This window comes from Streptomyces sp. NPDC005423 (assembly GCF_040606415.1).
In the GTDB taxonomy this organism is placed as follows: Bacteria; Actinomycetota; Actinomycetes; order Streptomycetales; family Streptomycetaceae; genus Streptomyces.
On record NZ_JBEXET010000002.1, the window covers coordinates 421,022 to 536,364 of the forward strand.

Genomic DNA, 115,343 nt, shown 5'->3' on the forward strand with positions numbered 1-115,343 from the left:
CTGGGCATCGGGCGCAGGCTGTCGGAGTACCGGTGAAAGGGGGCGTGACGATGAGTGCACAGCGTCTGCGAGCCGGCCTCAGGGGCTGGGGCGGTGTCGGGGCGATGGCGGTCCTCTGCGCCCTCGCCCTCGCGTTCGTCCTGCTGCTGCCGCGCGCCCGGCCGGGCGGTGACGGCGAGCTGGCGGCCACCGGCCCGCGGGCGGCGGAGGCCACCCAGGCCCGGGCCGGTTCCTGCGTCGACAGCACCGCCCAGGACCTCAGCCCGGCGCCGTCCGGCGCCGACGGCGCCGCCATCGACGCGATCAAGTCCCGCGGCTACCTCACGGTGGGCGTCGACCAGAACAGCTACCGCTGGGGCTACCGCAACCCCAACCGCGCCGACGGTGACCTGGAGGGCTTCGACATCGACCTCGTCACCGCGATCGCCAAGAACATCTTCGGCAGCTCCTACAGCGCCGACAAGATCCACCTCCGTGCCATACCGACCAACCAGCGCACCGCCGCGATCAAGAACAAGACCGTCGACATGGTGGTCCGCACCATGACGATCAGCTGCGCCCGCCTCGACGACGTCGCCTTCTCCGCGCCGTACTTCGTCACCGGCCAGCAGGTCCTCGCACCGAAGACGTCGGCGATCACGGGCTACGACACGTCGCTCGCCGGCAAGCGGATCTGCTCGGCGGCGACCTCCACGGCGTCCGCCCGGCTGGCCACGGACAAGAGGCAGCACAAGCTCCCCGCCGGCGCCGTCGTCATGGAGCCCGTCCCCAACCAGCTGGACTGTCTGGTGCGGCTCCAACTCGGCGAGGCGGACGCGGTGGTGACCGACGGCGCGCTCGCCGCGAGCCTGGCCGCCCAGGACCCCACGGTGCAACTGAAGGGCCCCCTCTTCACCAAGGAGTACTACGGCGTGGCGATGAACAGGAGCGACGTCGACCTGGTTCGCCGGGTCAACCAGATACTGGAGGGCTACCGCACCAACCCCGCCGGCTGGCGCGCGTCGTACGAGAAATGGCTGCTGCCCACCCTGGGCAAGGACTCGGAGTCGGCGAACCCGCCGGTACCGCACTACAAGTGACGGGCCGTCAGCGGCGACCGTAGAGGCCGATGGACGACGACCGGCGACCGAGACCCACGACCGACGGAACACGACAGCAGCGAGAGGTGATCGATGGGCGACACGGGACCCTCCGGGCCGGTACTGGACCGGGACGAGGTGGACCGTGCGCTGGCGCGGCTCGGCGCGGAGCACGAGGCGATCGAGACCTCGCTGCTCGCCCTCCAGGACCACGCGGGCCGCAGACTCCTCGAAGGCGCCGAGCTCACCGGCACCACCAAGGAGCGGTGGGTCTCCACTGAGGCGTCGATCACCCTGCTGTGGACGTACTTCGACGCGTACACGGCCGCCCTGCGCACCGCCCGCGACATCCGCGCCCGGCGCCGCTGGTCCAGCCGTGAGGACCTCGCGGAGCTGACCGAGCTGCTGCGCGGCGAGTGCGTCACCCTGGCCGGCTCCACCACGGCGCCGGCCGGCGCGCCGGCGCCCCTCGCAGGCGCGGGCAGACTCAGCCACCGGTACTCGCTGAGCGCCCTGGTCGACGAGATGAACGACCTGTACGCGAGTTCGCTGGACATGGTCGTCACCGCCGACGCGGTCTGGTCGGCGCTGCCCGCCCGGATCGACTTACTCGCCGCGGAGCTCCAGCGCACCCGCCGGCTCGCCCACTCCATCGGCGTCCGCCCCGGCGAACACCCGTCCGGGGACGACCTGGAGCGCATCACGCGCACGCTGACCACCCTGCGCGAGCGGGTGGTGTCCGACCCGCTCGCCTACTGGGTTCCGGCGCAGGGCAGTTCGGCGCCCGGCGGCGGCCGTCCCGACACCACGGTCTACGACCGGGAGGCGCGTGCCCTGGAGGAGGTGCGTCGCGAGATCGACGCGGTGCTGACGGTCCGTCAGGACGCGGAGGCCCGTCTCGTCCGGCTGCGCGACGTGCTCTCCCGCGCGGACCGCACGCTCGCCGAGGCGCGCACCGCGCGCGGCGAGGTCCTGGCGAAGATCGCCGCCACGGAGGTCCCCGTCGTCGGCGGTCCGCCGACCGTGCTCCAGGAGCAGCTGTCGACGGCCGCCGAGTACCGCAGACACGCGCAGTGGCACCGGCTCTCCCCTCTCCTGGAGTCCCTGGAGCAGAAGGCGGAGGACGAACTGCTGCGCGCCCGCGAGTCGTTGAGCGCGGTCACGGCCCCGCTGGCGGTCCGCGCGGAGCTGCGCGGCAGACTCGACGCCTACAAGGCGAAGGTGGCCCGGCACGGCCTCGCGGAGGATCCGCTGCTGGTCGAGCGGTACGACGCGGCCCGCCGGATGCTGTGGAGCGCGCCCTGCGATCTGCGCGTGGCCGAACAGGCGGTGCTGCGCTACCAGCAGGCGGCGGCCGAGCAGTTCGGCACCGCGCGCGGCACCCAGCAGGGCGCGCCCGAGGACCGCGGCGGGTCCGGTACGTGACGGAGAAGAGGGAGGCGACACCATGAGCGAGGCACCGCGGAAGTGCCAACGGCCCGCCTGCGAGGGGTCGTACGAGGACGTGGGCGGCGGCGAGCTGTACTGCGACACCTGTGGCCTCGCCCCGGTCGTGGCGGCGAGCGGGGCGCTCGGCTCGCCGGCCACCGGGATCACCGGTGGCGGCGCGGGCGGCGACTCCCGTACCGCGGGCGGCAGTTCGCGTACGGCATCGCAGTCATCGTCGTCGCCGTCGTCGAAGTCACGGCGCTCGGTGTCGGGGCGCCTGTCGCGCTCGGTGTCCGGGACCGGGACCGGCCGTTCGGTGTCGGTGCGCAGCTCCGGCTCCTCCTCGGGGGCGTCCTCGCGGGGCCGGCTCGGCGCGGGCCTGGTGCGGGTTCCGGGCGTACCGCGGCCCGACCCGCGCGCGATGGTCCTGGAGAACCCCGAGGTGCCCGAGCGGAAGAGATTCTGCTCGCGCTCGGACTGCGGCGCGCCGGTCGGGCGGGCCCGCGGCGAGCAGTCCGGGCGTACGGAGGGCTTCTGCACCAAGTGCGGCCACCCGTACTCCTTCGTGCCGAAGCTGGCCGGCGGGGACGTCGTGCACGGCCAGTACGAGGTGGCGGGCTGCCTCGCCCACGGCGGCCTGGGCTGGGTCTACCTCGCCGTGGACCGCGCGGTGTCGGACCGCTGGGTGGTGCTCAAGGGCCTGCTGGACACCGGCGACCAGGACGCGATGGCCGCCGCGATCTCGGAGCGGCGCTTCCTCGCCGAGATCGAGCACGCCAACATCGTGCGGATCTACAACTTCGTGGAGCACCTGGACCAGCGGACGGGTTCGCTGGACGGGTACATCGTCATGGAGTACGTCGGCGGCAAGTCCCTCAAGGAGATCGCCAACGACCGCCGCTCCCCGGCGGGCAGGCGGGACCCGCTCCCGGTGGAGCAGGCGTGCGCGTACGGCATCGAGGCCCTGGAGGCGCTCGGGCACCTGCACAGCCGCAACCTGCTGTACTGCGACTTCAAGGTCGACAACGCCATCCAGACCGAGGACCAGCTCAAGCTGATCGACATGGGCGCGGTGCGCAGGATGGACGACGAGGAGTCGGCCATCTACGGCACGGTCGGCTACCAGGCGCCGGAGGTCGCCGAGGTGGGCCCCTCGGTCGCGTCCGACCTGTACACGGTGGGCCGTACGCTCGCCGTCCTCGCCTTCGACTTCCAGGGCTACACCAACGTCTTCGTCGACTCCCTGCCCGACCCCGACAACATCGAGGTCTTCCGCCGCTACGAGTCCTTCTACCGGCTCCTGGTGCGCGCCACCGACCCCGACCCGGCCCGCCGGTTCGCCTCCGCGCAGGAGATGACCGAGCAGCTGACGGGCGTGCTGCGGGAGGTCGTGTCCCTTCAGACGGGACAGTCCCGGCCCGCCCTGTCCACCCTGTTCGGTCCCGAGACCAAGGTCCCGGACACCGAGTTGTTCCCGAAGCTGAACGGCGAGGTGTCCCGGCTCGGGGCGCGGGCGGCGCTCCCGCGCGGCGGCCCCGCCGCACCCGTGCTCCCCGCGCCGCGCGCCCAGGACGGCGGCGCCCCGGGCATCGTCAGGCCGGTCGACTCCCCCGCCGCCGCCCTCGCCCTGCCGGTCCCCCGGGTCGATCCCGACGACCCCAACGCCGGTTTCCTGGCGGGCCTGATGACCACCGCGCCCGGTGAGCTGCTCGGCGCGCTGGCCGCCGCGCCCGCGCCGTCCGTGGAGACCCGGCTGCGGCAGATCCGCGGATGGCTGGAGAACGGCGAGGCCGGGACCGGCCTGGAAGCGCTGCGGAAGCTGGAGGACGAACGCCCCGACGACTGGCGGGTGGTCTGGTACAGCGGCGTGACGGCGCTGGCCACCGGTGACGTCGAGGCCGCCGCCCTCTCCTTCGACGCGATCTACGACGCCTTCCCGGGCGAGCCCGCGCCGAAGCTGGCGCTGGGCCTCTGCGCCGAGGTGCTGGGACAACTGGACAACGCGGCCGAGTACTACCGCCTGGTCTGGTCGACCGACCCCAGCTACGTGAGCGCCGCCTTCGGCCTGGCCCGGGTCCAACTGGCCACCGGCGAGCGGGCCGACGCCGTGACGACGCTGGAGTCGGTGCCCGAGGTGTCGATCCACTACACCGCCGCGCGGGTGGCGGCCGTACGGGCGCGGCTGCGGCAGCGGACGGCGACGGCCGGTGACGCGCCGTTCCTGGCCGATCTGACGGCGTCCGCCGGGCAGGTGGAGGCGCTGGAGGAATACGGTCTGGACGCGGTCCGGCGGGAGCAGTTGTCGGCCGAGGTCCTCGGCTGCGCCCTCGACTGGATACTCTCCGGAGGCCAGGGTTCCCCCGCCGGCCGGCGGGAGCTGCTCGGCAGCGTTCTGGACGAGCGGGGGCTCCGCTTCGGCCTGGAGCGTTCGTACCGCACGCTGGCCCGGCTGGCGCGGGGCGGCGAGGAGAGGATCGACCTGGTGGAACGAGCCAACCGTTACCGCCCCCGGACGTGGGTGTAGTTGATGTCGCAGACCCCCCAGCTGTCCGCCTGCCCGAGTTGCGAGGAGCCGCTCGAAGCGGGCGACCGTTTCTGCGGTGCGTGCGGATACGACCTGTCCGCCGTGCCCGCACGGCCGGACGACAACCCGACCCTGACCATGAACGGCGCGGCATCGCCCCCGCCCGAGGAGGCCGCGGACGTGGACTGGCCAGTGGCGCCCGAACCGGGCGGCGCCGAGACCCCGCCGGCGGTACATCTGCCGACCGACCTGCCGGGCACCGACTCGGGCGGCACCCCGCTGCCGTCCGACGCCCCCGACGCGGTTCCGGCGCCCGCTCCGGGCGTACGGTTCGACCGGCCGCCGGAGCCCGACGAGTACCCGCTCCAGGCACCCGACCCCCGGGTCGCCGCGGAGACACCGACGCCGGCCGAGGGCACCCGGGTGTGCGTGGCCTGCCGCTCGGGCGGGGTCGACGACGACGGCTACTGCGAGAACTGCGGGCACGCCCAGCCCCGTGAACGCGACCACATGGAAGAGGAGTCGGGGCCCCTCGCCGCGGTCAGCGACCGCGGGCTGCGCCACCATCGCAACGAGGACGCCTTCGCCGTAGGGCAGTCGGTGCTGCCGGACGGGTCGGTGGCCCTGGTGGCGATCGTGTGCGACGGGGTGTCCTCGGCGACCCGGCCGGACGCGGCCTCGCTCGCCGCGTCGCGGGTGGCGAGCGAGTCGCTGCTGGCCGCCCTGGAGCAGAGCGCGCCTCCGCAGCAGGCGATGCACGAGGCGATCGTCGCCGCCTCGTACGCGGTCAACGCCCTTGCCCAGGAGCCCGAGACGGCCCGCGAGCACGCCCCGCACCAGAACGCGCCGGCCTGCACCCTGGTCGGCGCGATCGTCACCGCGAGCCTGCTGGTCGTCGGCTGGGTGGGCGACAGCCGCGCCTATTGGGTACCGGTGGACCGGAGTTCACCCCCGGCCCGGCTCACCGAGGACGACTCGTGGGCCGCGCAGATGGTCTCCGCGGGCCTGATGAGCGAGGCGGAGGCGTACGCCGACGAGCGGGCGCACGCGATCACCGGCTGGCTCGGCGCGGACGCGTACGAACTGGAGCCGCACACCGCCGCGTTCAAGCCGGACCGGCCCGGTGTGGTGGTGGTGTGCACGGACGGACTGTGGAACTACGCGGAGTCGGCGGAGGAGATGGCCGAGGCCCTCCCGCTCGACGCCGCCGTACGCCCCCTGCACAGCGCCCGCGTTCTGGTCGGCCACGCCCTGGACGGCGGGGGCCACGACAACGTAACAGTGGCCGTCGTACCGTTCCCCGCACCGGCGCAGGGGGCAGTATCCGGCTGAGGCCACGCACACGGGGGGCCCAGGACCGATGGGGACCGGTCCACTTAACGTCATCACCCCCTTGTACGGGGGTTCTTGAGGGGGATCAGAAGAGGCATGGCCAATTTCTCCAAGCCCGACGCGCCGCAGTTCGCTGTGGACGTCTACCAGAACGAGTATCTGCCCGAGGGCGGTCGAGAGGTCAGCGCGATCGTCACGGTCACCTCGACCGGCGGCGGCACCATCGGAAGAGCGGTCGCCGCACCCCATCTGTACTCGACCGCCACGGGCCCGGACGCCGCCGTCGCGATCATGGTCGACTGCTCGGGGTCGATGGACTATCCGCCGACCAAGATGCGCAACGCCCGGGACGCCACCGCCGCCGCGATCGACACCCTGCGCGACGGTGTGCACTTCGCGGTGATCGGCGGCACCCATGTCGCCAAGGAGGTCTACCCCGGCAACGGCAGGCTGGCGGTCGCCGACGCCGCCACCCGGGCGGGGGCCAAGCAGGCGCTGCGCAAGCTGAGCGCGGGCGGCGGCACGGCGATCGGCACCTGGCTCCGGCTCGCGGACCGACTGCTCTCCTCGGCGGAGGTCTCCATCCGGCACGGCATCCTGCTCACCGACGGCCGCAACGAGCACGAGGCACCGGAGGATCTGCAGGCGGCCCTGGACTCCTGCTCCGGACAGTTCACCTGTGACGCCCGCGGTGTCGGCACCGACTGGAAAGTGAAAGAGGTCACAGGCATCGCCTCCGCCCTGCTCGGTACGGCGGACATCGTGGCCGACCCGGCCGGCCTCGCCGACGACTTCACGCGGATGATGGAGACCGCGATGGGCAAGGAGGTCGCGGACGTGGCGCTGCGGCTGTGGACCCCGGTCGGCACCGCCATCAAGTTCGTCAAGCAAGTCGCGCCCGCCGTGGAGGAGTTGTCCGACCGCCGGACCGAGGCAGGACCGCGCGCCGGCGACTACCCCACCGGTTCCTGGGGCGACGAGTCCCGCGACTACCACGTCTGCGTCGAGGTGCCCGCCGCCGCCATCGGGCAGGAGATGCTCGCCGCCCGGATCTCACTGGTGGTGCCGCAGGCCGACGGGGGTTTCCGGAACCTGGGCGCGCAGGGGCTGGTGCGGGCGGTGTGGACCGACGACATGGCCGCGTCGACCTCCATCAACCCGCAGGTCGCGCACTACACCGGCCAGGCCGAACTGGCACAAGTCATTCAACAGGGGCTGGATCTTCGTAAATCGGGCGATGTCGACGGAGCGACGGCCAAACTGGGACGGGCCGTTCAGCTCGCCAGCGCCTCCGGGAACGCGGATACTGCGAAACTGCTTGCGAAGGTGGTGGACGTGGTCGACGCCGCGGCGGGTACTGTGCGACTGAAGGCGAAGGTCGCGGAAGCCGACGAGATGACGCTCGAAACACGGTCCACAAAGACTGTTCGTGTAAAGAAGTGACCTAGCACCACGCGAGAGCCCGGCCCCTGACGCGGGTCGGAGAAACCCGGTCATGACGACCGGAAAAGGAGAGGGGGACGCGCCGACATGCCGACCTGCCCGAACGGACACCAGTCGGGATCCGACGACTGGTGCGAGGTCTGCGGTCACCGCATGGCCGGTGCCGTGCCCCCGCCCCCTCCCCCGCCCCCCGGCGGCTACGGCTACCCCGGTCAGGGCCAGGCCGGCGGACGCCCGCCGCTGTCGCCCATGCAGGACCACGAGCCGGAACTCTGCCCGCAGTGCCGCACGCCCCGCGAGGGCGGCGCACCGTTCTGCGAGGAGTGCCGGTGGAACTTCCTGACGAACACGGCCACCTCGTACACCCCGGCCGCCCCGCGCCTGCCTGCCCCGGGCCCGAGCCCGGCCGCCCGCTTCCAGCAGCCGCCCGGCCCGTCGTACGCCGGCGGTGACTCCTACGACTACCAGGGCTCGCGCCCCTCGCAGATGAACCGGCCCGCCGAGCCGCTCCAGCCCTTCGGCAACGACCCCTCCGGCCGCGGCGGCCCGGGCCAACAGAACCAGGGCCAGAACCAGAGCCAGAACCAGGACCAGGGCTTCGGCGGCGCACGCCAGCTTCCGGGCCAGGGCCAGCCCGGCGCCTTCGGCGGCGAACGCCAGGGCCAGGGTCCGCCCAACGCCTTCGGCAACGACCCCTTCGGCGGCAACCGCCAAGGACAGGGCCCTGGACAGGGTCAAGGCCAAGGTCAAGGCCAAGGTCAGGGCCAGGGCGGCCCGGGTGGACCCGGTCCCTTCGGGGGCGAGCGTCAGGGGCAGCCCGGCGGTCCGGGTGGCTACGGCGGCGAGCGTCAGGGCCAGCCCGGCGGTCCGAGTCCCTTCGGCGGCGAACGGCAGGGGCAACCCGGCGGTCCCGGCGGTCCCGGCGGCTTCGGGAGCGAACGCCAAGGACAGCCCGGTGGATCCGGCGGTCCCGGTGGACCCGGTGCCTTCGGCGGCGAACGCCAGGGGCAGCCCGGCGGCTTCGGAGGCGGCGAACGGCAGGGCCCCCCGCACCCGTTCGGCAACGACCCCGCCAGATCCGGCCCCCAGAACGGTCCCTCCCCCTTCGGCCCCGACCCCTCGCGGCAGATCCCGCCGGGAACGCCCGGCCCCCCGACCAACGCGGGCCCCGGCGGCACCGCGGGCGGACCGCAGGCGTTCCAGCAGGCCGGGCTGTCCGCGCCCGCCTTCCCGCAGGAGACCGGCCGTCCGCAGCAGGGCGGCCCCGCCTTCGGCGGCGGTGAGGACGACTGGGTGATCCCTCCGCCGACCTCCGGCAGCCCGGGCGGTCCCGGCGCCCCCCAGCAGGGCGGTGGCTACGGCTACCCGCAGCCCGGTCGGACCCAGGCCCCGCCCGGCCGGCAGTTCCAGCAGCAGCCGACGACCTGGACGGCCACGATCGGCCCCGACCGCGACTACTTCCTGGCGATGATGCAGCGTTCAGGGCCGGAGGCCGCGGGCCTCAACCTGCCCGCGTACTCCCCCGAGCAGCAGCGCACCCTCACCGGCAACCAGATCACCATCGGCCGCCGCCGCCACTCCACCGGCGAGTCCCCCGACGTGGACCTGTCGGTGCCGCCGGAGGACCCGGGCGTCTCGCACCAGCACGCGGTACTGGTCCAGCAGCCCGACGGCAGCTGGGCGGTCGTCGACCAGAACTCGACGAACGGTACGACGGTCAACGGCGGCGAGGAGCCGATCCAGCCCTTCGTGCCGGTGCCCTTGCAGGACGGGGACCGGGTGCACGTCGGCGCCTGGACGACGATCACGGTCCGCCGCGGCTGACCCGACGCGTCACGGGAGGGGCCAGACGTACGGCCCCTCCGGGTCGTCCAGCCACGCCCAGGTGCGCCCGGCGGCGACCGTCACGCCGAAGCGCTCCCGTGCGGGCCGGTGCTCGCGCTCCCACACCGTGTACGCCTCCTGTGGGCCGAGGGCCGTCGCGGTGAGCGCGAGCAGGAAGCGGAAGAGTTCGTGATCGCCGGTGCTCCGGGGCAGGGTGCCGAGGCGGCCGGTCTCCGGCTCGGGTCTGCTGCCGCCGCGGGACGGCACGAAGTAGGCGGGCGTGTGCAGGAACCTGCCCTCGCCGTGCCGCGCGTCCCGCACGGTCAGCGCGATCAGGCCGGTGGCGAGCGGGGCGAGGATGCGGGCGCCCGCACGGCACTGGGCGAGCCAGGCGGACGGGACCGTCGACAGGGCGCAGGTCGCGATGATCCGGTCGTAGGGGGCGTTGCCGGGGACGCCGCGAGCTCCGTCGCCGGTGACGACGGCCGGGCGGTACCCGGCCTCGGCGAGGTGCCGGCGCGCGGACTCGGTGATCTCCGGGTCCAGGTCGACGGTGGTGACCCGGCCGTCGCCGAGCCGGTGGGCGAGCAGGGCCGCGTTGTATCCGGTGCCCGCGCCGATCTCCAGCACCCGGTCGCCGTCCGCGGGCCGCAGTTCCGCAAGCATCCGCGCCATCAGCGAAGGCTGGCTGCTGGAGGAGAGCAGTTCGCCGTCGCGCAGCCGGGTGGCCAGCGGGATGTCGGTGTAGACCCCGAGCAGCCAGCGCTCGCACTCCCGCGGGTCGGGGCTCTGGCCCCACAGCCGCTCGTGGCCGCCGCCCGGAAGACCGACGTAGTAGTACGGCACGAACAGCTGCCGCGGCACCGCCTCGAACGCCTCCCGCCAGCGGGGGTCCGCGTCCCACGCCCCGCTCGCGTCGATCTCGCGCACCAGCGCCGCCCGCGCCGAGGCGGCGAGACCGTCTGGTTCCCTGCCGGAAGCGTGCCCGCCCATGGCTCCACTGTCCCGCGCGACGGCCCACCCGGCGAGCGGCCCGGCAGCCCCGGCGGCTCCGCCGGACCGTGACCGGCCGGAAGGGTCCTAAGCCTTGAGTCCTGGGCCACCCGGTCTGAGACCATGGGGGACGTGAAAGAGATTCGGCGCGGCACGCTTCAGGAGCAGACCTTCTACGAGCAGGTCGGCGGGGAGGAAACCTTCCGCCGCCTCGTCCACCGCTTCTACGCGGGTGTCGCCGAGGACCCGCTGCTGAAGCCGATGTACCCGGAGGAGGACCTGGGCCCGGCCGAGGAGCGGCTGACGCTCTTCCTGATCCAGTACTGGGGCGGCCCGACGACGTACAGCGACAACCGCGGCCACCCCCGGCTGCGGATGCGGCACGCTCCCTTCACCGTCGACCGCGCCGCCCACGACGCCTGGCTGAAGCACATGCGGGTCGCCGTCGACGAACTCGGCCTCTCCGAGGAGCACGAGCAGACGCTCTGGAACTACCTGACGTACGCCGCCGCCTCGATGGTGAACACGACCGGCTGAACACGACGGGCTGAACACGACGGGTCGAAGGCTGCCCACTGCAGGTCACCTTCAGGTCACGCGAGGTCGGGGGTGGCCGGCCACCATATCGGCGTACAGCGACGGCAGTTGGGTGGGGTCGGACGGCCGGCAGTCGCGGCCGGTGTCAGCGCACGCTGACGGCCAGAGAGCCAAGTCCCGCCCTGCGTACGGCGATCGAACCGTAGGGGGTGCGCAACCGCAGCCACGCGCCCGAGGCGAAGAGCTCCGACTCCCCGCCGGGGCGCAGAAACCCGAACGACTGCGCCGCGTGCACGACCCGGACCGGGAGCGGGGTGGCGGCGACCGTGCGGGACCAGATCTCCCGGCCGATCCGGTCGAGTTCGGCGCGCGTGCGGCCCTCGGGGGTCAACTCCTGCGTACGGGAACGGAATTCGGCGACGGCGGCGGAGACCATCGCGCGCAGGGCGTCGAACCCCGGCAGGCCGGCCTCCGGCGACCAGCCGCCACGGGGCGGCAGCACGCCGGCCCACGAGGGTCCGGTCACAGCGGCCGGTACCGCGGCCGTCGCCGCCCTCTCGTCCAGCGTTTCCAGCAACTCCCCGGCGGAGACGGTCACATCGAGCGTGGCGTCGAGGCCGTTCTCGTACGGCTTGGCGAGGCGCACCGCGCGGATGGCGAGCACCTCGAAGGAGGGCGGGCGTCCGAAGACGGCGAGCGCCGTGCCCGCCGCCTGGAGCCGGACCGCCGCGCCACGGTCGTAGTGGAGCAGCCGCGAGAGGAAGGCCGCGAGGTCCGCCGCCTCCCCCTCGTCGGCGAGATGGAGGACCGTCATGCGGCGACGGCCTCCTCCTCGGCGTCGTCCCGGTACTCCTCCAGGAACTCGCGCTCCTCGGCGGTGATCCGGCGCGGGCGCTGGGCCGCGAAGTCGAACGGCACGACCACCGTGCAGGCCCGGACGTAGACCTGGTCGCCGTCCTTCACCTCGTAGGTGATGGTGAAGGACGCCGCCCTGATCTCCGTGACCCACAGCTCGACGTCGACCGGCGTGTGCCGGTGGACCAACTGCCGTTTGTAGTCGATCTCATGGCGTGCCACCACGGACCCCTGCTTGAACTCCTTCTCCGGGCGGTGCAGGAAGTCGATACGGGCTTCCTCCAGGTACCGGAGGAAGACCACGTTGTTGACGTGGCCGTACGCGTCCATGTCCGCCCAGCGCAGCGGGCAGCGGTAGATGTGCCGCAAGATCGATCAGCCCCGGGTCAGCTTCTTGTAGGTCGCGCGGTGCGGGCGCCCCGCGTCCGGGCCGAGCCGCTCGACCTTGTTCTTCTCGTACGAGTCGAAGTTGCCCTCGAACCAGAACCACTTGGACTCGCCCTCGTAGGCGAGGATGTGGGTGGCGACCCGGTCCAGGAACCACCGGTCGTGGGAGACGACCACGGCGCAGCCGGGGAACTCCAGCAGCGCGTTCTCCAGGCTCGACAGGGTCTCGACGTCGAGGTCGTTGGTCGGTTCGTCGAGGAGCAGCAGGTTGCCGCCCTGCTTGAGGGTGAGCGCGAGGTTGAGGCGGTTGCGCTCACCGCCGGAGAGGACGCCGGCCGGCTTCTGCTGGTCGGGGCCCTTGAAGCCGAACGCGGAGACATAGGCCCGCGAGGGCATCTCGACCTGGCCGACGTTGATGTAGTCGAGCTCGTCGGAGACGACGGCCCACAGCGTCTTCTTGGGGTCGATGTTCTCGCGGCTCTGGTCGACGTAGCTGATCTTGACGGTCTCACCGACCTTGATGGAACCGGAGTCCGGCTCCTCCAGGCCCTGGATCATCTTGAACAGGGTCGTCTTGCCTGCGCCGTTCGGGCCGATCACGCCGACGATGCCGTTGCGCGGGAGCGTGAAGGAGAGGTCGTCGATGAGGACCTTGTCACCGAAGGCCTTGCCGAGGTTGTTGACCTCGACGACGACACTGCCGAGGCGCGGGCCCGGCGGGATCTGGATCTCCTCGAAGTCCAGCTTCCGCATCTTGTCGGCCTCGGCGGCCATCTCCTCGTACCGCGCGAGGCGCGCCTTGGACTTGGCCTGGCGCCCCTTGGCGTTGGACCGCACCCAGTCGAGCTCCTCCTTCAGACGCTTCTGCCGCTTGGCGTCCTTCGCACCCTCGACCTTGAGGCGGGTGGCCTTGGTCTCCAGGTACTTGGAGTAGTTGCCCTCGTAGCCGTGCAGACGGCCGCGGTCGACCTCGCAGATCCAGCCGGCCACGTTGTCCAGGAAGTACCGGTCGTGGGTGACGGCCACGACGGTGCCCTCGTACTTGGCGAGGTGCTGCTCCAGCCAGTTCACCGACTCGGCGTCGAGGTGGTTGGTGGGCTCGTCGAGGAGCAGCAGGTCGGGCGCCTCCAGCAGGAGCTTGCAGAGCGCGACCCGGCGCTTCTCACCACCGGAGAGGTTGGCGACGGGCCAGTCGCCGGGCGGGCAGCCCAGCGCGTCCATGGCCTGCTCCAGCTGGGCGTCGAGGTCCCAGGCGTTGGAGTGGTCCAGGTCCTCCTGGAGCTTGCCCATCTCGTCGAGCAGCGCGTCCGAGTAGTCGGTCGCCATCAGCTCGGCGATCTCGTTGAAGCGGTCGAGCTTGCCCTTGATCTCGGAGACGCCCTCCTGGACGTTCTCCAGGACGGTCTTCCCCTCGCTCAGCGGCGGCTCCTGGAGCAGGATGCCGACGGTGTAACCGGGAGACAGGAACGCGTCACCGTTCGACGGCTGCTCCAGCCCGGCCATGATCTTGAGGACGGTGGACTTACCGGCGCCGTTCGGGCCGACGACGCCGATCTTCGCACCCGGGAGGAAGCTCAGGGTGACGTCGTCGAGGATCACCTTGTCGCCGTGCGCCTTGCGCGCCTTGCGCATGGTGTAAATGAACTCAGCCAAGAGAAACCGTCCGGCAGCTTGAAATCTGGCAGTGGGCAGATACACCCCATCTTGCCTGAGGTCCAGGCTTGGGTGGTAACCCGTTTGGTCGGACCCCGCTGACCTGGGGTTTCGGGGTTGACGACTACGGCACGTCTGCCGTCGGCTGCGTAACGCGGTACGGCCTGTGGCCTTGGTCTGCGGTTCGTGACATGTCCGGCTCCGATGGCTGATCGGTGGGAGGGCGGTTCCACTGAGCCGGGTGGCGTGGCCCGGGACGGATGTGGCGCGGGGGAACGGTTCGGTGCTCCTGCGCGTCCTCCCCCTCCAGGACGCGGTGGTCGTGTTCCGAGGAGGGGAGGCCGGGTGGAGGCGGGGGACGGATTCGCCAAGTGGGTGCGGCGGTTCGAGGAGGAACGGGAGCGGCGGGGCGCGCTGGCGGATCCCGGGTGGGGGCGAGGTGCGGTGCTTCATCCGGCGGTGTGGGCGAGTCTCCAGCGGTTCCAGGTCGGGGAGGACGGTGACGGGGCGAACCTGGTCGGCAAGGCGGACGCCGCCGGTGACCCCGACTACGCGCGGGCGGTCCGGCTCTTCGTCGCCGAGGAGCAGAACCACGCCCGTCTCCTCGCCCGGCTGCTGGCCGCGGGCGGCATGCCGACGCTGAACGGCCACTGGAGCGACACGGTCTTCGTCCGGCTACGGCGCCTCATGGGCCTGCGCATGGAGCTGCTGGTCCTGACGATCGCCGAGGTGGTGGCCCTGCGCTACTACCGGGCCGTGCGCGACGGCACCCCCGACCCGCTCACCTCGGAGGTGGCTGCCCGGATCCTGTCCGACGAGGAGCGCCACGTCCCGTTCCACTGCGAGCGGCTGCACGCCTCCCTGGCCGAGCTGCCCCGCCCGTGCCGCCGCCCGGTGATGACGCTGTGGCGACTCCTGCTGCTCGCGGTCACTCTCGTCGTCGCGGCCGACCACGGCCCCGCCCTACGCCAACTCGGCCTCGGACGGCTGCGTTTGGTGGCCGATGTCGTGGCGTCGGCCGGCGCGGTGGTCGCCGCGGTGTCGGCACCCCGGCCGGACGCGTGGACGAGCGGCCCCTGACACCCGGTCCGACCGGTGGCCACGCCCCCAAGTCGGTCTCGCTCAGCCCTGGTTGGGCTTGCGGTCGCGGAGCAGTACCAGGGCGGTGGCGCCGATCGCGACCAGGCCGATGGCGACGACCATGATCATCGGGGTGATGGCAGAGCCACCGGTGTCGGCGAGGTTGGTGTCGGTTGCGGTGCCGCCGACCGTCGCGGGGCTCGGTTCGCTGAGGAGCTGGGTCGTGTCACCGCCCGCGTCACCCTGGGTCCGGCAGTCGAGCACCCCCGCGAACCTCTTCTCGGAGCCGTTCGGCGCCGTGAGCGTGAAGTCGTACGCCTGGTCCTCCTGGAACGGGATCGTCACCGTCTCCGACGTGTGCGCGGCGATGCTCCGTTCGACCCCCATCAGCGCGAAGGGGTACGGCTCGTCGCCCTTGTTGGCCACCGCGATGTCCAGTCCGCTCCGGGCGCAGTCCTGGCGGGCGGACAGCGCCGGTATCGCGCCGTCGTCCGCCCAGTCCGCGCTCGCGGTCGCGGAGACCGTCGACTCGCTGGAACCGGCGAGGATCTGGGTCTGGCTGCGGCTTTCGGAGGTGAAGGCGCGGCCGACGGGCACGGTGGTCGAGGCCTGCACGGTCAGCCCGGCCGACCCGGCAGGCGCGTCCTTGGGCACCTCGAAGAACACCTGTCCGCCGTCGGCCGCGGAGGTGACCGCCTTGCCGTTCTTGTCGACGATCCGCACCCCGCTCGTGGCCGCGTCCGCCGGCGGGGTCACGGTGACCCCGCTCGCGTTGGTGTGCACGGTCACCGGTCCGAGCCGCTCACCGGGACGCCCGGAGACCGCGGGCGGGTCGAGGGTGAGCGAGGCCGACGGCTCCGCCGTGTCACGCGCGTTCTTCAGCAGATAGTCCGCGAGCTTCTCGGCCTGCGGGTCGACCGCGTCCACGTCTGCCCCGTCCGAGTAGCGCCAGATCGCCACCTGGGTGCCGGCCGCCGCGTCCTGCTCGGTCAGGCCCCGGGCCCCCGCCTTCGCGGCGAGCGTCGCGAGGTCGTTGACCTGCGGGTAGGAGTTCTGGAGTATCCAACGGATCTTCCCCGCGCTCTTGTTGGCGCCCAACGAGGTGCCGCTCCAGGCGGTCTCGTGGTACTTGGCGTCCCGCTGGGTGGGGTTGTGCAGATCGACGCAGTACGTCTGCAGCATCCCGCCGCCGTCCACCGACATCTCGAAGAGTCCCGCCGACACCTGCGCGTCACCGCTCTTCTGGTGGATCACGGCCTCGCCGTACGTCTTGAGGCCGCCTATGGTCGCCGTCGCCCCGCCCTGGACCTGCGGGGCCTCGTCGGCGGCGGCGGGGCCGGCGCCGGCCAGCAGGCTCACGGCGACGAATCCGGACACCAGCGTCGCGGCGGCGAGGCGGGCCGCCCCTCGCCCGCGTACGGACAGCGCTGAGAACGCAGAAACCACGGAATTCCCTTTCGAGCAAGACCCGTTGAAGTGGGGGGAACGGTCCCACCGGCTGAAACTGAAGCCCCGACAGCTATGCCCGGCATCCTAGGTACCCGCGCGCGCCGCTCTTCCCTGAGAGGTCATCGGATAACCGATCCGACTCGGAATCGTTATCGCCAAGATCGCCCACGACCAACGGCTCATCGGCACACGCACGGGATCACATGGAGCGCATGCGCCGATAAGCCGCGATCAGCCCGACTGCCCACATTCCCCGGCCACCGGCCAGGATGCGCCAAGTAGGCGCGCGGCCAACCCAGTTGAGTCGAGTGGAGCCGCGTCGCGTCGCGTCGGAGCGACCGAGTCACATGGCGGCCACGGGCTCCGCCTGTTCCAGGTGCGGGGCCGTGTCGTCGGCCGGTGTCTCCCAATCCGGCTCGGGGCGCGGTGGCGAGGACGCCGACTCCGGTTTGCCGGCCCGCCGGAAGGCGGAGGTGCCTCGGCTGAGGTCATGGCCGATCGCCACCGCGTCGATGTCCGCCGAGGCCCGACTCTGCTGTCCCTCGCGCGCTTCCGTCCGTACCTTCAACCGTCCCTGTACGACGACGGGGTCGCCGACCGACAGCGAGGCGGCGGCGTTCGCGGCGAGCTGCCGGTTGGCCCACACCGTGAAGAAGTTGGTGTGCCCGTCCGCCCAGGTGCTCTTCTCCCGGTCCCAGTAACGCGAGGTCACCGCCAACCGGAACCGCGCCGACGGCCCCGCCGCCAGCTCCCGGTACGCCGGTGGCGTCGCCACGTTCCCCACCACACAGACCATCGTCTCGTTCATCGCAGACCCCTCCCTCACCCGTGCACCAAGCACCGGGCGGAAACGCGTACGGGCCCGTCCCGTACGACCGAGGCCAGACTGCCTCGGCCGGGCCGAGCCCGCCGCGCGCTGTGCACCAACGCCCACCTGTGGAGAACTTAGGCACCCGGACGAGCGAACCGCGCCCGACCGCCAACCGGTCACTGGCCACCGGTCACCCGTCCCCCGGCCCGCCCGTCCACCGGTTTGCCCGCCACCGGTTCACCCGGCGGCGACCCCCGCCCCCCTGACCCTGGCGTACTGCTCCCGCACCTCCCGGTACCGCAGCAACTCCGCCGCCACCGGGTCCAATACCCGTGCCCGACCGCAGCCGGAGGCCGCCTCGCGCAACCCGCGTTCCGCGTCGTGGCCGTATCTGCGGGCGGGTCCGCGCGCCGCCATCCGGCAGCTCCACTCGACGAGAGGACCGCCGATGATGCCGGCCACCATCAGCAGCACCGGCACCCCGAGGTTCGGCGCCATGAAGCCGGTGATCTGGCCCAACAGCCATGCCCCGCCGATGACTTGGAGGATCGTCATGGACGCCTGGGCCAGCACGGCCGCCGGCCACCAGCCGGGGCGCGGCGGCCGGCCCGAGGGCAGTCCGGCGTGCGCAGCCAGCCCGTCCAGCGCCTCGGGCAGCCCCTGCGCGCCACGTACGGCCGCCTCGCGCACCGCCTGCGCCCAGGGCGCCGGCAGTCCGGTCGAGGCGCGGTCGGCCACCGTCCGTACCGCCTGTTCGACGCGTTGGCGGGCGGTGGCCTCCTCGTCCGGCTGCGCGCGCAGGGGCAGCCGGCCGGTGGGAGGCTCGCGCCGCTCGTTGTACCAGCGCCACAGCCGCAACCAGGGGGTGCCGCAGGCCTTGTTGGCGTTGCGCAGCCAGGCGCGTTCGGCCGCCTCGCCCGCCGCGGTGGCGCCCACCGCGTCCGCGAGCCGGGCGGCGAACTCGTCCCGGGCCTCCTCGCTGAGTCCGGTGCGCCGGCCGGTGGCGTAGACGGGCCGCAGTTGCCGTGCGGCGGCGTTCACATCGGCGGCGATCCGGCGGGCGGCGGCCCCGCGCTCGGCGACGAACTGGCCGAGCATCTCGCGCAGTTCGGCGATGCCGTCACCGGTGAGCGCGGACAGGGCGAGCACGCTCGCACCGGGTTCGCCGTACTCCCCCAGGGCGATCCCGTCCTCGTCCAGGAGCCGCCGCAGATCGTCGAGGACCTGGTCGGCGGCGTCCCCGGGCAGCCGGTCGATCTGGTTGAGGACGACGAACATGACCTCGGCGTGACCCGCCATGGGCCGCAGGTAACGCTCATGCAGGATCGCGTCGGCGTACTTCTCCGGGTCCACGACCCAGATGACCGCGTCGACGAGCGCCAGTACCCGGTCCACCTGTTCGCGGTGCTGTACGGCGGCCGAGTCGTGGTCGGGCAGGTCGATCAGGACGAGCCCGCGCAGCTGTGCCTCCGCCTCGGCGCTCTGCAGGGGGCGCCGGCGCAGCCGTCCCGGAATGCCGAGCCGGTCGATGAGGGTCGCCGCACCGTCACTCCAGCTGCACGCGATGGGCGCGGAGGTGGTGGGGCGTCGTACGCCCGTCTCCGAAATGGCCACGCCGGCAAGCGCGTTGAACAGCTGCGACTTTCCGCTGCCGGTGGCGCCGGCGACGGCGACGACGGTGTGCTCCCCGGAGAGCCGCCGGCGGGCGGCCGCCTCGTCGAGCACCCGGGCGGCCTCCGAGAGGGTCCCGCTGTCGAGCCGGGTCCTGGAGAGGCCCACCAGTTCACGCAGCGCGTCCAGGCGCGACCGCAGGGGCCCGTCGTAGGCCAGGGGTGCCGGGGCGGCCTGTACGAACTTCCGGGTCTCCACGACGACGGGAGGCTGCTCCGCCCCGGTGCTCTCGTTCACCCGCCGCGCGATCAGCCCGTCGTCCCAGGCGTCCGAGGACTCCGTACGGTCGGAGTGACCGGAGTGACCGGAGGGACCGGAGGGACCGGAGGGACCGGAGGGATCGTCGCCGTCCGAGCGGTCCTTGCGGCCGGAACGGCGGCCTGGTCGGTCCGTACGGCCCGAGGAGGAGTCGGCGTCCCGCACGCGCGCGTGGGCGTCCGCGTGGTCGGCGTGGGGATCGTGATCGTCCCGCTCCGGGGCGCTGTCGGCGGCGGGCTCCTTCTCTTGATGCGCGCGCACCGGGACGGCCACGGCCTGTCCGGCGACGTCCTCCCGGGGGGACCCTTTTTCGGCGTACGCGTCCTCGGCGTGCTCGTCCTCGACAGACACGTCCTTGCCGTCCTCGCCCTTGGAGTCCACGTCCTCACCGACTCCGTCCCTGCACACCTCGTCCTTCGAAACCCCGTCCCCGGAGTGGTCGACACGGTCAGGGGGGTCGGAGTAACCGGCTTGCTGGGGACGGTCGGAGTGGCCGGAGAAAGCGATGTGCCGGGATTGGTCTGGGTGATCCGATGGGTCGGAGTGATCGGCTTGTTCCGTGTGGTCCTGGTCAGTGACGGCGGTCACCGGTCACCTCTCCTTCTGCAGTACGGACAGCGCGGCGATGAGTTCGGCCTGGGGTTCGGGGTGCACGTCGAGCGCGTCGAGCGGGGCGAGCCGACGCTCGCGCTCGGTGTGCATGACCCGGTCCAGGTGGTCGTTGAGCAGTCGTCCGCCCCGGTCGCGCAGGCGCAGGGCGCCGTGCGCGCCGAGCCGTTCGGCGATGCCCTCGCCGGCGGAGCGGGACCGGCGACCGCCCAGCAGGACGGTGGCGGCCAGCGCGGCGACCATCTCGGGATCGGGCGCGACGCTCCGGTCGAGGGCGCGTACCTCCTCCTCGGCGTACTCCTCCAGCTCGCGCCGCCACCGCCGTACGGCCATCCCGATGCGGTGTTCCGCGCTCTCCAGCGCGGGATCGCGGTGGGTGAGGCCGGGGGCGCCCGCCGCGGGCTCCCGGCGCCAGGCCTCGTCGACGCGTTCGTCGGCGGCCGTGACGGCACAGAGCAGGAGCGCGGCGAGGCTTTCGGCGAGGGCGTCGAGCAGTTCGCCGGCGGTGCAGTCGAGCGGGAAGGCGCGCCAGCGTTTCAGGGCGTCCCCGGCGAGCACGGCACCGGCCTGCAACCGCCCCCGCACGCGCGCGTGCTCGCTGTCGTACGCCCCGTCGACGGCGGCGGTGAGCCGCAGGGCCGCCGCGTACTGGGCCGCGGCGGCGCCGGCCAGTTCGGGCATCCGGGAGGTGAGGGAGTCGAGGACGCCGTAGGCGGTGCGGGCCATCGTGTCCTGCCGGGCCGCCGGGTCCTGGGCCTGGTGCACGAGCCAGTTGCGCAGCGGCGCGACAGCGCTGGCCGGCAGCAGTCCGCCGCCCCAGGCCGACTCGGGCAGTTCGGGGACCGTGAACCGGGGTACGTCGCCGAGCCCGGCCTTGGTGAGGAGCGCGCCGTACCGCCGGGAGACCTCGGACACCACCTGGTGGGGCACCCGGTCGAGAACGGTGACCAGGGTGGCCTTGTGCTCTTTGGCGGTACGGAGCAGATGCCACGGCACGGCATCGGCGTAACGGGCGGCCGTGGTCACCATGACCCAGATGTCGGCGGCGCAGATGAGTTGGGCGGCGAGGATCCGGTTGTCGGCCAGCAGCGAGTCGATGTCGGGGGCGTCGAGGAGGGCGACGCCGCGCGGGAGGGTCTCGGCGGTCTCCACCCGCAGGACGCGCAGGTCGTCCTCGCCGGGCACCAGGAGGTCGTCGGCGGGGTCCTGCGGGGGCAGCCACACGCGCGTGAGGTCGGGCAGCACGCGCATCCCGCTGAACCAGTGATGGTCCTCCGGATGGCACACCAGGACAGGGGTCCGGGTGGTCGGCCGCAGCACTCCCGCCTCGCTGACCCGCCGCCCCACGAGGGAGTTGACGAGGGTCGACTTCCCGGCTCCGGTCGAGCCGCCCACGACGGCCAGCAACGGCGCTTCGGGTTGTCTCAGCCGGGGCACCAGGTAGTCGTCGAGCTGGGCGAGCAGTTCGTCGCGGTTGGCACGCGCGCGTGGCGCCCCCGCCAGGGGAAGCGGGAAGCGTGCGGCGGCGACACGGTCGCGCAGGGCGGAGAGTGCGTCGAGCAGCTGGGGCCGTACGTCCAAGGTCACCACATGCGAAGAATGCCCAATTTTGAGGGAATTCTGAAGCATATAGGCATGGGCATATAGGCATGTCTGCGTGCCGACAGAGCACATCGGACGGAAGGGATGACTGGGGCATGGGCGCAGTCCAGGCATAACGAGTGCACAACACCCGGTGCGTCGGGCACCAAAAGCGATGCACTATTCGTACCTGCCTGCGATTATCAGGACCGCTTCACCGAACCTCCACATTGAGCCACGGAGGTCAAGCAACAGGGACGAGGACCCGGGAGCCCTATCCTTGTCCCCGGCAACGTCACGGATTGGCCCGCATCCGGCCACCACGACCGAGGCCAACACACCCGGCCCCCGTAGCTCAGTGGATAGAGCAGGCGCCTTCTAAGCGCTTGGCCGCAGGTTCGAGTCCTGCCGGGGGCGCAGCTCCGCACTCCGCGTTTCCGCAGGCAGATGGGCCGTGTGGCCTACGAGTGCCCTCTCTCCGACTGCGCGCCGCACGCCGTACCGCGGAGTGCCCCCGACGCCCTCCGCGATCCGCGACGTGTCGCGCGGCGCCCGTTGCGGAGTTCGGCCGGAAATCGCGGGGCCGGCATCCCGCTCCCGGGAGGCGGCCTCCCCACAACTCACCCTTGACAGCGCGGAGTTGACCTGCTGTCCGCTTCGCGCGGCACGGATCCGTTCGCGCCGGTGGCGGTGGCGGCGTGGGTGTGGCTCAGCGGCCGGCCGCCGCTCGGCCCGTGCGCCGCTCCCCGTCCTCGACCACGCGGACCAAGGTGTCGACCAGTTCGTCGGCCGTGGTGTGCCACGTGTCCGGGGCGAGGTGGCCGCTGAACTCCATGCCGGCGATGCCGTGGGCGCCGGCCAGCAGCAGGGCGCCGTAGCGACCCGCGTTCTGTTCGCCCACGAGGGGGGTGACGACGGCCAGGAACTCGTCCTGGAAGCGTCCGGCCGCGCGGTCGGCGGCGGCCGGGTCGCCCGCCGGTCCGCAGAGTTGACGCCGGACCCGGTCGAACCCCTCACCGCGTTGCCCGGGGCCGGGTCCGCGCCGCCGGAACAGGAGTTGGTACAGGTGCGGCTGGTCCTGACCGACGCGGACCAGGGCGCGGAGGGCGCGGCGCAGTCTCTCCGAGTCCGCCAGGGCGGGGTCGGTCCGCAGGGCGTGCACCTGGTCGCCGATCCGTTCCCAGTTCTCGGCCGCGACGGCGGTCAGCAGGCTGTCCTTGTCCGCGAAGTGGCGGTACGGCGCTCCCCGGGTGACGCCCGCCCGCGCGCCCACCTCCCGCACGGTGACCGCTTCGGGGCCGCCGAGGTCGAGGAGCTCGGCGGCGGCGTCGAGCAGGGCGCGGCGGGTGAGGGCGGCGGACTCGGCACGGGTGACCATGGCGCCCATCATACAGTTGACAGTGTCATCTGAACCGGTAGCGTAGGCAAGGTGACAACGTCATCTGAAACTCAGAAACTCATCGTCGTGACCGGGGCCTCCACCGGCCTGGGCGCGGCAGCCGCCCGTGAACTGGCCCGCCGCGGCTTCCACGTCCTGGCCGGCGTACGACGCGACCGGGACGCCGACGCCATCCGGTCGGCCGGCATCGAGCCGGTCATCCTCGACATCACCGAGCCCACGCAGGTGGAGGCGCTCGCGGCCCGGATCGCCGACGACCCGCGGGCGCTGCACGCGCTCGTCAACAACGCGGGCGTCCAGGTGAACGCCCCGGTCGAGGTCCTGCCGATGGCGGAGTGGCGGCGGGTCTTCGAGATCAACCTGTTCGGTCACATCGCCGTCACCCAGGCGCTCCTGCCCGCGCTGCTGCGCGGCAGGGGGCGCGTGATCAACATCAGCTCGATCGGCGGCAGGATCGCCATGCCGACCTACGGCGCGTACGCCGGCGCGAAGTTCGCCCTGGAGGCGGTCAGCGACTCGCTCCGCCGGGAGGTCGCGCCGCTGGGCGTACAGGTGGTCGTGGTCCAGCCCGGCGGCGTCCGCACGGAGATGGCCGGCCGCGGCATCGAGACGGCGAACCGCCTGGCCGCCGGGATGACGCCGGAGCAGGACGAGCGTTACGGCGACCTGGTGCAGGCGATCAACACGCTGATGGCCTCGGGCACCGCGGCGGGCCTGACCGCCGACGCCGCCGCCCAGGTCGTCGCGGAGGCTGTGACGGCCCGCCGGCCGCGCACCCGCTACACCGCCGGCCGCGATGCCACCGTGCTCGTCCGCCTGAGCAGGATCCTGTCCGACCGCGTGCTCGACCGCGTCAGCGCCGCCAACCTCCGCCGCCACTACCCGAAGGACACCGGGGGCCGACAGGGGCCCCGCGCACAGCTCCGCCCCCAGTGACGCGGCCACCGGTGCGGTGCGGACGTACCGTCACGGTGCTGGCGTCGGTGTCGTGGAGGTCGTACTTGGGGTGAATGTCGACGCTCCCCTTGCAGCCCTCCACGGTGACGACCTTTTTGAGAAGGTCACCGCCAGCGCGTACGGCGTGCCGGCCCGTGGCGGTGGCGGGCGCGGTGAAGGGGGACCTGCCCACGGCGGGGGCGGAGGAGGCGGCGAGCTGCCAGGGGCGCGCGGCGGAAAGATGCAGAGAACCGGCCGGGGCCGGACTCTGACACGAGCTGAGACGTGCCAGGCCGGGGCAGGGTTGTACGGTGATCCGCGCCGCCGGGGTCTGACCGGCCCACTCTGTCGAAGGGGAGACCCGCATGCGTCTGCGCTGTGCCGTACTGGACGACTTCCAGGGGGCGGCGGTCGAGGCCGCCGACTGGGGCGCGGTCGCGGACGACGTGGAAGTCGCCTTCTTCGACCGGCACTTCGACGGGGAGGACGCGCTGGCCGAGGCCCTCACCGGCTTCGACATCATCGTCACCCTACGCGAACGCGTCGCCTTTCCAGGCACGTTGCTCGCCCGGCTGCCCCGGCTGCGGCTGCTCGTCGCCTCCGGGATGCGCAACAGCGTCATCGACTATCCGGCCGCCGAGGCGCACGGCGTCACCGTCTGCGGTACGGCCAGTTCGGCGGCCCCGCCCGTCGAGTTGACATGGGCGCTGCTGCTCGCTCTGGCCCGGGGGATCGTAGAGGAAAGCAACTCGCTGCGCACGGGCGGCCGTTGGCAGAGGACGGTCGGTGCGGACCTGTACGGCCGCCGGCTCGGTCTCCTCGGGCTCGGCAAGATCGGCGGGCGGGTCGCCGGGATCGGGCTCGCCTTCGGCATGCGGGTCAGCGCCTGGAGCCAGAACCTCAGCGCCGAGCGCGCGGGCGAGGTGGGCGTGGAACTCGCCGCCTCCAAGGAGGAACTCCTCGCCCAGAGCGACTTCGTCTCGGTCCACCTCGCTCTCGGCGACCGCACCCGGGGACTCCTCGGCGCCCCCGAACTCGCCCTGCTCAAGCCGACCGCGTATCTGGTCAACACCTCGCGCGCGGCCATCGTCGACCAGGACGCCCTGCTCGCCGCTCTGCACGAGGGCCGCTTCGCGGGCGCGGGCGTGGACGTCTTCGACCTCGAACCACTGCCCGCCGACCACCCCATGCGCACCGCCCCGCGACTGCTGGCCACCCCCCACCTCGGCTATGTCTCGCGCGCCAACCTCGCGACGTACTACGGCGAGGCCGTCGAGAACATCCGGGCGTACCTGGCCGGTTCCCCCGTACGGCGGCTGCCGTGAAAGCGGTGGCTCAGGCGCCGGCGGCGGGTTCGGCAGGGCGCCGGTAGATTCCCGCGCTCCGGCGCAGGTGGTGCAGGTCCACCAGGTAGCGCCGGAGCGTCACATGGTCGACGTCCCCGTCCTCGCACCAGGCCCGCAGCTTCTCGTTTGACGGTCCGCCCCGGGTACTCGACGCCGGTCTCGAAGGTCCGCTCGGAGATGTGCCGCAGCACCACCTTCTTGCGGGTCCACGGCACGGGCAGCCGGACCAGCCGTCCGTCGCGGACGAAGGTGCGCAGGATCATGTCGGTCTGTTCGTCCCCGGTGAGCGTGGACGACGTGGCCGGTGGCCGCCCCCGCCGGGCGAGCCGCTTGAACAGGCCGTACTGGACGCTCAGTTCACCGTCGACCCCGCTCGTCACCACGCCCTGCTCCGCCAGCCGGCGCAACGCCACAGCTGCCTGACGGGAAGTCAGCGCCGCAGCCTCGGCGACCTGTTCGGAGGTCTTCGCCCCCAGCACCACCGCCGCGAAGGCCCGCACCCGGCTCTCCTCGGCGAACAGCCGGACCAGTCCGCCACCGTCGGTTCCGACGTCCGTGCCCGCCGTGCCGGCGTCCGTGCCCGCGCCCGTGTGGGTGGCTGCGAGGGCGGGCGCGGGGTCGGGCGGGTCCGTTTCCGGGTCCGTTTCGGGAGTCATGGGCGGAGGCTGGTTGAGCCTTCTCCGGCGGGCATCGGAATTTCCGTACCGGAATTTTCCATGGACGAACCCAAGGAAGCGCCGTTACCCGCAATGCGCCTGGGCGTTGAACGGGAAGTGCGGTCGCGGGTCACGCGGCCCCACTCACCCAATCAAAGGAGAACGTAATGTCTCGCATCGCGAAGGCGGCCGTCGTCGTCCTCGGCACGGGCGCCGTGGCGCTCGGTGGCGCTGGTCTGGCCATGGCTGACGCGGGCGCCCAGGCGGCTGCCATCGGTTCCCCCGGCGTCCTGTCGGGCAACGTCGTGCAGGTCCCGGTCCACATCCCGGTCAACGTGTGCGGGAACACCATCAACGTGATCGGCCTGCTCAACCCGGCCTTCGGCAACACCTGCATCAACCAGAGCACCCACCACCACGACAAGAGCGACAAGGGTCACGACCGCTCCGAGCACAACCAGGGCTACGGCAACGGTCGCTGACCGTTCGCAAGCACCCACGACACGGCAGAGCCCCGGCACCTCGAGCGCCGGGGCTCTCCCCGTGACCGGGCGCGGACCGGGCGGTCACGCGGAACCGGTCACGCGTACCGGTAGATCCCGCGCACGTCCTCCAACTGGTCCGGCGTCACATCCCACGGCGGCAGCCGCTCGTGCCGGGCGACGATCCGGTCCCGCTGCTCGTCGGCCGGTCCCGGTGGCCGCGCGGGCAGGTAGCGGGCGCCGCGGTGCCGGTCCTGCCAGCGGGTCCACAGCAGGTCGATGAAGGCGTGGTGGAGCCAGAACACGGGATCGTTGACGGAGGCGCCGCCGACCATCGAGCCGCCGACCCAGCGGTGCACCCGGTTGTGGTTGCGCCAGGAGGCGCGGCCCGAACCGGCGCCCCACCCTTCGAGCCGGTTGCGGAAGCCCCTCCTGGACGTGGAGTCCCAGGGCGCCGTGTCGTAGACCGGGTCCCTGAGCGCGACATCCAGGTCGTGCCTGGTGGGCAGGGTGAGCGGGGCGGCGGCGTGGCCGAGGTCCCGGGTGAGGTACTCCTCGTCGGTGATGCCTTCCCTCAGCGTCCAGTTGCCCGTCGCGTGGGCGAACGGTCCCGTCGTCACCCGGTGGTCGGAGCGCCGCCCGTCACCGCCGAGCAGGTCCCTGCCCCAGGGGGCGGAGGTCCGCGTCCGGTCCTTCGTCCAGTCCCAGTACGGCACGGTCACCGACGAGTCCACCCTGCGCAGCGCCCGCTCCAGGTCCAGCAGGAACCTGCGGTGCCAGGGCAGGAAGGAGGGCGCCATGTGGGCCGTACGCAGTCCGTCCTCGCCGTCGGGGACGAAGTACTCGATGTGCGTCCGTACGAACTCGTCGTACTCGCCGCGCCGTTTGAGCGCCAGCAGCGCGTTGACGAACCGCCGCTTCTCGCCGGCGGTCAGGGTGCTCGCGTCCTTACGCGTGTACGCCATGGTCTCCCCCCATGTGCGGGTGTCCCCCGCCGGAGGCGACCGGGTCGGCCGTGCGCAGTTGGCGGCGGGGGCCCAGTTCGTCGACGGCGGCGCGGGCGGCGGCCAGCGGGGTCGGGTACGAGCGGTAGTGGTCGACCATGCTCAGCCAGGTGCCGTCGGCGCGGCGCATCAGATGGAGCGGCCGGCCGTCGACGGTGACCTGCCAGGTGCCCGCCTTGGCGGTGCGCGCGCCGGGCGACGTCAGCACGCCGTGCAGGCGCCGGCCCCGGTAGTTCTCCTCGAAGCCCGAGCCGGCGCCCGGGCCCGCGCCGCTGCCGCCGGCCCGCTCCGCGCCGGTCTGCGGGGACCGGGAGGCCGCGACCGCGGGCACGAGAGCCGCCGCGGCGCCGAACAGGCCGCGCAGGACGTCCCGTCGGGTCCTGCGCCCCGTCCCCGGTCTCGCCGGGTTTCCTGACAGTGCGTCCACCGGTACCCCGCCGACACTCACGTTCATCGCCCACTCCTCGTCCGGTTCGGTTGTCCGTAGCGGTAACCGTCCGGCGGGCCGCGGGGTCACCGTCCGCGGCCCGTGGGATGAACACATGTCCGCCGCGGCCGGTCGGGCCCGGGTCCCGCCGGAAACCGAACGACCCCGCGTCCTACCGGCCCGGGCCGGCGGCGAGGTTCGCGCCCGGCGTCGTCCGCAGGGCCGGGGCGAGCAGACCCGCCCGCGGCAGCCCGGGAACCGGCAGGCCGAGGGTGTCGGCCTCGGGCGCGGTCAGCGGGGCGTCCAGAGAGAGGCCCGGGGCGAGCGTCCGCAGGTCGGAGGCGGGCGTGTCGACGCCCGCGTGGTCGAAGCCGTCGCCGAGGACGTGCGGCAGCGGAGCGCGCAGGTGGACGCCGGGCAGGCCGCCGTCGACGGGCAGTTGGGGCAGTACCCGCTCCGGGAGCAGCCGGCCCTCGGCATACCGCGGCCCCTCGGGGGCGCCCGCCATCGGCACCGGAAGCTCCGCGCCGAGCTTGGGCAGCCCGACGTGGAGGGAGTTCTCCACGCCTTCCAGCGGTACGGGGACCGGGACCGCGCCGAGCGCGGCGGCGGGCGTCGCGGTGGCGGCTCCGGCGGCCGCCGCCACACAGGTGATCACGGCGGCGAGGGTTCCTCGGGTGCTCGACTTCATCTCTGTACGGTGCCTTTCGGGGATGCGGGGCTGAGCGTGCGTACCGGGTAACGATTCCGGTCAGGGCATCAGCGCGAGATTCCCCCGGCCGCCGCAGTAGTCGGCTTGTCCGGAAGTCTTATCCAGAGGCCGGCCTTTTCGGGTACGACGGCCCGTGCGGTACGGCGGTCCGGCCGCCCCCCGTGCGGGTCAACCGCGCAGGCTGCGGGCCGGGAGGACGACGTGCGCGGCGAAGTTCAAAGTCTCGTCGGCGCCGGCGAACGCGGCCAGCGCCTCCGGTGCGAGGGGTTTGCCCGGCTCGGCCTCGGGCCAGGGGCGGGTGGTGAACACGAAGTAGGCGTAACCGCGTTCGCCGACCGCCGCGAGCCACTCCGGGGGCGGGGCGCACTGGGCGTTCAGGTACGGCATGTTGACGACGGCCGTGCCCGCCTCGACGAGCAGGCTGAGCGGCAGGCTGGGCCTGGAGGCGCCGTCGACGAGGTCGCCGCCGACGGGCAGGCCGTTGTCGGCGAGGAGCCGCGCGACGGCGGCGGCGGAGGCCTCGGGGCCGTCGGCTGCGTCCCCGAGGGTGTAGGCGAGGAGGTAGGGCATGTCCCCGTCGGGGGCCTCGCCGCTCCAGGCCACGACGACGAGAGTGCCGAGGTCGGCGGCGCGGAACGGGCGGGAGTCGCTTGAGGTTGAGGTCACCGCGCGACCCTATCGACGGGCTGGAAGGCCGCCCGCCGCGTTATCACCCGACCGGGGGATCGGCCGCCCGGGCTCCACACGAACGAGGGATACGGCTCGAACAGCGCCGGGGAGCGCGGCGGGCCGGTTCCGTCCCGTGCGGGACCGGCCCCCGACGCGGGGCGGCTCAGCTCTGCAGGGGAAGACCGCCGAGCAGCGGGTTGTGCTGGTTCAGCGAACCGGCCGCGCCCTTCACGGCGTTGAGCACGGAGCCCTTGTTCTCGGTGTCCAGCGCGTTGGACTGGTGCTGGAGCGGCATGGCGTCGACGGGACCCTTGGTGAGCGTGTTCACCGCGCCGTTGAGGCTGGTGGGCGTGAGGTCTGCGCGGTCGTAGGCGAACGCGGGCGCGGTCACGCCGGCGAGGACGACGGATCCGGCGACGACAGCGGCGGCCTTCAGGGACTTCATCGCGTTTCCTTTCTTCGGCGACTCATGTCACCAGGGGGAATTCTGTCGCCGTGCCCAACGATCCGCGTCCGGAGGGGAAACCCGTACGCAGCAATTTTCCGCGGGCCACTCGAATGCGGCGTGCGCCTCCTGCGTGTTACCCGTTCTCATATGAGATCCATGGAATTTTGGCCGCGGCGCGCCGGGAACGGAAAGCGGCGGGCGTCCGGGGCCGCTCGGCCGGGACGACGCGAACCGGCCGCCTGCCCGTGGTGACCACGGGAGGACGGCCGGCCGAAGGGATGCGCGGGGACGTCAGTTGTTGACGCAGGTGTTGCCGAACGCCGGGTTCAGCAGGCCGACGACGTTGATCGTGTTGCCGCAGAGGTTGACCGGGATGTGGACCGGGACCTGGATGACGTTGCCCGACAGCACGCCCGGGGAGTGGACTGCGGCGGCGTGCGCGTCGCTGTCGGCGGCGGCGATGCCGGCGGTGCCGGCCATGGCGGCGGCGGCGACGGAGGTGAGGACCAGGCCCTTCGCGATACGCGACATGGAGAGGTGCTCCTTGGAGGGTTGGAACAGACATCCGGGCGGGGGTGCCCGGCGCTGAGTCAACGCGCCACGCCCAGCGGGGTTGCGCCGCCAATGGGGTGATCCCACCGGAGGCACCACTGCACCATTCCGACACACTTGTCACGTTTCTCCGGATTAATACGGATAGCGACTAGAGTTGCGCATCTTCCGAAGTACCCCTATAGCCAGCAAATCGCACTCATAGGGGTCGTGCTTCTCGAAAGGGCGACGCCGGTCATGCGCATTTCACTGGGTCCGCTGCTGCGCCGCGCGGCGGCGGGCGTCCTCACGCTCGCCACGATCGGGGCGCCGGCCGCCGCCGCCCGGACCGCCGCGCCGCCCGCCCCGGAGTCGGAGCGCCTCGCCTTCACCCAGCGCTACCGGGCGCTCCAGCACGGCGGGATCGTCCGGGCGGCCAACTCCTCCATCAGCTGCCGTACGGCGGAGGCGTCGTGTCCGGCCGCGCGCGCGGGCGCGGGCGCCGCCAACGGGGACTTCGACATGGCCTACATCGACGTCGACCGCGACCCGAACACCTACAACTCCTCCCGCGCCCGGCTGCGCCTGCCCGCGGGCGCCCGGCCCTCGTACGCCCGCCTGTACTGGGGCGGCAACCTCCGGGTGGGCGAGCAGAAGCCGCCCAAGGACGACGGACGGGTGCTGATCGCCGAACCCGGCGGCCGGTACAAGGAGGTGCTCGCGGACACCGTCGTGGGCCACCGGAAGGCCGGCGGCGCGGACGCCTACCAGGCCTCGGCGGACGTCACCCGGCTGGTACGGACGAGCGGTTCGGGCCTCTATACCGTGGCCCAGGTCAACGTGGCGAAGGGCAGGTCGGCGGCGGGCGCCTGGGGCGGCTGGACGCTGGTCGTGGCGTACGAGAAGGCGCGGGAGCCGCTCCGTCACCTCGCGCTGTGGGACGGGTTCCAGGCGCTGGGCCCCGGCGCGGAGCTCGCGGTCGGGGCGCGGGGGCTGCGGCTGCCCGTGGGCGCCGGGGGCAGTGCCGGGCTGGTGGCGTACAACGGCGACCGCGGCCGTACCGGCGATTCGCTCACACTGTCGACCGGTCGTACAGCGCCGGTGGCCCTGGGCGACGGCGCGAACCCGCGCGACGACGTACTGAACTCGACGGTCAGCGAGCCGGGGGCGGCTCCGGCGGAGCGCGCGCCCGCGTACGCGAACACGCTCGGCTACGACTCCGATGTGTTCGATCTCCGCACGGCTCTGCGCTCCGGTGGTGACCAGCTGGCCTTCCGGCTCGTTGCGCCACGGGACGCGGCCTGGGCCGGGGCGCTCTTCGTCGCCGTCGACGCCCAGCAGTGAGGCGCGTTCCCGCCCGCAGTCCCGAGCGTCGTCCGTGAGCGAGGAAACCGCGCAATGCACCAGCCAGCAACCGCCCCCCGGCCCCGGGTCCTGCACCTCACCCAGCCCGTGGACGGCGGAGTCGCCCGGGTCGTCGTGGAGCTGACGCGGGCCCAGCTCACGGCCGGCCTGGACGTCACGGTCGCCTGCCCGGACGGCGGCCTCGCCACCGCCCTGCGCGCGCTCGGCGCGGACGTACGCCGGTGGGAGGCGACCCGCTCGCCCGGCCCTGCCCTCCCCAACGAGGTACGGCGGCTCACCCGCGTGATCGAACAGGTGCGGCCCGATCTGGTGCACGCGCACAGCGCGAAGGCGGGGCTGGCCGGGCGGCTCGCCGTGCGAGGCCGGATCCCGACCGTGTTCCAGCCGCACGCCTGGTCGTTCGAGGCCGTCGGCGGAGTGACCGCCGGGCTCGCGCGCGGCTGGGAGCGGTACGGCGCGCGGTGGGCCGGCCGGATCGTGTGCGTCAGCGAGGCGGAGCGGCGGACCGGGCTGCGGGCCGGCATCCGCGGCCGGTGGAGCGTCGTGCCCAACGGGATCGATCCGGAGCGCTTCCACCCGGCCGCCGTCGACACCGTACGGGCCGGGATCGAGGAGCTCGCCGGGGTCGATCCGGCCGCGCCGCTGGTGGTGTGCGTGGGGCGGCTGTGCCGGCAGAAGGGCCAGGACGTGCTGCTCCGCGCCTGGGAGGAGGTGCTGGACCGGGTGCCGCGGGCTCGGCTGGTGCTGGTCGGTGAGGGTCCCGAGCAGGGTGCGCTGCGGGCCGGGGCACCGGAGTCGGTGCTGTTCGCGGGCGCCGTGGAGGATGTCGCGCCCTGGTACCAGGCCGCCGATCTGGTCGTCCTGCCGTCCCGCTGGGAGGGCATGGCGCTGGCCCCGCTGGAGGCGATGGCGTGCGGGCGGCCGGTCGTCGTCACCGACGTGGCGGGCGCCCGCGAGAGCCTGCCGCCCGGTCTCACGTCCTGTTCCCTGGTCCCCTCCGACGACCCGGCCGCGCTCGCCGGGGCCGTGGCCGAGTTGCTGCTCGACCCGTTGCTGCGCGAGTCGCTCGGCCACCAGGGGCGCCAGTACGTCCTGTCCACGCACGACGCGCGGCACACCGCCGAGGCGATCGCGGGCGTCTACCGCGAGCTGCTCGGCACCGGCTCCGGCGCCCCGGAGGCGCACCGGAGGAACGCGGCCGTCACGCCCACCGAGTGCAGGGAGTCCATCCACTCGTGACTGCGGAAAGCACTGCGGAAAGCACCGTCCCCTCCCTCGGCGGACAGCCGCGGGACCACGGGCTCTCCCCCGTCCCGGTCATCACCCGGCGCGGCGGGGGCGGTTTCCGGTTCCCGCCGCGCCGGCCGCCCGCCCGTCCCGCCTCGCCGGTGCCGCTGCTCGCCGCGGATCTCGCCGCCGCCCTGCTGGGCGCCTCGGCGCTGACCGGCGCGGCCCGCCGGCCGCTCCTGGTGGGGCTGCTGGTCGCCGGGGCGATACTGCTGCGCCCGCACCGGCCCCGGACGGTGCCGCGGGTGCTGGACGAACTGCCCGCCGTCTGCGGCCGGATCGCGGTCGTCTGGCTGGCGGTCGGGGCGCTCGTCGCCGCGTACGCGCCCGACCGCTCGCTCTCCGCGCGCACCCTGCTGCTCGGCTTCCTCCTGCACTCGGCGGCGGACTGCGCGGCGCGGGGTGTGGTGCACGCGCGCAGCCGCCGCATCCTGCTGACCCGCCCGCGCAGCGCGCTGGTGATCGGTCCGGCGGCGACCGCGCAGCGGGTGGCGGCGGCGGTGCTGCGGCATCCGCAGTGCGGGGTGCGACCGGTCGGGGTCGTCGCCGAACACCCGGACGGCCCCGGGGGGTTGCCCGTGCTGACCACCGGCGAGGAGGTCGAGCGGGCGCTCATCCAGAACGGGGTGCGGGCCGTACTCACCGTGCATCCCGCCGTACGGTCCGCGCAGCGGCCGCTGTTGCGGGCGCTCGCCGAGTCGGGCTGCGCGGTCTGGGAGGTGGACGCCGATCCGCCGTCGTACGAGATGCGGGACCAGCTGGCCGGATTCTCGTGCCGCAGGCTGGAGTCTGGGTCAGGGCGGCGGGGCGGCGCGGGGAAGCGGGCGATCGATGTGCTGGTGTCGGGGGCGCTGCTGCTGGTGGCCGGTCCGCTGCTGCTGGTGTGCGCGACGGTGCTGCGGCTGACCGAGGGGCCGGGCGTCGTCTTCCGGCAGGAGCGCATCGGCCAGGACGGCCGCCCGTTCACGCTGCTGAAGCTGCGCACCCACCGGCCGGTCGACGCGCACGAGGCCGCGACCCGCTGGAGCGTGGCGAACGAGCACGAGATGAGCCGCTTCTGCCGTTTCCTGCGGCACTCCTCGCTGGACGAGCTGCTCCAGCTGTGGAACGTCTTCCGCGGCGACATGAGCCTGGTCGGCCCACGGCCCGAACGCCCCTATTTTGTCGGCCAGTTCAGCCAGACCTACCCCGGTTACGCGGCCCGGCACCGGATGCGGACCGGCATCACCGGACTCGCCCAGATCAACGGGCTGCGCGGTGACACCTCGATCGAGGACCGCTGCCGGTTCGACAACGCGTACATCGACAACTGGTCGCTGTGGCAGGACGTCTGCATCCTGCTGCGCACCGCGGCCACCCTCGTACGCCCGACGGGGAGCTGACCGTGAACCACCACGTACGCGCCGTCCTGCCCGTCCTCCCGGTGATCGCCGTGATCGCCCTGCTCGGTCTGCCGGTCGCCGCGTCGGGAGCGGGCGGGGCCGGCCCGGCCGACGCGGTCTCCGGCCTGACCGTGCTGTACTGCGCGCTCCGGCTGCTACGCCACCGGCGGCGCCCCCTGTCCCCAACGGCCGCCGCCGTCCTCGGAGTTCCGGTACTCGGACTCGCCGTCGCCGCCATGGGGGCCTCCTCGCCGGGCGCCGCGATCGGCGGTCTGGGCCGCTATCTGCAGATCTTCGTGCTCGTCCCGGCGGCCGTGGTGCTGCTCATCCGCGACCGCCGCGACTTCCGGCTGCTGGCCTGGTCGTTCGTCGGCCTGGCGCTGTGGCAGGGAGCGGTCGGCGTGCACCAGTACCTGACCCGGACCGGCGCCTCCTACCAGGGCGAGGACATCCGCGCGGTGGGCACCTTCGGACCCACCGACGTGATGGGCATGGCGACCGTGGTCGCCTTCGGTCTGATGTGCGCCCTCGCCCTCGCGTTGGGCCGAACCGCCGTACGGGAAAGGGCCGTTGCCGTCGGCTGTGGGCTCGCGCTGCTGCTCCCGCTGGCGCTCTCCTTCAGCCGGGGCGCCTGGATCGCGACCGCGGTGACCTGTGCGGTGCAACTGGCGCTGGCCGGGCTGCGGCGCGCCCTGAAGGTGGCCGCCGTCGCGGTCGCCGCCGGCGTGGTCCTGGTCGGCGGGCTCGGGGTGGGTTCGGCGCTGCTCCAGGAGCGCGTCGACAGCATCGGCCGGGTCACCGACGCCCCCGACCAGTCGGTGACCGACCGCTACACGATGTGGGCCGCCGCGATCGGCATGTGGCGCGAACACCCGCTGACCGGCGTCGGGTTGAAGGGCTTCCCCGAACACCGGGACGGACACGCCTCGTTGGCGCTCTCCTCGGGCAGCGACACGGCCGGCGCGGGCTCCGGCTACCTCAAACAGCCACTGCTCTCCCCGCACAACATGTACCTGCTGGTCCTCAGCGAACAGGGCCTGATCGGTCTGGTCGCGCTGGCCGGCAGCTGGCTCGCCCTGCTCGTCCGCGCGCTGCGCGGCCTGGTCCTGGTCCGCCGTACCGGGCGCCCCGGCCTGGAGTGCGCGCTGGTCTCCAGCGGTCTCCTGATCTGGCAGCTGATCGACTTCTGCTACGCCGACATCGGCGGCCCCTCCACCGTGCTGACCGCGGTCTGCTTCGGGCTGGCCGCCTGGTGGCCGCTGGCCGGCGGGGCCGCCGAGCCGCTGCCCGTGGCGCCGGCGCCGGTGCGGGCGGCCGTCGAGGAGGCGCTGGCGCGATGACGGTGACGCCTCCCCGGGCCGACACGGCCGCCGACGCCGACGGTGCGCTGGTGCTGCCGTCGGCGCGCGCCGCCCCGTCGGCGCCGGCCGAGGCCCCGGCAGCCGAACAGGCGCCGCTCGGCGGGGGGTTGCTCGCCAGGGCGGCCCTCGTCACGGCCGCCCTGGCGGTCGCCGGGGCGCTGCTGGGCCTGGTCCGGGACCAGGCGCTGGCCCGGCTCTTCGGGGCCGGCAGCGACACGGACGCGTTCCTGGTCGCCTGGACCCTGCCGGAGTTCGCGGCCACGCTGCTCATCGAGGACGGGCTGGCGTTCGCCCTGATCCCCGCCTTCAGCGCGGCGCTGGCCCGCCGCGCCCGGGGCGGCTACGGCGATCCGGTGCGGACCCTGGTCGGCGCCACCCTGCCCCGGCTCACGCTGGCCTTCGTCGCGGTGTCGGCGCTGCTCGTCGGCACGGCCCCCTATCTGGTGGAGGCGCTGGCGCCGGGCCTGCCCGACCCCGCGCTCGCCGTCGACTGCACCCGGTTCACCGCGACCTGCGTACTGAGCTTCGGGCTGGCCGGGTACTGCAGCGCGGTCCTGCGGGCGCACCGCCGGTTCCTGACGCCCGCGGCGATCTACGTGGCGTACAACGCCGGGATCATCGCCGGGATGTTCACCCTCGGCGGCCACTGGGGGGTGCGCTCGGCGGCGGCCGGGGTCGCGGTCGGCGGCCTCCTCATGGTCGTGGTGCAAGTGCCGTCGCTGTGGCGCCAGTTGAAGGGTGACCGGCAAGCAGGCCCGCAGCCGGTCGCCACCGGGACGGCGGCCCGTCCGATGAATTTCGCGCTGTTCGCGACCGTCCTGCTCTTCGCGCTCTGCCGGCAGTCGCAGATCCTCATCGAGCGCTTCCTCGCCTCCCCGCTCCCGGCCGGCGCCATCTCCCATCTCAACTACGCGCAGAAGGTCGCGCAGATGCCGATGATGCTCTCCCTGATGGTGTGCACGGTCACCTTCCCGGTGGTCGCGCGGGCGCTCGCCGACGGCGACACCGAGCGGGCCCGCAACCGGGTGGAGCGGGATCTCGCCCTGGCCTCCTGCCTGGTGCTGCTGGGCGCCGCCACGGTCATCGCCTGCGCCCCGCAGATCATCGAACTCCTCTTCCAGCGCGGCCAGTTCACTCCCGGGGACACGGCCGCGACGGCGGGCGTGATGCGGATCTACGCGCTCGGACTGCTCGGCCAGACGCTGGTGGGCGTCCTGGTCCGCTCGTTCTTCTCGGCGGGCCGCCCGACCTGGTACCCGGTCGGCGCGATGGCCGCCGGCATCGTCGCCACCGCCTGGATCGGCGCCTGCACGGTGGGCCCCTGGGGCGTGCTGGGCATCGCCGCCGCCAACGCCACCGGCATCACCGTCGCCGCCGTTCTCCTGCTGTGCGGCACGGGCCCGCGCAGCGTCCCGATCCGCACCCGCCGGGTGCTGGCGGAACTCACCCGGCCGCTGCGCGCCGCACTGGTCGCCACCGTGGCCGGGGCGTTCGTCGCGGACCGGGTGGCCGCCCCGCCGGCCGGTCTCGCCGCCGGCGCCGTCACCGTCACCGTCGTCTTCGTCCTGCTCGGGTGGGCCCTGGACGCCCAGGGCTTCGCCCCCGCCCTCAGTTCCGTACGTTCCGTCACACGAAGGCTCACGCATGGCCGCTTCCGTTGATACCCCCACCACCGGCAGACGCGTCACGCCCCGCCCGGGCCCGGTCCCGTGGGTGGCGATGTACCACTCCGTGGGCGACTGCTCCGACGACCCCTACCGCATCACCGTCACCCCCGACCGTCTGGAACGGCAGCTCCACTGGCTGCGCGGGCGCGGGCTGCGGGGCGTCTCCGTGGTGGAGCTGCTCGCCGCCCGGGCCCGGGGCGAGGGCCGGGACCTGGTCGGTCTCACCTTCGACGACGGGTACACCGACTTCGTCGACAACGCCGTTCCGCTGCTGCGCCGTTGGGGCTGCGGAGCCACCCTGTTCGTGCTGCCCGGCCGGCTCGGCGGTGAGAACGCCTGGGACCCGTTGGGCCCGCGCAAGCCGCTGCTGACCGCCGACGGCATCCGGCAGGCGGCGGAGGCGGGCGTGGAGATCGGCTCGCACGGCCTGACCCACGTCGACCTCACCCGGGCCGACGACACCGCGCTGCGCGCCGAGGTCACCGAAAGCCGGGCGCTGCTGGCCGAGTTGACGGGCACCCGGATCGAGGGGTTCTGCTACCCGTACGGCACCCTCGACCAGCGCGCCGTCGACGCGGTGCGCGAAGCCGGTTACACCTATGCCTGCGCCATCGACCCCGGCCCGCTCAACGGCCCGCACGCGCTGCCCCGCATCCACATCGGGCAGAACGACACCGGTGTACGACTCTTCCTCAAGTACCGGCTGCACCGGCTGCGCCGGCGTCCCGTGGAGGGGCTGCGATGAGGACCCTGCACATCATCACCGGCCTCGGCGTGGGCGGTGCCGAGCAGCAACTACGCCTGCTGCTGCGGCACTTGCCCGTCGAGTCCGAGGTCGTCGCACTCACCAACCCCGGCGCGGTCGCCGCCGGGCTGACCGCCGACGGGGTGCGCGTCCACCACCTCGGGATGGCCGGCAACCGCGACCTGGCCGCCCTCCCCCGCCTGGTCCGGATCATCCGCGACGGCGGCTACGACCTGGTCCACACCCACCTCTACCGCGCCTGCGTCTACGGCCGGATCGCCGCCCGGCTGGCCGGTGTCAAGGCCGTCGTCGCCACCGAACACTCCCTCGGCGACTCGCAGATGGAGGGCCGCGGCCTCACCCCGGGCATCCGCGCGCTGTACCTCGCCAGCGAACGCCTGGGCCGCTGCACGGTCGCCGTCTCCCCCACGGTCGCCGACCGCCTCGGCCGGTGGGGCGTGCCCGCGCCCCGCATCGAGATCGTCCCCAACGGCATCGACCTGGCCCGCTTCCGCTTCGACCCGGCCGAGCGGCTGCGCACCCGCGAGCACCTCGGCCTCCCTCCGGACGCGTACGTCGTCGGGGGCGTCGGCCGCCTCACCGCCGCCAAGCGCTTCGGCGTCCTCGTCCACGCCCTCGCGCAACTCCCCTCCGATTACCGGCTGTTGCTGGTCGGCGGTGGCCCCGAGGAGCCCGCGCTGCGGCGCACCGCCCGGCGCGCGGGCGTCGCCGACCGGGTGCTGTTCACCGGCGAACGCCCCTACCTGCGCGACGGCGGCCCCGGCCCCGACCTGCCCTCGCTCACCTCGGCGATGGATCTGCTCGCCTCGCCGTCCCCCGAGGAGGCCTTCGGTCTGGCCGTCCTGGAGGGCCTGGCGGCGGGCCTCCCGGTGCTCTACACCTCCTGCCCCGCGATCGAGGACCTGCCGCCGGACAGCGCGGCCCGCGCCCGCCAAGTCCGGGGCGGGCCAACGGAGTTCGCCCGCGCACTGGCGGCTTCGCGAGCCGAGGGGCCGGGTCCGCGCACCGCGCCCGAAGCCGCCCATCACTACAGCATCGCCCGCAGCGCCGCCCAGCTCATGGACGTGTACGCCGCCGCGGTCTCCAGCCCGTCGTCCCCCTCACTCCAGGGAGCCAGTTCCGCATGACCGAGAACCGACAGCACCTCCCCCTCACCCACGCCAGGGCGTTCCCCGCCTGGAGCCTGCTCGCGGCCGGCATCGTCGCCGGCGGCCTGCTCGGCGGCGGCTACGGCGTCCTGAAGCCCCCCACCTACACGGCCACCAGCTACGTCGTCGCCGTACCGACCGACAAGGCCGACCCGTCCTCGGCGCTCGGCTTCGCGCAGGCCTACGGCCGGGTCGCCACCCAGCTCGCGGTGCTCGGCGACGCCCAGGTGTGGGCGGGCGTACCGGTGAGGACGCTCCAGTCGAGCGTGCAGACGGCGACCTCGCCGGACGCGCCCATGGTCGCCGTCACCGCCACCTCCTCGCGCGCCGACCTCGCCGCCGACATGGCCAACGCCGTCTCCCGCTCGCTGACCGTGCACGCCAACGACACCAAGTCGAGTACGCACGTCGAACTCCAGCAGTTCGCCCGCGCCGTCAGGCCCACCGCCCCCACCTCGGCCTCGCCCCGGGTGACGACCCTGGTCGGCGCGAGCGCCGGCGGACTGCTCGGCGGCCTGGCGCTGCTGGTCCGGCCCCGCCGCGTCGTCGTGGAGGAGCCCGGCCGCCCCGCCTCGGTGCCCAGCCCGGCCACCGCGGCCGACGTCCTGTGAACCGGTCGTACACCACGGAACTCGTCACCGACGACCGCTCCTTCGCCGGGCTCGCCCCGGCCTGGGGGCGGCTCTACCGCGAGTGCGGCGCGGCGACCCCGTTCCAGAGCCACGCATGGCTGCACTCCTGGTGGCTGTCGTACGGCCGAACCGGCCGGCTGCGGCTGCTCCTGGTGCGCGACGGCGCCGAACTCGTCGCCGCCGCCCCCCTGATGCTGGTCCGCCGCCCGGTACCCGCGCTCGTACCGCTGGGCGGGGCGATCTCCGACTACGGGGACGTCCTGCTCGACGACGGGCGCGGGGACCGGGCGGTCGCCGCGCTCACCGAGGGCCTCGCCGCCGCGGCCCGCACCGCGCTGATCGACTTCCGCGAGGTGCGGCCGGGCGGCGCCGTCGAGCGGGTCTACGACCGCTGGAGCGGCCCGTGCCGCCGGGTGAGCGACTCGCTCTGCCTGGAGCTGCCCGCCGTCCCGATGGACGAACTCGTCGCCCGGCTCCCCTCCTCGAAGGCGCAGCGGGTGCGCGCCAAGCTCCGCAGGCTGACCGCCCTCGGCGTCGAGCGCCGGATCGTACAGGCGGAGGGGGTGGACCGGGCGCTGCGGCGGCTGCTCGAACTGCACCAACTCCAGTGGCAGGGACGGAAGGTGACGTCCGAGCATCTCCAGACGCGGTTCTGTGAGCACCTCGTGCGCTCGGTCGGTCCGATGGTCCGCTCCGGGGACGCCGTCGTCACCGAGTTCCGGCTCGACGAGGACGTCGTCGCCGTCGACCTCACCCTGCTCTCGCGCCGGCTCGCGGGCGGCTATCTGTACGGGGCGCATCCGCGGCTGCGGGAGCGGAAGGCGGACGTGGCGGTGATGCTGCTCGACGCGTGCGCCGAGCACACCGGCGCCGACGGGCCCGGCACGCTCAGCCTGCTGCGCGGCGAGGAGCCGTACAAGTACCACTGGCGGCCCGAACCCGTCGTCAACCAGCGGCTGTTGATGGCCCGGCGGCGCACCGCGCCGCTGATGTCGGCGGTCGTCTGCGACGTGGCCGCGCGCCGCCGGGGCAAGGAGGCCGTACGGAGGTGGCGGGAGCGCGATGGCGACGACTCCTGAGCGGGCCGCCGCCTCCGGCTCACCGGCCGCGCTGCCACCAGTCCAGGCGCACGCAGAGCTTCCCGCCGAGCCAGTACTCGACCCAGTCGCCCAGTTCCACGGGTGAGCAGTTCTCCGGGTGCTCCGGCGTCGGCGGGGTGGGCACGCCGGGCGGCCTGCTCGGTCTGCTCGGCTTGGCGGGCTTGGGGACCGTCGCAGGGGCGTCGTCGGTGCGGCCGAAGAGGGCCGACCGGTAGATCTCCGACGACTGGGGGTTCTGCCCGCACTGCCACACACCGTGCGGGCAGTAGTCGGTCAGCGTGTTGTACAGCGTCTTGTGTTGGTCCATCCAGGCGAGCATGCCGCGCATGTATTCCGCGTTGTCACCGTTGCGGAAGAGTCCCCATTCAGGATAGGAAATGGGTTTGCCGTGGGATGTGGCGAAATCCACTTGTGCCTGGAGTCCGTAGGGCTCTTTCACCTGTTCGTCGAAGGTCAGCCCGGAAGGCTGGTCGTATGAATCCATACCCACGATGTCGACCGCGTCGTCCCCCGGATAACACTCCGTCCAGGGAATGGCATCCCGCCCGCGACTCGGTGCGAAGTCGAAACGGAATCTCTGGCCCGGCACCGAACGCATGGTGGTGACGATCCTGTTCCAGTACTTCTTCCAGGCCTCCGGGTCCGGCCCGCAGCGAGAGGTGTACGTGGAGCCGTTCATCTCCCAGCCGAGCACGATCACCGTGTCCGTCGCCCGCAGCGCGACCAGTCGCTCGGCCAGGGCCCTGAAGTGGTGATCGAACTCCCCGGCGGCGCCGTCGCCCAGCAGCCGGCGCACCTCCGGGTCGGAGACGTTCTCCTCGTTGCGCTCCAGCATCGGCACGTTCAGGACGAGCATCCGGTCCTTACGCTCCCGCCGCCAGTCCGCCCACACGTCGAGGAAACCGGGCGGCCCCTCGATGTTGCTCCACCGGTCCCCCGGCAGGTACGTGTGGCCGACGCGCAGCTCGGCGCCGCCCAGCCAGTGACTCAACTCGGCCATACGGGCCACCCCTTGGGCACCGAAGTCGAGGTAGGCGCCGAAGGCGGGCGGAGCCGGTCCGGGCGCGGCGACGGGCGCGGCGAGCGACGGCGGGACGGGGACGGCCGGGACGGCGGAGGACGGTGCGGGGACGGCCGAGGGGGCGGACGGGGTGACGGGGGGGACGGCCTCCGGCGCCTTCGGGATGACCGGGGTCTTCGGAACGACCGGGGTCTTCGGAACAGCGGGGGTAACGGGCTGGACGGCCGGGCCGACCCCCGCGGGCGCCGGCGAGGCCGGACCCGGAGCGGGAGGTTCGGCGGCCCGCGCCACCCCCGCGGCGTGACCCGGACCCGATGCCAGTGCCGCCGACGCGGCGACCGTCACGGCGATGACGGCCAGCCGTCCGCCACGGGGCCTTCGCTGTTGTGGAGCCATGCCTGCTCCTCCCTTCTCTCGCGCTGTCCGCTGCCTCTGCTCTGTCCGCTACTGACACTCAGTCATATGAATGCGAATTGCGCCAGCGGCATTACGGCTAACGAGTGTTTTGATCGCCCGCACGAGTGACTTGAGCCGAAAGAAGAAGTCCGTGTCGCTGCTCGACACCCGCGTCCCCGCCGTTCTGCTGCGGATCGACCGGAATCCCTTTCACCACGGAACGCTGGGCGCCGTTCGCTCGCTCGGCCGTGCGGGAGTGGAAGTGCACGTGGTCGCCGATTCCACCGGAAGCCCCGTCCGCGCCTCCCGTTTCGTCCGTCGGCTGCATCCCCCGCCGCCGCCCGGCGCATCCCCCGGTGACATCGCCGCGGTGCTGCGCCGGGTGGCCGCCCGGATCGCGTGTCCCGCCGTACTGGTGCCGATGGACGACGCGAGCGCGATCGCCGTGGGCCGGCTGCGGGAACAGCTGGCGCCCGCCTACCTGCTGCCGCAGCAGCCCTGCGCGCTGCCCGAACGGGTCGCCGACAAGGCCGAACTGGCCGCCGTCTGCGCGGGCGCCGGTCTGCCGCACCCGCGGACACTGATCCCGGACAGCCCCGCCCAGGCCGCGTCCGCCGCCTGGCGGCTGGGGCTTCCGGTGGTGGCGAAGTGGAGCAGGCCCTGGCTGCTGCCGGCCGGGACCGGGCTGCGCAGCACAGTCGTGGTGCGTTCGGCGCAGGAGGCGCGCGAGCTGTACCTGCGCACCGACGAGGCGGGCAGCCGGCTGCTCCTCCAGACGTTCCTGCCGCCGGGCCCCGACCGCGACTGGTTCTTCCACGGCTACGTCGACCGTGCGGGCGCGGTACGCGGCGGCGGAGCGGGCCGCAAACAGCTGTCGTGGCCGCGCGGCGCGGGCCTGACCGCGGTCGGCCGGTGGACGCCCAACCCCCGGGTGCGGACGCTCGCCGAACGCCTCACCGGCGAACTCGGCTACCGGGGCATCCTCGACCTCGACTTCCGCCGCTGCGGCACCACCGGCGACTACCACCTGCTCGACTTCAACCCGCGCCCCGGCGCCCAGTTCCGGCTCTTCGCCGACGGCGCGGGCCTGGACGTCGTACGCGCCCTGCATCTGGACCTGACCCGGCGTCCGCTGCCGGATGAACTGCCGTTGCCCGGGCGGGAGTTCGTGGTGGAGAACTACGCGCCGCTCAGCGCGCTGCGGCCGGCGCCGGCCGGACGCGAGCTGGCCTGGCACGCGGCCGACGACCCGGGGCCCGGCCGGTCGATGTGGGCCCTGTGGGGTCTGCACGTGCTCCGCCGGCTCCGGCAGCGGCTCGGCGGCGCGAACCCGGCGGCGCCCGCCGCGCCCGGCCCGGCCGGCGTGCCCGCACCGGCCGGAGCACCCGACGCACGCCCCGACGACGCGTCCCCCGGCCCGTCCAACGATCTGTCCGGCGCCCTGTCCGGTGTGCTGGCCGACGACGAGAAAGCGAGCAGCTGCTGATGTACGACCTGCTGGTGGTGGGCGCGGGCCCGTACGGCCTGTCCATCGCGTCCCACGCCGCGGCCGCCGGGCTGGACCTGCGGGTCTTCGGCCGGCCGATGGCGTCCTGGCGCGACCACATGCCCCGGGGCATGTTCCTCAAGTCCGAGCCCTGGGCCTCCAACCTGTCCGACCCCGGGGGCAGCCGGCGGCTCGACGTGTACTGCGCCCGGCGGGGCGTGACGGCCCGGCACGCGGAACCCATCCCGGTCGAGATGTTCGCCGACTACGGCCTCTGGTTCGCCCGGCACGCCGTGCCCGAGATCGACGAACGCACCGTGGTCCGGATCGCGCCCGTACCCGGCGGCTTCGAGGCGGTGACGGAGGACGGAACGGTGGTGTACGGCCGTACGGTCGCGCTGGCGGTCGGGGTCATGCCGTTCACCGAGATCCCCCCGGCGCTGCGGGGCCTGTCGCCCGCGCTGGTCTCGCACAGCAGCCACCACAGCTCGCTGGACCGCTTCCGGGGCCGGGACGTCACGGTGGTCGGCGGCGGCCAGGCGGCCCTGGAGACGGCCGCCCTGCTGGCCGAACTGGGTTGCCGGGCACGGGTGTTGGCCCGTGCCGAGGAGCTGCGCTGGAACGACGTACCGCCCCCCTGGCAGCGCCCCCGGTGGCAGTCGGCCCGCGCCCCGCACAGCGGCCTGGGCTGCGGCTGGCGCAACTGGTTCTACGCGGAACGCCCCGCCCTCTTCCACCGCCTGCCCGAGTCCACCCGGGCCCGGATCGCGGCCACCGCGCTGGGCCCCGCGGGCGCCTGGTGGGTACGCGACCGGGTCGAGCCGGCCGTGGAGGTGCTGCTGGGGCGCGAGATCGCGGCGGCCGGACCGGTGCCGGGCGGGGTGCGCCTCGCAACGATCGACCGCGCGGGCGGGGTGGTGCGGTCACTGGAGACCGAACACGTCATCGCGGCCACCGGGTTCAGGGCGACGACCGGACGCCTCGGCCTGCTCTCCCCCGAACTGCGCGGCGCCCTGGCGACGCTGGCCGACGGCTCCCCCGAGATCGGCCGGGACTTCGAGGCCTCCCACCCCGGTCTCTTCATGGCGGGCCTGCTCACGGCCTCGGGCTTCGGCCCGGCGATGCGCTTCGTCCACGGCGCGACCTTCACGGCGGGGACCCTCGTACGCGGGGTACGGCGCCGTCTGCGCACCGGCCCGCGCGGCGAGACGATCCCGGCCTCCGGGAACCCGCTCCGCCACCGGGTCCCGACCGCCGCACACCGTTGAACCACGGCCCGAACGGGTACCGGACGCGGACGTCCGGCACCCGGGGCGCCGGTGCCTGTCCGGCGGATCAGGTCGCGGGGCGGCGGCGCCCGGGCGGCACCGCCGGCCCGGCCTCCGCGACCCGATCCGGACGACCGGCGCCAGTGCCGCGGCAGGCAACGTCTGCCCGTGAAAAAGCGGCGTCAGGTGCGTGCTCTGCGGGTCCCCCCGGCCGGAGGCCGGGAAAGGGCCGGCCGGAAGTCGTCACTGGACGGACTGGACACACTCGGGCTTTCGGCCGGTGCGGCGAGAGCGCGTGCATGGCGTCGCGACGGGACGAATGTCGCCAGCTGCGGCACTAGCGACGGGACTCGGCGCGTCCGCGCCGGTACAGGATCATGCCGGCGGCGAGCAGCGCCGCGCTGGCCGCCGAGGTCGCCACCATGGCCTCACTGCCGGTGTGGGCCAGGGTGGGCGGCGCCGCGTAGTGCACGTGGGTGGCGGGCGGCGCGTGGTGACGGCCCGTGGTCGGGGGCGTGTGGTGGCGTCCGGTGGACGGGGGTGTGCGGTGACCTCCGGTCGGGGGCGGGGAGTGGTGATCACCCGTGGGCGGCGGGGTGTGGTCGCAGTGGTGCGGGGTGTCACCGTAGCCACCGGTGCCGCCTCCGCCGTGGTCCGAGCCGTACCCCGGGCCCTCGTCCGAGGAGCCGTAGGCGTCCTCGTCGTGTGACCGGTGCTGCGCGGTCTGGTGGTGCGAACTCGACTGATTGGCACAGGAGTTGCCGAAGGTCGGGTTGAGCGCGGCCACCGCGTCGACGGTGTTGCCGCAGACGTTGACCGGTACGTCGACCGGCACGGAGACGTTGTTGCCGGAGGCGACACCCGGCGAGTCCGTGGCGGCGCCGACGGACTGTGCGTCGGCCATGGCGGGTTGGCCGTACAGGGACAGAATGCTCGTCGCGGCGGCGGCCGCGACCATTCCCTTGCTCAGGGTCTGTCGCATTTCTCGTGGTCTTCCTGCTGGTAGAAGTGGGAAAAAGACCGGCCCCGGAACGGCGAACAGCTCGCTCCGGGGCCGGCCGTGCCACAGCCGGTGCGGCTGGAGCGGGATGACGTCAGTCGTTGACGCAGACGTTGCCGAACGCCGGGTTCAGGAGGCCGACCACGTTGATGGAGTTGCCGCACACGTTGACCGGGACGTGGATCGGGACCTGGATGACGTTGCCCGACAGCACGCCCGGGGAACCGACGGCGGCACCCTCGGCGCCGGCGTCGGCGAAGGCCGGGGCGGCCATGCCTAGAGCCATGATCACGCCGGTGACGACAGCTGCGCTCTTCTTCATGAAGTTTCCCTTCTCCGCGGTCATGCCCTGTGACGGCCGAAACCGAGCGAGCCCAGTTGAATGGCTCGCACCATGACCCGCAGGCTGTAGAACGAGGGACGGACGAGCGAAGAAACTACGGAACGCGTGTCGCCCGCGAATTCACTCCAACGCCTTCGCGCGCGAACGGCTTCGAGACCCCCATATCCGAGGAAACGCTTCCTCGAACAGCGAACAGCGAACAGTGGACAGCGGACAGCGGAAAGGGCCCGGGCCGGCCCGCCGCACGAGAGAGCCGTACGGAATGCGGGACGGCCCAGGCCCTTTCGGGGTGACCGGTCAGTGGTTGGCGACACCGTTGCCGGACAGGACCGGGATCTGGTCCAGGAGGTGCGACAGCGGCTCGTCGCCCTTGGCCTGCGTCGAGTTCTCGGCGCACTGCTGGTTCTGCGGCGAGGACAGGATCGGGACGTCCTGGACGGCGATCGGCACGACACCCACGAGGGAGCCGACGTTCGCCTTGAGCGGCAGGCCGACGCAGAGCTTGTTGAGCGAGCTCTGCACCAGCGTGGCCTGGGGGCTCAGGTTGCCCTTGGTCACGGAGTTGCCGAACGCGGAGTGGGCGCCGTTGCCGCTCGCGGACGTGGTGCCGCTGTCGTCACCGATGGCAAGCGCCTGGGGCGCCACCGCCGCCGACGCGCCGACCACGGACGCGGCGACCGCCGCCGCGGCCATTGCCTTCTTCAGCATTTCGCTTTCCTTTCCCGGCCTCACGGCCAAGACAGATGTGTCTGCGTCGGCATCAACCCCGAACGGACCGAATGGTTGCGGGAGTTCACCCGGGTGGATCGTCAGACGGCCCGGAATTCCCGGAAAACCGGGGGGGTCGACGGGCTCCGCGCCCGGTCGTCGCGATAGGCCATCGGAGTGAACGGCAGCATCCAACGCGGCCCGGAGCAGTTGACCAGACCGCTCCGGTGGACGGGGTTTCTCCAGAAGGGACTAGCAAGTGATCAAGAAGGTTTTGGCTTCCGCCGCGGTCGCCGCATCCGTCGTCGGTGCCTCCGCTGCCGTCGCGCCGCAGGCCATGGCCATCGGCAACGACCACGGCACCACGTCCGCCAGTGGCAACGGTGCCTCGCAGGCGTTCGGCAACTCGGCCACGTACGGCAACATGAGCCCGCAGATGGCGCTCATCCAGGGTTCGCTGAACAAGCCCTGCATCGGGCTGCCCGCCAAGGCGAACATCGGCTCCCTCGTGGGTGTCGTGCCGATCGCCGTCCAGGACGTCCCGATCCTGTCCTCGCCGCAGAACCAGCAGTGTGTCGAGAACTCGACGCAGGCCAAGGGCGACGAGCCGCTGTCGCACATCCTGGACCAGATCCCGGTCCTGTCCGGCAACGGCACCGCCAACCACTGATCCAGGCGTATCACCGGACTCACCGCAGAACCCTGGGCTCGGTCTCCGAGCCCGGCCGACGGGCCGCCGAGAGCAACGGCGGCCCGTTTCGCCGTCTCCGCGGCCGGCCTGCCGGGGGCCGGCCGGCCGCCGTCACCGGGCGGTCGGGAACCGCCGGCGGCGGGGTGCGGGGCACGGCGCACTCGGGGGCGTGATCCGCGCTCCGCACGCTGGGCCGATCGGGGCACAGTCCGCAACCCCGGACGGGTTACGGCCGTTGACGATCATGCAGCTCCTCCCCGGAGTCCGCTTTTCGAAGGGAACGAACATGAAGAAGCTGTGGGCAACCGCGGCCATTGCCGCCTCCGTCGCCGGTATCGGCGCCGCGGCCGCCCCCCAGGCGCTTGCCATCGGTGACGACAGCGGCACCACGTCCGCGAGCGGCAACGGCGCTTCGCAGGCGTTCGGCAACTCGGCCACGTTCGGTGACATGAGCCCGCAGCTGTCGCTGGTCCAGGGTTCGCTGAACAAGCCCTGCATCGGCCTGCCCGCCAAGGCGAACGTCGGCTCCCTCGTGGGTCTTGTGCCGATCGCGGTCCAGGACGTCTCGGTCCTGTCCTCCCCGCAGAACCAGCAGTGCGTCGAGAACTCGACGCAGGCCAAGGGCGACGAGGCGCTGTCGCACATCCTGGACCAGATCCCGGTCCTGTCCGGCAACGGTGCGGGCAACGGCTGAGCACCAACTCCACGGCGGGTCACCGGTCTTCCCGGTGGCCCGCCGTTCTGCGTGTCCGGGGCACCCCAGGGCCCCTACGGCACCCCTAGGAGACGATGTCCTTGCCCGCGAAGCCCCGGAAGGCCAGGGCGAAGAGCACCAGCGCGTACGTCACCGAGATCGACGCGCCCTGGATCATGCCCGACCACTCCAGGTGGGGCTGGACGGCGTCGGCCCAGGCGAACTGCCAGTGCGCGGGCAGGAAGTCGCGCCAGTGGCCGAGGGCCGTGACGGCGTCCAGGACGTTGCCCACGATGGTGAGACCGACCGCGCCGCCGACCGCGCCCAGGGGTGCGTCGGTCTTCGTGGAGAGCCAGAACGCCAGCCCGGCGGTGACCAGTTGGGAGACGAAGAGGTACGCCACGACCACCAGCAGCCGCTGCGTCGCCGTGCCCGCGGAGAGCGCGCCGCCGGTGGGGATCTCCAGCGGGCCCCAGCCGTAGGCGGCCGTACCGACGGCGAGGGCGACGACCGGCAGCAGGATCATCGCGGCCAGGGAGAGCCCGAGGCCGACGACCAGCTTGGACCAGAGCAGCCGGGCCCGGGGCACCGGCGCGGCCAGCAGATAGCGCAGCGAGGACCAGCCGGCCTCCGAGGCGACGGTGTCCCCGCAGAACAGCGCGACCGGGATGACCAGCAGGAAGCCCGCGGAGACGAACAGGTTGACCGCGGCGAAGTTGGCGCCGGACGCGGTGGCCGTGTCCATCAGGGTCACCTGGGAGTTGCGCTCGCCCGGGGTGCCGCCGATCGCGAAGGCGACGACCAGGACGAAGGGCAGCGCGGCGAGGATGCCGCCCATGACCAGCGTGCGCCGGCGCTTGAACTGCCGGAGCAGCTCCACCCGTAGGGGCAGGGTGCGGCCGGCCCGGTAGCCGGCGGCGACCTCGACGGGGGCCGGGCCGTTGGCGAGGGTGCTCACGCGGAGCCTCCGATCAGGGTGAGGAAGGCGTCTTCGAGCCGGCGGTGCGGGCCGACCGAGGCGACGGGCACTTCGAGCCGTACGAGTTCGGCGATCAGGCGGGGTGCGCTGCCGTCGGGGCCGAGGCGGACCAGGAGTCCGTCGTCGGTGGGGACGACGGAGACCACGCCGGGCAGGGTGGCGACCTTCTCGACGACGGGCTCGTCGAGCGGGGTGCCGGTGCCGACCAGGAGCGTGTCGCCGGAGCCGATGATGTCGCGCACCGGGCCCGCCTGGACGAGCCGGCCGCGGTCCATCACCACCAGGTGGGTGCAGGACTGCTCGACCTCGGCGAGCAGATGGCTGGAGACGATGACCGTGCGGCCGGCCGCCGCGTAACGGATCATCACCTCGCGCATCTCGCGGATCTGCGGCGGGTCGAGCCCGTTGGTCGGCTCGTCGAGGATGAGCAGGTCCGGGAGGCCGAGCATGGCCTGGGCGATGGCGAGGCGCTGGCGCATGCCCTGGGAGTAGGTGCGGACCGCGCGGGCGAGCGCGTCACCGAGGCCCGCGATCTCCAGGGCCTCCGCCAGCTGGGCGTCCTCCGGGGGCCGCCCGGTCGCCTGCCAGTACAGCTCCAGGTTCTCGCGGCCGGAGAGGTGCGGGAGGAAGCCGGCGCCCTCCACGAAGGCGCCGACCCGGGACAGTACGGGCGCGCCCGGCCGGATCGCGTGGCCGAAGACGCGTACCTCGCCGGCGTCCGGGGCGATCAGGCCCATCAGCATGCGGAGCGTGGTCGTCTTGCCGGCGCCGTTCGGCCCGAGGAGGCCCAGCACCTGGCCCTTCTCCACGCGGAAGGAGAGCTCCCGTACCGCGTACCGGTCCGCCGACTTGGCGTACCGCTTGCTCAACCCGGTGATCTGGAGCGGGACTTCGGCCAGCTCGGGGTCGGGTGGTGCGGACACCGTGCGCCGGCGGCCGGCCAGCAGCAGGGCCAGCGCCGCCATCGCGCCGGCGAGCGGGAGCCACCACACCCAGGACGGCAGGGGAGCCGCCGCGGTCGTGACGCCGGGAGCCGTCGGGACGTCGAGACCGCTCCTCAGGGTGACGGTGTAGGTCGCGGGGGCGGCGGGCGAGGCGTATCCGAGGTCCGTGGAGGCGAGGACCAGGCTGAGGTGGTGGCCCTTCTGCACGTCGTGGTCGACGGCCGGGAGGGTGACCGTCACGTCCTTGCCGGTTCTGGATCCCTCGACCCGGAGGGGGGTCACCAGCTGGGAGGGGAGCACCTGTTGGGTGCCGGACGGGCCGACGTCGTAGACCTTGGCGAAGAGGACGGCCTCGTCGTCGGTGGACCTCACGTGCAGGGTGACCCGGGGCGAGCCGGTGATCCGGAGGTCGTCGGCGACGGGCGCCGAGTCGAACCGGGCGTACTGGCCGGGGAAGTCGAGGGAGATGCCGACGCCCAGGGCGGAGAGCTGGGAGAGGCCGCCGGAGCCGCCGAGGCCGGGCAGGGCGGAGACGGCGGGCGGGCTGCCGCCGGCCGGGTTGGCGAAGCTCTGCTCGCGCCGGCCGGACAGGGCGAGGGAGCGCGGGTCGCTCTCCAGGCCCGGGTAGGTGACACCGCTCGCGCCCCGCAGCAGGGCGGCCCCGTCGGTGGCGTCGACGCCTCCGGTGCGGGTGACGCGGAAGGCCGGGCCCGTGTCGGTGTGCGGGTCGTCCTTGAGGTAGCGGTCGAACCACGAGGCGGTACGCGCCTGGACGCGGCTGGTCTCCAGGTCGCCGCCGTCGTGGCCGCCCGCGATCCAGTCGACGTCCACGGGGGCGCCGTTCGCCTTGATCGCCTTCGCGGCCAGGTCGGCCTGGCCGAGTGGGAAGAGGGAGTCGGTCTGGCCCTGGAGCAGCAGCGTCGGCACGTTGATGCGCGAGGCGACGGCGGACGGTGAACGCCCTTCCAGGAGGGCGCGTGCCTGGGCGTCGGGCTTCCCTGACTCGGCGACCCGCTCGTACATCGCGCACAGCTGCGGCTCGAACTGGGCGCAGCCGCCACCGGAGTTGACGAAGATGCCGGCCCACAGTCTCTTGAAGACGCCGTTCGGGAAGAGCGCGTCCGCGAGGTTCCAGTACGTGATCGCCGGGGCGATCGCGTCGACCCGGTCGTCGTGTCCGGCGGCGAGCAGGGAGATCGCGCCGCCGTACGAAGCGCCCGCCACGCCCACGCGCGGGTCGCCGGGTTTGTCGAGCCGGACCTCCGGCCGCTTCGCCAGCCAGTCGATCAGCCGGGAGACGTCCTCGACCTCGCCCTGGGGATCGTTGAGCCCGATCTTGCCGGTCGACTTCCCGAAGCCGCGGGCCGACCAGGTGAGCACCGCGTACCCGTCGGCGGCCAGGTCCTCGGCCTGCTGCCGTACGTCCGCCTTGCTGCCGCCGAAGCCGTGCGCGAGCAGGACGGCGGGGCGGCGGCCGGACGTGCCGGAGGTGAAGTACGAGGTGTCGAGGCGTACGCCGTCGACGGCCATGACACGGTCGGAGCGGTGCACTTCCGGCGGGGTGTCGGAGGCCACGGCCGTCCAGGTGCCCGCGGCGGCGAGCGCGACGACGGCGGCAGCGGCGACGGCGGCCGTCCGGCGCCGGGGGCGTCGCGGTGCCCGCCAGCCGGGGAGTCGAAGATCCATGCGTCAACGGTACGGGGCGCCTCCGACAGTCGGGGCAGACCCTGGGGGGAACCCGGCGGCCCCGGCGTACCGCGCCTGGTGTACGGCCGGCTACTCCGACGCCTCCGGGAGGGCGCGCTGGTCCTCCGGGAGGGAGACCAGCCACCGGGTCTCCTTGCGCGGGCGGAGGTACAGGGCCCAGTAGAGGGTGGCGAGCGCCGTGATGCCGCCCGTCCACAGCAGGTATCCGGTCTCCTGTCGGCTGAGGACGTACGCCAGGACCGCGATCAGCACCATCGGCACCGCGGGCCACAGGGGCATGCGCCACGCGTGCGTGCGGCCGTGCGCGCCGCGCCGGGCGAGGAGGGCGGCCACCGCGACGAGGAGGTACATGCCGGTCACCGAGACGCCCGTCACGCCGTACAGGGTGTGTAGGTCGACGAAGCAGAGCACCGCCCCGGGGACGCCGACGGCGAGGGTGGCGACCCAGGGGGAGCCGAAACGGCCGAGCCTGGAGAGGAGGGAGTTGACCGGGCCGGGCCAGGCCTGGTCGCGGGCGGAGGCGAAGAGGACGCGGGAGTTCTGGATGACCATCACGATGCCCGCGTTGATGATGGCGAGGGCGACGCAGAGGCTGACGAAGGTGCCGACGGCGGAGTCGGACCAGGCGGTGACCATCCGGCCGATGTCGCCGCCGGTGAGGGCGGCGAGGTCCGGGGCGCCGACCGTGATGGCGGCCACGGGGACCAGGATGATCACGGTGGAGATCGCGAGGGTGGCGATGACCGTGCGGGCGACGTCGCGGCGCGGGTTCTCCAGCTCCTCGGAGAGGTAGACGGCGGTCGAGAAGCCCTGGGTGACGAAGAGGGCGATCGCCAGCCCGGAGACGACCAGCATGGCCGTGACGGTGTCCGTGTGGCCGCCCGTCCCCGCCACCCGCATCGAGACGAGGCTGCCCGCACCGCGGTGGGCGTGGGTGAAGCCGAGGAGGGCGACGACTCCGGCCGCGATGACTTCGAGGACCAGGAAGACGCCGGTGATCCAGGCGTTGGCCCGCAGGTCCAGCAGGCCGGCGAGGGTGGCCAGGAGCATGACGCCGGCGCCGGTCGGGGCCGGGGCGAGGTGGACGATCGGCGCGAGGTAGTCGGCCGTGCCCATGGCGATCACCGGCGGGACGATCATCACGACGAGCAGGGAGAGGACGAAGACCAGCCAGCCCGCCAGCCGGCCCGCCAGCGTCGACACCATGGCGTACTCGCCGCCGGCGCTGGGGATGAGGGTGCCCAGTTCGGCGTAGCAGAACGCGACGGCGACGCAGAGGAGGGAGCCGATCGCGATCGTGAGGGCGGTCGCGGTGCCGAGCGTGCCGAAGAGGTCGGGCACCACGACGAAGAGCGTGGAGGCGGGCGTCACGCAGGAGAGCGTCAGCAGGGTGCCGCCGACGATGCCGATGGAACGCTTCAGCTGCCGCGGACCACGGGAGCTGTCCGGCGCCTCGGCGAGGGCGGCCTCGGGGGCCTCGGCGGTGGGGAGGGTGTCGGTCACGGGGCTGATGGAACAGGGACGTAAACCGTCACGTCAATGGGTGTTCACCTGCGGAATCCGCAGATATCACCGGGCACGGGAGCCGTGATCGGCACTTCGGAGCAGTGCCGGCCGTGGATCCGCGCCGTGCGGGAACCGCAGCGCGCGGGGCGAAAAAAAGGGGGCCGTCCGCGATGCGGACGGCCCCCGGCCGCTCTCAGTGGTTGCGCGGGAACCCGAGGTCGACGCCGGTCGGGGCGTCGGCCGGGTCGGGCCAGCGGGTGGTGACGACCTTGCCGCGGGTGTAGAAGTGCGTCCCGTCGTTGCCGTAGACGTGGTGGTCGCCGAAGAGGGAGTCCTTCCAGCCGCCGAAGGAGTGGTAGCCCACGGGGACCGGGATCGGGACGTTCACGCCGACCATGCCGGCCTCGATCTCCAGCTGGAAGCGGCGGGCCGCGCCGCCGTCCCGGGTGAAGATCGCGGTGCCGTTGCCGAACGGCGAGTTGTTGATGAGGGCGACACCCTCCTCGTAGGTGTCGACGCGCAGCACGCACAGCACCGGGCCGAAGATCTCGTCCTGGTAGGCCTTGGCGGTGGTGGGCACCTTGTCGAGGAGGGAGATGCCGAGCCAGTGGCCGTCCTCGAAGCCCTCGACCGTGTGGCCGGTGCCGTCGAGCACGACCTCGGCGCCCTCGGCCGCCGCGCCGGTGACGTAGGACGCCACCTTGTCGCGGTGTGCGGCGGTGATGAGGGGGCCCATCTCCGAGGCCGGGTCGTTGCCGGGGCCGATCTTGATCTTCTCGGCGCGTTCGCGGATCTTCGCCACCAGTTCGTCGCCGACCGCGCCGACCGCGACGACGGTCGAGATCGCCATGCAGCGTTCGCCCGCGGAGCCGTAGGCGGCGGAGACGGCCGCGTCGGCCGCCGCGTCCAGGTCGGCGTCCGGCAGGACCAGCATGTGGTTCTTGGCGCCGCCCAGGGCCTGGACGCGCTTGCCGTTGGCGGAGGCGGTGGTGTGGATGTGGCGGGCGATCGGGGTCGAGCCGACGAAGGAGACGGCCTTGACGTCCGGGTGCTCCAGCAGGCGGTCGACGGCCACCTTGTCCCCGTGTACGACGTTGAAGACGCCGTCCGGCAGTCCGGCCTCGGCGAGCAGTTCGGCGATCTTCACCGACGCCGACGGGTCCTTCTCGGACGGCTTCAGCACGAAGGTGTTGCCGCACGCGATGGCCAGCGGGAACATCCACATCGGGACCATCGCCGGGAAGTTGAACGGCGTGATGCCCGCGACGACGCCGAGCGGCTGCCGGATCGACGACACGTCGACCCGGCTCGCGACCTCGGTCGACAGTTCGCCCTTGAGCTGCACGGTGATGCCGCACGCCAGCTCGACGATCTCCAGGCCGCGCGCGACCTCGCCCAGCGCGTCGCTGTGCACCTTGCCGTGCTCGGCGGTGATGAGCTCGGCGATCGCGTCCCGGTTGGCGTCCAGCAGGGCGCGGAACTTGAAGAGGATGGCGGTGCGCTTGGCGAGCGAGGAGGTGCCCCAGGTCGCGTAGGCGTCCTTGGCGGCGGCGACGGCCGCGTCGACCTCCTCCACGGTGGCGAAGGGGACCTTCGTGGTGACCGCGCCGGTCGCCGGGTCGGTGACCGGCCCATAGCTGCCCGACTCCGCTGCGGTGCCCGCTACGGGCTTTCCGCCGATCCAGTGGTTGACGATCTTCGTCATGCCCAGATGCTCCTTCACAGATGGCGGCGTCGGGTGGAGACGTGCCGTTGGTACAGCTCTCGTGCCTTGTCCGCGGCCGGCCCGGTCGCGGCCACGGGTACATCCCACCAGTCCTGCGCCGGGGGCGCGCCCGACACTGTGTCTGCGGTTTCGGTGTCCGCGTAGACACAAGTGGGAGTGTCCGCGGCCCGCGCCCCGGCGAGTGCCGCGCGCCGCTCCCGGACGGTCTTGGCGCGCGGTACGCGCATCCCCCGACCGGCCGCGTCGGCGGCGGGGTCGAGGGGGTCGGCGGGGTCGGCGGGGTCGCCGGAAAGCGCAGCCCCGGCGGGGGAACCCTCGGCAGGCCGAGGGCGGCGGAACGCCGTGCCGAGCCGTTCGGCGCCGACCGCCTCCGAGTAGGTGCGCACCGCGTGGGCCGTCCGCGCGGACGTCGCTCCGTACGCACCGGCGGGAAACACGCACGGCCGGACCCGGCCGTCCGGAGCGCCGGTCCCGAAGTCGGCGAACCTGCCCAACTCGGCTCCGCCATCTGGGTGTTGCCCGTCGTGGCGGCACGGCGGACCGGACGGCCGCCGGCCGCCGGGCGTGCTCCGTGAAACCTCCGGCGCGGGGCCGCAGCGAGCGGGGAGTCGTCGCTCGCCCTCCGCTCCTGCCAGGGCGGGGCGGCTGCCCGCGCCGGAGGCGATCTGTGCCCGGGTGCCCCGGGGCGTGTGTCCGGAGCCATGGACTCCGGCGAACTCGCCGTCCCGGCCCGGGAGACCGCTGTACGCGCGGCCGGCCCGCCCGGGGCCGACACCCGGGGCGTGCCCGGCGCCGGGGGTGGCACCCCGCGCGACGTACAGCTCACCACTCATCCGGCCCTCACAGCAGCCCGACGGCGGTGTCCACGGCGGCGGTCACATCGCCGTCCGCCGGGTACAGCAGCGAACGGCCCACCACCAGGCCCCGCACGGTGGGGAGTCGGAGGGCGCCGCGCCACTTCTCGTAGGCGCCGTCCTGCTCCTCGACGGAGCCGCCGACCTCACCGCCGAGGAGCACGGCGGGCAGCGTCGAGGTCTCCATGACCTGGGCCATGTCGTCGGGGTTCTCGGTGACGGGCAGCTTGAGCCAGGTGTAGGCCGAACTGCCGCCCAGGCCCGAGGCGATGGCGATCGACCTGGTGACCGCCTCGGCGGAGAGGTCGTTGCGCAGCCTGCCCTCGGGAGTACGGCCGCTGATGAACGGCTCGACGAAGACGGGGAGCCGGCGTGCGGCCATGTCGTCGACGGCGCGGGCGCTGGACTCCAGGGTGGTCAGCGAGCCCGGGTCGTCGTAGTCGATGCGCAGCAGCAGCTTGCCCGCGTCGAAGCCGAGCCGCTCGATGTCCTGGGCGCGGTGGCCGGTGAAGCGGTCGTCGAGTTCGAAGGCGGCGCCCTGGAGTCCGCCCCGGTTCATGGAGCCCATGACGACCTTGTGGTCGAGGACGCCGAGCAGCAGCAGGTCGTCGAGGATGTCGGCGGTCGCGAGGACCCCGTCCACGCCGGGGCGCGACAGCGCGAGGCAGAGGCGTTCCAGGAGGTCGGCGCGGTTGGCCATGGCGAGCCGCCGGCCGCCGACGCCGAGGGCGCCGCGCGCGGGGTGGTCGGCGGCGACGATCATCAGCCGGCCGTCCTCGTTGAGCAGCGGGCGGCGGGCGCGGCGGGCGGCGGCCTCGGCGATCGCCTCGGGGTGCCGGGCGCGGACCCGGACCAGCTCGGAGATGTCCACGCGGGGGCCGGTGACGCCCTCGTGGTTCCGGTGGGCGTGCGGCACCGCGTGGCCGCCCTCGCGGTCCGGTCGCGCGTGCGTCACGGCGTCCGCGCCCTCGTGCTCGGCGCCGGGCACCCGGGCCGCCCTCACTTCACCGCTCCGGCGGCGAGCGCGTCGGCGACCTCGGCGGCCGTGGGCATCGCGGAGGAGCACTCCAGGCGCGAGGCGACGATCGCCCCGGCCGCGTTGGCGTGGCGCATGGTCCGCTCCAGGTCCCAGCCCGCCAGCAGGCCGTGGCAGAGCGAGCCGCCGAAGGCGTCGCCCGCGCCGAGTCCGTTGAGGACGGTGACGGGCAGCGGCGGCACCTCGGCCGACTCGCCGTCCCGGCTGACCGCGAGGACACCCTTGGGCCCCTGCTTGACGACGGCGAGTTCGACTCCGGCGTCGAGGAGGGCGCGGGCGGCGGCGTGCGGTTCGCGGACGCCGGTGGCGACCTCCACCTCGTCGAGGTTGCCGACGGCGACGGTGGTGTGGCGCAGGGCCTCTTCGTAGAAGGGGCGCGCGGAGGCGGGGTCCTTCCAGAACATGGGCCGCCAGTCGAGGTCGAAGACCGTCGTACCGGCTTTGGCGCGGTGGGCGAGGGCCGCGAGGGTCGCCGTACGGCTGGGCTCCTCGCTCAGGCCCGTGCCGGTCATCCAGAAGACGCGGGTCTCCTTGATGGCGTCCAAGTCCAGGTCGTGGGCGTCGAGTTCGAGGTCGGGCGCCTTGGGCTGCCGGTAGAAGTAGAGCGGGAAGTCGTCCGGCGGGAAGACCTCGCAGAAGGTGACCGGGGTCGGCAGGCCGGCGACCGGGGTGACCCAGCGGTCGTCGACGCCGAAGCCGCGCAGCGCCTCGTGCAGGTAGGTCCCGAACGGGTCGTCGCCGGTGCGGGTGATGACGGCGGTGGACCGTCCCAGCCGGGCCGCCGCGACGGCGACGTTGGTCGCCGAACCGCCGAGGAACTTCCCGAAGGTCGACACCTGGGCCAGCGGGACGCCCGCCTGGAGCGGGTAGAGGTCCACTCCGATCCGCCCCATGGTGATCAGGTCGTACGCCATCGACTTCCCTTCGTACCGCTGCCTTCGTACCGCTGCCCTCGTCCGGTGCCCTGGACCGGCTCGCGTCGGCTTCCGTGTCGGCTTCCGTATCGGCTCTCCCCGGTTTCTAGCCCCGCGCCCGGCGCCCTGTCAATGTTTTGTCCGGACATTCGGACGAGACCGGCCGTCCGGTGCCGCCTCCCCGCCTCCGTCCGGGTCGCCCGGCGGGTTTTCCGGACGTCTCTCCGGCCGGTGTCAACGCGCCGCGCCCACGGCCCGGCGTACGCCTCTGCGTCACCTTCGTCACAAACGTCCCCGCTGTGTCACGCATATCGCCTGTACACGGGTTTTGCGTCACACCCGCACGACAGGCACGTCCCGGCCCTCACTCCGCGTCGTTCACGAGGCACAGATTTGTGATCGCCAGCGCAGCGCACGGCGCCCCCCGCGACCGGCCCCCCGGCCGCCGCCGTGGCGCGCGCGGGGAGGTGCCCTCATGACCGACCGCCGGCTCTGGTCGTACAAGGAGATCGCTGCGCACATCCGGGTCCAGCCGGACACCGTCCGCTCCTACCGCAAGCACGGACTGCTGCCGCCGCCCGACCACGTGGAGGGCGGCAAGCCCTACTGGTACGCCGACACGGTCCGCGCGTGGGTGGCCTCCCGCCCCCGCAACCGGAGCCGCGGCGACCACTGACCCCCCGGGGAAAGCCGACGACGACTCCGTGCCCCGCCTCCGGGTGGGGCACAGTCGTCCCATGAACTTCTCCGCCAAGCCGGTCCTCACCGGCGGAAAGACCGTCCTGCGCCCCTTCACCGAGGCCGACGCCGACACCATGTGGGAGCTGGTGCGGGACCCCGAGGTCGTCCGTTTCACCTTCGGACCCTCGACCGAACTGACCCTGGACGGCCTGCGCTCCTGGTACGGCTCCCGGTCGGACCGGCCCGACCGCCTCGACCTCGCGGTCACCGAGCCGGTCACCGGCGAGGTTCTCGGCGAGGTCGTCCTGCACGACTGGGACCCGGCCGCCCGTAGCTGTACGTTCCGCACCCTGATCGGTCCGCGCGGTCGCGGCCGGGGCGTCGGCACCGAGGCGACCCGGCTCGTCATCCAGCACGCCTTCGAACAACTCGGCCTGCACCGCGTCGAGTTGGCGGTCTACGGCAATAATCCCCGGGCCCGCCGGGTCTACGAGAAGGTCGGCTTCGTGGTCGAGGGCGTGCGTCGCGAGGCGCACCTGCGGGACGGCGAGTGGGTCGACGAGGTGATCATGGCGGTGCTGGACCGGGAGTGGGCCGCGCTCAGGCCCACGGTTCGATGACCGTCACCCCTGCCCCCGCCACCGACACCGTCCCGGACTCCGCCGACACCGTTGCGGACTCCGGCCCGGCCGCCGTACCCATCGCCGCCAGGGCGGCCGGGGCGGCGGCCAGGGGCACGGCCGAGGTGACCAGGAGGTCGGGGCGCAGGAGGCCCGACGCGACCAGTTCCAGCAGGGGCGGGTAGGTGTGCGCGGCCATGCCGTGGCTGCCGAGGAGTTCGAGTTCCAGGGCGATCACGCGGGCCATCGGGACCGGGGTGGTGCCGGCCGGCGAGGGCAGCAGGCCGACCTGGACGTGGCGGCCCCGGCGGCGCAGGCCGTTCACCGAGGCGGCGCAGGTGGCCGGTGACCCGAGGGCGTCCAGGGAGAGGTGGGCGCCGCCACCGGTCAGCTCGCGCACCGCGAGCGCGGTGTCCACGGTGGTGGCCGCGTCCACGCACACCGCCGCTCCGAACCTCCGCGCCAGCTCCAGGGCTCGGGGCGAGACGTCGACGGCGACGACCCGGGCCCCGGCAGCGGCGGCGATCATCACCGCCGACAGTCCCACTCCCCCGCAGCCGTGCACCGCGACCCACTCCCCCGCCGCCACCCGGCCCTGCCGCACCACCGCGCGGAACGCCGTGGCGAACCGGCAGCCGAGCGAGGCCGCCGTCGCGAAGGACATCGCCTCCGGTACCGCGACCAGGTTCACGTCGGCGTGGTCCAGCGCCACGTACTGGGCGAAGGAACCCCAGTGCGTGAACCCCGGCTGGGTCTGCCGCTCGCACACCTGCTGATCGCCCGCCGCGCACGCCCCGCAGCTTCCGCACGCGCACACGAACGGCACGGTCACCCGGTCCCCGGGGCGCCAGTCGGTGACCCGGTCCCCCACCGCCTCGACCACACCGGCGAGTTCGTGGCCCGGCACATGCGGCAGCGCGATGTCCGGGTCGTGGCCCTGCCAGCCGTGCCAGTCGCTGCGGCACAGCCCGGTCGCCTCGACACGCACCACGACCCCGTGCCCGGCGGGGAGCGGGTCGGCCACCTCCCGCACCTCGGGCCGCTCCCCGTACCGCTCGAAGACCACAGCTCGCATCAGGCGCCTCCCGCTCGTTCCGCCGCCGGTCATCGTCCTGGGGCCGAACGCTAACGCGAGCCAGGACGCGGGGTGCCGCCACACCCGCTCCCCGGCCCGCGCGACCCCCCTTGGAGAAATACCCCCTAGGGGTATACTCTGAGTGAAGATGAGCCACCCTGGGCCACGCAGGCCACACACGCCTCGACTAGGAGAACGACATGACCGCCCAGACCGACACCCCGGTTTCCGTCACCGCCGTCTACCAGGTGAGCGGAATGAGCTGCGGACACTGCGAGGGCGCCGTCTCCGGTGAACTCTCCGGGCTCCCCGGCGTCAGCGCGGTGCAGGCCGTCGCCGCCACCGGCGAGGTCACGGTCGTCTCCGCCGCCCCGCTCGACCCGGCCGCCGTCCGCGCGGCCGTCGACGAGGCGGGCTTCGAGCTCGTCGAGCGGGTCTGAGCGCCCGCACCCCTCTGCTCTCCGACCGGGCCGTACCGACCGGCTGATACCGGCTCCGTGCGGTCCGGTCCGATGTCTGGAGTCCGGACATGCCCAGCACCACCACCGGCACACCCCCGGCCGCCCCGGCGCGGACCACCGACGTCGAGCTGCTCATCGGCGGGATGACCTGCGCCTCGTGCGCGGCCCGCGTCGAGAAGAAGCTCAACCGGCTGGACGGCGTCAGCGCCACGGTCAACTACGCGACGGAGAAGGCGAAGGTCAGCTACCCGGCCGGGATCCAGGTGGCCGACCTGATCGCCACCGTGGTGAAGACCGGATACACGGCCGAGGAACCTCCGCCGCCCGCACCCGAGCCGCCGCGGACCGACGCCGAGCCGCCCGAGGACCCCGAACTCGCCGCCCTGCGCACGCGGTTCACCGTCTCCGCCGTCCTCGCCCTGCCCGTCGTCCTGCTCTCCATGGTCCCGGCCCTGCAGTTCGACGGCTGGCAGTGGGTGGCGCTCGCCCTCGCCGCACCCGTGGTCGTCCAAGGCGGCCTGCCCTTCCACCGGGCCGCCTGGACCAACGCGCGGCACGGCGCGGCGACCATGGACACCCTCGTCTCGGTGGGCACGCTCGCCGCGTTCGGCTGGTCACTGTGGGCGCTGTTCTGGGGCGACGCGGGCATGACCGGCATGCACGACGAGTTCAGCCTCACCGTCTCGCGTACGGACGGCGCCTCGACGCTCTATCTCGAAGTCGCCGCCGGGGTCGTCGCGTTCATCCTGCTGGGCCGCTATCTGGAGGCGCGCTCCAAGCGCCGCGCCGGGGCCGCCCTGCGCGCCCTGCTCCAACTCGGCGCGAAGGACGTGACGGTACTGCGCGACGGGCGTGAAGTGCGGCTCCCCGTCAGCCGGTTGGCGGTCGGCGACCACTTCGTCGTACGGCCCGGGGAGAAGATCGCCACCGACGGCACGGTGGTCGAGGGCGTCTCCGCGGTCGACGCCTCCATGCTGACCGGCGAGTCGGTCCCGGTGGACGTCGCGGCCGGCTCGTCCGTCGCCGGCGCGACCGTGAACGCCGGCGGCCGGCTCGTGGTGGCGGCGACCCGCGTCGGCTCGGACACCCAACTCGCCCGCATGGCACGGCTGGTGGAGGACGCGCAGAACGGCAAGGCCCAGGTGCAGCGGCTCGCCGACCGGATCTCCGGGATCTTCGTGCCGGCCGTCCTGCTGCTCGCGCTCGCCACCTTCGGCGGGTGGCTCGGGGTCACCGGGGACACGGTCGCCGCGTTCACGGCTGCCGTCGCCGTCCTGATCATCGCCTGCCCGTGCGCCCTGGGCCTGGCCACCCCGACCGCGCTCATGGTCGGCACCGGACGCGGCGCCCAGCTCGGCATCCTGATCAAGGGCCCCGAGGTCCTGGAGTCCACCCGCCGCGTCGACACCGTCGTCCTGGACAAGACCGGCACGGTCACCACCGGCCGCATGACCCTCCAGGAGATCCACGTCGCGGACGGCGCCGACGAGACCGAGGTGCTGCGGCTCGCGGGCGCCCTGGAGCACGCCTCCGAACACCCCGTCGCCCGCGCCGTCGCGGCCGGCGCCGAGGAGCGGGTGGGACCGCTGCCCCGCGCCGAGCACTTCGAGAACGTCCCCGGGCGCGGCGTGCGTGGGCGGGTCGAGGGGCGCGAAGTGGCCGTGGGGCGCCTCTTCGCCACCCTGCCCGAGGAGTTGGCCCGCGCGAGGTCGGCAGCGGAGAGCGGCGGCCGTACGGCCGTGGTGGTCGGCTGGGACGGGACGGCGCGCGGCGTCCTCGCGGTCGCCGACGCGGTGAAGGAGACCAGCGCGGAGGCCGTACGGCGGCTGCGCGCCCTCGGGCTCACGCCGATCCTGCTGACCGGGGACAACCGGACGGTCGCCGAGGCGGTCGCCCGCGCCGTGGGCATCGATCCCGCGGACGTGATCGCCGAGGTGCTGCCCGAGGAGAAGGCCGACGTCGTACGGCGACTGCGCGGCGAGGGCCGGACCGTCGCCATGGTGGGCGACGGCGTGAACGACGCGGCGGCGCTCGCCACCGCCGATCTGGGACTCGCGATGGGCACCGGGACGGACGCGGCGATCGAGGCGGCCGACCTGACGCTGGTGCGCGGGGATCTGCGGGTGGCCGCGGACGCCATCCGGCTCTCCCGGCGGACGCTCGCCACCATCAAGGGCAACCTCGTGTGGGCCTTCGGCTACAACGTGGCCGCGCTGCCACTGGCCGCCGCCGGGCTGCTGAACCCGATGATCGCGGGGGCCGCCATGGCCTTCTCCTCGGTGTTCGTGGTGACCAACAGCCTCCGGCTGCGCGGGTTCCGCTGAAATCCCCGCAAGTTACCGGGAGTTACCGGTACCGGAAGTAAGAGTCCCTCTAGAGTCCGGAGCGAGCCTCACATAAGCTCTTCACAAGGCTCGCGCATCATCCTTACGCTGGTGCCCCGTTCGGGGTTTCGGGGCTCTTGCGTACCTAACGGACATATGCAAGAGACGCAGATCACAGTGATGTGAATGTAACCATCGAAGGGGTACGAAGGTCTAAGTTGACGATGTCGGCAAGCGTCTTGGGGGGCGCGAACCGGCATCTGGGGATGTCTTGGGGGACTTCCTCAGTAATGCGTTGCCGGGACACGTACACCGGGGAGCTTTGAGCGGCCCTCCCGTGCGTGCGATGTCCCGGCAGAGCGCACCCAGGGGCGGTGCGAGCACTTTTGCTCGTTCTGCTCAACCGAGCTCCGGCTCGATCGGGCTTCGGCTCATCGAGCTCTCGGCTCACCGAGCTTCGGCTCAACAGCGATTCAGGCGCTGGTTTTCTCACAGACGCCCGGCCGGATCCCGTGGGGGGAATCCGCACCGGGACATGGGAAGGCGCCCTGGACGCCGGCCCGTGGGGGGACCGTCGCCAGGGCGCCTTCTTTTTTTCTGAAGGCTCTCTTCGCCTCCTGAGTGCGGTACTTGAGGGGTCAGCGTCCCTCGACCGGCACGAAGTCACGCTCGACCACGCCCGTGTAGATCTGGCGCGGGCGGCCGATGCGGGAGCCGGGCTCCTTGATCATCTCGTGCCACTGGGCGATCCAGCCCGGGAGGCGGCCCAGGGCGAAGAGGACCGTGAACATCTCGGTCGGGAAGCCCATCGCCCGGTAGATCAGACCGGTGTAGAAGTCGACGTTCGGGTAGAGGCTGCGCGAGACGAAGTAGTCGTCGGAGAGCGCGTGCTCCTCCAGCTTCAGCGCGATGTCCAGCAGCTCGTCGGACTTGCCGAGCGCCGAGAGGACGTCGTGCGCCGCCGCCTTGATGATCTTCGCGCGCGGGTCGAAGTTCTTGTAGACCCGGTGGCCGAAGCCCATCAGCCGGACGCCGTCCTCCTTGTTCTTCACCTTGCGGATGAAGGAGTCGACGTCGCCGCCGGAGGCCTGGATGCCCTCCAGCATCTCCAGCACGGACTGGTTGGCACCGCCGTGCAGCGGGCCCCACAGCGCGTTGATGCCGGCCGAGATCGACGCGAACATGTTGGCCTGCGAGGAGCCGACCAGACGGACCGTCGAGGTCGAACAGTTCTGCTCGTGGTCCGCGTGCAGGATCAGCAGCTTGTCGAGCGCGGAGACGACGACCGGGTCGAGGTCGTACTCCTGCGCCGGCACCGAGAAGGTCATCCGCAGGAAGTTCTCGACGTAGCCGAGGTCGTTGCGCGGATAGACGAAGGGGTGGCCGATCGACTTCTTGTACGCGTACGCCGCGATCGTCGGAAGCTTGGCGAGCAGGCGGATCGTGGAGAGGTTGCGCTGCTTCTCGTCGAACGGGTTGTGGCTGTCCTGGTAGAAGGTGGACAGCGCCGAGACGACCGAGGAGAGCATCGCCATCGGGTGGGCGTCGCGCGGGAAGCCCTTGTAGAAGTTCTTGACGTCCTCGTGCAGCAGGGTGTGCTGCGTGATGTCGTTCTTGAAGACGGTGAGCTCGTCGACGGTGGGAAGCTCACCGTTGATGAGCAGGTAGGCGACCTCCACGAAGGTGGAGCGCTCGGCCAGCTGCTCGATCGGGTAGCCGCGGTACCGGAGGATGCCCTGCTCGCCGTCGAGGTAGGTGATGGCGGATTTATAGGCGGCGGTGTTTCCGTAGCCGCTGTCCAGGGTCACCAGACCGGTCTGGGCGCGGAGCTTCCCGATGTCGAAGCCCTTGTCCCCGACGGTGCTGTCGATCACCGGGTAGGTGTACTCGCCGTCGCCGAACCGCAGTACTACAGCGTTCTTGGTGTGCTCGCTCACGTCATCCCTCACCGACGTTGTGCCTCTTCTTCGAGGTTGCCCTGACTGTCTCTACCATCCCCCATTTGGCGCACGAGAGTGCACTCGGGGTCGAGCATTGGGCCTATTGGCGGCACTCAGTGCCGCCAACCTGCTCATCCTGCCTCCTCCACCCCGGGCTCTGGAAGAGCTCTGTGACCTTCGCGACTCATTTGATCGATCATTTTTCGTGGTGCGCGGGTCGCCCGTGCCGGGTCACCCGCCCGCGAGCCGGAAATCCAGCGCCGTGCAGCGCCGGCCCGCCGACACCGTGCGCACCGCCTGGCCTATCGCCCTGCGCGACCCCACCAGGACGACCAGCCGCTTGGCCCTGGTCACCGCCGTGTAGAGCAGGTTCCGCTGGAGCATCATCCACGCGCCCGTGGTGACCGGGATCACCACCGCCGGGTACTCGCTGCCCTGGGAGCGGTGGATGGTCACCGCGTACGCGTGCGCCAGCTCGTCCAGTTCGTCGAAGTCGTACGGGACCTCCTCGTCCTCGTCGGTCAGCACCGTGAGGCGCTGGTCGACCGGGTCGAGGGAGGTGACCACGCCGACGGTCCCGTTGAAGACGCCGTTCTCGCCCTTGTCGTAGTTGTTGCGGATCTGGGTGACCTTGTCGCCGACCCGGAAGACCCGGCCGCCGAACCGCTTCTCGGGCAGGTCGGGGCGGCCGGGCGTGATCGCCTGCTGGAGCAGCCCGTTGAGGGTGCCGGCGCCGGCCGGTCCGCGGTGCATGGGCGCGAGCACCTGCACGTCCCGGCGCGGGTCGAGTCCGAACCGGGCCGGGATCCGCCGGGCCGCCACGTCCACGGTGAGCCGGCCCGTCTCCTCCGTGTCGTCCTCGACGAAGAGGAAGAAGTCCTTCATGCCGTCCGTGACCGGGTGCTGACCGGAGTTGATGCGGTGCGCGTTGGTCACCACGCCCGACTGCTGGGCCTGGCGGAACACCCGGGTGAGGCGCACCGCCGGGACCGGGCCGCCGTCGGCCAGCAGATCGCGCAGCACCTCGCCGGCGCCGACGCTGGGCAGCTGGTCCACGTCTCCCACGAAGAGCAGGTGGGCACCCGGCGGCACCGCCTTGACGAGCTTGTTGGCGAGCAGGAGATCGAGCATGGAGGCCTCGTCGACGACCACCAGGTCGGCGTCCAGGGGCCGTTCCTTGTCGTACGCCGCGTCGCCGCCGGGCTTGAGTTCCAGCAGCCGGTGGACGGTGGACGCCTCGGCGCCGGTGAGTTCGGCCAGCCGCTTGGCGGCCCGGCCGGTGGGCGCGGCGAGGACGACCCGGGCCTTCTTGGCGCGGGCCAGCTCGACGATCGAGCGCACGGTGAACGACTTGCCGCAGCCGGGGCCGCCGGTCAGGACGGCGACCTTCTGCGTCAACGCGAGCCGCACGGCGGCCTGTTGCTCGGGAGCCAGCTCCACACCCGTGCGCCCCCGCAGCCAGGCCAGCGCCTTGTCCCACGCCACGTCGTTGAAGGCGGGCATCCGGTCCTCCTCGGCGCGCAGCAGCCGGCGCAGCTGGGCGGCGAGGGAGAGTTCGGCGCGGTGGAAGGGGACGAGGTAGACGGCGGTGACGGGTTCCGCCTCGCCGTCGGGGCCGGGGACCTTCTCCCGTACGACACCGGGGTCGCCCGACTCCTCGTCCGGCAGCGCCAGTTCGGCGAGGCACTCGATGACGAGACCGGTGTCGACCTGGAGGAGTTTGACGGCGTCCGCGATCAGGCGCTCCTCGGGGAGATAGCAGTTGCCCTGGTCGGTCGCCTGCGAAAGGGCGTACTGCAGGCCCGCCTTGACGCGCTCGGGGCTGTCGTGCGGGATGCCGACGGACTGGGCGATCTTGTCGGCGGTGAGGAAACCGATGCCCCAGACGTCGGAGGCCAGCCGGTAGGGCCGGTTCTTCACGACGGAGATCGACACGTCGCCGTACTTCTTGTAGATGCGGACCGCGATCGAGGTGGAGACCTCGACGGTCTGGAGGAAGAGCATGACCTCCTTGATCGCCTTCTGCTCCTCCCAGGCGTCGGCGATCTTCTTCGTGCGCTTGGGACCGAGCCCGGGCACCTCGACGAGCCGCTTGGGCTCCTCCTCGATGATCCGCAGGGTGTCCAGCCCGAAGTGCTGGGTGATCCGGTCGGCGAAGACGGGCCCGATGCCCTTGACGAGCCCGGAGCCGAGGTAGCGGCGGATGCCCTGGACGGTGGCGGGCAGCAGCGTCGTGTAGTTCTCCACGGTGAACTGCTTGCCGTACTGCTGGTGCGAGCCCCAACGGCCCTCCATCCGCAGGGACTCGCCGACCTGCGCGCCGAGCAGCGCGCCGACGACCGTCAGCAGGTCTCCGCCGCCGCGGCCGGTGTCCACCCGGGCGACCGTGTAGCCGTTCTCCTCGTTGGCGTACGTGATCCGCTCCAGGACGCCTTCGAGCGTCGCGAGCCGCCGCTCGCCCGTGGGGTTCCCCGCCTGATTGGACATGATCCGACGGTACCGGCCGGGTCCGACAACAGTGGCGGCGGCGGTGTCTCAGCGGGACCGTGGCCGGTTCTGCAAGGCGGCGGCCCGCCGCGCCCAGGCCCCCGTCGGCGGGGGCTCCGCGCCGGTCCCCGACACGGGCGGCGAGTAGCCGTGCGCGGCACCGCCGATCGGGTTCTCGGGGCCCCGCCCGGACGACGCCCGAGCCTCCCTCTCGCGCGTGGCCTGCCGAGCGGCCGTCTCGAACGCGGCCGGGTCCGCCCCGGACTCGTTCGCGATCGCCCCCGGCTGTCCCCCCGCGGCCACCTGGAACGCGTACGGGTCCAACTCCCAGCCCAGGGGCCCTGAAGTGGCGCGCAGGGACTCCGGGCCGGGCGGGACGGGCGGCGGATCCGGCTGCGCCGACGCCGCCGGGACGTCATGCGGCCGCGGCCCCGCATCCGCTTGGGCCGTCGCCCACTGCGCCTCCTGCGCCTGCGGCCACGCCCGCTCCTGCGTCGCCGCCCAGTGGGCGTCTCGCGCCGACTGCTGTACCTCCCGCGTCTGCGGCCAGGCATCCCCCTGGGCCCCGACCCAGCGGGCGTCTTGCGCCTGCCGCCGCCCCTCCTGCGCCAGCAGCCAATCATCCGTCTGGGGCTCAGCCCGCGGGGCGTCTTGCGCCTGCCGCCGCCCCTCCTGCGCTCGCGGCCACGCCTGCTCCTGGGACCCCGCCCAGTGGGCGCCTTGCGCCCGTTGCTCCGTCTCCCGCGCCTGCAGCGACCCGTCCGCCTCGGACCTCACCGAGTGGGCAGCTTGCGCCCGTTGCTCCGCCTCCTGCGGCCACGCCCACTCCTGCGCCCCCATCCACGGCACCCCTGGCGCTGCCGACCGCTGCGCCTCGTGCTCCGCCGGCTGCCGCGCCTCCGGTTCCGCCGACTGACGCATCGCGTTGCGGCTGAGCCTCAGCGCCTCCTCCACTTGTCGCCGGTACCGCGCCTCCTCGTCCTGGACGGCCTGCGGCGGCCGCGAGTCGGTGAGGCTGGCTTCCTCGGCGCGTCGCAGGGCCTCCTGGAACCGCGCCTCCTCGTCCTGGACGGCCTGCGGCGGCCGCGAGTCGTCGAGGCTGGCTGCCTCGGCGCGCCGCAGATCCCGCAGGAACAGCTCCTCCGCGTCGAGGGCCGGGGGCGCGAACGCGCGGATCCCGCGCTCCTGCGCCACCGCGCGTTCGTAGTTCGCGACAAACTGTGCCGGGGGTGGCGGCTGGGCGGCGGCCTGTTCGTAGACCGGGGGCTGCGGGCTCGCGTGCGACGCGGTTCCGCCCGGTGTGAAGTCCCACGGCCCCTGCGGCTGGTCGAGGTAGAAGGGCGGGTACTCCTCCGAGTCGGTGGGAGAACCCGTCGGTCCGTCTGCCATCGCGCGTCACCCCCGCTTTCCGCCCCGACACGTTCGGGAAACCGTGATCCACAACGGCACGCGGGACCCGTCGGTTCACCCGGGCCCGCAGTCACGATCTGGTCTCAGCCGCTCCGGAGGGGTTGATTCCGCGCCGTGTAATCGATTCCAATCCTCCGTGTAATCGATTCCACGAGGAGGTGGAGCGGCGATGGCGAGCATCAAGGATGTCTCCGCCGAGGCGGGTGTGTCCGTGGCCACGGTGTCCCGTGTGCTCAACGACCATCCGTCCGTGAGCGCCGACGCGCGCACCCGTGTGCTGGCCGCCGTCGAGGCCCTGGGCTACCGCCCGAACGCCGTCGCCCGGTCCCTGCGCACCGACCAGACCCGCACCCTCGGCCTGGTCATCAGCGATGTGCTGAACCCCTACTTCACCGAACTGGCCCGCTCCGTCGAGGAGGAGGCCCGCGCGCTCGGCTACAGCGTCATCATCGGCAACGCCGACGAGCGGCCCGACCTCCAGGACCACCACGTACGGACGCTGCTGGACCGCCGTATCGACGGACTGCTCGTCTCGCCCGCCGACGGCGGGTCGCCCGGCATCCTGGACGCCGCGCGCGCGGGGACGCCGATGGTCTTCGTGGACCGGTGGATCCCGGGCGTGGACGTGCCGGTCGTCCGGTCCGACGGCCGGGGGGCCGTGCGGGACCTCGTGGCGCATCTGCACGCCCTGGGGCACCGCCGGCTCGCCATCATCGCGGGCCCGGCGGCCACCACCACCGGCAGCGAGCGCGTCGAGGCGTTCCGGGAGGCGCTCGCCGAGTACGGGATACCCCTGCCGGACGTCTATATCGGGCAGGGCGACTTCCAGGCCGAGAGCGGACGCCGGGTCACCGAGGGCTTCCTCGACCTCCCGGAGCCGCCCGAGGTCGTCTTCGCGGCCGACAACCTGATGGCCCTGGGCGCGCTGGACGCCGTGCGCGCGCGGGGACTTCGGATTCCCGAGGACATCGCGCTGGCCGCGTTCGACGACATCCGCTGGTTCGTGCACACCGATCCGCCGATCACCGCGATCGCCCAGCCCACGGGCGAGTTGGGGCGGGCCGCCGTGCGCGCCCTGGTCGACCGGATCGAGGGGCGGCCCCCGCAGTCCGTCACCCTTCCCGCCCGGCTCGTGGTGCGCCGCTCCTGCGGCGAGCCGGACCCCGGGCCATCCCCTGTTCGAAGGAGCCATTCGTGAGCAACCAGGACGAGTTGCTGCGCATCGAGGGCATACGCAAGACCTTTCCCGGAGTGGTCGCGCTGGACGGCGTCGACTTCGATCTGCGCCGGGGCGAGGTCCATGTGCTGCTCGGTGAGAACGGCGCCGGCAAGAGCACCCTCATCAAGATGCTCTCCGGCGCCTACCGTCCCGACGGCGGGCGCATCCTGGTCGGGGGCGAGGAGGTGCGCATCCACGGTGCGCAGGACTCCGAGCGTCTCGGGATCGCCACCATCTACCAGGAGTTCAACCTCGTCCCCGACCTGACGGTCGCCGAGAACATCTTCCTGGGCCGCCAGCCGCGCCGCTACGGGATGATCGACCGCAAGCGGATGGAGGCGGACGCCGCCGTCCTCCTGCAGCGCGTCGGTGTGAACGTGGAGCCGCGCGCGCTCGTGCGTGAACTCGGCATCGCCCGGCTCCAGATGGTCGAGATCGCGAAGGCGCTCAGCCTGGACACCCGGGTCCTGATCATGGACGAGCCGACCGCCGTGCTCACCTCCGAGGAGGTCGAGAAGCTCTTCGCGATCGTGCGCACCCTGCGCGAGGACGGCGTCGGGATCGTCTTCATCACCCACCACCTGGACGAGATCGCCGCCCTGGGCGACCGGGTCACCGTCATCCGCGACGGCAGGAGCGTCGGCCAGGTGCCCGCCACCACGCCCGAGGACGAACTCGTACGGCTGATGGTGGGCCGTTCCATCGAGCAGCAGTACCCGCGTGAACGGGCCGACACCGGGGCCGCGTTGCTCACCGTCGAGGGGCTCACCCGGGACGGTGTCTTCCACGACGTGAGCTTCGAGGTGCGGGCCGGTGAGGTCGTCGGTGTCGCCGGGCTCGTCGGGGCCGGCCGGACGGAGGTCGCCCGCGCGGTCTTCGGGGCCGACCCCTACGACACGGGGGCCGTGCGGGTGGACGGCGCCGCGCTGCGCCGGCACGACGTCAACGCGGCCCTGGCGGCCGGGATCGGGCTGGTGCCCGAGGACCGCAAGGGCCAGGGGCTCGTACTCGACCAGTCGGTGGCGGAGAACCTCGGGCTGGTCACCCTGCGGGCCGCCACCAGAGGCGGCCTCGTCGACCGGAAGAAGCAGCTCGAGTCGGCGGCCCGGATCGCCGGGCAGCTGGGCGTGCGGATGGCCGGACTCGGCCAGCACGTACGGACGTTGTCCGGCGGCAACCAGCAGAAGGTCGTCATCGGCAAGTGGCTGCTCGCCGACACCAGGGTGCTGATCCTCGACGAGCCGACGCGCGGGATCGACGTCGGCGCCAAGGTCGAGATCTACCAGCTGATCAACGAGCTGACGGCAGCCGGCGCCGCCGTCCTGATGATCTCCAGCGATCTGCCGGAGGTCCTCGGCATGAGCGACCGGGTGCTGGTGATGGCCCAGGGCCGGATCGCGGGCGAACTCCGCGCCGGTGAGGCCACCCAGGACTCCGTGATGGCACTCGCCGTCAGCACACCAACGCACGCAACTACCGCTGTGGAGGGCCACCGTGGCCACTGACACGCTCAAGAGCACGCCGGGCGCGAGTGGCGCCTCGGGTATCCGCAGGCTGCTGCTGGACAACGGGGCGCTGACCGCGCTCATCGTCCTGGTCGTCGCCATGTCGGCGCTCTCCGGCGACTTCCTCACCACCGACAACCTGCTGAACGTCGGCGTCCAGGCCGCCGTGACCGCCATCCTCGCCTTCGGTGTCACCTTCGTGATCGTCTCGGCGGGCATCGACCTGTCGGTCGGTTCGGTGGCGGCCCTGTCGGCCACCGTCCTCGCCTGGACCGCCACCCAGCACGGCGTCCCGGTCGTCCTCGCGGTGATCCTCGCGATCGCCACCGGTATCGCGGCCGGCCTGGTCAACGGCTTCCTGATCGCCTACGGCAAACTGCCGCCGTTCATCGCCACGCTCGCCATGCTCTCGGTGGGCCGCGGTCTGGCCCTGGTGATCTCGCAGGGCTCCCCGATCGCCTTCCCCTCCTCCGTCTCGCACCTGGGCGACACCCTCGGCGGCTGGCTGCCGGTGCCGGTGCTCGTCATGATCGTGATGGGGCTGATCGCGGCCTTCGTGCTCGGCCGCACGTACATCGGCCGGTCCATGTACGCGATCGGCGGCAACGAGGAGGCCGCGCGGCTTTCGGGTCTGCGCGTGCGGAAGCAGAAGCTCGCCATCTACGCCCTGTCCGGGGTCTTCGCCGCCGCGGCGGGCATCGTGCTCGCCTCCCGGCTCTCCTCCGCGCAGCCGCAGGCCGCCGACGGCTACGAGCTGGACGCGATCGCCGCGGTCGTCATCGGCGGTGCCTCCCTGGCGGGCGGCACCGGCAAGGCTTCGGGGACGCTGATCGGCGCGCTGATACTGGCGGTGCTGCGCAACGGCCTCAACCTCCTCTCGGTGTCCGCCTTCTGGCAGCAGGTCGTCATCGGTGTCGTCATCGCGCTGGCGGTGCTCCTCGACACCGTGCGCCGCAAGGCCGGTGCCACGCCGGTGGCCGCCGGCGCGGGCGGTGGCGGCAAGGGCAGGCAGGCGACGACGTACGCGCTCGCGGCCGTCGTCACCGTGGCGATCGTGGGCGCGACCTCCTTCCTCCACAACGGGTCGTCGGCGAGCACGACGCCCAAGGTCGGGCTGTCGCTCTCCACCCTGAACAACCCGTTCTTCGTGCAGATCCGGTCGGGCGCGCAGGCCGAGGCGAAGCGGCTGGGCCTGGACCTGACGGTCACGGACGCCCAGAACGACGCCTCCCAGCAGGCCAACCAGCTTCAGAACTTCACCAGTTCGCAGTACGGCGCGATCATCGTCAACCCGGTGGACTCGGACGCGGCGAGCAACTCCGTGAAGGCCGCCGACAAGGCGAAGATCCCCGTGATCGCCGTGGACCGGGGCGTCAACAAGGCTGCCGTGGACGCGCTCGTCGCCTCCGACAACATCGCCGGCGGTGAGCTCGCCGCCAGGACCGTCGCCGAGAAGCTGGGCGGCCAGGGCCGGATCGTGATCCTCCAGGGCCAGGCGGGCACCTCGGCGGCGCGGGAGCGGGCGGAGGGCTTCGCGAAGGGGCTGAAGGCCTACCCCGGCATCAAGGTCCTCGCCCAGCAGCCGGCCGACTTCGACCGCACCAAGGGCCTCGACGTGATGTCGAACCTGCTCCAGGCGCACCCGGACGTCCAGGGCGTCATCGCCGCCAACGACGAGATGGCGCTCGGCGCGATCAAGGCGCTGGGCTCCAAGGCCGGCACGTCGGTCTCGGTGGTCGGCTTCGACGGCACCCCGGACGGTCTGACCGCGGTCAAGGCGGGCACCCTGTACGCCTCGGTCGCCCAGCAGCCGAGCCAGCTCGGCCGGATCGCCGTCGACAACGCGCTGCACGCCGCCCAGGGCAAGAAGGTGCAGCCGACGGTGAAGGTGCCGGTGAAGGTCGTCACCAAGCAGAATGTGGCCGGGTTCACCGGCTGAGCAGCCGGCCGCGCCACCGCCGTACCGCGCACCGCACCGCGCCAAGTCACCACTGTGGGGAGTCACTTCATGTACGACTACGACCTTCTGGTCGTGGGTTCGGCCAACGCCGACCTGGTGATCGCCGTCGAGCGGCGGCCGGCCGCCGGCGAGACGGTGCTCGGCTCCGACCTGGCCGTCCATCCGGGCGGCAAGGGAGCCAACCAGGCGGTCGCCGCCGCCCGGCTCGGAGCCCGTACGGCGCTGCTCGCCCGGGTCGGTGACGACGCGTACGGGCGGCTGCTGCTCGACTCGCAGCGGGCCGCCGGTGTCGACACGGTGGGCGTGCTGGCCGGCGGCGCGCCCACCGGGGTGGCGCTGATCACCGTGGACCCGTCCGGGGACAACAGCATCGTGGTCTCCCCGGGCGCCAACGGGAAGCTCACCCCCGGTGACGTCCGGGCCGCCACCAGCCTCTTCCAGGCGTCCCGGGTGGTCTCCACCCAGCTGGAGATCCCGTTGGAGACGGTCGTGGAGGTCGTACGGAACCTCGCGGACGGCAGCCGTCTCGTACTGAATCCGTCGCCGCCCCGGCCGCTGCCCGCCGAGGTGCTGGCGGCCTGCGACCCGCTGATCGTCAACGAGCACGAGGCGAAGGTGATCCTCGGGGACGCGTGCGTGGGCGAGCGGCCCGAGGACTGGGCGCGGATTTTGCTGGCGAAGGGGCCGCGTTCGGTGGTCGTCACGCTGGGCGCGCGGGGCGCGCTGGTGGCGTCGGCGGAGGGGGTGGCCTCGGTGGCGTCCGTGCGGGTGGAGGCCGTGGACACGACGGGCGCCGGGGACGCGTTCACCGCGGCGCTGGCCTGGCGGCTGGGCGCGGGCGCGTCGCTGGCGGAGGCGGCGGCCTACGCGGCGCGGGTCGGGGCCGCCGCGGTCACCAAGGAGGGTGCGCAGGTGTCGTTCCCGACAGCGGACGAGGTCGACGCGCTGTGAGGAAGGCAGGGATTCTGAACCGCCATCTCGCGGGCGCGCTGGCCGAGTTGGGCCACGGGGACGGGGTGCTGGTGTGCGACGCCGGGATGCCGATACCGGACGGGCCGCGCGTGGTGGACCTGGCGTTCCGGGCCGGGGTGCCGTCGTTCGCCGAGGTGCTGGACGGGCTGCTGGCCGAGCTGGTGGTGGAGGGCGCCACGGCGGCGCGGGAGGTGCGGGAGGCGAATCCGGCGGCGGCCACGCTGCTGGACGGGTGCTTCCCCGACCTGCTCCTCGTCTCCCACGAGCGGCTCAAGGAGCTGTCGGCGGGCGCCCGCCTGGTCGTACGGACCGGCGAGGCGCGGCCGTACGCGAACGTGCTGCTGCGGTGCGGGGTGTTCTTCTGAAAGCGTGACAGCCTGGGGAGATGTGTAACGGAAATTCGAGGGGGCCCGGTCCGTCGACCGGGCCCCCTCGGGTTTTCCCCTCCGCCATCAGGACTCCGTGATCCCCCCGGATCTCCCCCCAGAAGTCCCGACGCCCTGTACGACCCGCGTCGCGGGGGAAGGGTTGCACGGAATTCCAAGATTTCTCCGCGGGCCCGGAACGTGCCCGCCACCGGGGCTCAGCGGCTCAGCACGCGTGCTCCACGAACCGTGCCGCGGTCTCCGCGAGCACCTCGCGCCCGTCCCGCGCCCAGAGACCCTCGTTGAAGAGTTCGACCTCGATGGGGCCGGTGTACCCGGCCGCCTCCACGTACCCGCGCCACTCCCGCATGTCGATCGAGCCGTCCCCGATCTGCCCGCGCCCGTTGAGCACGCCCTCGGGCAACGGGGTGGTCCAGTCGGCGAGTTGGAAGGTGTGGATACGGCCGCCCGCGCCCGCCCTGGCGATCTGCGCCGGAGCCGTGTCGTCCCACCAGAGGTGGTACGTGTCGACCGTGACGCCCACCTGCTCCGCCGGGAAGCGTTCCGCCAGGTCGAGCGCCTGGGTGAGGGTGGAGACCACACAGCGGTCGGCGGCGTACATGGGGTGGAGGGGTTCGATCGCCAGGCGGACACCCCGCTCCTGGGCGTACGGCCCCAGCTCGGCCAGCGCGTCGGCGATCCGCTCGCGCGCCCCGCGCAGGTCCTTCGAGCCGGCGGGCAGCCCGCCGGAGACGAGGACCAGCGTGCGGGTGCCGAGCGTGGCCGCCTCGTCGACGGCCCGGCGGTTGTCGTCCAGGGCGCGGGCGCGCTCCTCGGGATCGATCGCGGTGAGGAAGCCGCCCCGGCACAGGGTGGTGACGGCGAGCCCGGCGTCCCGCACCAGTCTCGCGGCCGGCCCGACGCCGTAGGACCGCACCGGCTCGCGCCAGAGGCCGACGCCCGCGATGCCCAACTCCACGCATGCGGCGACCAGTTCGGGAATGCCGAGTTGCTTGACCGTCATCTGGTTGATCGAGAAGCGCGCCGGCGCCGGTTCGCTCACTGGTTCACTCCGTACAGGGAGAGCAGGTTCCTCATCCGGTCCTCGGCGAGCTCCGGGTCGGGGAACAGGCCGAGGCCGTCGGCGAGTTCGTAGGCACGGGCGAGGTGCGGGAGGGAGCGGGCCGACTGGAGGCCTCCGACCATGGTGAAGTGGGTCTGGTGTCCGGCGAGCCAGGCCAGGAAGACCACGCCCGTCTTGTAGAACCGGGTCGGCGCCTGGAACAGGTGCCGGGACAACTCGACGGTGGGGTCGAGGAGTTCGCGGAACCTCTCGACGTCACCGGTGTCGAGGACCCGGACCGCCCCCGCGGCCAGCGGGCCGAGCGGGTCGAAGACGCCGAGCAGCGCGTGGCTGAATCCGCGCTCGTCGCCCGCGATCAGCTCGGGGTAGTGGAAGTCGTCGCCCGTGTAGCAGCGGACGCCCCGCGGCAGCCGGCGGCGGATGTCGATCTCCCGCCCGGCCTCCAGCAGCGACACCTTGACGCCGTCGACCTTCTCCGGATGCGCGGCGACGACCTCCAGGAAGGTGCCGGTGGCCGTGGAGAGGTCGGCCGACCCCCAGTAACCGGCGAGCGCCGGGTCGAACATCGGGCCCAGCCAGTGCAGGATCACCGGCCGGGCGGCCTGGCGCAGCAGGTGGCCGTAGACCTCCAGGTACTCCTCGGGGCCCTTCGCGACGGCCGCGAGCGCCCGTGAGGCCATCAGGACGGCCTGTGCGCCCGACTCCTCGACGAGGGCCAACTGCTCCTCGTACGCGGCCCGTACGTCGGCCAGGGAGCCGCCGGTGAGCTGGTCGGTACCCACCCCGCAGACGATCTCGCCGCCGACGGCGGCGGCCTCGGCGGCGGAGCGGCGGATCAGCTCGGCCGCCCCGGGCCAGTCCAGGCCCATCCCGCGCTGGGCGGTGTCCATCGCCTCGGCGACCCCGAGCCCGTGGGACCAGAGGTGGCGGCGGAAGGCGAGCGTGGCGTCCCAGTCGACGGCGGGGGCCGAGTCGGGCGACACATCGGCGAACGGGTCGGCGACGACATGCGCCGCCGAGAACACCGTACGAGAGGTGAACGGGGTGCCGGGGGTGACGGCGAGGGGTTCGGACCGGGGCTCGTACACCCGCAACCCGCCCCGAGCGTCCGGGAGTCGGAGGGTCACAGCGCGATCTCCGGGACGTCGAGACGGCGGCCCTCGGCGGACGACCTCAGCCCCAGTTCGGCGAGTTGGACGCCTCGGGCGCCGGCCAGCAGGTCCCAGTGGTAAGGGGCGTCGGCGTAGACGTGCCGCAGGAACAGCTCCCACTGGGCCTTGAAGCCGTTGTCGAACTCGGCGTTGTCGGGCACCTCCTGCCACTGGTCGCGGAAGGACTCGGTGGCCGGGAGGTCCGGGTTCCAGACCGGCTTGGGGGTGGAACTGCGGTGCTGCACCCGGCAGTTGCGCAGGCCGGCGACGGCGGAGCCCTCGGTGCCGTCGACCTGGAACTCGACCAGTTCGTCACGGTTGACGCGCACGGCCCAGGAGGAGTTGATCTGGGCGATCGCGCCGCCGTCGAGTTCGAAGATGCCGTAGGCGGCGTCGTCGGCGGTCGCGCCGTAGGGCTTGCCGTTCTCGTCCCAGCGCTGCGGGATGTGGGTGGTGGCGATGGCCTGCACGGATCTCACCCGGCCGAACAGCTCGTGCAGGACGTACTCCCAGTGCGGGAACATGTCGACAACGATGCCACCGCCGTCCTCGGCACGGTAGTTCCAGGAGGGGCGCTGGGCGGACTGCCAGTCGCCTTCGAAGACCCAGTAGCCGAACTCGCCCCGGACGGACAGGATCCGGCCGAAGAAGCCGCCGTCGATGAGCCGCTTGAGCTTGAGCAGGCCCGGCAGGAAGAGCTTGTCCTGGACGACGCCGTGCTTGATGCCCGCCGCGTCGGCGAGCCGGGCCAGTTCCAGGGCGCCCGCGAGGCCTGTCGCCGTCGGCTTCTCGGTGTAGACGTGCTTCCCGGCGGCGACGGCCTTGCCGATCGCCTCCTCGCGGGCCGAGGTGACCTGGGCGTCGAAGTAGATGTCCACGCTCTCGTCGGCGAGCACCGCGTCCACGTCCGTGGTCCAGTGGTCGAGCCCGTGCCGCTCGGCGATCGCCCGCAGCGCGTGCTCACGGCGGCCGACCAGGACGGGTTCCGGCCAGAGCACCGTCCCGTCGCCGAGGGCGAGTCCGCCCTGCTCGCGCAGGGCGAGGATGGAGCGGACGAGGTGCTGGCGGTACCCCATGCGCCCGGTCACGCCGTTCATGGCGATCCGCACCGTCTTGCGTGTCACGTCATTCCCTCCATAGGTGGTGTACGCGGTAGTGCGCGCCGCGTACGCCCCTCACATCACTGTTGAGCCACCCAGCAAGCGCTTTCTATCCAAGGAGAAGCTAGCCTCTGACCAGTGGTCTGTACAAGAGCATGACGGTGGGCGAGTTGTTCGAGGGGGCGAACGGCACCGGGGCGCGGGCCATATGGTCTGCTACGGCAGTGGACAGGGCCCGCGGCGGCCGTCGGGGAGGTCCGCCACGGCCGTCGGCGACGTCCGCGACACCGCACCATCCGCACCACCCGCACCATCCGCGACGAGCACCGCCATGGTCCGCCCGGGCCCGCGGCGGCCCGGCGCGGCCCAGCACGAGGCGTGCCGACCCACGCGGCCCGGCACGCCTGGTTCGAGCACGACAGCACGACAGGTCCCGGCCCGACAAGTGCCGGCCCGACGACGACGTAGACGACGACGTACGACGACGTACAACGAGGTACGAAGAGATGCGCGACCGGAGGACGACGAGATGACGGTGACCCTGGCGGACGTGGCGGCCCGCGCACAGGTCTCGCCCGCGACGGTGTCGCGCGTGCTGAACGGGAACTACCCGGTGGCGGCCACCACCCGCGAGCGGGTGCTGCGGGCCGTGGACGAGCTGGACTACGTACTGAACGGCCCGGCGAGCGCCCTCGCGGCCGCCACCTCCGACCTCGTGGGCATCCTCGTCAACGACATCGCCGACCCCTTCTTCGGGATCATGGCCGGTGCCATCCAGTCCGAGATCGGGGGGCCGGGCGGCCGGGCGGGCGGGGAGCGGCTCGCGGTGGTGTGCAACACGGGCGGGTCCCCGGAGCGCGAACTGACCTACCTCACCCTGCTCCAGCGGCAGCGGGCGGCGGCCGTGGTGCTGACCGGCGGGGCCATGGAGAACGCGCCGCACGCGGCGGCGGTCGCGGCGAAGCTGCGCAAGCTGGGCGAGGCGGGGACCCGGGTGGTGCTGTGCGGCCGGCCGCCGGCCCCGGACACGGGGGCGTTCGCGCTGACCTTCGACAACCGTGGGGGCGGACGGGAGCTGACCGAGCATCTGATCGGGCTCGGGCACCGGCGGCTCGGCTACATCGCGGGGCCGGAGGAGCGGACGACGACCCGGCACCGGCTGGAGGGGCACCGCGAGGCGCTGGCCGCGCACGGGATCACCGAGGACCCGCGGTGGACCGTGCACGGGCGCTACGACCGGCGGTCCGGCTACGAGGCGACGCTGGAACTGCTGCGGCGCGACCCGTCCCTGACGGCCGTCGTCGCCGCGAACGACTCCGTCGCGGTGGGGGCGTGTGCCGCGCTGCGGGAGTCGGGGCTGCGGATTCCGGACGACGTGTCCGTCGCCGGGTTCGACGATCTTCCGTTCAGTGTGGACGCGGTGCCCTCGCTGACGACGGTGCGGTTGCCGTTGTCCGAGGCGGGGGCGCGGGCGGGACGGATCGCGATGGGCCGGGAGGAACCGCCGCCGGGCGGAATCGCCACGGTGCGGGGGGAGTTGATGGTCCGGGGGTCTTCGGGGGCGCCGCGGAGGTAGCGGCGCTGTGACGGTCGCCGCCGTCCGGGACCGTCTGGGCCGTGACGGGGGAAGCGTAGGAAGTCCGCTGAGCGGGAACCCTGCCGTGGATCAGCGAAGAGGAGATCGTCATGCGTGTCGTGGTCAGCGAGTTCATTAGTCTGGACGGGGTCGTACAGGCGCCCGGGGGGCCCGAGGAGGACACCGAGGGCGGGTTCGCGCACGGCGGCTGGACGGAGCCGTACTTCGACGCCGAGGTGGTCGGCGGGGCGTTCGCGGAGTCACTGGCGGAGGCCGGCGCGCTGCTGTTCGGGCGGCGTACCTGGCTGACGATGGCCGCCGCGTGGCCCGAGCGGGCCGGTGACCCCTTCGCCGATTTGATGAACTCCCTGAAGAAGTACGTCGTTTCGGGGTCCCTGGAGGACGCGGAGCTGCTCGCCTGGAACAACTCCGAGCGCATCCCCGCGGACCGGGCCGTCGCCCGCGTCCGTGAGCTGCGGGCGGACGAGGGCGAGGAGACCGGCCGGGACCTGGTCGTGATGGGGAGCCCCAGTCTCGTCCGGGCCCTGCTGAGCGCCGGGCTCGTCGACCGGCTTCAGCTCATCGTGATGCCGGTGGTCCTGGGCGGCGGCAAGACGATCTTCCCCGCGGACGGCACCGCGCACCCCTTCCAGATGGTCTCCACCATCACCGCCAAGACCGGGGCCCAGGTCTCCGTCTACGAGCCGATCCGGCGGCCGGCCGACGAGGCGTGACGCCGTGCGGCGGCGGTCTCACCACACTCCGGGGGTGCGCACGGACGGCGGCGGCGCACGGAATGCCGAGCGGGCGCACCGCCCGTTCGGCCGGGATCCCACCGTCCAGGACTGGCGTCCGGACCTGCGGGGTAAGCGCGGGTGACGAACGGATCTCCCGAGCGACGAGTAGGGTCCTGCACATGAAACTGGCGTTCTCCACCCTCGGTGTCCCCGGCCTCCCCGTGGCGGACGTGGTGCGCCTCGCCGCCGCGCACGGCTACCACGGCGTGGAGTTGCGCGCCCATCCCGAGGAGCCCGTCCACGCCGGCCTGGACTCCGCCCGACGGGCCGACGTGGTCGCCGAGTTCAAGGCGGCCGGGGTGGAGATCCTCGGCCTCGCCGGGTATGTCCGGGTGGCCGCGCCGGGTGACGACGACGCCGTGCTCGGGGAGCTCCGCGAGCTGCTCGGACTCGCCCGGGACCTGGGCGCGCCCTTCGTCCGGGTCTTCCCCGGCGGCGGCCCCGGGCAGGAGTCCGAGACACCCGAGACACCCGAGACACCCGAGAACGCCACGAACGCCGAGAACGCCGCGAAGTTCGGGGACTCCGACAGCTCCGGGGCGTCCGAGGGCTCCGACGCCCTCGCCGCCCGGCGGCTGGGCCGCGCCGCCGAGTGGGCCGCCGACCTCGGCGTCCGCATCCTCCTGGAGACGCACGACTCGCACCCCACCGCCGCCGACGCGCTCCGGGTCGTCGGTCCGGTCGGCCACCGGAACGTGGGCGTCCTGTGGGACGTCCTGCACACCTGGCGCGGCGGCGAGCAGCCGTCCGAGACGTTCGCCTCGCTCGGCCCCTACCTCGGCTACGTCCAGGTCAAGGATGTCGCCTCGGCGCAGGACAGCACCCCGGTGGCGCTGGGCGCGGGAGTGCTGCCGCTCGGCGAGTGCGTGGAGGTCCTCTCCCGCGGCGGCTGGGACGGGTGGGTGTGCTGGGAGTACGAGAAGCGCTGGTACGAGTCGGCCGCGCCGCTGCCCGGCCTGCTGACGGCCGGGCGGGACCACCTCGCCCGCCTCCTCAACGACTCGGCGTAGCCCGCTAATTCGTTGGCCCGGTAGCGGGGCGGCCGGGTAGCGTCCCCCGGTGATCCCTCTCGCGCGGCGCCCCGCGGCCCTCTCATGAGCCTCGCCCGTACGCTGATCGACGTCCGGCCGCTGCGCGCGTCCCCGGTCTTCCGGCGGCTGCTGATCGGGCGGACGGTCTCCGTCCTCGGCGGGTTCATGACCATGGTGACGGTGATGTACCAGGTCTGGTCCATGACCGGCAGCACCTACTGGACCGGTGCCGTGGGCCTGGCCAACGCGCTGCCGACGGTGGCGGTCGGGCTCTTCGCCGGCGCCTGGGTGGACCGAGGTGACCGGCGGCGCATCTACCTCTTCAACACCGTTGCCCAGGCGGTCTGTTCGCTCCTCCTCGCGGTCCAGGGCCGCACCGGGCACGTGCCCGTGCTGGGCGTCCTCGCGCTGGTCGCCGCGCAGTCCTCCTTCGGGGCGGTGGGCGGCCCGGCGGCCGGTGTCTTCGTGCCACGGCTGCTGCCCAGGGAGCTGGTCCCGGCGGGCCTCGCCCTCAACCACGCCTCCTTCCAGACGATGATGCTCGTCGGCCCGGCGCTCGGCGGAGTACTGATCGGCTGGTCGGGCGTCGGCGTCTGCTACCTGGCGGACGCCCTCAGCTTCGGCTTCGCCTTCTACGGCGCCTTCGGGCTGCCCGCGCTGCCGCCGGAGGGCGAGCCGTCACGCGCCGGACTCCACGGCGTCCTGGACGGGCTCCGATTCCTCGCCGGGCACCGGGTGGTGCGCGGCGCGCTGATCACCGACCTCTCGGCGACCCTGCTGGCGATGCCGGTCAGCCTCTTCCCGCTGATCAACTCCGAGCGTTTCGGGGGCGATCCGCGCACCCTGGGCCTGTTCCTGTCGGCGATCTCGATCGGTGGCATCGGCGCGTCCGTGTTCTCCGGCACGGTCACCCGGCTGGGCCGCCCCGGCCTGGTGATGCTGTGCGGCGCGACGACCTGGGGCGCGTCCCTGGCCGCCTTCGGCATGACGGACGATCCCTGGACGGGGCTCGGGCTGCTGGTGCTGGCCGGTGCCGCCGACACCGCGGCGGTCGTCTCCCGCAGCACGCTCGTGCAGACCAACACCCCGGACGCGCTGCTGGGCCGGGTCACCGCGGCCGAGCAGATCGTCGGGCAGGCCGGCCCCAACCTCGGCAATCTGCGCGGGGGGCTGGTCGCCGGCTGGACCTCGGGCGCGACGGCTCTGATCACGGGCGGACTGCTGTGCGTGCTCGCGGTGACGGGGGTGGCCGCGACCACACCGGAACTGCGCGCGGAACTCACACCGGAAACGCCGTAGGGCCGCCCCGTCCGTCCCGCCGCGTCGGCCAACTCCGTCTCACAGAAACCTAGTTGGGCTCAGAAGGGTGCAGGGAAGCCGCCGTGCTCGGTGATCCGGCGGAAGCCGGTGCGCACTCGGATTCCGGTGATCGGCGGAATCCGGTGCGCACCGGATTCCGGTGATCCGGCGTAGGCCGGGGAACCCAGGTCGTGGCCCGCGCGTCCAACCCGCACGCTGCCGGACGAGTCTCCGCGGTACGGCGTCGGCCTCGCCGCCGGCTGCGAACGCCGACCCACCTCTCCTCCGTACCGCGGCCGGCGGCGAGCCGTCATCGGCGCGCCCCCTTCACAGCGCCGGTGACGGCCCCCGCGCCGGATACTGTGCACTCCCTTGACTGGCGGAAACTTCCCGGATAGTGGTGACAGTTCGGAAGTTTCCTTCAGCGGATCATCTCCGGAAGGAGCGCACGTGCCCTCCAGACGTACCGTCCTCGCCGCCACCGCGGGCGTCACCGCGGCCCTGGCCACCGGCACCCCCGCACACGCCGGCACCCCCGACGAGGCGGGTCTCCGCGCGCTCGTCTCCCGCATGACCCTGGAGGAGAAGGCCGGCCAGCTCTTCGTGATGCGGGTCTACGGCCACTCCGCCACCGCCCCCGACCAGGCCGACATCGACACCAACCTGAGCGAGATCGGCGTACGGACGGCCGCCGAGCTGATCGCCAAGTACCACGTCGGCGGGATCATCTACTTCACCTGGGCGCACAACACCCGCGACCCGTACCAGATCGCCGCCCTGTCCAACGGCATCCAGCGGGCGTCCCTGGACCGCCCGCGCGGGCTGCCCGTACTCATCGCCACCGACCAGGAGCACGGCATCGTCTGCCGGGTCGGGAAACCGGCGACCCTCCTGCCGGGCGCGATGGCGGTCGGCGCCGGCGGCTCGGCCACCGACGCCCGCACGCTCGGCCGGATCTCGGGCACCGAGCTGCGCGCGATGGGCATCAACCAGGACTACTCCCCCGACGCCGACGTGAACGTCAACCCCGCCAACCCGATCATCGGCGTACGGTCCTTCGGCGCCGACCCCGAGGCGGTGGCCGCCCTGGTGGCCGCAGAGGTCAAGGGGTACCGGGCCGCCGGGGTGGCGGCCACCGCCAAGCACTTCCCCGGGCACGGCGACACGGCCGTGGACAGCCACACCGGCATCCCCGTCATCACGCACAGCCGAGCGCTGTGGGAGAAGCTGGACGCCGTACCGTTCCGGGCGGCGATCAGGGCCGGCATCGACGCGATCATGACGGCGCACCTGATGGTCCCGGCCCTCGACGGCTCCGGCGACCCGGCCACCCTCTCGCACCCGATCCTCACCGGCATCCTGCGGGGGGAACTCGGCTACGACGGAGTGGTGGTCACCGACTCGCTGGGCATGCAGGGCGTGCGGACCAAGTACGGCGACGACCGGGTACCGGTGCTGGCCCTGAAGGCGGGCGTGGACCAACTCCTCAACCCGCCCTCGCTGGACGTCGCCTGGAACGCCGTCCTCAAGGCCGTCCACGACGGTGAACTGACCGAGGCGCGGCTCGACGAGTCGGTGCTGAGGGTGCTGCGGCTGAAGGCCCGGCTGGGGCTGTTCGACGCTCCCTACGTCAGCCGGGCCGGTGTCGCCCGTACCGTCGGCACGGCCGCGCATCTGGCCGCCGCCGACCGGATCGCCGAGCGGACGACCACCCTGGTGGTCAACGAGGGAGGGCTCCTGCCGCTCTCCCGCCGCACCCACGGCAGGGTCCTGGTGGTCGGCGCGGACCCGGCCTCCCCCTCCGGTACGACGGGCCCGCCCACCGGTGTGCTCGCGGCGGCCCTGACCGGACTGGGCTTCGGCGCCACCGCGTTCTCCACCGGTACGGCACCGTCGGCGGCCGTGATCGCCTCGGCCGTCACGAAGGCGGGGGCCGCGGACGCGGTGGTGGTCGCCACCTACGACGTCACGGCGGCCGATCCCCAACGGACGCTGGTGGAACGGCTGGTGGCCACCGGGAAGCCGGTCGTCGCGGTCGCCGTCCGCAACCCGTACGACATCGCCCAACTCCCCACCGTCTCCGCCTTCCTGGCCGCCTACTCGTGGACCGACGTCGAACTGCGCGCCGCGGCACGGGTGATCGCGGGCCAGGTCGCGCCGCGCGGGAAGCTGCCGGTGGCGGTGGAGCGGGCGGGCCGTCCGGGGCAGGTGCTGTATCCCGTCGGGTACGGGCTGACGTACTAGGAGGTACGCCGCGCTCTCGGCGGAGCCGCGACGACCGGCCCGAAGCACCCCGTAGGGCTGGCGGGCCGGGGCCGCGGCGGGCCACGCTGGAAGGCGGGGCAGGTCGGGGGGATCGATGCGCGGCAGACGGCCGGCGGGGACGGTGGGCGTGACAGGCGTGACGGCGGGGCTCCTCGCCGTCCTGCTGACGGGATGCGGGGCGGCGGGCGGCGACGGGCGGCCCGCTCCCCGCACGACGACCTCATCGGGGTCGTCGGCGTCCCCGGGGACCCCGGGGACCCCGGCCCAACACCCCGGCTACGGCGCGGAGTTCCTCGGGATCGGCGAGTGCGGCTCCTTCGGCACGACGAGCTTCACCGAGGTGCCGTGCGTCAGCGAGCGCGCGGCGGCCCGGGTCGTGGCGCGCCACGACGGGCGGGCCGGCGCCGGTCCCGCCTGCCCGCCGACCACGGACTTCGTGCTGCGCGTCAGCGCCCAGCGGTCCGCCGCGAACCCGGACGGCGGCGGGGCCGTCCGGCAGGGGTACGCCTGCATGCGGAACCTGGAGCCGCCGCACCCCGGCGACCCGGGCGGCGGGGGCGGCCCTCGCACGATCGTCGGGGACTGTGTCCACCGCTCGGGCGGCGGCCGGGTCCGGGAGACGGCGTGCGACGGCTCGGCCCGGCCGGAGCCGCGGTACAGGGTGGTACGAGCGGTCGCCCGGCGCTCCGACTGCCCGGCCGCCACCGCGCTCTACGTCCAGCTCGGCGGCGGGCGGCCGGTGGGCTGCGCCCAGCCGGTGAAGCCGGTGCCGCGGGTGCGGCCGGTGCCGCGTCAGGACGTCAGCACTGGATCCAGCCGGAGGTGACCGACCCGCTCGCCACCGAGCCCTTGATCCACACCCGGCGGTTCCCGGCGTGCACGGTGACCGGCCCGGCCAGGCGGCCGTAGCGGCCCTTGTCGACGACCGCGCGGTTGCCGCGCGCCTGGACGCTGACCGACATCGCGCGCTTGGCACCGGGGTGTTTGGCGAGGGTGTAGGCGCAGACATAGCCGTCGCGCCGGTAGACGTGCACCGTGCCGGTGGCGAAGGAGAGCGTCCTGACCTGGCGCCCCGGACAGTACGACGCAGCCTGGGCGCTGCCCGGTGCCGCGAGCGCGAGGCCCCCCGCCGCGGTCAGCACGGCCAGACCGAGTGCCACCCGTCGCCGTACCGTCCGTACCGCGCCCATGCCCACCGTCGCCCCTTCCGTTCCCGCACCGCAGTCAAAAGCCGCACTGCTGTACGGACGCAGAACATACGTCCGACGGTTGCGCCTTCGTCACCTGACCACGGCGACCGGCTCCTCGTCCCCCGGCACCCCGACGAAGGTCCGCCAGAGCGCGGCGTAGAGGCCGTCGGCGGCGAGCAGTTCCTCGTGCGTGCCGTCCTCGGCGACCCGGCCGTGGTCCATCACCACGACCCGGTCCGCGCGGGCGGCGGTGGTGAGGCGGTGGGCGACGACGAGGGTGGTGCGGCGGCCGGCGACACGGTCGGTGGCCTGGTTGACCTGGGCCTCCGTGGCCAGGTCGAGGGCGGCCGTCGCCTCGTCGAGGAGGAGGATGTCGGGGTCGACGAGTTCGGCGCGGGCGAGGGCGAGCAGCTGGCGCTGGCCGGCCGAGAGGTTGCGGCCGCGTTCGGCGACCTCGTGCAGGTAGCCGCCGTCGAGCGTGGCGATCATCTCGTGCGCGCCGACCGCCCGCGCCGCCGCCTCGACCTCGGCGTCGGTGGCGTCCGGACGCCCGTAGGCGATGGCGTCCCGAACGGTGCCCGGGAAGAGGTACGCCTCCTGCGGAACGACTCCCAGGCGGTGCCGGTACGACGTGATGTCCAGGGTGCGCAGGTCGGCGCCGTCGACGGTGACCCGGCCGCCGGTCGGGTCGTAGAAGCGGGCGACCAGTTTCACCAGGGTCGACTTGCCGGCGCCGGTCTCGCCGACGAAGGCGACGGTCTGTCCGGCGGGGATGGTCAACTCGACGCCGCTCAGGGCCTCTTCGGCTTCCGACCCGTCGGCGGCCCGGTAGGCGAAGCGGACGTCCTCGAAGGCGATGTCCCCGCGCAGGGAACGGACCTCGCGGGGTGCGTCGGCCGCGCGCGTGGAGGTCGGTTCCCGGAGCAGCTCCTGGATGCGGCCCAGCGAGACGGACGCCTGCTGATAGCCGTCGAAGACCTGGGAGAGCTGCTGGACGGGGGCGAAGAACAGGTCGATGTAGAGGAGGTAGGCGACCAGCGCGCCGGTGGTGAGGGTCGCCTCGTGGACCCGGCCCGCGCCCGCGATCAGCACCGAGGCGACCGCGACCGAGGAGAGCAGCTGGACGAAGGGGAAGTAGACCGAGATCAGCCACTGCCCGCGGGTCCGCGCCCGGCGGTAGCTGTCGCTGCGTTCGGCGAAGCGGCGCCCGCCGTCGGCCTCGCGCCGGAACGCCTGCACGATCCGCAGCCCCGCCACCGACTCCTGGAGGTCGGCGTTGACCAACGACACGCGTTCACGGGCGAGTTGGTAGGCCTTCACGCTGGCGCGGCGGAAGAAGAAGGTGGCGACGATCAGCGGCGGCAGGGTCGCGAAGACGACGAGCGCGAGCCGCACGTCGATCACCAGCAGGGCGCCCATGATGCCGAAGAAGGTGACGACCGAGACGAAGGCGGTGACCAGACCGGTCTGGAGGAACGAGGAGAGCGCGTCGACGTCCGTCGTCATCCGCGTCATGATCCGCCCGGTCAACTCCCGCTCGTAGTAGTCGAGTCCGAGCCGCTGGAGCTGGGCGAAGATCTTGAGACGGAGGGTGTAGAGCACGCGTTCGCCGGTGCGCCCGGTCATCCGGGTCTCGCCGCGCTGCGCCGCCCACTGGACGGCCACGGCGAGCAGCGCGAGCAGCGAGGCCGACCAGACGGCACCGAGCGCCGCCCGGTTGACGCCCTGGTCGATGCCGTGCCGGATCATCACCGGCAGCAGCAGGCTCATTCCCGCGTCCACGGCGACGAGCGCCAGGCTGACCAGCAGCGGCGGCCCGAACCCGCGCAGCAGCCTGCGCAGTCCGTACGACTCCTCGGCGCGCACCGCCGCCGCCTCGTCGACGTCGGGGGTGTCGGTGGCCGGCGGCAGCGCCGCCACCTGGGCGAGGAGTCCGGGGGTCGCGGGCATCCCGGACAGCGCGGTGTCCCGGGGCTCCCGGTCACCGGTCCACAGCCTGGGCGTGATTCCGCGCTCGGCGTCGAACTCGGCCGCCGGCTCGTCCCTCCCCCACTCCGGGACGAACTCCAGCGGGGCCACCCCCACGGAGATGTCCTCGGCCGGTGCGGCCGGCTGGGCGTGGCCCGGTGAGACGCCGCCGAGTTCGTCGGGGTCGGTGAGGAGGCGGCGGTAGAGCGGCGAGCGCTCCTGGAGCTCTTCGTGCGTACCGATGTCGGCGAGCCGGCCGTCCTCCAGGACGGCGATGCGGTCGGCGAGGTTGAGGGTGGAGCGCCGGTGGGCGATCAACAGGGTGGTGCGGCCCTCCATGACGTGTCCGAGGGCCTCGTGTATCTCGTGCTCGACGCGGGCGTCCACCGCCGAGGTCGCGTCGTCCAGGACGAGCAGGCGCGGGTCGGTGAGGATCGCGCGGGCGAGGGCGACGCGCTGGCGCTGGCCGCCGGAGAGGGTGAGGCCGTGCTCGCCGACCTCGGTGTCGTAGCCGGCGGGCAGTTCCGCGATGAACCGGTCCGCCTGGGCGGCCCGGGCGGCGGTCAGGATCTCCTCCTGGGTCGCGTCGGGACGGCCGTAGGCGATGTTGGCGCGGATCGTGTCGGAGAAGAGGAAGGAGTCCTCGGGGACCAGGCCGATCGCGGCCCGCAGGGAGTCGAGGGTGAGTTCGCGGACGTCGTGGCCGCCGATCAGGACCGCGCCGTGGCTCACGTCGTAGAAGCGGGGCAGCAGCAGGGAGACCGTGGACTTGCCGGAGCCGGAGGAGCCGACGACGGCGACGGTCTCGCCGGGGCGGATCTCGAAGCTGAGGCCGCGCAGCACGGGGCGGGCGTCGTCGTAGCCGAAGGAGACGTCGTCGAACTCGACCGTGGCGGGGGCGTCGGCGGGCAGCGTCCTGTGGCCGTCGGCGAGGGACGGCTCGGTGTCGATCAGCTCCAGGACGCGTTCGGTGCCCGCGCGGGCCTGCTGGCCGACGGTGAGGACGACGGCGAGCATCCGGACCGGGCCGACGAGCTGGGCGAGGTAGGTGGAGAACGCGACGAAGGTGCCGAGCGTGATGTGCCCGCGGACCGCGAGCCAGCCGCCGAGCGCCAGCATGGCGACCTGGCCGAGCGCGGGGACCGCCTGGAGGGCCGGGGTGTACCGGGCGTTCTGCCGGATGGTGCGCAGCCGGCCCGCGTAGAGGCGGCGGCCGACCTCCCGCAGCTTCCCGGTCTCCTGGTCCTCCTGCCCGAAGCCCTTCACCACGCGTACGCCGCTGACGGCGCCGTCGACGACTCCCGCGACGGCGGCGGCCTGGGCCTGCGCGTACCAGGTGGAGGGGTGCAGCTTGCTGCGGCTGCGCCGGGCGATCCAGCCGAGGGCGGGGGCGACGGCCAGCGCGACCAGGGTGAGCGGCACGGACAGCCACGCCATGATCACCAGGGAGATCAGGAAGAGCAGTACGTTGCCGATGGTCATCGGCAGCATGAAGAGGAGGCCCTGGATCAGCTGGAGGTCGCTGGTGGCCCGGCCGACGACCTGGCCGGTGGAGAGCTCGTCCTGGCGGCGGCCGTCGAGCCGGGTGATCGTGCCGTACATCTCGGTGCGCAGGTCGTGCTGGACGTCGAGGGCGAGCCGTCCGCCGTAGTAGCGGCGGACGAAGGCGAGGACGTAGACGACGAGCGCGGCGGCGATCAGCGCGCCCGCCCAGGGGGTCATCGAGCGGGTGCGGGCGCCGACCACGTCGTCGATGATCACCTTGGTGACCAGCGGGACCAGCGCCATGACGGCCATGCCGCCGAGGGAGGCGCCGAGGGCCAGGACGACGTCCTTCGGATGCCGCCAGGCGTATCCGGCGAGCCTCCGGGCCCAGCCCCGCGTTCCCCCCTGTTGCACTGCCACGCCGGTGCCTTCCGTTCGCCCTGGTCATCCCTGACTTCCGGAAGGCACCAACACGGATCGAAGCGGATTTCATCCCTCCGCAACAATTCGGCGGCGCGACGCGGTCAGACGCGTACGCGCAGTGAGTAGAAGCGGGTCGTCTGGACGGCGTTCTGGTTGTCGTCGCTGACCAGCAGCACCTTCAGCCGGCCCTTCTCGCGGCCGGTGACCGCCATGCCCTCGATGTTGTCCAGGAGGGGGTTGGGCTGCGGCTGCTTCGCCGTGGCGCCCAGGGACGGGCAGGCCGCGAGGTCGGCCAGCAGGGTCTTGCCGACCAGCCGTACGCCGGACTGGCCCGTGAGGTTCTCGACCCCGCTCGTGTCCGTGGCGTGGCGCGGGTCGGCCAGGTAGAGGCGGACGGTGTTGCCGACGCCGGCGGTGAAGCCGCGTTCCAGGACGAGGAGGCGGCCGTCGGGGGTCGCCTGGACCTCGGGGACGCCGAGGAAGGCCGCGTCGGTGCGGTACGCGTACTGCGCGCCGAGCCGGAAGTGGTAGCCCCGGGTCCGGGTCCAGGTCTGGAAGCGGACGATGCCGGCGGTGTCGCCCGCGATGGCGTACTCCATCGACGCGAGCAGGGTGTGGCCGCCGGGCAGCAGGGTCAGGCCCTCGAAGGTCTGGTTGGAGACGGCCCGCCCGGCCGGGGCGACGAGCAGCGGGGCGGGGACCGGGAGCCGGTCGAGTATTTTGCCGTCGCGGGAGTAGCGGCGGACGGACGGCTCGGTCTCGGAGGTGATGAGCCGGGTGCCGTCCCCGTCGATCACCAGGCCCTCGGAGTCGAGGGCGGCGCCCTGCTCGTCGGCGAGCGGCACGACCCGCTTCGGCGCGAGGGTCCGCGCGTCCAGGTCGAAGAGGGAGGAGCGGTCCTCCAGCGCGGCGATCGAGCCGTCCCGGTCGACCGCGAGCGCGGAGAAGTTGCCGACGAAGGTGCCGTCGTACGTCGTCTTGTCGAGGGCGTCGGAGAACCCCCGGATCGAGACGGACGACGAACAGGCTTTGCTGGTGAGGGAGTTGGCGTTGGCTTGCGCGGGTCCGGCGGCGGTCAGGCAGGTGGCCGCCGCCAGGCCGGCGGTGGCGGTCGCGAGTACGGTTCTCAGACGCATGGGCGCCACCGTAGGGCGGCCGGGTGACGTGAGGGAGACCCCCGAGTTACGCGAGATCCTCGTGGATGACCTTGGCGACGTCCTGGATCGTCGTGATGCCGTAGCTCATCGTGCTGTCGTCCTGCGTGAGCACGGTGATCATGTAGTCGTGGCCGCCGCCGTCGAAGGTGCCCAGGCTGTGCACGCGCCAGCCGTGGGTGGCCCGTTGCAGCCAGCCGTTCTTGACGTGCACGGTGACCGCGGCGGGCGCGCCGTACGGGGTGCCCCAACGCTGCGACGAGGTCACCTGGTTCATCAACCTCAGTACGTACGCACGGGAGTTGTCGCTGAGGACCGTGTTCTTGGCGGTGAGCAGCCTGAGCAGTTTCTGCTCGTCGGTCACGGTCTCCTGGGTCAGGCCCCAGTAGTTGTCCGCGCCCGGCTCGGTCTGGGTCATGCCGGCGGCGGCGAGGAACCCCTTGATCTTCGTCAGGCCGAGCTGCTTCCACAGGGTGGAGGTCGCGGCGTTGTCGGACTGCGTGATCATGGCCTGGGCGAGCGTCGTCTCCTGGGCCGTCAGATACCGGTCGTGCTTCTTCGCGTCCCACAGGAGCGCGGCGAGAACGGTCACCTTCACGGTACTGGCCGAGTCGTAGGCGCTCGACGCCTTCAGCGTGCAGGTGGTCTTGGTGACCCGGTCGTACAGCCCCACCGCGACACTCCCCTTGCGGGCGGCGACGGCGGCGGTGATGTCCTTGTCCAGCTTGGTCGCCAGCGCCGAACTGGCCGACGTACAGACGACGTCGGGGGCGGCCGCCGCGACAGCGGGCGAGGCGGCGGCCAGGCAGGGTATGAGAACCCCGGCGGCCAGCCCCACTCCGAGCACGGGGCCACGCCGGGACATGCGGTGAGTCATGGAGGTCGTCCGTCCCCTTGTGTGTCGGTGAGCGCACCCTCGCGCACTCACACCCCCTGACTCGCTCCCATGACCGAAAGTTGTACAGACGTTCCCCCGGGGACCCCCCCGGCGGGCGGGACCCCCTCCCGCGCGAAAGCGTGACACTTCGCCGCCGAATGTCACACTTCCCCGCCCACACCCCACCCCCCCCTGGCACCGAGCGCCCCGCGCGCAGCCGACCTCACCGACCGGCCGCGCCCTCACCCACAGCTCACCCCCAGACAGAACACAGCCCTCGCCCATCGCGCCCGTGCAGGGTGCACTGGTGACATCTGCCACCGACCCCCTGTCCCCGGCCCCCGGTCACCCCGTGGCCCCCGGCGCACCGACCGCCGAGCCACCCGAGGGTCCGCCCCCCACACCGCCCGCGCCCCGCTGGTCGCTGCCCGCGCTCATCGCGATCATGGTGCTGGCGGCCGTGCTGTACTCCTGGAACCTCTCCGGTTCCAGCCTCAACAGCTTCTACAGCAGCGCCATTTACAGCGGTACGAAGAGCTGGAAGGCGTGGTTCTTCGGCTCGCTCGACGCGGGGAACTTCATCACCGTCGACAAGCCGCCGTTCTCGCTCATGGTCATGGGTCTGTCCAGCCGGATCCTCGGGTTCGGCACCTGGCAGATGATGCTGCCGGAGGTCGGTGCCGCGCTCGGCACGATCTGGATCCTGCACGCCTCCGTGACGCGGTACTTCGGGCACGTGGCCGCGGCGATCGCCGCGCTCGTCCTCGCGCTGACCCCGATCACGGTCGCCATCAACCGTGACAACAACCCCGACACCATCCTGGTCCTGCTGATGGTGGGGGGCGCGGCGCTCGGCCTGCGCGCCGTACGCACCGAACGGCTGCTGCCGCTGATCGGCTCGGCCGTCTGCTTCGGCTTCGCCTTCAACACCAAGCTGCTCCAGGGCTACATCGCCCTGCCGGCCGTCTTCGCCGTCTACGTGTACGCCTCGAAGCTCGGCTGGAAGAAGAAGCTCGTCCAACTGGGCGCGGCCACCGTGGCGTTGGCGGTCTCCAGCTTCTGGTGGGCCACCGTCGTCTCGCTCGTCCCGGCCTCGGACCGGCCCTACATCGGCGGCTCGACCGACGGCACGGCCTGGGACCTGATCATGGGCTACGACGGTTTCGGCCGCGTCTTCGGCGGCGAGGGCAACGGCGGGGGCGGCGCGGGCGGAGGCGGCGGCGGCACGTTCGCCGGCGCCGCGGGCCTGGGCCGGATGTTCAACAGCATCCTCGGCGGCCAGATCTCCTGGCTGCTCCCCTTCTCCGCGATCGCACTGATCGGCGGCCTGGTCCTGGCCGGCCGCGCCCCGCGCACCGACCCGACCCGCGCCGCGCTGGTGCTGTGGGGCGGCTGGACCCTGCTGCACTACGTCACCTTCAGCATGGCCCAGGGCACCATGCACCCGTACTACACGACCGCGCTCGCCCCGGGCATCGCGGCGCTGTGCGGCGGTGGCGGGGTGCTGCTGTGGCGTGCCTTCCGCGGCGGTGACGCCCGTTGGTCGTGGGTGCTGCCCGCCGGGTTCGCGGTCACCGGGATCTGGGCGGTCGTGGTGCTGCGCCGGGCGACCGGCTGGAACAGCTGGCTGTGGCCGGCGGTGGCCGTCCTCACGGTGCTGGCCGTGGTGGGCCTGTTCGTCCTGCGCCCGCGCTCCGGGCCCGGCTCGACCGAAGGGGCTCCCACCGGCAACCGGGTCCGGCTGCTGACCGCGTCCGTGGTGGCGGCGATCGTCGCCGCGCTCGCCGGTCCGACGGCCTACGCCGTGACGCCGGCCGCGTCCAGCGGCGGCGCGGGTGGCGGCATGGGCGGCACCAACCCGACGGCGGGGCCGTCCACCGGCGGCGGTTTCGGCGGCGGTGGTCCCGGCGGCGGCCGGGGCGGTTCCGGCGGCGGCGAGGGAGGCCCCGGCGGCACCCAGCAGGGCGGCCAGGCGAACGGTGAGGCCCCTGGCGGGATGACTCCGGGTGGCGGCGGCACCGGTGAACTGCCGCAGGGCGGCGGAGCGCCGAGCGGCGCGCCCGGAGGCCAACAGGGCGGCAACGGCGGGGAGTTCCCCGGCGGCGGTACGGCTCCCGGCGGCACCGGTACCGGTACGGCACCGGGTGGCGGCACCGGCGGTACCCGCGGCGGCTTCGGCGGCGGTGGCGGCATGGGCGGCACCACGGACAGCGCGCTCGTCTCGTACCTGGAGAAGCACCAGGACGGCGCCGTCTGGCTGCTCGCGGTCTCCAACTCGCAGAGCGCCGGCCAGCTCATCCTCAGCACCGGCAAGCCGGTCATCTCCATGGGCGGCTTCACCGGTTCCGACAAGGCGATGACCCTCGCCAAGCTCAAGGACCTGGTGAAGAAGGGCGAGTTGCACTACATCCAGCTCGGTGGCGGCGGCATGGGCGGCAACAGCAGCCAGAACACCGAGCTCACCACCTGGGTGCAGAAGAACGGCACGGCGGTGAAGGAGAGCGCGTACAACAAGAGCGCGTCGACGGAGAGTTCGGAGTCCGGCTCGGGTTCCAGCTCTTCGAGCTCCGCGAGCTCCACGACGAGCACCTCCACTGTCTACCGGCTGGACCCGTCGGACGTCAGCTGACGTCCGACACAGCGGAAGCGACGTAGCGGAACCGGCGTAGCGGAAGCGACGCAGGAGAGCTGCCAACGACCCCCGACCACCCGGTCGGGGGTCGTTCCGTCGTGTCAACTCGCGTGGGGACAAGGGGAATTGTCCGAGTCGAAAACCTGATCGCCATGTTCCGTTCATTGCCAAGTCTGCATGTCCATGCCACGCTCCCTCTGCCGCCTCCGGTCAACCCGCGTAGATGGGACACTCTTTATGCTGGCGACTCGCACGCACCGCTGGAAATCGGTGGCGTTGACCACCGCCGCCGTACTGGTCGGCCTCACCGCGCCGACGCTGGCCGCGACCCCGGCCGCCGCCACGACGACCGCGTACGACTCGACGTACTACAAGAACGCCATCGGCAAGACCGGCACGAGCCTCAAGTCCTCGCTGCACACGATCATCAGCAGCCAGACCAAGATCTCGTACGCCGCGGTCTGGGACGCGCTGAAGGTGACCGACCAGGACCCGAACAACAGCAACAACGTGATCCTGCTGTACAGCGGCGTCTCCCGCGCCAAGTCCCTCAACGGCGGTGACGTCGGCGACTGGAACCGCGAGCACACCTGGGCCAAGTCGCACGGCGACTTCGGCGAGGTGACCGGCCCGGGCACCGACCTGCACCATCTGCGTCCCGCGGACGTCCAGGTCAACAGCATCCGCGGCAACCTGGACTTCGACAACGGCGGCAGCACCGTCACCAACGGCGGCGGCAGCCTCGTCGACTCCGACTCCTTCCAGCCGCGCGCCGCGGACAAGGGCGACGTGGCCCGCATGATCCTCTACATGGCGGTCCGCTACGAGGGCGACGACGGCTTCGCCGACCTGGAGCCCGACGAGAAGGTCAACAACGGCAGCACCCCGTTCATCGGCAAGCTCTCCGTACTCAAGGCATGGAGCGAGGCGGACCCGCCGAGCGCCTTCGAGGAGAAGCGCAACCAGGTCATCTACGACACCTACCAGCACAACCGCAACCCGTTCATCGACCACCCGGAGTGGGTCGAGGCGATCTGGTAGCCGGTCCCCGGCGGTCGCCGCGGGTGCTCAGCCGTCCAGATGCGTCGGCGCGAACATCCGGAGTGCCGCCGGGAGTACGACCACCGAGGGGCCGGGGGTGGACAGGGCCTGGGTCAGGTCCGCCTCCAGGGTCCGTGGGGCGGTGCGCACCGCCGGTACCCCGAACGACTCCGCCAGCGCGACGAGGTCCGGGCGGACCGGTTCCGTCGCCATGGCCTGGCCGAAGGCGTCCGTCATGGGCTCGCGGAGGATGCCGTGGCCGCCGTCGTCCACGATCAGCCAGGTGACGTCGAGGTCGTACTGCCTGGCCGTGGCGAGTTCGGCGACGGAGTGGAGCGCGCCGTCGTCGCCGGAGACCGCGAGGACGGGGCGGGTCGGGTCGGCCGCCGCCGCGCCGAGGGCGGCGGGGAAGCCGTAGCCGAGGCCGTCCGTGCCCTGGGCGGAGTGCATGGTGTTGGGGGCCTTGGGGTCGAAGGCGGACCAGGCCCAGTGGGCGAGGATCGTCATGTCCCAGAAGGACGGGGAACCGTCCGGGAGCGCCTTGCGGACGGAGGCCAACACCGCCTGCTCCAGGGAGAGTTCCTGGGCGGCGAGGCGGTCGCGGACCCGGCCGAGCAGGTCACGGACGCGCTCCGGGGCGGTCGGGTCCTCGCGCACCGGCACCGTTTCCAGCAGGGCCTGCAACGCCAGGCGGGCGTCCGCGTGGATGCCCAGCGCCGGGTGGTTGGACTCCAGTTTGCCGAGGTCGGCCTCGATCTGGACGACCCGGCTGCGGGGCGCGAACGGGTGCTGGTGCGAGGAGAGTTCGCCCAGGCCCGAGCCGACCACCAGCAGGACGTCCGCGTCCTCCAGGAAGTCGGTCGTGTGCCGGTCCTCCAGCCAGGACTGGAGGGAGAGCGGGTGGTTCCAGGGGAACGCGCCCTTGCCGCCGAAGGTCGTCACGACGGGGGCGTTCACCCGCTCCGCGAGCTGCCGCAGCTTCTTCGAGGCGTCCGCGCGGATCACTCCCCCGCCCGCGATGATCGCCGGGCGGGCCGCCCCGGCGAGCAAGTCGGCGGCCACGGCGGTGAGTTCGGGACGTGGGGGCAGTTCCTCGGGGGTCGCGTCCACCGCCGTCACCACCGGCAGCCCCGTCTCCGCGAGCAGGACGTCCTGCGGGATCTCCACCCAGACCGGGCCGTGCGGCGCGGTCAGCGCCGACTTCCAGGCCGCCGCGATCGCGGACGGGATCTGCGACTGGGCGCGGACGGTGTGCACGGACTTCACCACGCCCCTGAACGAGGCGGCCTGGTCCGGGAGCTCGCGCAGACAGCCGTGGCGTCCGCCGCCCGGCCCCGCGGTCGGGACCTGACTGCTGATCGCCAGGACGGGCGCCGACGCCGCCGCGGCCTCCTGGAGGGCGGCGAGCGAGGCCAGCGCGCCCGGTCCGGTCGACAGCAGCAGCGGAGCCGCCTCCCCGGTGATCCGGCCGTACGCGTCGGCCGCGAACCCGGCGTTGTTCTCCATCCGCAGACCGATGTAGCGCAGACCGGAGCGGCGCAGCGCGTCGGGCACGCCGAGCGCGTGCCGGCCGGGCAGGCCGAAGACGGTCGTCGCGCCGAGCCCGGCCAGGGTCTCCACGACCAGGTCACCGCCGTCGCGCCCGGGGGGCGGATTCAGGGCGGCGGTGGTCTGCGCGGCCGTCGGGCGGAGTTCCAGGTCGTGGTCGTGCGTCACTTGGAGCGGGCCTCGGCAATCTGGCGGGACATGATCGTGGTCAGTTCGTACGCCGTGTGCGACGCCGCCACCGAGGTGATCTCGGCGTGGTCGTACGCCGGGGCCACCTCGACGACGTCCGCCGACACCAGGTTGCAGGATGCCAGGCCGCGCAGGATCTCCAGAAGTTCGCGGGAGGTCAGGCCGCCGGCTTCGGGGGTGCCGGTGCCGGGCGCGTGTGCCGGGTCGAGGCAGTCGATGTCGATGGAGACGTAGAGCGGGCGGTCCCCGATCCGCTGGCGCAGCTGGTCGGCGACCTCGTCGGCGCCCCGGCGGTAGACGTCCGCGGAGGTGACGATGCCGAAGCCCATCTTCTCGTCGTCGGTGAGGTCCTGCTTGCCGTAGAGCGGGCCGCGCGTACCGACGTGCGAGAGCGCCTCGGTGTCGAGGATGCCCTCCTCCACCGCCCGCCGGAACGGCGTCCCGTGCGTGTACTCCGCGCCGAAGTAGGTGTCCCAGGTGTCGAGATGGGCGTCGAAGTGGAGCAGCGCCACCGGGCCGTGCTTCTTGGCGACCGCGCGCAGCAGCGGCAGGGCGATGGTGTGGTCGCCGCCGAGGGTCATCAACCGCGCCCCGGTGCCCAGCAGTTGGTCGGCCGCGGCCTCGATGGTGTCGACGGCCTCGTGGATGTCGAACGGGTTCGCCGCGATGTCCCCGGCGTCCGCGACCTGCGCGAGCGCGAAGGGGGAGGCGTCCTGCGCGGGGTTGTAGGGGCGCAGCAGCCGGGACGCCTCACGGATCGCGTTGCCGCCGAAGCGGGCGCCGGGCCGGTAGGAGACGCCCGAGTCGAAGGGCACGCCGACCACGGCGACGTCCGCGGCACCGACCTCGTCCAGGCGCGGCAGGCGGGCGAAGGTGGCGGGTCCGGCGTACCGGGGGACGCGGGAGGAGTCGACCGGGCCGCGAGGCGTCTCGACGCTGCTCATGGGAACTGCCTTCTTTCCTGCGCGTCTTTCGCGCACACGACACGGGACACAGAACACGGGACACAGAACACGGGACGGAGAACACAGGACACGGGACACTCCGCCCGCGTCATGTGACACTCCGCGCGGATCTGTCACGTTTTTTCCACTGGACACGACTCTACTGGGCGGCCGGGACCGGATCGGAAGGGCGTTCGACGGCACCTGTCGCGCGACTGACCCTAGGCGGCCGGTGAGCGGCTGCGAAGTGTACGTTTCATCCATCGTCGGCCTGACAGATGGAGCAAACGTCCACCATGCCGGAGGGACCCGCCGTTCCGCCCACCCCGCCCGTGCCGCTCTCCGCCCTGCTGGCCCGCGCGGACCTCGGGCTGCGGCAGCTCGCCGGACCGGCCGGGCCCGGCCCGGTGATCCACTGGGCGCACGCCTCGGAGATGGCGGACCCCTACCCGTACCTCCTCGGCGGCGAGCTGCTGCTGACGGCCGGGGTGCACGTTCCGGAGGCCGAGGCCGCCGGGTCGGGCAGCTACTTCGACGACTACGTCGCCCGCATCGTCGCGGCGGGCGGCGCGGCCCTCGGCTTCGGGGTCGCCCCGGTGCACGACACCGTCCCGGGGTCGCTGGTCGCCGCCTGCGAGCGGCACCGGCTGCCCCTCCTCGAAGTGCCGCCCCGCACCACCTTCTCCGCGGTGGCCCGCGCGGTCTGGCAGCTGATGGCCCAGGCCCAGCACGCCGAACTCCGCCGGGTCGCGGAGGCGCAGCAGAGCCTCGCCGCCGCGGCCTCCCGCCCGGACCCGGTCCCCGCCGTCCTGCGGCAACTGGCCCGCCGGCTCGGCGGCACCGCCGTCCTGTACGGCCCGGACCGCACGGCGATCGCCTCCGCGGGCGGGGGCCCGGGCGCCGAGAAGACCAAGACCGGCCCGGCCGGCACGGCGGAACCGGCCCGGCTGGGAGAACTGGCCGACGTCGTGCGCCCCGCCGGCGCCCCTGCCTCCGCGACCGACACCGATGCCGTCGCCGGCACCCACCTGGCCGCCTACGCGCTCGGCACCGGTCAGGGCTTCGTCCTCGGCGTGGCCGCCCCGCGCCGCGAACCCGGGGACCACACCATCGCCTCCGTCGCGGCCGTCCTGCTGTCGCTGCTCACCGGCGAGCACCAGAGCCGCACCGGCGTGGACCGGTCGTCGGCGCTCGTACGGCTGCTGCTGGGGGCGGCGCCCGAGGACGTGGCCGGGCTGCTCGGTGCCGGGCGGTGGTCCGTCGTGCACGCCCGGCCGGACACCGGCCGCCCGGACCCCGTCGCCGCGTCCGCGCTGGGCGCCGCCCTCGGGTCGGCGCTGGTCGACCTCGGCGACGCCGTCGTACGGGTCCTCGTGCCGGAGGGGCGGGAGGTCGGGCCGCAGTCCGGGTGGACGCTGGGCGTCAGCGCCGCCGTGCCCCCGCGGGAGTGGCCGGACGCCGACGTCCGGGCGGCTCACGCGCTGGCCCGCGCCCGCGCGACCCGCACCGCCCTGGCCCGCGCCGGGGACCGCTCCGGCCTCGCCGGACTGGTGGGGTCCGACGAGGCCGAGGCGCACGCCCGTACCCTCCTCGCGCCGCTCGCCGACTCCCCCGCGCTCACCGAGACGCTGCGCATGTGGCTCTCGCTGCACGGGAGTTGGGATCGTACGGCGGTCGCCCTCGCCGTGCACCGCAACACCGTGCGGCAGCGGGTGGCCCGCTGCGCGGCCCTCCTCGGCACCGACCTCGACGACCCCGACGTACGCATGGAGCTGTGGTTCGCGCTGCGGCGACGGTGAGTGACGCACGTCCCAGCGTTCGGGACGTCAGGTGCTCGGACAGCGGTCTGCTCCACAATGGGAACCATGCCGATACCCGGGACACCCAGCCGCGCCGAGCTCGTCGACCACCTTGTGAGAACCCGTATCGCGGGCGAGGTGGCCACCCCCCGTGAGAACAACCTCTCCCACTACCGCCAGCTGGCGAACGGTGTCCGTAACTTCTGGCTCGGCCTGGAACTCGGCGACCGCTGGACCGACGAGCAGGACGTGCTCGCGGTGATGGCCGAGCGGGTCGGGGTGAACGACGACGCCGAGTACCGCTACGGCCAGGACACCATCGACCCCGAGCTGACGGTCGACGCCCTGGACCGGCTGGCGGCCCGGTTGCGCAAGGCGGCCGACGGACAGCAGCGGGTGCTGTTCGCCACCGGGCACCCCGGCGGCCTGCTCGACGTGCACCGCGCCACGGCCGCCGCGCTGCGCGCCGCCGGCTGCGAGATCGTCGTCATCCCGGAGGGGCTCCAGACGGACGAGGGGTACGTCATGCAGTTCGCGGACGTGGCGGTCCTGGAGCACGGCGCCACGCTCTGGCACACCCACTCCGGCGAGCCCATGAAGGCGATCCTCACCGCCCTGGAGCGCGAGGGGCGTCCGCTGCCGGACCTGGTCGTCGCCGACCACGGCTGGGCGGGCGGCGCGGGCCAGTACGGCGTGGACTCCGTCGGCTACGCCGACTGCAACGACCCGGCACTCTTCCTCGCCGAGTCGGAGGGCACCGTCCAGGTGGCCGTCCCGCTCGACGACCACGTGGTCAGCCCCAGGCACTACGACCCGATGACCGCGTACCTGCTCTCGGCGGCGGAACTGGACTAGACCGTACGGCGCGGTGATCAACGGCGGGGCCCGTCGCGGCGATCGACTTGGGGGCCGTCCGTCGCGGCACGGTGATCGGCCCGGGGGCCCGTTCGGCGCGGGCGAGTTCCCGGGGCGCGGGCGGAGCCCCCGCCCCGGCCCCCGCTAGGGCCCCGTCACGGCCAGGGGTTCAGTCCCTCCGCCCGGCGCTGCGCGAACCCCGGCGTCGGATCCAGGTAGACCCGGCTCACCACCGGGAACACCTCCCGCAGCCGCTGCTCGGCCTGTTCGCAGGCCCACTCGATCTGGGCGGCCGTGGACACGTCCCGGAAGTCGACCTTGGCGGCGACCAGCGCCTCGCGCGGGCCCTGCACGAGCGTCGTCAGCTCCAGTACGGCCTCGATGTGCTGGATCCCGAGCAGCTCCTCGCGGATGCGCTCCCGGACCGGCCTGGGCAGCGGCCGGCCGATGAGCAGTTCGGCGTTGGAACGGCCGAGCACCCAGGCGACGTAGAGCAGCAGGACGCCGATGCAGAGCGAGGCGATGCCGTCCCACATGCCGGAGCCGGTGAGCTGTCCGCCGAGGAGTCCGCCCGCGGCGAGCACCAGGCCGATCAGGGCGGCCGAGTCCTCCAGGACGACGGCCTTCACGGCGGTGTCGGGGGTGTTGCGCAGGTAGCGCTTGAAGGGGGAGTCGAGGCGGGCCGCCTCGCCGCGGGCCTGACGCAGGCCGGTCCGCAGGGAGTAGCCCTCCAGGAGGAAGGCGACGCCGAGCACGATGTACGAGATGAGCGGGGAGCCGAGTTCCTCGCCCACGGCGAGGGTGTGGATACCGTCGTAGAGGGAGAAGACCGCGCCGCCGACGAAGGTGGCGACGGCGGCGAGCATCGCCCAGATGTAGCGCTCGGGGCCGTAGCCGAGGGGGTGGTCCTCGTCGGCGGGTTTGTCGCTCCGTTTGAGGGCGGTGAGCAGGAGGAGCTCGGTCACCGTGTCGGCGACCGAGTGCGCGGCCTCGGAGAGCATCGCGCTGGAGCCGCTGATCACTCCGGCGACCGCCTTCGCCAGCGCGATCCCCAGATTGGCAGCGGCGGCGACGATCACCGTGAAGGTCGACTCGCCGTCTTCGCCGCCGTCACCGTCGTTGTACGCGTTTTCCGTGGTCTGCGCTTGGGCCATGCCACTCAGTGTTCCCGGGGAACGCGAACCACACCCTCCTGGATGACGGAGATCGCCAGCCGGCCGTCCTGGGTGTAGATGCGGGCCTGGCCCAGGCCGCGTCCGCCGTGCGCGGACGGCGACTCCTGGTCGTAGAGCAGCCACTCGTCGGCACGGAACGGCCGGTGGAACCACATCGCGTGGTCCAGCGAGGCCCCGACGACGTCGCCGACGGCCCAGCCGCCCCGGCCGTGCGCGAGGAGCACCGAGTCCAGGAGGGTCATGTCGGAGACGTAGGTGGCGAGGACGACGTGCAGCAGCGGCTCGTCCACCGCGCCGTCGAGCTTGCCGTTGGTGCGGAACCAGACCTGGGAGTGAGGCTCGCGCGGCGCGCCGAACTGCCCGTACGGCGGCTCCTCGACGTAGCGCAGGTCGATGGCCTCGCGGGCCTCCAGGAACCGTTCGACGGTCGCCGGCGGCAGGTGGCTGTAGCCGCGCAGCCGCTCCTGCGAGGTGGGCAGGGTGGCCGGGTCCGGCGCGGACGGCATCGGGGCCTGGTGGTCGAGGCCCTCCTCGAAACGCTGGAACGAGGCCGAGAGGGCGAAGATCGGCTGGCCGTGCTGGATCGCGAGGACACGGCGGGCCGTGAAGGAACGGCCGTCGTTCATGCGCTCGACGGTGTAGACGATGGGCGCGCCGGGGTCGCCGGGGCGCAGGAAGTACGCGTGCAGGGAGTGCGCGGAACGGTCCTCGGGGACGGTCCGGCCGGCGGCGACGAGCGCCTGGGCCGCGACCTGTCCGCCGAAGACGCGCGGGACCACGGCGGACCGGGACCGGCCGCGGAAGATGTTCTCCTCGATCCGCTCCAGGTCGAGCAGATCGAGGAGCCCCTGAAGTGCCTGGCTCATGGCACCTTTTCTACTGGGCGCGAATTTCGGGGACCTTACAGGCCCATGTCCTTCGCGATGATCGTCTTCATGATCTCGCTGGTGCCGCCGTAGATGCGGTTCACCCGGTTGTCCGCGTACAGACGGGCGATCGGGTACTCGTTCATGTAGCCGTAGCCACCGTGCAGTTGGAGGCAGCGGTCGATGACGCGGTGGGCGACCTCGGTGGTGAAGAGCTTGGCGCTGGCGGCCTCGGCGGGGGTCAGCTCGCCCGCGTCGAGGGCTTCGAGGGCGCGGTCGGCGACGGCCTCGGCGGCGTCCACCTCGGCCTGGCAGGCGGCCAGCTCGAACTTGGTGTTCTGGAAGTGGGAGACCGGCTTGCCGAAGACGACCCGGTCCTGCACGTACTGCTTGGCGAACCGGACGGCGGCCTTGGCCTGCGCGTAGGCGCCGAAGGCGATGCCCCAGCGCTCGGAGGCGAGGTTGTGGCCGAGGTAGTAGAAGCCCTTGTTCTCCTCGCCGAGGAGGTCCTCGACCGGCACCTTCACGTCGACGAACGCCAGCTCGGCCGTGTCGGAGGTGCGCAGGCCGAGCTTGTCGAGCTTGCGGCCGACGGAGTAGCCCTCGGACTTGGTGTCCACCGCGAAGAGGGAGATGCCGTGGCGGCGGTCCTCGGCGGTGGGGGCGGCGGTGCGGGCGCAGACGATCACCTTGTCGGCGTGGACACCGCCGGTGATGAAGGTCTTGGCACCGTTGAGGACGTAGTGGGTGCCGTCCTCGGAGAGCCGGGCGGTGGTCTTCATGCCCGCGAGGTCGGAGCCGGTGCCCGGCTCGGTCATCGCGATGGCCCACATCTCCTCGCCGGTGACGAACTTCGGCAGGAAGCGCTTCTTCTGCTCGTCGGTGGCGAGCATCTTGATGTAGGGCAGGCCCAGCAGGACGTGCACGCCGGAGCCGCCGAACTGGACGCCCGCGCGGGCGGTCTCCTCATACATCACGGCTTCGAACTTGTACGAGTCGATGCCGGCGCCGCCGTACTCCTCGTCGACGCGGATGCCGAAGATGCCGAGTTCGGCGAGCTTGTAGTAGAACTCGCGCGGCGCGAGGCCGGCGGCGAACCACTCGTCGTACACGGGGACGACCTCGGCCTCTATGAAGGCCCGCAGGGTCGCCCGGAACGCCTCGTGATCCTCGTCAAACACCGTACGGCGCACCGCGCCCACCTCCACGTAGCCTCGGCCTGTCTAAGCGCTTGCTCATCCAAGGTACCGGCGGGTAGGCGGCGGCGTCCAGGTAACGCTCGTCACGCCGGGCGCCCGGCACCCTCGGCACCTTCATCGCCTTCGGCACCTTCGCCGGTGCCCTCAGCGCCGGAGGCCCTCAACAGCCGCCCTCCGCGGCCGTGTTCAGCAGCTGAGTTCAGCGGTCGTGTTCGGCGGTCTGAACGCCCTCCGCGGCCGAGAACGCCCCGCGGGCCATCCGGTGCAGCAGCCGCGCCGTCGCCTCGCGTCCCGGCAGCGCGCCCGGCCGGCCCAGGTGCGGGGTCGAGTTCAGCAGCCCGAAGACGGAGTGGACGGCCGAGCGCGCGGCGGGTTCCGCCAGCGCCGGGTAGACCTCGCGCACCACCTCCACCCACAGCTCGACGTACTGCCGCTGGAGCTGCCGCACCAGCTTGCGGTCGCTGTCCCGGAGGCGGTCGAGTTCGCGGTCGTGGAGGGTGATGAGCGACCGGTCGTCGAGGGCGAAGTCGATGTGCCCCTCGATGAGCGAGTCGAGGAGGGGGCCGGGGGCGCCGACTCCCCCCGCCTCCTCCAGGCGCCGCTTGGCGCCGGTCAGCAGCTGCCCGCTGATCCCCACCAGCAGCTCGGCGAGCATCGCGTCCTTGCCGGCGAAGTGCCGGTACAGCCCGGGGCCGCTGATTCCCACCGCCGCGCCTATCTCGTCCACGCCGACGCCGTGGAAACCGCGTTCGGCGAAGAGGCGGGCGGCCTCCTTGAGGATCTGCTCGCGGCGGGTGGGGGCGTCGGTTCTCGTGGCCATGAAAGTGATTCTAGACAGGGAGGTTAGCGCTCGTTAACCTGGAGGGAATGGTTAACGCTCATTAACAGTCGATCGCTGGGTGAGGGGACCGCAGTATGCAAGAGGCACCGGAGCTGACGAGCGCGGCAGATCCCGCGTCGGAGGCCTGGCGGGCCAACGAGGACGCGCACCGCGCCCTCGTCGAGGAATTGCGCGGCAAGCTCGCCGCGGCGGCCCTGGGCGGCGGCGAGAAGGCGCGCGCCCGGCACACCGCGCGCGGCAAGCTGCTCCCGCGCGACCGGGTCGACACCCTCCTCGACCCCGGGTCGCCGTTCCTGGAGCTGGCGCCCCTCGCGGCCGAGGGGATGTACGACGGGGCGGCCCCGGCCGCGGGTGTGATCGCCGGGATCGGCCGGGTCAGCGGGCGCGAGTGCGTGATCGTCGCCAACGACGCCACCGTCAAGGGCGGCACGTACTACCCGATGACGGTGAAGAAGCACCTGCGCGCCCAGGAGATCGCCCTGGAGAACCGCCTCCCCTGTCTCTGTCTCGTCGACTCCGGGGGCGCCTTCCTGCCGATGCAGGACGAGGTGTTCCCCGACCGCGAGCACTTCGGGCGGATCTTCTACAACCAGGCCCGGATGTCGGGCGCGGGCATCCCGCAGATCGCGGCCGTCCTCGGCTCGTGCACCGCGGGCGGCGCCTACGTCCCGGCGATGAGCGACGAGGCCGTCATCGTGCGCGGCCAGGGGACGATCTTCCTCGGCGGGCCGCCCCTGGTGAAGGCGGCCACCGGCGAGATCGTCACCGCCGAGGAGCTGGGCGGCGGCGAGGTCCACGCACGCGTGTCGGGCGTCACCGACCACCTCGCGGAGGACGACGCGCACGCGCTGCGCATCGTGCGGAACATCGTGGCCACGCTCCCCGCGCGCGGGCCCCTGCCCTGGGCGGTGACCGAGGCCGCCGAGCCGAAGGTCGACCCCTACGGGCTGTACGGCGCGGTCCCGGTCGACTCCCGCACCCCCTACGACGTGCGCGAGATCATCGCGCGCGTGGTCGACGGCTCCCGATTCGCCGAGTTCAAGGCGGAGTTCGGGCAGACCCTGGTCACCGGCTTCGCCCGGATCCACGGCCACCCGGTGGGGATCGTCGCCAACAACGGCATCCTGTTCTCCGAATCCGCCCAGAAGGGCGCCCACTTCATCGAGCTGTGCGACCAGCGGGGCATCCCCCTGGTGTTCCTCCAGAACATCTCGGGCTTCATGGTCGGCAAGGACTACGAGGCCGGCGGCATCGCCAAGCACGGCGCCAAGATGGTCACCGCGGTGGCCTGCACGCGCGTGCCGAAGCTGACCGTGGTGGTCGGCGGGTCCTACGGCGCGGGCAACTACTCGATGTGCGGCCGGGCGTACTCGCCGCGCTTCCTGTGGATGTGGCCCGGCGCCAAGATCTCCGTGATGGGCGGTGAGCAGGCCGCGTCCGTCCTCGCGACCGTCAAGCGGGACCAGCTGGAGGCGCGCGGCGAGTCCTGGTCCGCGGACGACGAGGAGAGCTTCAAGGACCCGATCCGCCGCCAGTACGAGCGCCAGGGCAACGCCTACTACGCCACCGCCCGGCTCTGGGACGACGGGGTCATCGACCCGCTGGAGACCCGCCAGGTGCTGGGTCTCGCGCTGACCGCCTGTGCCAACGCGCCGCTGGGCGAGCCCCAGTTCGGCGTCTTCCGGATGTGAGGAGGGGACCCGTGTTCGACACCGTGCTCGTGGCCAACCGGGGCGAGATCGCCGTGCGGGTGATGCGGACGCTGCGCGCCCTCGGGGTGCGCTCCGTCGCCGTCCACTCCGACGCCGACGCGGACGCCCGGCATGTCCGGGAGGCCGACACGGCGGTACGGATCGGACCGGCGCCGGCCGCCGGGAGCTATCTGTCCGTGGAGCGCATCCTGGAGGCCGCCGCCCGCACCGGCGCCCAGGCCGTGCACCCGGGGTACGGCTTCCTCGCGGAGAACGCCGGCTTCGCGCGCGCCTGCGCCGGGGCCGGGCTGGTGTTCATCGGGCCGCCGGCCGACGCGATCGCCCTGATGGGCGACAAGATCCGCGCCAAGGAGACGGTGGCGGCGGCCGGCGTGCCGGTCGTCCCCGGGTCCAGCGGCAGCGGACTGACCGACGCCCAACTCATCGACGCCGCCCGGGAGATCGGCCTGCCGGTGCTGCTGAAGCCGAGCGCGGGCGGCGGCGGCAAGGGCATGCGGCTGGTGCGCGAGGCCGCCCTGCTCGCCGAGGAGATCGCCGCCGCCCGCCGCGAGGCTCGCGCCTCCTTCGGCGACGACACGCTCCTCGTCGAGCGCTGGGTGGACCGGCCCCGGCACATCGAGATCCAGGTGCTGGCCGACGGCCACGGCCAGGTGGTGCACCTGGGCGAGCGCGAGTGCTCGCTCCAGCGCCGCCACCAGAAGATCATCGAGGAGGCGCCGAGCGTGCTCCTCGACGAGGGAACGCGGGCCGCGATGGGTGAGGCGGCGGTCCAGGCGGCCCGCTCCTGCGGCTACGAGGGCGCGGGCACGGTCGAGTTCATCGTCCCCGGCGGCGACCCGTCGTCGTACTACTTCATGGAGATGAACACCCGCCTCCAGGTGGAGCATCCGGTCACCGAACTGGTCACCGGGCTCGACCTGGTGGAGTGGCAGCTGCGGGTCGCGGCGGGCGAGCGGCTGCCGTACGCGCAGGACGACATCACCCTCACCGGGCACGCGGTGGAGGCGCGGATCTGCGCCGAGACGGTCTCCTTCGCGGCGGGCTCGCCCGGGTTCCTGCCGTCCGGCGGCACCGTGCTCAGGCTGCGCGAACCCCGGGGCGAGGGCGTACGGACCGACTCCGGACTCGCCGAGGGGACCGAGGTCGGCAGCCTCTACGACCCGATGCTCTCCAAGGTCGTCGCGCACGGCCCGGACCGCGCGACCGCGCTCAGGAAGCTCCGGGCCGCCCTCGCCGGCACGGTCACGCTGGGCGTGCCCACGAACGCGGGGTTCCTGCGCCGGCTGCTCGCCCATCCCGCGGTCGTGGCGGGCGAGTTGGACACCGGACTGGTCGAGCGCGAGGCGGAGTCCCTGGTGCCGCAGGAGGTGCCGGACGAGGTGTACGCGGCGGCGGCGGCCGTACGGCTGGAGGCGCTGCGGCCGGCGGCCGGCGGCTGGACGGACCCGTTCTCGGTGCCGAGCGGATGGCGGCTCGGGGGCGCGCCGAGGCCGGTCGCCTTCCCGTTGCGGGTGCCGGGGTTCGACCCGGTCACCCGCGGCGCCGACGGCGCCCACACCGTCACCGCCGACGAGGTGTCCGTCACGGTCGACGGGGTCCGGCACACCTTCCACCGGGCCGCCGACTGGCTGGGCCGCGACGGTGACGCCTGGCAGGTGCGCGACCACGACCCCGTGGCCGCGTCGCTCTCCGGGGCGGCGCGCTCCGGGGCCGGTTCGCTGACCGCGCCCATGCCCGGCACGGTCACCGTGGTGAAGGTCGCCGTGGGGGACGAAGTGGTCGCCGGGCAGAGCCTGTTGGTCGTCGAGGCGATGAAGATGGAGCACGTCGTCTTGGCGCCGCACGCCGGGACCGTGGCCGAACTGGACGTCGGCCCGGGCACGACGGTCGCCATGGACCAGGTGCTGGCGGTCATCACCCCGGCCGAGGAGGCGGAATGACGTCCCTCCCGACGGCGTCACTGCCGATGGCCGTACCGGCACCGGGCCTGCCCGCGCGGGTGCGGATCCACGAGGTCGGCGCGCGCGACGGACTGCAGAACGAGAAGGCGACGGTGCCGACGGAGGTCAAGGCGGAGTTCGTGCGCCGGCTCGCCGACGCCGGACTGACCACGATCGAGGCGACCAGCTTCGTACACCCCAAGTGGGTGCCCCAACTGGCGGACGCGGAGCGGCTGTTCCCGCTCGTCTCGGAGCTGCCGGTGGCACTCCCGGTGCTGGTGCCGAACGAGCGCGGCCTCGACCGGGCGCTCTCCCTCGGCGCGACCCGGGTGGCCGTCTTCGCCAGCGCCACCGAGTCCTTCGCGAAGGCCAACCTCAACCGCACGGTGGACGAGGCGCTCGCCATGTTCGAGCCGGTGGTCGCGCGCGCGAAGGCGGCGGGCGTCCATGTGCGCGGCTATCTCTCCATGTGCTTCGGCGACCCGTGGGAGGGCGCGGTCCCCGTCCACCAGGTGGTCCGCGTCTGCCGGTCGCTGCGGTCGATGGGCTGCGACGAACTGAGCCTCGGCGACACGATCGGGGTCGCCACCCCCGGGCACGTACAGGATCTGCTGGCCGAGCTGAACGAGGAGGGCGTCCCCACCTCCGCGCTCGGCGTGCACTTCCACGACACCTACGGCCAGGCGCTCGCCAACACCCTGGCCGCCCTCCAGCACGGAGTGACCACGGTCGACGCCTCCGCGGGCGGCCTCGGCGGCTGCCCGTACGCCAGATCGGCCACCGGGAACCTCGCCACCGAAGACCTCGTGTGGATGCTCCAGGGCCTCGGCATCGAGACCGGGGTCGATCTCGGCCGGCTCACCGCCACCAGCGTGTGGATGGCCGAACAACTGGGCCGCCCCAGCCCTTCCCGCACCGTCCGCGCCCTCTCCCACAAGGACCAGTGAGCCGCCATGGACCACCGCCTCTCCCCCGAACTGGACGAACTCCGCCGTACGGTCCGGCAGTTCGCCCAGGACGTCGTCGCCCCGAAGATCGGCGACTTCTACGAGCGCCACGAGTTCCCCTACGAGATCGTCCGCGAGATGGGCCGCATGGGCCTGTTCGGACTGCCCTTCCCGGAGGAGTACGGCGGGATGGGCGGCGACTACCTGGCGCTCGGGATCGCCCTGGAGGAGCTGGCCCGGGTCGACTCCTCGGTGGCGATCACCCTGGAGGCGGGCGTCTCGCTGGGCGCCATGCCGATCCACCTCTTCGGCACCGACGCGCAGAAGGCCGAGTGGCTGCCCCGGCTGTGCGCCGGGGAGATGCTCGGCGCCTTCGGACTGACCGAGCCCGACGGCGGCTCGGACGCCGGCGCGACCCGGACGACGGCCCGGCTCGACCCGGAGACCGACGAGTGGGTGATCAACGGCTCCAAATGCTTCATCACCAACTCCGGTACGGACATCACCGGTCTGGTGACGGTCACCGCGGTCACCGGCCGCAAGACCGACGGCAGGCCGCTGATCTCGTCGATCATCGTCCCGTCGGGCACGCCCGGCTTCGCGGTCGCGGCGCCGTACTCGAAGGTCGGGTGGAACGCGTCGGACACCCGTGAGCTGTCCTTCACGGACGTGCGGGTGCCGGCCGCGAACCTGCTCGGTGAAGTGGGCCGCGGGTACGCGCAGTTCCTGCGGATCCTGGACGAGGGCCGGATCGCCATCGCGGCGCTGGCGACGGGGCTGGCGCAGGGGTGTGTCGACGAGTCGGTGAAGTACGCCAAGGAGCGGCACGCGTTCGGGAAGCCGATCGGCGCCAACCAGGCCATCCAGTTCAAGATCGCCGACATGGAGATGAAGGCCCACACCTCCCGGCTGGCCTGGCGGGACGCGGCGTCGCGGCTGGTGGCCGGGGAGCCGTTCAAGAAGGAGGCGGCGCTGGCGAAGCTGTACTCGTCGACGATCGCGGTCGACAACGCGCGGGACGCCACGCAGGTGCACGGCGGCTACGGCTTCATGAACGAGTACCCGGTGGCCCGGATGTGGCGGGACTCCAAGATCCTGGAGATCGGCGAGGGCACCAGCGAGGTGCAGCGGATGCTGATCGCCCGCGAATTGGGGCTCGTGGGCTGACTGTTCGTCAACTGAGCTCCGTCGGCTGACCGTTGGGCCAGGGCGGCACTCGCCCCACTGGACAAGTAATGAGGTTAGGCTAACCTACCTTTTACTTGTCCGGCGGGCGACGCGCCCTGTTCGAAAGCAGCCACCCATGCCCAACGCCCGTGCCACTCACCTCTCCCGCCGCGGCATCCTCGCCGCGGGCGGCGCCCTCGGTCTCGGCGCCGTCCTCGCGGCCTGCGGCGACGACGACGCGAAAAGCGGTGGCTCGGACAAGGAGACCTCGGCCGCCGAATCCGGCCCCTGGAGCTTCAAGGACGACCGCGGCCAGAGCGCCACGGCCCGCCAGGCGCCCGCGGACATCGTCGCGTTCGTGGGCGTGGCCGCCGCGCTCTACGACTACGGCATCGAGTCCAAGGGCGTCTTCGGCCCGACCACGCTCAAGAACGGCAAGGCCGATGTCCAGGCCGGTTCGATGGACGTCAGCAAGCTGACCGTGATCGGCAACGAGTGGGGCCAGTTCAACATCGAGAAGTACGCGGCCCTCTCCCCCGACGTCCTCATCAGCACGATGTTCGACGCGACCGGCACCCTCTGGTACGTCCCGGAGGAGTCGAAGAAGAAGATCCTCGCCGTCGGCGCCCCGACCGTCGGGATCTCCGTGTACGACATCCAGCTTCCGAAGCCGCTCGCCCGCATGCTGGAGCTCGCCAAGTCCCTTGGCGCGGACACCACTTCGGAGACGATCACGAAGGCGAAGAAGCGCTTCGAGGACGCGGCGGCCCGGCTGCGCGCGGCGGTCAAGGCGAATCCGGAGATCAAGGTGCTGGTGGGCTCCGCGAGCCAGGACATCTTCTACGTCTCCGGCTCCGACCTCTCCATCGACCTGGAGTACTTCAAGGCGCTCGGCGTGAACTTCGTCGAGCCGTCCGCCGCCGCGCTCAAGGCGAGCGGCGGCTGGTACGAGAACCTCAGCTGGGAGAACGTCGACAAGTACGCGGCGGACATCATCATGATGGACAACCGCACCTCGGCGATCCAGCCCGCGGACATCACCGAGGGGACCTGGAAGAAGCTCCCCGCGGTGAAGGCCGGACAGGTCATCGCGCGCAACCCCGAGCCGATCCTCTCCTACGACAAGTGCGCCCCGCTCCTGGAGGACTTGGCGAAGGCCATCGAGAGCGCCAAGAAGGTCGGCTGACGCACGGCCGCCGAGCCCGGCGAGTGACGCCGGTCACGGAAGGGGCAGGTTTCCGTGACCTCAAGTTAGGTTAGGCTTACCTAAGTTGATCTGGGGAGTGGGGCAGTCGAAGGCCCCGCCCCGCTCCCGTTCCCCGCACGGACCCGTCCCCACCGGAGGAGCCCCACATGCGCTCTCACCTGCTCAATGGCACGACCGCGGAGCACTATCGCCGCTCCGTGACGGAAGGCATGGAGCGGGTGGCCGCCAAACTCGCCACCACGGAGCGGCCGTTCACCGGAGTCAGTGTCGACGGCCTCTCCCCCCGGATCGAGCGGATCGACCTCGACCGCCCGCTGCACGACACCACGGCGGCACTGGACGAACTGGAGGAGGTCTACCTCCGCGACGCGGTCTACTTCCACCACCCCCGCTACCTCGCCCACCTCAACTGCCCGGTCGTCATCCCCGCCCTGGTCGGCGAGGCGGTCCTCTCCGCCGTCAACTCCTCCCTGGACACCTGGGACCAGTCGGCGGGCGGCACCCTCATCGAGCGCCGGCTGATCGACTGGACCGCCGAGCGCATCGGTCTGGGACCGCACGCCGACGGCGTGTTCACCTCCGGCGGCAGCCAGTCCAACCTCCAGGCGCTGCTGCTCGCCCGCGAGGAGGCCAAGAGCGAGGACCCGGCCCGACTGCGGATCCTCGCCTCCGAGGTCAGCCACTTCAGCATCAGGAAGTCCGCGAAACTGCTCGGCCTCGGCCCGGACTGCGTCGTGCCCGTTCCGGTCGGGAGCGACAAGCGCATGCGGACGGTCGCGCTCGCCCATGAGCTGGAGCGCTGCGAGCGGGACGGGCTCGTCCCGATGGCCGTCGTCGCCACCGCCGGTACCACCGACTTCGGTTCCATCGACCCGCTGCCCGAGACGGCCGCGCTGTGCGAACGGTTCGGGGCCTGGCTGCACGTGGACGCGGCCTACGGCTGCGGACTGCTCGCCTCCCTGAAGTACCGCGACCGCCTCACCGGCATCGAGCACGCCGACTCGGTCACCGTCGACTACCACAAGTCCTTCTTCCAGCCGGTGAGTTCGTCGGCGCTGCTGGTCCGGGACGCCGACACCCTGCGCCATGCGACCTACCACGCCGAGTACCTCAACCCGCGCCGCATGGTGCAGGAACGCATCCCCAACCAGGTCGACAAGTCCCTTCAGACCACCCGCCGCTTCGACGCGCTCAAGCTGTGGATGACGCTGCGCGTGATGGGCGCCGACGGCATCGGCGCGCTCTTCGACGAGGTCTGCGACCTGGCCGTCGAAGGGTGGCGGCTGCTCGCCGCCGACCCGCGCTTCGACGTGGTCGTCGAACCCACGCTCTCCACCCTGGTCTTCCGCTACGTGCCGGCGGCCGTCACCGACCCGGCCGAGATCGACCGGGCCAACCTGTACGCCCGCAAGGCCCTGTTCGCCTCCGGTGCCGCGGTGGTCGCCGGCACCAAGGTCGCCGGCCGCCACCACCTGAAGTTCACCCTGCTCAACCCCGAGACGACGGCCGGCGACATCGCCGCCGTCCTGGATCTGATCGCCGGCCATGCCGAGCAGTACCTGGGAGAGTCCCTTGACCGCGTTTCCTGACGCCGCGCAGCAGACCTACGACTTCGTGGGGATCGGGCTGGGGCCCTTCAACCTCGGCCTCGCCTGCCTCACCGAGCCGATCGCCGGACTCGACGGCCTCTTCCTCGACTCCAAGCCCGACTTCGAGTGGCACGCGGGCATGTTCCTCGACGGCGCCCATCTGCAGACCCCGTTCCTCTCCGACCTGGTCACCCTGGCCGACCCGACCTCGCCGTACTCCTTCCTCAACTACCTGAAGGAGAAGGGGCGGTTGTACTCGTTCTACATCCGGGAGAACTTCTACCCGCTGCGTGTGGAGTACGACGACTACTGCCGCTGGGCCGCCGGGAAACTCACCAACGTGCGCTTCGGCACGACGGTGACCGAGGTGACGTACGAGGACGATCTCTACTCCGTACGGACGGAGGGCGGCGACGTCCACCGCGCCCGCCGACTGGTGCTGGGCACCGGCACCCCGCCGTACCTTCCCGAGGCCTGCGCCGGTCTGGGCGGGGACTTCATCCACAACTCCCGTTACCTGCGGCACAAGGCGGAGTTGCAGGCCAAGGAGTCGATCACGCTGGTCGGCAGCGGGCAGTCCGCCGCCGAGATCTACTACGACCTGCTCAGCGAGATCGACGTCCACGGTTACCGGCTGAACTGGGTGACCCGCTCCCCGCGGTTCTTCCCGCTCGAATACACCAAGCTCACGCTGGAGATGACCTCCCCGGAGTACGTCGACTACTTCCACGCGCTGCCGGAGGAGACCCGCTACCGGCTCACGGAGCAGCAGAAGGGCCTGTTCAAGGGCATCGACGGCGATCTGATCAACGAGATCTTCGACCTGCTGTACCAGAAGGCGGTCGGCGGCCCCGTACCCACCCGGCTGCTGACCAACTCCGCGCTGCATGGCGCCACTTACCGGGACGGGGAGTACGAACTGAGGCTGCGTCAGGAGGAACAGGGCAAGGAGTACACGCTGCGCTCCGAGGGCCTGATCCTCGCCACCGGCTACAAGTACGCCGAGCCCGACTTCCTCAAGCCCGTGCACGACCGGCTGCGCCGCGACTCGCAGGGCAACTTCGACATCGCCCGGAACTACGCCATCGACGTCACCGGCAGCGGTGTCTTCCTTCAGAACGCCGGCGTCCACACCCACAGCGTCACCTCGCCCGACCTCGGCATGGGC

The 115,343-nt window shown here is 72.6% G+C and carries 93 protein-coding genes, 1 tRNA gene and 2 pseudogenes (2 of these 96 running past the window's edge); 52 read left to right on the forward strand and 44 right to left on the reverse strand.

The window, feature by feature from the left end; genetic code table 11:
- The 7 genes from ABZT12_RS05725 to ABZT12_RS05755 all read left to right on the forward strand — a co-directional run.
- A protein-coding gene (locus ABZT12_RS05725) for a hypothetical protein (RefSeq protein WP_356378120.1) crosses the window boundary here: on the forward strand, positions 1-36 show its 3' portion. The gene continues 1,356 nt to the left of window position 1, outside the view; the window shows 36 of its 1,392 coding nt (coding positions 1,357-1,392); the start codon falls outside the window, past its left edge; it ends in the stop codon at positions 34-36.
- Between the two features lie 14 nt (positions 37-50).
- Positions 51-1,079, forward strand: a complete 1,029-nt coding sequence (locus ABZT12_RS05730) for a glutamate ABC transporter substrate-binding protein (protein ID WP_356377766.1) — start codon at positions 51-53, stop codon at positions 1,077-1,079.
- 93 nt (positions 1,080-1,172) lie between these two features.
- Positions 1,173-2,504, forward strand: coding sequence for a hypothetical protein (locus ABZT12_RS05735; protein ID WP_356377769.1), 1,332 nt, complete (start codon positions 1,173-1,175; stop codon positions 2,502-2,504).
- 22 nt (positions 2,505-2,526) lie between these two features.
- A complete protein-coding gene (locus ABZT12_RS05740; RefSeq protein ID WP_356377772.1) occupies positions 2,527-5,031 on the forward strand; it encodes a tetratricopeptide repeat protein in 2,505 nt (834 codons plus the stop codon).
- The gene (locus ABZT12_RS05745) at positions 5,032-6,363 is read left to right on the forward strand and encodes a protein phosphatase 2C domain-containing protein (RefSeq protein ID WP_356377775.1); all 1,332 of its coding nucleotides are present in this window, start codon (positions 5,032-5,034) and stop codon (positions 6,361-6,363) included.
- 96 nt (positions 6,364-6,459) lie between these two features.
- On the forward strand, positions 6,460-7,806 hold the full coding sequence (locus ABZT12_RS05750) for a VWA domain-containing protein (RefSeq protein ID WP_356377778.1): 1,347 nt from the start codon (positions 6,460-6,462) through the stop codon (positions 7,804-7,806).
- Positions 7,807-7,893: 87 nt separating this feature from the next.
- Positions 7,894-9,630: an FHA domain-containing protein gene (locus tag ABZT12_RS05755; RefSeq protein WP_356377781.1), complete on the forward strand. Its 1,737-nt coding sequence runs from the start codon at positions 7,894-7,896 to the stop codon at positions 9,628-9,630.
- A gap of 9 nt (positions 9,631-9,639) precedes the next feature.
- On the opposite strand, the gene ABZT12_RS05760 is transcribed toward ABZT12_RS05755, so the two are convergent.
- Positions 9,640-10,623, reverse strand: coding sequence for a methyltransferase domain-containing protein (locus ABZT12_RS05760; RefSeq protein ID WP_356377785.1), 984 nt, complete (start codon positions 10,621-10,623; stop codon positions 9,640-9,642).
- Positions 10,624-10,746: 123 nt separating this feature from the next.
- Here ABZT12_RS05760 and ABZT12_RS05765 point away from each other — a divergent pair, with 123 nt between their 5' ends.
- Entirely contained in the window at positions 10,747-11,160 is a 414-nt protein-coding gene (locus ABZT12_RS05765; RefSeq protein WP_356377788.1) for a globin, read from the forward strand.
- Positions 11,161-11,305: 145 nt separating this feature from the next.
- Here ABZT12_RS05765 and ABZT12_RS05770 read toward each other — a convergent pair whose 3' ends face one another.
- Genes ABZT12_RS05770 through ettA form a run of 3 tightly spaced genes read right to left on the reverse strand, consistent with a single transcriptional unit; the run spans position 11,306 to position 14,055 of the window.
- A complete protein-coding gene (locus ABZT12_RS05770; RefSeq protein WP_356377791.1) occupies positions 11,306-11,974 on the reverse strand; it encodes a hypothetical protein in 669 nt (222 codons plus the stop codon).
- Positions 11,971-12,384: a thioesterase family protein gene (locus tag ABZT12_RS05775; protein WP_356377794.1), complete on the reverse strand. Its 414-nt coding sequence runs from the start codon at positions 12,382-12,384 to the stop codon at positions 11,971-11,973. Before ABZT12_RS05775 ends, ABZT12_RS05770 begins: the two co-directional genes overlap by 4 nt.
- A 6-nt stretch (positions 12,385-12,390) precedes the next feature.
- Positions 12,391-14,055, reverse strand: a complete 1,665-nt coding sequence (gene ettA, locus ABZT12_RS05780; RefSeq protein ID WP_356377797.1) for an energy-dependent translational throttle protein EttA — start codon at positions 14,053-14,055, stop codon at positions 12,391-12,393.
- 345 nt (positions 14,056-14,400) lie between these two features.
- Here ettA and ABZT12_RS05785 point away from each other — a divergent pair, with 345 nt between their 5' ends.
- Positions 14,401-15,135: a ferritin-like domain-containing protein gene (locus ABZT12_RS05785; protein ID WP_356377800.1), complete on the forward strand. Its 735-nt coding sequence runs from the start codon at positions 14,401-14,403 to the stop codon at positions 15,133-15,135.
- 42 nt (positions 15,136-15,177) lie between these two features.
- On the opposite strand, the gene ABZT12_RS05790 is transcribed toward ABZT12_RS05785, so the two are convergent.
- The 4 genes from ABZT12_RS05790 to ABZT12_RS05805 form a co-directional block, all read right to left on the reverse strand.
- Positions 15,178-16,581, reverse strand: coding sequence for a thioester domain-containing protein (locus ABZT12_RS05790; RefSeq protein WP_356377803.1), 1,404 nt, complete (start codon positions 16,579-16,581; stop codon positions 15,178-15,180).
- A gap of 346 nt (positions 16,582-16,927) precedes the next feature.
- Complete coding sequence (locus tag ABZT12_RS05795) at positions 16,928-17,392, reverse strand: single-stranded DNA-binding protein (protein WP_356377806.1); 465 nt, start codon at positions 17,390-17,392, stop codon at positions 16,928-16,930.
- A 240-nt stretch (positions 17,393-17,632) separates the two neighbouring features.
- Complete coding sequence (locus ABZT12_RS05800; RefSeq protein WP_356377809.1) at positions 17,633-19,912, reverse strand: YfjP family GTPase; 2,280 nt, start codon at positions 19,910-19,912, stop codon at positions 17,633-17,635.
- 3 nt (positions 19,913-19,915) lie between these two features.
- Positions 19,916-21,523 carry a dynamin family protein gene (locus ABZT12_RS05805; RefSeq protein WP_356377812.1) on the reverse strand — a complete coding sequence of 536 codons (1,608 nt, stop codon included), beginning with the start codon at positions 21,521-21,523 and terminating at the stop codon, positions 19,916-19,918.
- A 335-nt stretch (positions 21,524-21,858) separates the two neighbouring features.
- Here ABZT12_RS05805 and ABZT12_RS05810 point away from each other — a divergent pair.
- Positions 21,859-21,931, forward strand: a tRNA-Arg gene (locus ABZT12_RS05810).
- Between the two features lie 292 nt (positions 21,932-22,223).
- On the opposite strand, the gene ABZT12_RS05815 is transcribed toward ABZT12_RS05810, so the two are convergent.
- Positions 22,224-22,892, reverse strand: coding sequence for a TetR/AcrR family transcriptional regulator (locus tag ABZT12_RS05815; RefSeq protein ID WP_356377815.1), 669 nt, complete (start codon positions 22,890-22,892; stop codon positions 22,224-22,226).
- A gap of 87 nt (positions 22,893-22,979) precedes the next feature.
- On the opposite strand from ABZT12_RS05815, the gene ABZT12_RS05820 reads away from it, so the two are divergent.
- Both ABZT12_RS05820 and ABZT12_RS05825 read left to right on the forward strand, forming a co-directional pair.
- On the forward strand, positions 22,980-23,849 hold the full coding sequence (locus tag ABZT12_RS05820; RefSeq protein WP_356377818.1) for an SDR family NAD(P)-dependent oxidoreductase: 870 nt from the start codon (positions 22,980-22,982) through the stop codon (positions 23,847-23,849).
- A gap of 365 nt (positions 23,850-24,214) precedes the next feature.
- Complete coding sequence (locus ABZT12_RS05825; RefSeq protein WP_356377821.1) at positions 24,215-25,174, forward strand: D-2-hydroxyacid dehydrogenase family protein; 960 nt, start codon at positions 24,215-24,217, stop codon at positions 25,172-25,174.
- Between the two features lie 10 nt (positions 25,175-25,184).
- On the opposite strand, the pseudogene ABZT12_RS05830 reads toward ABZT12_RS05825, so the two are convergent.
- A pseudogene (locus tag ABZT12_RS05830) lies at positions 25,185-25,725 on the reverse strand (DUF2087 domain-containing protein).
- Positions 25,726-26,018: 293 nt separating this feature from the next.
- Here ABZT12_RS05830 and ABZT12_RS05835 point away from each other — a divergent pair.
- Positions 26,019-26,333 carry a chaplin gene (locus tag ABZT12_RS05835; RefSeq protein WP_356377824.1) on the forward strand — a complete coding sequence of 105 codons (315 nt, stop codon included), beginning with the start codon at positions 26,019-26,021 and terminating at the stop codon, positions 26,331-26,333.
- Between the two features lie 98 nt (positions 26,334-26,431).
- Here the strand turns inward: ABZT12_RS05835 and ABZT12_RS05840 are convergent, their stop codons facing one another.
- The 6 genes from ABZT12_RS05840 to ABZT12_RS05865 all read right to left on the reverse strand — a co-directional run bounded on the left by ABZT12_RS05840 (position 26,432) and on the right by ABZT12_RS05865 (position 30,124).
- Complete coding sequence (locus ABZT12_RS05840; protein ID WP_356377827.1) at positions 26,432-27,298, reverse strand: tyrosinase family protein; 867 nt, start codon at positions 27,296-27,298, stop codon at positions 26,432-26,434.
- Positions 27,282-27,791: a tyrosinase family oxidase copper chaperone gene (locus ABZT12_RS05845; protein ID WP_356377830.1), complete on the reverse strand. Its 510-nt coding sequence runs from the start codon at positions 27,789-27,791 to the stop codon at positions 27,282-27,284. The genes ABZT12_RS05840 and ABZT12_RS05845 overlap by 17 nt, the downstream gene beginning before the upstream one ends.
- 145 nt (positions 27,792-27,936) lie before the next feature.
- A complete protein-coding gene (locus ABZT12_RS05850; protein WP_356377833.1) occupies positions 27,937-28,455 on the reverse strand; it encodes a hypothetical protein in 519 nt (172 codons plus the stop codon).
- 189 nt (positions 28,456-28,644) lie between these two features.
- On the reverse strand, positions 28,645-29,142 hold the full coding sequence (locus ABZT12_RS05855) for a DUF5949 family protein (RefSeq protein ID WP_356377836.1): 498 nt from the start codon (positions 29,140-29,142) through the stop codon (positions 28,645-28,647).
- A gap of 166 nt (positions 29,143-29,308) precedes the next feature.
- Entirely contained in the window at positions 29,309-29,590 is a 282-nt protein-coding gene (locus ABZT12_RS05860; protein WP_356377839.1) for a hypothetical protein, read from the reverse strand.
- A gap of 294 nt (positions 29,591-29,884) precedes the next feature.
- Entirely contained in the window at positions 29,885-30,124 is a 240-nt protein-coding gene (locus ABZT12_RS05865) for a chaplin (protein WP_356377842.1), read from the reverse strand.
- A 258-nt stretch (positions 30,125-30,382) separates the two neighbouring features.
- Here ABZT12_RS05865 and ABZT12_RS05870 point away from each other — a divergent pair, with 258 nt between their 5' ends.
- The 9 genes from ABZT12_RS05870 to ABZT12_RS05910 are packed head-to-tail and all read left to right on the forward strand — an operon-like array spanning position 30,383 to position 40,811.
- Positions 30,383-31,468 (forward strand): DUF3344 domain-containing protein, encoded by a 1,086-nt coding sequence (locus ABZT12_RS05870; RefSeq protein ID WP_356377845.1) that lies wholly within the window; start codon positions 30,383-30,385, stop codon positions 31,466-31,468.
- 54 nt (positions 31,469-31,522) lie between these two features.
- Positions 31,523-32,728: a glycosyltransferase family 4 protein gene (locus tag ABZT12_RS05875; protein WP_356377848.1), complete on the forward strand. Its 1,206-nt coding sequence runs from the start codon at positions 31,523-31,525 to the stop codon at positions 32,726-32,728.
- Entirely contained in the window at positions 32,725-34,158 is a 1,434-nt protein-coding gene (locus ABZT12_RS05880) for an exopolysaccharide biosynthesis polyprenyl glycosylphosphotransferase (RefSeq protein ID WP_356377851.1), read from the forward strand. Before ABZT12_RS05875 ends, ABZT12_RS05880 begins: the two co-directional genes overlap by 4 nt.
- A gap of 2 nt (positions 34,159-34,160) precedes the next feature.
- Positions 34,161-35,498 (forward strand): O-antigen ligase family protein, encoded by a 1,338-nt coding sequence (locus tag ABZT12_RS05885; protein ID WP_356377855.1) that lies wholly within the window; start codon positions 34,161-34,163, stop codon positions 35,496-35,498.
- Complete coding sequence (locus ABZT12_RS05890) at positions 35,495-37,180, forward strand: lipid II flippase MurJ (protein ID WP_356377858.1); 1,686 nt, start codon at positions 35,495-35,497, stop codon at positions 37,178-37,180. The genes ABZT12_RS05885 and ABZT12_RS05890 overlap by 4 nt, the downstream gene beginning before the upstream one ends.
- On the forward strand, positions 37,164-37,931 hold the full coding sequence (locus ABZT12_RS05895; RefSeq protein ID WP_356377862.1) for a polysaccharide deacetylase family protein: 768 nt from the start codon (positions 37,164-37,166) through the stop codon (positions 37,929-37,931). The genes ABZT12_RS05890 and ABZT12_RS05895 overlap by 17 nt, the downstream gene beginning before the upstream one ends.
- On the forward strand, positions 37,928-39,079 hold the full coding sequence (locus ABZT12_RS05900; RefSeq protein ID WP_356377865.1) for a glycosyltransferase: 1,152 nt from the start codon (positions 37,928-37,930) through the stop codon (positions 39,077-39,079). The genes ABZT12_RS05895 and ABZT12_RS05900 overlap by 4 nt, the downstream gene beginning before the upstream one ends.
- A complete protein-coding gene (locus ABZT12_RS05905; RefSeq protein ID WP_356377868.1) occupies positions 39,076-39,711 on the forward strand; it encodes a lipopolysaccharide biosynthesis protein in 636 nt (211 codons plus the stop codon). Before ABZT12_RS05900 ends, ABZT12_RS05905 begins: the two co-directional genes overlap by 4 nt.
- Positions 39,708-40,811: a GNAT family N-acetyltransferase gene (locus ABZT12_RS05910; protein WP_356377871.1), complete on the forward strand. Its 1,104-nt coding sequence runs from the start codon at positions 39,708-39,710 to the stop codon at positions 40,809-40,811. Before ABZT12_RS05905 ends, ABZT12_RS05910 begins: the two co-directional genes overlap by 4 nt.
- Positions 40,812-40,830: 19 nt before the next feature.
- On the opposite strand, the gene ABZT12_RS05915 is transcribed toward ABZT12_RS05910, so the two are convergent.
- Complete coding sequence (locus ABZT12_RS05915; RefSeq protein WP_356377874.1) at positions 40,831-42,249, reverse strand: glycosyl hydrolase; 1,419 nt, start codon at positions 42,247-42,249, stop codon at positions 40,831-40,833.
- A gap of 151 nt (positions 42,250-42,400) precedes the next feature.
- On the opposite strand from ABZT12_RS05915, the gene ABZT12_RS05920 reads away from it, so the two are divergent.
- Positions 42,401-43,735 (forward strand): ATP-grasp domain-containing protein, encoded by a 1,335-nt coding sequence (locus ABZT12_RS05920; RefSeq protein WP_356377877.1) that lies wholly within the window; start codon positions 42,401-42,403, stop codon positions 43,733-43,735.
- The gene (locus ABZT12_RS05925; RefSeq protein WP_356377880.1) at positions 43,735-45,003 is read left to right on the forward strand and encodes an FAD-dependent oxidoreductase; all 1,269 of its coding nucleotides are present in this window, start codon (positions 43,735-43,737) and stop codon (positions 45,001-45,003) included. The genes ABZT12_RS05920 and ABZT12_RS05925 overlap by 1 nt, the downstream gene beginning before the upstream one ends.
- Before the next feature lie 337 nt (positions 45,004-45,340).
- On the opposite strand, the gene ABZT12_RS05930 is transcribed toward ABZT12_RS05925, so the two are convergent.
- The 3 genes from ABZT12_RS05930 to ABZT12_RS05940 all read right to left on the reverse strand — a co-directional run bounded on the left by ABZT12_RS05930 (position 45,341) and on the right by ABZT12_RS05940 (position 47,054).
- Positions 45,341-45,985, reverse strand: coding sequence for a chaplin (locus ABZT12_RS05930; RefSeq protein WP_356377883.1), 645 nt, complete (start codon positions 45,983-45,985; stop codon positions 45,341-45,343).
- A 112-nt stretch (positions 45,986-46,097) separates the two neighbouring features.
- Complete coding sequence (chpD, locus tag ABZT12_RS05935; RefSeq protein ID WP_356377887.1) at positions 46,098-46,325, reverse strand: chaplin ChpD; 228 nt, start codon at positions 46,323-46,325, stop codon at positions 46,098-46,100.
- 318 nt (positions 46,326-46,643) lie between these two features.
- Positions 46,644-47,054 carry a rodlin gene (locus ABZT12_RS05940; protein WP_356377890.1) on the reverse strand — a complete coding sequence of 137 codons (411 nt, stop codon included), beginning with the start codon at positions 47,052-47,054 and terminating at the stop codon, positions 46,644-46,646.
- A gap of 259 nt (positions 47,055-47,313) precedes the next feature.
- Here ABZT12_RS05940 and ABZT12_RS05945 point away from each other — a divergent pair, with 259 nt between their 5' ends.
- Both ABZT12_RS05945 and ABZT12_RS05950 read left to right on the forward strand, forming a co-directional pair.
- Entirely contained in the window at positions 47,314-47,724 is a 411-nt protein-coding gene (locus tag ABZT12_RS05945) for a rodlin (RefSeq protein ID WP_356377893.1), read from the forward strand.
- Between the two features lie 307 nt (positions 47,725-48,031).
- Positions 48,032-48,439, forward strand: coding sequence for a rodlin (locus ABZT12_RS05950; RefSeq protein ID WP_356377896.1), 408 nt, complete (start codon positions 48,032-48,034; stop codon positions 48,437-48,439).
- Positions 48,440-48,524: 85 nt separating this feature from the next.
- Here ABZT12_RS05950 and ABZT12_RS05955 read toward each other — a convergent pair whose 3' ends face one another.
- The 7 genes and pseudogenes from ABZT12_RS05955 to iolC form a co-directional block, all read right to left on the reverse strand.
- Positions 48,525-49,397 (reverse strand): ABC transporter permease, encoded by an 873-nt coding sequence (locus ABZT12_RS05955; protein ID WP_356377899.1) that lies wholly within the window; start codon positions 49,395-49,397, stop codon positions 48,525-48,527.
- Positions 49,394-52,048: an alpha/beta fold hydrolase gene (locus ABZT12_RS05960; protein ID WP_356377902.1), complete on the reverse strand. Its 2,655-nt coding sequence runs from the start codon at positions 52,046-52,048 to the stop codon at positions 49,394-49,396. Before ABZT12_RS05960 ends, ABZT12_RS05955 begins: the two co-directional genes overlap by 4 nt.
- A 90-nt stretch (positions 52,049-52,138) precedes the next feature.
- A complete protein-coding gene (locus tag ABZT12_RS05965) occupies positions 52,139-53,572 on the reverse strand; it encodes an APC family permease (RefSeq protein WP_356377905.1) in 1,434 nt (477 codons plus the stop codon).
- Between the two features lie 196 nt (positions 53,573-53,768).
- Entirely contained in the window at positions 53,769-55,280 is a 1,512-nt protein-coding gene (mmsA, locus tag ABZT12_RS05970; protein WP_356377908.1) for a CoA-acylating methylmalonate-semialdehyde dehydrogenase, read from the reverse strand.
- 14 nt (positions 55,281-55,294) lie between these two features.
- A pseudogene (locus ABZT12_RS05975) lies at positions 55,295-55,675 on the reverse strand (3D-(3,5/4)-trihydroxycyclohexane-1,2-dione acylhydrolase (decyclizing)); the annotation flags it as partial.
- A 466-nt stretch (positions 55,676-56,141) separates the two neighbouring features.
- Positions 56,142-57,158, reverse strand: coding sequence for a deoxyribose-phosphate aldolase (locus ABZT12_RS05980; protein ID WP_356377911.1), 1,017 nt, complete (start codon positions 57,156-57,158; stop codon positions 56,142-56,144).
- Complete coding sequence (gene iolC / locus ABZT12_RS05985; protein ID WP_356377914.1) at positions 57,155-58,105, reverse strand: 5-dehydro-2-deoxygluconokinase; 951 nt, start codon at positions 58,103-58,105, stop codon at positions 57,155-57,157. Before iolC ends, ABZT12_RS05980 begins: the two co-directional genes overlap by 4 nt.
- A gap of 475 nt (positions 58,106-58,580) precedes the next feature.
- On the opposite strand from iolC, the gene ABZT12_RS05990 reads away from it, so the two are divergent.
- Positions 58,581-58,781 carry a MerR family transcriptional regulator gene (locus tag ABZT12_RS05990; RefSeq protein WP_356377917.1) on the forward strand — a complete coding sequence of 67 codons (201 nt, stop codon included), beginning with the start codon at positions 58,581-58,583 and terminating at the stop codon, positions 58,779-58,781.
- 61 nt (positions 58,782-58,842) lie between these two features.
- A complete protein-coding gene (locus ABZT12_RS05995; protein ID WP_356377920.1) occupies positions 58,843-59,406 on the forward strand; it encodes a GNAT family protein in 564 nt (187 codons plus the stop codon).
- On the opposite strand, the gene ABZT12_RS06000 is transcribed toward ABZT12_RS05995, so the two are convergent.
- Positions 59,387-60,481, reverse strand: a complete 1,095-nt coding sequence (locus ABZT12_RS06000; protein WP_356377923.1) for a zinc-dependent alcohol dehydrogenase family protein — start codon at positions 60,479-60,481, stop codon at positions 59,387-59,389. The two genes, ABZT12_RS05995 and ABZT12_RS06000, sit on opposite strands and share 20 nt — an antisense overlap.
- Positions 60,482-60,681: 200 nt before the next feature.
- On the opposite strand from ABZT12_RS06000, the gene ABZT12_RS06005 reads away from it, so the two are divergent.
- A complete protein-coding gene (locus ABZT12_RS06005; RefSeq protein WP_356377926.1) occupies positions 60,682-60,921 on the forward strand; it encodes a heavy-metal-associated domain-containing protein in 240 nt (79 codons plus the stop codon).
- 89 nt (positions 60,922-61,010) lie between these two features.
- On the forward strand, positions 61,011-63,266 hold the full coding sequence (locus ABZT12_RS06010; RefSeq protein ID WP_356377929.1) for a heavy metal translocating P-type ATPase: 2,256 nt from the start codon (positions 61,011-61,013) through the stop codon (positions 63,264-63,266).
- A gap of 638 nt (positions 63,267-63,904) precedes the next feature.
- On the opposite strand, the gene ABZT12_RS06015 is transcribed toward ABZT12_RS06010, so the two are convergent.
- The 3 genes from ABZT12_RS06015 to ABZT12_RS06025 all read right to left on the reverse strand — a co-directional run bounded on the left by ABZT12_RS06015 (position 63,905) and on the right by ABZT12_RS06025 (position 69,082).
- The gene (locus tag ABZT12_RS06015; protein ID WP_356377933.1) at positions 63,905-65,203 is read right to left on the reverse strand and encodes a citrate synthase; all 1,299 of its coding nucleotides are present in this window, start codon (positions 65,201-65,203) and stop codon (positions 63,905-63,907) included.
- Between the two features lie 234 nt (positions 65,204-65,437).
- Positions 65,438-67,693 (reverse strand): ATP-dependent RecD-like DNA helicase, encoded by a 2,256-nt coding sequence (locus ABZT12_RS06020; protein WP_356377936.1) that lies wholly within the window; start codon positions 67,691-67,693, stop codon positions 65,438-65,440.
- Positions 67,694-67,741: 48 nt separating this feature from the next.
- On the reverse strand, positions 67,742-69,082 hold the full coding sequence (locus ABZT12_RS06025; RefSeq protein ID WP_356377939.1) for a hypothetical protein: 1,341 nt from the start codon (positions 69,080-69,082) through the stop codon (positions 67,742-67,744).
- A gap of 190 nt (positions 69,083-69,272) precedes the next feature.
- Between ABZT12_RS06025 and ABZT12_RS06030 the strand changes: the two genes are divergently transcribed.
- From ABZT12_RS06030 to rbsD, 5 genes are all read left to right on the forward strand, one after another.
- A complete protein-coding gene (locus ABZT12_RS06030) occupies positions 69,273-70,301 on the forward strand; it encodes a LacI family DNA-binding transcriptional regulator (RefSeq protein WP_356377942.1) in 1,029 nt (342 codons plus the stop codon).
- A complete protein-coding gene (locus tag ABZT12_RS06035; protein WP_356377945.1) occupies positions 70,298-71,827 on the forward strand; it encodes a sugar ABC transporter ATP-binding protein in 1,530 nt (509 codons plus the stop codon). The genes ABZT12_RS06030 and ABZT12_RS06035 overlap by 4 nt, the downstream gene beginning before the upstream one ends.
- The gene (locus tag ABZT12_RS06040) at positions 71,817-73,766 is read left to right on the forward strand and encodes a substrate-binding domain-containing protein (protein ID WP_356377948.1); all 1,950 of its coding nucleotides are present in this window, start codon (positions 71,817-71,819) and stop codon (positions 73,764-73,766) included. The genes ABZT12_RS06035 and ABZT12_RS06040 overlap by 11 nt, the downstream gene beginning before the upstream one ends.
- A 69-nt stretch (positions 73,767-73,835) precedes the next feature.
- Complete coding sequence (locus ABZT12_RS06045) at positions 73,836-74,738, forward strand: ribokinase (RefSeq protein ID WP_356377950.1); 903 nt, start codon at positions 73,836-73,838, stop codon at positions 74,736-74,738.
- Positions 74,735-75,124, forward strand: a complete 390-nt coding sequence (rbsD, locus tag ABZT12_RS06050; protein ID WP_356377952.1) for a D-ribose pyranase — start codon at positions 74,735-74,737, stop codon at positions 75,122-75,124. Before ABZT12_RS06045 ends, rbsD begins: the two co-directional genes overlap by 4 nt.
- A gap of 226 nt (positions 75,125-75,350) precedes the next feature.
- Here rbsD and ABZT12_RS06055 read toward each other — a convergent pair whose 3' ends face one another.
- Genes ABZT12_RS06055 through ABZT12_RS06065 form a run of 3 tightly spaced genes read right to left on the reverse strand, consistent with a single transcriptional unit; the run spans position 75,351 to position 78,483 of the window.
- Positions 75,351-76,148, reverse strand: coding sequence for a sugar phosphate isomerase/epimerase family protein (locus ABZT12_RS06055; protein WP_356378123.1), 798 nt, complete (start codon positions 76,146-76,148; stop codon positions 75,351-75,353).
- A 35-nt stretch (positions 76,149-76,183) separates the two neighbouring features.
- Positions 76,184-77,335 (reverse strand): dihydrodipicolinate synthase family protein, encoded by a 1,152-nt coding sequence (locus ABZT12_RS06060; protein WP_356377954.1) that lies wholly within the window; start codon positions 77,333-77,335, stop codon positions 76,184-76,186.
- Positions 77,332-78,483, reverse strand: a complete 1,152-nt coding sequence (locus tag ABZT12_RS06065; protein ID WP_356377956.1) for a Gfo/Idh/MocA family oxidoreductase — start codon at positions 78,481-78,483, stop codon at positions 77,332-77,334. The genes ABZT12_RS06060 and ABZT12_RS06065 overlap by 4 nt, the downstream gene beginning before the upstream one ends.
- A 505-nt stretch (positions 78,484-78,988) precedes the next feature.
- Here ABZT12_RS06065 and ABZT12_RS06070 point away from each other — a divergent pair.
- The 6 genes from ABZT12_RS06070 (at position 78,989) to ABZT12_RS06095 (ending at position 86,253) form a co-directional block, all read left to right on the forward strand.
- Positions 78,989-80,035 carry a LacI family DNA-binding transcriptional regulator gene (locus ABZT12_RS06070; RefSeq protein WP_356377959.1) on the forward strand — a complete coding sequence of 349 codons (1,047 nt, stop codon included), beginning with the start codon at positions 78,989-78,991 and terminating at the stop codon, positions 80,033-80,035.
- A 110-nt stretch (positions 80,036-80,145) separates the two neighbouring features.
- Positions 80,146-80,769, forward strand: a complete 624-nt coding sequence (locus tag ABZT12_RS06075; protein WP_356377962.1) for a dihydrofolate reductase family protein — start codon at positions 80,146-80,148, stop codon at positions 80,767-80,769.
- Between the two features lie 182 nt (positions 80,770-80,951).
- Positions 80,952-81,842: a sugar phosphate isomerase/epimerase family protein gene (locus tag ABZT12_RS06080; RefSeq protein ID WP_356377965.1), complete on the forward strand. Its 891-nt coding sequence runs from the start codon at positions 80,952-80,954 to the stop codon at positions 81,840-81,842.
- A gap of 84 nt (positions 81,843-81,926) precedes the next feature.
- The gene (locus ABZT12_RS06085; RefSeq protein ID WP_356377968.1) at positions 81,927-83,162 is read left to right on the forward strand and encodes an MFS transporter; all 1,236 of its coding nucleotides are present in this window, start codon (positions 81,927-81,929) and stop codon (positions 83,160-83,162) included.
- A 450-nt stretch (positions 83,163-83,612) separates the two neighbouring features.
- Positions 83,613-85,406, forward strand: a complete 1,794-nt coding sequence (locus ABZT12_RS06090; protein ID WP_356377971.1) for a glycoside hydrolase family 3 protein — start codon at positions 83,613-83,615, stop codon at positions 85,404-85,406.
- Between the two features lie 148 nt (positions 85,407-85,554).
- The gene (locus ABZT12_RS06095; RefSeq protein WP_356377974.1) at positions 85,555-86,253 is read left to right on the forward strand and encodes a hypothetical protein; all 699 of its coding nucleotides are present in this window, start codon (positions 85,555-85,557) and stop codon (positions 86,251-86,253) included.
- On the opposite strand, the gene ABZT12_RS06100 is transcribed toward ABZT12_RS06095, so the two are convergent.
- From ABZT12_RS06100 to ABZT12_RS06115, 4 genes are all read right to left on the reverse strand, one after another.
- Positions 86,228-86,617 (reverse strand): hypothetical protein, encoded by a 390-nt coding sequence (locus ABZT12_RS06100; RefSeq protein WP_356377977.1) that lies wholly within the window; start codon positions 86,615-86,617, stop codon positions 86,228-86,230. The genes ABZT12_RS06095 and ABZT12_RS06100 overlap by 26 nt on opposite strands.
- Before the next feature lie 90 nt (positions 86,618-86,707).
- Positions 86,708-90,490, reverse strand: coding sequence for an ABC transporter ATP-binding protein (locus ABZT12_RS06105; RefSeq protein ID WP_356377980.1), 3,783 nt, complete (start codon positions 90,488-90,490; stop codon positions 86,708-86,710).
- Between the two features lie 104 nt (positions 90,491-90,594).
- Positions 90,595-91,629 carry an esterase-like activity of phytase family protein gene (locus tag ABZT12_RS06110; protein ID WP_356377982.1) on the reverse strand — a complete coding sequence of 345 codons (1,035 nt, stop codon included), beginning with the start codon at positions 91,627-91,629 and terminating at the stop codon, positions 90,595-90,597.
- A 46-nt stretch (positions 91,630-91,675) separates the two neighbouring features.
- Positions 91,676-92,524, reverse strand: a complete 849-nt coding sequence (locus tag ABZT12_RS06115) for a serine hydrolase (protein ID WP_356377984.1) — start codon at positions 92,522-92,524, stop codon at positions 91,676-91,678.
- Between the two features lie 445 nt (positions 92,525-92,969).
- Here ABZT12_RS06115 and ABZT12_RS06120 point away from each other — a divergent pair, with 445 nt between their 5' ends.
- Together ABZT12_RS06120 and ABZT12_RS06125 are read left to right on the forward strand one after the other, a co-directional pair.
- Entirely contained in the window at positions 92,970-95,153 is a 2,184-nt protein-coding gene (locus ABZT12_RS06120; protein WP_356378126.1) for a glycosyltransferase family 39 protein, read from the forward strand.
- A 240-nt stretch (positions 95,154-95,393) separates the two neighbouring features.
- Positions 95,394-96,197 carry an endonuclease gene (locus ABZT12_RS06125; protein ID WP_356377986.1) on the forward strand — a complete coding sequence of 268 codons (804 nt, stop codon included), beginning with the start codon at positions 95,394-95,396 and terminating at the stop codon, positions 96,195-96,197.
- 27 nt (positions 96,198-96,224) lie between these two features.
- Here the strand turns inward: ABZT12_RS06125 and ABZT12_RS06130 are convergent, their stop codons facing one another.
- Positions 96,225-97,913 carry a thiamine pyrophosphate-binding protein gene (locus ABZT12_RS06130; protein ID WP_356377988.1) on the reverse strand — a complete coding sequence of 563 codons (1,689 nt, stop codon included), beginning with the start codon at positions 97,911-97,913 and terminating at the stop codon, positions 96,225-96,227.
- The gene (speB, locus tag ABZT12_RS06135) at positions 97,910-98,878 is read right to left on the reverse strand and encodes an agmatinase (RefSeq protein ID WP_356377990.1); all 969 of its coding nucleotides are present in this window, start codon (positions 98,876-98,878) and stop codon (positions 97,910-97,912) included. The genes ABZT12_RS06130 and speB overlap by 4 nt, the downstream gene beginning before the upstream one ends.
- A 296-nt stretch (positions 98,879-99,174) precedes the next feature.
- On the opposite strand from speB, the gene ABZT12_RS06140 reads away from it, so the two are divergent.
- Together ABZT12_RS06140 and ABZT12_RS06145 are read left to right on the forward strand one after the other, a co-directional pair.
- The gene (locus ABZT12_RS06140) at positions 99,175-100,677 is read left to right on the forward strand and encodes a helix-turn-helix domain-containing protein (RefSeq protein ID WP_356377992.1); all 1,503 of its coding nucleotides are present in this window, start codon (positions 99,175-99,177) and stop codon (positions 100,675-100,677) included.
- 66 nt (positions 100,678-100,743) lie between these two features.
- The gene (locus ABZT12_RS06145; RefSeq protein ID WP_356377993.1) at positions 100,744-101,532 is read left to right on the forward strand and encodes a phosphatase; all 789 of its coding nucleotides are present in this window, start codon (positions 100,744-100,746) and stop codon (positions 101,530-101,532) included.
- 155 nt (positions 101,533-101,687) lie between these two features.
- Here ABZT12_RS06145 and ABZT12_RS06150 read toward each other — a convergent pair whose 3' ends face one another.
- From ABZT12_RS06150 to ABZT12_RS06165, 4 genes are all read right to left on the reverse strand, one after another.
- A complete protein-coding gene (locus ABZT12_RS06150; RefSeq protein ID WP_356377995.1) occupies positions 101,688-102,686 on the reverse strand; it encodes a cation diffusion facilitator family transporter in 999 nt (332 codons plus the stop codon).
- 5 nt (positions 102,687-102,691) lie between these two features.
- Positions 102,692-103,573 (reverse strand): acyl-CoA thioesterase II, encoded by an 882-nt coding sequence (locus ABZT12_RS06155; RefSeq protein WP_356377997.1) that lies wholly within the window; start codon positions 103,571-103,573, stop codon positions 102,692-102,694.
- Positions 103,574-103,608: 35 nt separating this feature from the next.
- On the reverse strand, positions 103,609-104,766 hold the full coding sequence (locus ABZT12_RS06160) for an acyl-CoA dehydrogenase family protein (RefSeq protein WP_356377999.1): 1,158 nt from the start codon (positions 104,764-104,766) through the stop codon (positions 103,609-103,611).
- A 205-nt stretch (positions 104,767-104,971) separates the two neighbouring features.
- The gene (locus ABZT12_RS06165) at positions 104,972-105,592 is read right to left on the reverse strand and encodes a TetR/AcrR family transcriptional regulator (RefSeq protein WP_356378001.1); all 621 of its coding nucleotides are present in this window, start codon (positions 105,590-105,592) and stop codon (positions 104,972-104,974) included.
- Positions 105,593-105,687: 95 nt separating this feature from the next.
- On the opposite strand from ABZT12_RS06165, the gene ABZT12_RS06170 reads away from it, so the two are divergent.
- The 7 genes from ABZT12_RS06170 to ABZT12_RS06200 form a co-directional block, all read left to right on the forward strand.
- Positions 105,688-107,304 (forward strand): carboxyl transferase domain-containing protein, encoded by a 1,617-nt coding sequence (locus ABZT12_RS06170; protein ID WP_356378004.1) that lies wholly within the window; start codon positions 105,688-105,690, stop codon positions 107,302-107,304.
- An 11-nt stretch (positions 107,305-107,315) separates the two neighbouring features.
- Entirely contained in the window at positions 107,316-109,265 is a 1,950-nt protein-coding gene (locus tag ABZT12_RS06175; protein WP_356378007.1) for a biotin carboxylase N-terminal domain-containing protein, read from the forward strand.
- Entirely contained in the window at positions 109,262-110,212 is a 951-nt protein-coding gene (locus tag ABZT12_RS06180) for a hydroxymethylglutaryl-CoA lyase (protein WP_356378010.1), read from the forward strand. The genes ABZT12_RS06175 and ABZT12_RS06180 overlap by 4 nt, the downstream gene beginning before the upstream one ends.
- Before the next feature lie 6 nt (positions 110,213-110,218).
- Entirely contained in the window at positions 110,219-111,379 is a 1,161-nt protein-coding gene (locus tag ABZT12_RS06185; RefSeq protein WP_356378013.1) for an acyl-CoA dehydrogenase family protein, read from the forward strand.
- 136 nt (positions 111,380-111,515) lie between these two features.
- A complete protein-coding gene (locus ABZT12_RS06190) occupies positions 111,516-112,565 on the forward strand; it encodes an ABC transporter substrate-binding protein (RefSeq protein WP_356378016.1) in 1,050 nt (349 codons plus the stop codon).
- A gap of 167 nt (positions 112,566-112,732) precedes the next feature.
- Positions 112,733-114,175, forward strand: a complete 1,443-nt coding sequence (desA, locus tag ABZT12_RS06195; protein WP_356378019.1) for a lysine decarboxylase DesA — start codon at positions 112,733-112,735, stop codon at positions 114,173-114,175.
- Positions 114,159-115,343, forward strand: the 5' portion of a protein-coding gene (locus ABZT12_RS06200; protein ID WP_356378022.1) for a lysine N(6)-hydroxylase/L-ornithine N(5)-oxygenase family protein. It continues 93 nt past the right edge of the window; the window shows 1,185 of its 1,278 coding nt (coding positions 1-1,185); the start codon lies at positions 114,159-114,161; its stop codon lies beyond the right edge, outside the window. Before desA ends, ABZT12_RS06200 begins: the two co-directional genes overlap by 17 nt.

Coding starts and splice junctions, on each gene's coding strand:
- iolC (WP_356377914.1), bottom strand. CDS start 58,105: ATGGCGTACGACCTGATCACCATGGGGCGGATCGGAGTGGACCTCTAC.
- ABZT12_RS06000 (WP_356377923.1), bottom strand. CDS start 60,481: ATGCGAGCTGTGGTCTTCGAGCGGTACGGGGAGCGGCCCGAGGTGCGG.
- chpD (WP_356377887.1), bottom strand. CDS start 46,325: ATGAAGAAGAGCGCAGCTGTCGTCACCGGCGTGATCATGGCTCTAGGC.
- ABZT12_RS06120 (WP_356378126.1), top strand. CDS start 92,970: ATGGTGCTGGCGGCCGTGCTGTACTCCTGGAACCTCTCCGGTTCCAGC.
- ABZT12_RS05835 (WP_356377824.1), top strand. CDS start 26,019: ATGTCTCGCATCGCGAAGGCGGCCGTCGTCGTCCTCGGCACGGGCGCC.
- ABZT12_RS05875 (WP_356377848.1), top strand. CDS start 31,523: ATGCACCAGCCAGCAACCGCCCCCCGGCCCCGGGTCCTGCACCTCACC.
- ABZT12_RS06030 (WP_356377942.1), top strand. CDS start 69,273: ATGGCGAGCATCAAGGATGTCTCCGCCGAGGCGGGTGTGTCCGTGGCC.
- ABZT12_RS05735 (WP_356377769.1), top strand. CDS start 1,173: ATGGGCGACACGGGACCCTCCGGGCCGGTACTGGACCGGGACGAGGTG.
- ABZT12_RS06115 (WP_356377984.1), bottom strand. CDS start 92,524: ATGACTCACCGCATGTCCCGGCGTGGCCCCGTGCTCGGAGTGGGGCTG.
- ABZT12_RS05760 (WP_356377785.1), bottom strand. CDS start 10,623: ATGGGCGGGCACGCTTCCGGCAGGGAACCAGACGGTCTCGCCGCCTCG.
- ABZT12_RS06165 (WP_356378001.1), bottom strand. CDS start 105,592: ATGGCCACGAGAACCGACGCCCCCACCCGCCGCGAGCAGATCCTCAAG.
- ABZT12_RS05765 (WP_356377788.1), top strand. CDS start 10,747: ATGGGGGACGTGAAAGAGATTCGGCGCGGCACGCTTCAGGAGCAGACC.
- ABZT12_RS05840 (WP_356377827.1), bottom strand. CDS start 27,298: ATGGCGTACACGCGTAAGGACGCGAGCACCCTGACCGCCGGCGAGAAG.
- ABZT12_RS06110 (WP_356377982.1), bottom strand. CDS start 91,629: ATGCGTCTGAGAACCGTACTCGCGACCGCCACCGCCGGCCTGGCGGCG.
- ABZT12_RS06080 (WP_356377965.1), top strand. CDS start 80,952: ATGAAACTGGCGTTCTCCACCCTCGGTGTCCCCGGCCTCCCCGTGGCG.
- ABZT12_RS05995 (WP_356377920.1), top strand. CDS start 58,843: ATGAACTTCTCCGCCAAGCCGGTCCTCACCGGCGGAAAGACCGTCCTG.
- ABZT12_RS05825 (WP_356377821.1), top strand. CDS start 24,215: ATGCGTCTGCGCTGTGCCGTACTGGACGACTTCCAGGGGGCGGCGGTC.
- ABZT12_RS06190 (WP_356378016.1), top strand. CDS start 111,516: ATGCCCAACGCCCGTGCCACTCACCTCTCCCGCCGCGGCATCCTCGCC.
- ABZT12_RS05850 (WP_356377833.1), bottom strand. CDS start 28,455: ATGAAGTCGAGCACCCGAGGAACCCTCGCCGCCGTGATCACCTGTGTG.
- ABZT12_RS05755 (WP_356377781.1), top strand. CDS start 7,894: ATGCCGACCTGCCCGAACGGACACCAGTCGGGATCCGACGACTGGTGC.
- ABZT12_RS06045 (WP_356377950.1), top strand. CDS start 73,836: ATGTACGACTACGACCTTCTGGTCGTGGGTTCGGCCAACGCCGACCTG.
- ABZT12_RS05845 (WP_356377830.1), bottom strand. CDS start 27,791: ATGAACGTGAGTGTCGGCGGGGTACCGGTGGACGCACTGTCAGGAAAC.
- ABZT12_RS06185 (WP_356378013.1), top strand. CDS start 110,219: ATGGACCACCGCCTCTCCCCCGAACTGGACGAACTCCGCCGTACGGTC.
- ABZT12_RS05940 (WP_356377890.1), bottom strand. CDS start 47,054: ATGCTGAAGAAGGCAATGGCCGCGGCGGCGGTCGCCGCGTCCGTGGTC.
- ABZT12_RS05895 (WP_356377862.1), top strand. CDS start 37,164: ATGGCCGCTTCCGTTGATACCCCCACCACCGGCAGACGCGTCACGCCC.
- ABZT12_RS05815 (WP_356377815.1), bottom strand. CDS start 22,892: ATGGTCACCCGTGCCGAGTCCGCCGCCCTCACCCGCCGCGCCCTGCTC.
- ABZT12_RS06085 (WP_356377968.1), top strand. CDS start 81,927: ATGAGCCTCGCCCGTACGCTGATCGACGTCCGGCCGCTGCGCGCGTCC.
- ABZT12_RS05795 (WP_356377806.1), bottom strand. CDS start 17,392: ATGAACGAGACGATGGTCTGTGTGGTGGGGAACGTGGCGACGCCACCG.
- ABZT12_RS06010 (WP_356377929.1), top strand. CDS start 61,011: ATGCCCAGCACCACCACCGGCACACCCCCGGCCGCCCCGGCGCGGACC.
- ABZT12_RS05750 (WP_356377778.1), top strand. CDS start 6,460: ATGGCCAATTTCTCCAAGCCCGACGCGCCGCAGTTCGCTGTGGACGTC.
- ABZT12_RS05960 (WP_356377902.1), bottom strand. CDS start 52,048: ATGGATCTTCGACTCCCCGGCTGGCGGGCACCGCGACGCCCCCGGCGC.
- ABZT12_RS06075 (WP_356377962.1), top strand. CDS start 80,146: ATGCGTGTCGTGGTCAGCGAGTTCATTAGTCTGGACGGGGTCGTACAG.
- ABZT12_RS06180 (WP_356378010.1), top strand. CDS start 109,262: ATGACGTCCCTCCCGACGGCGTCACTGCCGATGGCCGTACCGGCACCG.
- desA (WP_356378019.1), top strand. CDS start 112,733: ATGCGCTCTCACCTGCTCAATGGCACGACCGCGGAGCACTATCGCCGC.
- ABZT12_RS05890 (WP_356377858.1), top strand. CDS start 35,495: ATGACGGTGACGCCTCCCCGGGCCGACACGGCCGCCGACGCCGACGGT.
- ABZT12_RS06145 (WP_356377993.1), top strand. CDS start 100,744: ATGCCGATACCCGGGACACCCAGCCGCGCCGAGCTCGTCGACCACCTT.
- ABZT12_RS06020 (WP_356377936.1), bottom strand. CDS start 67,693: ATGTCCAATCAGGCGGGGAACCCCACGGGCGAGCGGCGGCTCGCGACG.
- ABZT12_RS05930 (WP_356377883.1), bottom strand. CDS start 45,985: ATGCGACAGACCCTGAGCAAGGGAATGGTCGCGGCCGCCGCCGCGACG.
- ABZT12_RS06155 (WP_356377997.1), bottom strand. CDS start 103,573: ATGAGCCAGGCACTTCAGGGGCTCCTCGATCTGCTCGACCTGGAGCGG.
- ABZT12_RS06125 (WP_356377986.1), top strand. CDS start 95,394: ATGCTGGCGACTCGCACGCACCGCTGGAAATCGGTGGCGTTGACCACC.
- ABZT12_RS05740 (WP_356377772.1), top strand. CDS start 2,527: ATGAGCGAGGCACCGCGGAAGTGCCAACGGCCCGCCTGCGAGGGGTCG.
- ABZT12_RS05990 (WP_356377917.1), top strand. CDS start 58,581: ATGACCGACCGCCGGCTCTGGTCGTACAAGGAGATCGCTGCGCACATC.
- ABZT12_RS05865 (WP_356377842.1), bottom strand. CDS start 30,124: ATGTCGCGTATCGCGAAGGGCCTGGTCCTCACCTCCGTCGCCGCCGCC.
- ABZT12_RS05870 (WP_356377845.1), top strand. CDS start 30,383: ATGCGCATTTCACTGGGTCCGCTGCTGCGCCGCGCGGCGGCGGGCGTC.
- speB (WP_356377990.1), bottom strand. CDS start 98,878: ATGAGCAGCGTCGAGACGCCTCGCGGCCCGGTCGACTCCTCCCGCGTC.
- ABZT12_RS06140 (WP_356377992.1), top strand. CDS start 99,175: ATGCCGGAGGGACCCGCCGTTCCGCCCACCCCGCCCGTGCCGCTCTCC.
- mmsA (WP_356377908.1), bottom strand. CDS start 55,280: ATGACGAAGATCGTCAACCACTGGATCGGCGGAAAGCCCGTAGCGGGC.
- ABZT12_RS05925 (WP_356377880.1), top strand. CDS start 43,735: ATGTACGACCTGCTGGTGGTGGGCGCGGGCCCGTACGGCCTGTCCATC.
- ABZT12_RS06005 (WP_356377926.1), top strand. CDS start 60,682: ATGACCGCCCAGACCGACACCCCGGTTTCCGTCACCGCCGTCTACCAG.
- ABZT12_RS06100 (WP_356377977.1), bottom strand. CDS start 86,617: ATGGGCGCGGTACGGACGGTACGGCGACGGGTGGCACTCGGTCTGGCC.
- ABZT12_RS06055 (WP_356378123.1), bottom strand. CDS start 76,148: ATGACGGTCAAGCAACTCGGCATTCCCGAACTGGTCGCCGCATGCGTG.
- ABZT12_RS06070 (WP_356377959.1), top strand. CDS start 78,989: ATGACGGTGACCCTGGCGGACGTGGCGGCCCGCGCACAGGTCTCGCCC.
- ABZT12_RS05905 (WP_356377868.1), top strand. CDS start 39,076: ATGACCGAGAACCGACAGCACCTCCCCCTCACCCACGCCAGGGCGTTC.
- ABZT12_RS06150 (WP_356377995.1), bottom strand. CDS start 102,686: ATGGCCCAAGCGCAGACCACGGAAAACGCGTACAACGACGGTGACGGC.
- ABZT12_RS05900 (WP_356377865.1), top strand. CDS start 37,928: ATGAGGACCCTGCACATCATCACCGGCCTCGGCGTGGGCGGTGCCGAG.
- ABZT12_RS05860 (WP_356377839.1), bottom strand. CDS start 29,590: ATGAAGTCCCTGAAGGCCGCCGCTGTCGTCGCCGGATCCGTCGTCCTC.
- ABZT12_RS05770 (WP_356377791.1), bottom strand. CDS start 11,974: ATGACGGTCCTCCATCTCGCCGACGAGGGGGAGGCGGCGGACCTCGCG.
- ABZT12_RS05730 (WP_356377766.1), top strand. CDS start 51: ATGAGTGCACAGCGTCTGCGAGCCGGCCTCAGGGGCTGGGGCGGTGTC.
- ABZT12_RS06170 (WP_356378004.1), top strand. CDS start 105,688: ATGCAAGAGGCACCGGAGCTGACGAGCGCGGCAGATCCCGCGTCGGAG.
- ABZT12_RS05950 (WP_356377896.1), top strand. CDS start 48,032: ATGAAGAAGCTGTGGGCAACCGCGGCCATTGCCGCCTCCGTCGCCGGT.
- ABZT12_RS05915 (WP_356377874.1), bottom strand. CDS start 42,249: ATGGCTCCACAACAGCGAAGGCCCCGTGGCGGACGGCTGGCCGTCATC.
- ABZT12_RS06025 (WP_356377939.1), bottom strand. CDS start 69,082: ATGGCAGACGGACCGACGGGTTCTCCCACCGACTCGGAGGAGTACCCG.